The organism is Bradyrhizobium sp. Mp19 (genome assembly GCF_029952935.1).
Lineage (GTDB): Bacteria > Pseudomonadota > Alphaproteobacteria > Rhizobiales > Xanthobacteraceae > Bradyrhizobium > Bradyrhizobium elkanii.
Genome location: NZ_JASAUT010000018.1, coordinates 56,998 through 139,268 on the forward strand (window position 1 = coordinate 56,998; position 82,271 = coordinate 139,268).

Annotated in this window: 75 protein-coding genes and 11 pseudogenes; 55 read left to right on the forward strand and 31 right to left on the reverse strand. The window is 60.2% G+C overall.

The genetic code is table 11. The features are described from left to right. Positions 1-847: 847 nt before the first annotated feature. The 3 genes from QJT82_RS20575 to QJT82_RS20585 all read right to left on the reverse strand — a co-directional run bounded on the left by QJT82_RS20575 (position 848) and on the right by QJT82_RS20585 (position 2,465). Positions 848-1,057, reverse strand: a complete 210-nt coding sequence (locus QJT82_RS20575; protein ID WP_245288817.1) for a hypothetical protein — start codon at positions 1,055-1,057, stop codon at positions 848-850. Positions 1,058-1,292: 235 nt separating this feature from the next. Beyond that, on the reverse strand, positions 1,293-1,610 hold the full coding sequence (locus QJT82_RS20580; protein ID WP_155258649.1) for a hypothetical protein: 318 nt from the start codon (positions 1,608-1,610) through the stop codon (positions 1,293-1,295). Positions 1,611-2,009: 399 nt separating this feature from the next. After that, positions 2,010-2,465: an Hsp20 family protein gene (locus tag QJT82_RS20585; RefSeq protein WP_028342751.1), complete on the reverse strand. Its 456-nt coding sequence runs from the start codon at positions 2,463-2,465 to the stop codon at positions 2,010-2,012. A gap of 2,235 nt (positions 2,466-4,700) precedes the next feature. Between QJT82_RS20585 and QJT82_RS20595 the strand changes: the two genes are divergently transcribed. The 5 genes and pseudogenes from QJT82_RS20595 to QJT82_RS20615 all read left to right on the forward strand — a co-directional run bounded on the left by QJT82_RS20595 (position 4,701) and on the right by QJT82_RS20615 (position 7,534). Next, positions 4,701-5,198 carry a DUF892 family protein gene (locus QJT82_RS20595; protein ID WP_028342752.1) on the forward strand — a complete coding sequence of 166 codons (498 nt, stop codon included), beginning with the start codon at positions 4,701-4,703 and terminating at the stop codon, positions 5,196-5,198. A gap of 212 nt (positions 5,199-5,410) precedes the next feature. Then, positions 5,411-5,575: pseudogene (locus tag QJT82_RS45615) on the forward strand (DUF6496 domain-containing protein); the annotation flags it as partial. A 319-nt stretch (positions 5,576-5,894) separates the two neighbouring features. Further along, positions 5,895-6,155 carry a hypothetical protein gene (locus tag QJT82_RS20605; protein ID WP_028342754.1) on the forward strand — a complete coding sequence of 87 codons (261 nt, stop codon included), beginning with the start codon at positions 5,895-5,897 and terminating at the stop codon, positions 6,153-6,155. Positions 6,156-6,311: 156 nt separating this feature from the next. Beyond that, complete coding sequence (locus QJT82_RS20610; RefSeq protein WP_028342755.1) at positions 6,312-7,046, forward strand: hypothetical protein; 735 nt, start codon at positions 6,312-6,314, stop codon at positions 7,044-7,046. Positions 7,047-7,156: 110 nt separating this feature from the next. Further along, complete coding sequence (locus tag QJT82_RS20615) at positions 7,157-7,534, forward strand: DUF1515 family protein (protein ID WP_028342756.1); 378 nt, start codon at positions 7,157-7,159, stop codon at positions 7,532-7,534. A gap of 207 nt (positions 7,535-7,741) precedes the next feature. Here QJT82_RS20615 and ligD read toward each other — a convergent pair whose 3' ends face one another. Continuing rightward, positions 7,742-8,665, reverse strand: coding sequence for a non-homologous end-joining DNA ligase (gene ligD / locus QJT82_RS20620; protein ID WP_028342757.1), 924 nt, complete (start codon positions 8,663-8,665; stop codon positions 7,742-7,744). A gap of 121 nt (positions 8,666-8,786) precedes the next feature. Between ligD and QJT82_RS20625 the strand changes: the two genes are divergently transcribed. Further along, positions 8,787-9,017, forward strand: coding sequence for a DUF3606 domain-containing protein (locus QJT82_RS20625; RefSeq protein WP_051448012.1), 231 nt, complete (start codon positions 8,787-8,789; stop codon positions 9,015-9,017). Positions 9,018-9,855: 838 nt separating this feature from the next. Here the strand turns inward: QJT82_RS20625 and QJT82_RS20630 are convergent. Further along, positions 9,856-10,038, reverse strand: a complete 183-nt coding sequence (locus QJT82_RS20630; RefSeq protein WP_028342758.1) for a hypothetical protein — start codon at positions 10,036-10,038, stop codon at positions 9,856-9,858. 1,476 nt (positions 10,039-11,514) lie between these two features. Beyond that, a pseudogene (locus QJT82_RS20635) lies at positions 11,515-11,793 on the reverse strand (IS110 family transposase); the annotation flags it as partial. Positions 11,794-12,327: 534 nt separating this feature from the next. On the opposite strand from QJT82_RS20635, the gene QJT82_RS20640 reads away from it, so the two are divergent. Beyond that, on the forward strand, positions 12,328-13,770 hold the full coding sequence (locus tag QJT82_RS20640) for an FAD-binding oxidoreductase (RefSeq protein WP_035632300.1): 1,443 nt from the start codon (positions 12,328-12,330) through the stop codon (positions 13,768-13,770). A 46-nt stretch (positions 13,771-13,816) separates the two neighbouring features. Beyond that, positions 13,817-17,146 (forward strand): adenylate/guanylate cyclase domain-containing protein, encoded by a 3,330-nt coding sequence (locus QJT82_RS20645; protein WP_028342760.1) that lies wholly within the window; start codon positions 13,817-13,819, stop codon positions 17,144-17,146. Positions 17,147-17,437: 291 nt separating this feature from the next. Here QJT82_RS20645 and QJT82_RS20650 read toward each other — a convergent pair whose 3' ends face one another. The 3 genes from QJT82_RS20650 to QJT82_RS20665 form a co-directional block, all read right to left on the reverse strand. After that, complete coding sequence (locus QJT82_RS20650; protein ID WP_028342761.1) at positions 17,438-17,851, reverse strand: nuclear transport factor 2 family protein; 414 nt, start codon at positions 17,849-17,851, stop codon at positions 17,438-17,440. 86 nt (positions 17,852-17,937) lie between these two features. Beyond that, a complete protein-coding gene (locus QJT82_RS20655) occupies positions 17,938-18,438 on the reverse strand; it encodes a cytochrome c (protein WP_245288818.1) in 501 nt (166 codons plus the stop codon). A gap of 324 nt (positions 18,439-18,762) precedes the next feature. After that, positions 18,763-19,848, reverse strand: coding sequence for an FAD-dependent monooxygenase (locus QJT82_RS20665; protein ID WP_051448009.1), 1,086 nt, complete (start codon positions 19,846-19,848; stop codon positions 18,763-18,765). 81 nt (positions 19,849-19,929) lie between these two features. Here QJT82_RS20665 and QJT82_RS20670 point away from each other — a divergent pair, with 81 nt between their 5' ends. The 3 genes from QJT82_RS20670 to QJT82_RS20680 all read left to right on the forward strand — a co-directional run bounded on the left by QJT82_RS20670 (position 19,930) and on the right by QJT82_RS20680 (position 24,697). Beyond that, positions 19,930-20,502 carry a TetR family transcriptional regulator gene (locus QJT82_RS20670; protein WP_028342762.1) on the forward strand — a complete coding sequence of 191 codons (573 nt, stop codon included), beginning with the start codon at positions 19,930-19,932 and terminating at the stop codon, positions 20,500-20,502. A gap of 1,242 nt (positions 20,503-21,744) precedes the next feature. After that, complete coding sequence (locus QJT82_RS20675) at positions 21,745-23,955, forward strand: ATP-binding protein (RefSeq protein ID WP_028342763.1); 2,211 nt, start codon at positions 21,745-21,747, stop codon at positions 23,953-23,955. A 598-nt stretch (positions 23,956-24,553) separates the two neighbouring features. Beyond that, the gene (locus QJT82_RS20680; RefSeq protein ID WP_016844177.1) at positions 24,554-24,697 is read left to right on the forward strand and encodes a hypothetical protein; all 144 of its coding nucleotides are present in this window, start codon (positions 24,554-24,556) and stop codon (positions 24,695-24,697) included. A gap of 29 nt (positions 24,698-24,726) precedes the next feature. Here the strand turns inward: QJT82_RS20680 and QJT82_RS20685 are convergent, their stop codons facing one another. Beyond that, positions 24,727-24,918 (reverse strand): hypothetical protein, encoded by a 192-nt coding sequence (locus QJT82_RS20685; protein ID WP_028342765.1) that lies wholly within the window; start codon positions 24,916-24,918, stop codon positions 24,727-24,729. Between the two features lie 147 nt (positions 24,919-25,065). Here QJT82_RS20685 and QJT82_RS20690 point away from each other — a divergent pair, with 147 nt between their 5' ends. Next, on the forward strand, positions 25,066-25,431 hold the full coding sequence (locus QJT82_RS20690) for a nuclear transport factor 2 family protein (protein WP_016844178.1): 366 nt from the start codon (positions 25,066-25,068) through the stop codon (positions 25,429-25,431). A gap of 109 nt (positions 25,432-25,540) precedes the next feature. Continuing rightward, positions 25,541-26,301: pseudogene (locus tag QJT82_RS20695) on the forward strand (IS5 family transposase). 950 nt (positions 26,302-27,251) lie between these two features. Here QJT82_RS20695 and QJT82_RS20700 read toward each other — a convergent pair. Then, positions 27,252-27,461: a hypothetical protein gene (locus QJT82_RS20700; RefSeq protein WP_155258650.1), complete on the reverse strand. Its 210-nt coding sequence runs from the start codon at positions 27,459-27,461 to the stop codon at positions 27,252-27,254. Between the two features lie 322 nt (positions 27,462-27,783). Between QJT82_RS20700 and QJT82_RS20705 the strand changes: the two genes are divergently transcribed. From QJT82_RS20705 to QJT82_RS20715, 3 genes and pseudogenes are all read left to right on the forward strand, one after another. Beyond that, entirely contained in the window at positions 27,784-28,065 is a 282-nt protein-coding gene (locus QJT82_RS20705) for a hypothetical protein (protein WP_018273514.1), read from the forward strand. Between the two features lie 234 nt (positions 28,066-28,299). Then, positions 28,300-28,548 carry a hypothetical protein gene (locus tag QJT82_RS20710; protein WP_129965246.1) on the forward strand — a complete coding sequence of 83 codons (249 nt, stop codon included), beginning with the start codon at positions 28,300-28,302 and terminating at the stop codon, positions 28,546-28,548. 844 nt (positions 28,549-29,392) lie between these two features. Further along, positions 29,393-29,578 (forward strand): annotated as a pseudogene (locus QJT82_RS20715) (epoxide hydrolase); the annotation flags it as partial. A 402-nt stretch (positions 29,579-29,980) separates the two neighbouring features. Here the strand turns inward: QJT82_RS20715 and QJT82_RS20720 are convergent. The 6 genes and pseudogenes from QJT82_RS20720 to QJT82_RS20745 form a co-directional block, all read right to left on the reverse strand. Beyond that, positions 29,981-30,574 carry a hypothetical protein gene (locus QJT82_RS20720; protein WP_259244604.1) on the reverse strand — a complete coding sequence of 198 codons (594 nt, stop codon included), beginning with the start codon at positions 30,572-30,574 and terminating at the stop codon, positions 29,981-29,983. Positions 30,575-30,593: 19 nt separating this feature from the next. Continuing rightward, complete coding sequence (locus QJT82_RS20725; RefSeq protein WP_026193316.1) at positions 30,594-31,091, reverse strand: Hsp20/alpha crystallin family protein; 498 nt, start codon at positions 31,089-31,091, stop codon at positions 30,594-30,596. Between the two features lie 84 nt (positions 31,092-31,175). Further along, positions 31,176-31,625, reverse strand: coding sequence for an Hsp20 family protein (locus QJT82_RS20730; protein ID WP_028344419.1), 450 nt, complete (start codon positions 31,623-31,625; stop codon positions 31,176-31,178). Positions 31,626-32,098: 473 nt separating this feature from the next. Further along, positions 32,099-32,734, reverse strand: a complete 636-nt coding sequence (locus QJT82_RS20735) for a MarC family protein (RefSeq protein WP_259244601.1) — start codon at positions 32,732-32,734, stop codon at positions 32,099-32,101. Between the two features lie 38 nt (positions 32,735-32,772). Further along, the gene (locus QJT82_RS20740; protein ID WP_028344417.1) at positions 32,773-32,994 is read right to left on the reverse strand and encodes a hypothetical protein; all 222 of its coding nucleotides are present in this window, start codon (positions 32,992-32,994) and stop codon (positions 32,773-32,775) included. Between the two features lie 609 nt (positions 32,995-33,603). Continuing rightward, positions 33,604-33,768 (reverse strand): annotated as a pseudogene (locus tag QJT82_RS20745) (transposase domain-containing protein); the annotation flags it as partial. Between the two features lie 50 nt (positions 33,769-33,818). Here QJT82_RS20745 and QJT82_RS20750 point away from each other — a divergent pair. After that, entirely contained in the window at positions 33,819-34,022 is a 204-nt protein-coding gene (locus tag QJT82_RS20750; protein ID WP_304494606.1) for a DnaB-like helicase C-terminal domain-containing protein, read from the forward strand. 17 nt (positions 34,023-34,039) lie between these two features. On the opposite strand, the gene QJT82_RS20755 is transcribed toward QJT82_RS20750, so the two are convergent. From QJT82_RS20755 to QJT82_RS20785, 6 genes and pseudogenes are all read right to left on the reverse strand, one after another. After that, positions 34,040-34,294, reverse strand: a complete 255-nt coding sequence (locus QJT82_RS20755; RefSeq protein WP_028344416.1) for a hypothetical protein — start codon at positions 34,292-34,294, stop codon at positions 34,040-34,042. Positions 34,295-35,287: 993 nt separating this feature from the next. Beyond that, a complete protein-coding gene (locus tag QJT82_RS20765) occupies positions 35,288-35,644 on the reverse strand; it encodes a HigA family addiction module antitoxin (RefSeq protein ID WP_035633634.1) in 357 nt (118 codons plus the stop codon). An 18-nt stretch (positions 35,645-35,662) separates the two neighbouring features. Further along, positions 35,663-35,923, reverse strand: a pseudogene (locus tag QJT82_RS20770) (type II toxin-antitoxin system RelE/ParE family toxin). Positions 35,924-38,097: 2,174 nt separating this feature from the next. After that, positions 38,098-38,844: a Crp/Fnr family transcriptional regulator gene (locus tag QJT82_RS20775; protein WP_041482691.1), complete on the reverse strand. Its 747-nt coding sequence runs from the start codon at positions 38,842-38,844 to the stop codon at positions 38,098-38,100. A gap of 487 nt (positions 38,845-39,331) precedes the next feature. Beyond that, positions 39,332-39,580 (reverse strand): hypothetical protein, encoded by a 249-nt coding sequence (locus tag QJT82_RS20780; RefSeq protein ID WP_028344055.1) that lies wholly within the window; start codon positions 39,578-39,580, stop codon positions 39,332-39,334. 240 nt (positions 39,581-39,820) lie between these two features. Beyond that, positions 39,821-40,304 (reverse strand): annotated as a pseudogene (locus tag QJT82_RS20785) (hypothetical protein). A gap of 398 nt (positions 40,305-40,702) precedes the next feature. On the opposite strand from QJT82_RS20785, the gene QJT82_RS20790 reads away from it, so the two are divergent. Then, entirely contained in the window at positions 40,703-40,894 is a 192-nt protein-coding gene (locus QJT82_RS20790; protein WP_028344056.1) for a hypothetical protein, read from the forward strand. 114 nt (positions 40,895-41,008) lie between these two features. Here QJT82_RS20790 and QJT82_RS20795 read toward each other — a convergent pair whose 3' ends face one another. Beyond that, a complete protein-coding gene (locus tag QJT82_RS20795) occupies positions 41,009-41,338 on the reverse strand; it encodes a hypothetical protein (RefSeq protein ID WP_028344057.1) in 330 nt (109 codons plus the stop codon). Positions 41,339-42,162: 824 nt separating this feature from the next. Between QJT82_RS20795 and QJT82_RS20800 the strand changes: the two are divergent. The 4 genes and pseudogenes from QJT82_RS20800 to QJT82_RS20815 all read left to right on the forward strand — a co-directional run. Beyond that, positions 42,163-42,297, forward strand: a pseudogene (locus QJT82_RS20800) (DUF2934 domain-containing protein); the annotation flags it as partial. Between the two features lie 1,017 nt (positions 42,298-43,314). Further along, entirely contained in the window at positions 43,315-44,220 is a 906-nt protein-coding gene (locus QJT82_RS20805) for a PAS domain-containing protein (RefSeq protein ID WP_080686959.1), read from the forward strand. 656 nt (positions 44,221-44,876) lie between these two features. Then, a complete protein-coding gene (locus QJT82_RS20810) occupies positions 44,877-45,110 on the forward strand; it encodes a hypothetical protein (protein WP_080686960.1) in 234 nt (77 codons plus the stop codon). A 347-nt stretch (positions 45,111-45,457) separates the two neighbouring features. Beyond that, a complete protein-coding gene (locus QJT82_RS20815; RefSeq protein WP_028344059.1) occupies positions 45,458-45,667 on the forward strand; it encodes a hypothetical protein in 210 nt (69 codons plus the stop codon). A 197-nt stretch (positions 45,668-45,864) separates the two neighbouring features. Here the strand turns inward: QJT82_RS20815 and QJT82_RS20820 are convergent. After that, positions 45,865-46,323 (reverse strand): annotated as a pseudogene (locus QJT82_RS20820) (transposase); the annotation flags it as partial. A gap of 353 nt (positions 46,324-46,676) precedes the next feature. On the opposite strand from QJT82_RS20820, the gene QJT82_RS20825 reads away from it, so the two are divergent. The 4 genes from QJT82_RS20825 (at position 46,677) to QJT82_RS20840 (ending at position 49,691) form a co-directional block, all read left to right on the forward strand. Beyond that, positions 46,677-46,910 carry a hypothetical protein gene (locus tag QJT82_RS20825; protein WP_028344060.1) on the forward strand — a complete coding sequence of 78 codons (234 nt, stop codon included), beginning with the start codon at positions 46,677-46,679 and terminating at the stop codon, positions 46,908-46,910. 463 nt (positions 46,911-47,373) lie between these two features. Then, positions 47,374-47,583, forward strand: a complete 210-nt coding sequence (locus tag QJT82_RS20830; protein ID WP_028344061.1) for a hypothetical protein — start codon at positions 47,374-47,376, stop codon at positions 47,581-47,583. 129 nt (positions 47,584-47,712) lie between these two features. After that, positions 47,713-48,813: a glycosyltransferase family 4 protein gene (locus QJT82_RS20835; RefSeq protein ID WP_035633239.1), complete on the forward strand. Its 1,101-nt coding sequence runs from the start codon at positions 47,713-47,715 to the stop codon at positions 48,811-48,813. Positions 48,814-49,178: 365 nt separating this feature from the next. Then, positions 49,179-49,691 carry a PRC-barrel domain-containing protein gene (locus tag QJT82_RS20840; protein WP_028344062.1) on the forward strand — a complete coding sequence of 171 codons (513 nt, stop codon included), beginning with the start codon at positions 49,179-49,181 and terminating at the stop codon, positions 49,689-49,691. A 247-nt stretch (positions 49,692-49,938) separates the two neighbouring features. Here QJT82_RS20840 and QJT82_RS20845 read toward each other — a convergent pair whose 3' ends face one another. Beyond that, on the reverse strand, positions 49,939-50,166 hold the full coding sequence (locus QJT82_RS20845) for a hypothetical protein (protein WP_028344063.1): 228 nt from the start codon (positions 50,164-50,166) through the stop codon (positions 49,939-49,941). Between the two features lie 233 nt (positions 50,167-50,399). On the opposite strand from QJT82_RS20845, the gene QJT82_RS20850 reads away from it, so the two are divergent. The 4 genes from QJT82_RS20850 (at position 50,400) to QJT82_RS20865 (ending at position 54,014) form a co-directional block, all read left to right on the forward strand. Continuing rightward, entirely contained in the window at positions 50,400-51,512 is a 1,113-nt protein-coding gene (locus QJT82_RS20850; RefSeq protein WP_028344064.1) for a DUF1236 domain-containing protein, read from the forward strand. A gap of 62 nt (positions 51,513-51,574) precedes the next feature. Further along, positions 51,575-51,844 carry a hypothetical protein gene (locus tag QJT82_RS20855; protein ID WP_264641714.1) on the forward strand — a complete coding sequence of 90 codons (270 nt, stop codon included), beginning with the start codon at positions 51,575-51,577 and terminating at the stop codon, positions 51,842-51,844. 347 nt (positions 51,845-52,191) lie between these two features. After that, a complete protein-coding gene (locus tag QJT82_RS20860; protein ID WP_035633243.1) occupies positions 52,192-53,619 on the forward strand; it encodes a TAXI family TRAP transporter solute-binding subunit in 1,428 nt (475 codons plus the stop codon). A gap of 200 nt (positions 53,620-53,819) precedes the next feature. After that, positions 53,820-54,014, forward strand: a complete 195-nt coding sequence (locus QJT82_RS20865; RefSeq protein WP_028344066.1) for a hypothetical protein — start codon at positions 53,820-53,822, stop codon at positions 54,012-54,014. Between the two features lie 917 nt (positions 54,015-54,931). On the opposite strand, the gene QJT82_RS20875 is transcribed toward QJT82_RS20865, so the two are convergent. Beyond that, the gene (locus QJT82_RS20875; RefSeq protein ID WP_028344067.1) at positions 54,932-56,326 is read right to left on the reverse strand and encodes a carbohydrate porin; all 1,395 of its coding nucleotides are present in this window, start codon (positions 56,324-56,326) and stop codon (positions 54,932-54,934) included. A 213-nt stretch (positions 56,327-56,539) separates the two neighbouring features. Here QJT82_RS20875 and QJT82_RS20880 point away from each other — a divergent pair, with 213 nt between their 5' ends. The 3 genes from QJT82_RS20880 to QJT82_RS20890 all read left to right on the forward strand — a co-directional run bounded on the left by QJT82_RS20880 (position 56,540) and on the right by QJT82_RS20890 (position 57,731). Then, positions 56,540-56,767, forward strand: coding sequence for a hypothetical protein (locus tag QJT82_RS20880; protein ID WP_016841019.1), 228 nt, complete (start codon positions 56,540-56,542; stop codon positions 56,765-56,767). A 501-nt stretch (positions 56,768-57,268) separates the two neighbouring features. After that, positions 57,269-57,502 carry a hypothetical protein gene (locus tag QJT82_RS20885; RefSeq protein WP_245288891.1) on the forward strand — a complete coding sequence of 78 codons (234 nt, stop codon included), beginning with the start codon at positions 57,269-57,271 and terminating at the stop codon, positions 57,500-57,502. A gap of 88 nt (positions 57,503-57,590) precedes the next feature. After that, positions 57,591-57,731, forward strand: a complete 141-nt coding sequence (locus tag QJT82_RS20890) for a hypothetical protein (RefSeq protein WP_196238240.1) — start codon at positions 57,591-57,593, stop codon at positions 57,729-57,731. Between the two features lie 596 nt (positions 57,732-58,327). Here QJT82_RS20890 and QJT82_RS20895 read toward each other — a convergent pair. Further along, entirely contained in the window at positions 58,328-59,596 is a 1,269-nt protein-coding gene (locus tag QJT82_RS20895) for a DUF892 family protein (protein ID WP_028344069.1), read from the reverse strand. Positions 59,597-60,394: 798 nt separating this feature from the next. Between QJT82_RS20895 and QJT82_RS20905 the strand changes: the two genes are divergently transcribed. From QJT82_RS20905 to QJT82_RS20970, 13 genes and pseudogenes are all read left to right on the forward strand, one after another. Then, positions 60,395-61,000, forward strand: a complete 606-nt coding sequence (locus QJT82_RS20905; protein WP_028344070.1) for a cupin domain-containing protein — start codon at positions 60,395-60,397, stop codon at positions 60,998-61,000. After that, positions 60,997-61,344, forward strand: a complete 348-nt coding sequence (locus tag QJT82_RS20910) for a DUF3147 family protein (RefSeq protein ID WP_016841014.1) — start codon at positions 60,997-60,999, stop codon at positions 61,342-61,344. Before QJT82_RS20905 ends, QJT82_RS20910 begins: the two co-directional genes overlap by 4 nt. After that, positions 61,341-61,818 (forward strand): annotated as a pseudogene (locus QJT82_RS20915) (DUF3147 family protein). The gene QJT82_RS20910 and the pseudogene QJT82_RS20915 overlap by 4 nt, the downstream one beginning before the upstream one ends. A gap of 124 nt (positions 61,819-61,942) precedes the next feature. Further along, positions 61,943-62,530: pseudogene (locus tag QJT82_RS20920) on the forward strand (ROK family protein); the annotation flags it as partial. Positions 62,531-62,912: 382 nt separating this feature from the next. Next, positions 62,913-63,074 (forward strand): DUF2934 domain-containing protein, encoded by a 162-nt coding sequence (locus QJT82_RS20925; RefSeq protein WP_075968978.1) that lies wholly within the window; start codon positions 62,913-62,915, stop codon positions 63,072-63,074. A gap of 22 nt (positions 63,075-63,096) precedes the next feature. Beyond that, entirely contained in the window at positions 63,097-63,651 is a 555-nt protein-coding gene (locus tag QJT82_RS20930) for a hypothetical protein (RefSeq protein ID WP_028344071.1), read from the forward strand. A 1,196-nt stretch (positions 63,652-64,847) separates the two neighbouring features. Then, positions 64,848-65,741: an RNA polymerase sigma factor RpoH gene (rpoH, locus tag QJT82_RS20940; protein WP_035633255.1), complete on the forward strand. Its 894-nt coding sequence runs from the start codon at positions 64,848-64,850 to the stop codon at positions 65,739-65,741. A gap of 559 nt (positions 65,742-66,300) precedes the next feature. Further along, a complete protein-coding gene (groES, locus tag QJT82_RS20945; RefSeq protein WP_194456115.1) occupies positions 66,301-66,615 on the forward strand; it encodes a co-chaperone GroES in 315 nt (104 codons plus the stop codon). 57 nt (positions 66,616-66,672) lie between these two features. Continuing rightward, positions 66,673-68,295 (forward strand): chaperonin GroEL, encoded by a 1,623-nt coding sequence (groL, locus tag QJT82_RS20950; protein ID WP_259244588.1) that lies wholly within the window; start codon positions 66,673-66,675, stop codon positions 68,293-68,295. A 196-nt stretch (positions 68,296-68,491) separates the two neighbouring features. Further along, a complete protein-coding gene (locus QJT82_RS20955) occupies positions 68,492-68,824 on the forward strand; it encodes a hypothetical protein (protein WP_155258833.1) in 333 nt (110 codons plus the stop codon). Between the two features lie 532 nt (positions 68,825-69,356). Further along, positions 69,357-69,815 (forward strand): Hsp20 family protein, encoded by a 459-nt coding sequence (locus QJT82_RS20960; RefSeq protein WP_259244585.1) that lies wholly within the window; start codon positions 69,357-69,359, stop codon positions 69,813-69,815. 139 nt (positions 69,816-69,954) lie between these two features. Continuing rightward, the gene (locus QJT82_RS20965; protein ID WP_259244584.1) at positions 69,955-70,290 is read left to right on the forward strand and encodes a hypothetical protein; all 336 of its coding nucleotides are present in this window, start codon (positions 69,955-69,957) and stop codon (positions 70,288-70,290) included. A 133-nt stretch (positions 70,291-70,423) separates the two neighbouring features. After that, on the forward strand, positions 70,424-71,521 hold the full coding sequence (locus QJT82_RS20970; RefSeq protein WP_259244582.1) for a trypsin-like peptidase domain-containing protein: 1,098 nt from the start codon (positions 70,424-70,426) through the stop codon (positions 71,519-71,521). An 87-nt stretch (positions 71,522-71,608) separates the two neighbouring features. Here QJT82_RS20970 and QJT82_RS20975 read toward each other — a convergent pair whose 3' ends face one another. Continuing rightward, entirely contained in the window at positions 71,609-71,833 is a 225-nt protein-coding gene (locus QJT82_RS20975; protein WP_259245206.1) for a GreA/GreB family elongation factor, read from the reverse strand. A 211-nt stretch (positions 71,834-72,044) separates the two neighbouring features. After that, the gene (locus tag QJT82_RS20980) at positions 72,045-72,950 is read right to left on the reverse strand and encodes a sensor histidine kinase (RefSeq protein ID WP_259244580.1); all 906 of its coding nucleotides are present in this window, start codon (positions 72,948-72,950) and stop codon (positions 72,045-72,047) included. Between the two features lie 268 nt (positions 72,951-73,218). Between QJT82_RS20980 and QJT82_RS20985 the strand changes: the two genes are divergently transcribed. The 8 genes from QJT82_RS20985 to QJT82_RS21020 all read left to right on the forward strand — a co-directional run bounded on the left by QJT82_RS20985 (position 73,219) and on the right by QJT82_RS21020 (position 78,256). After that, positions 73,219-74,202, forward strand: coding sequence for a DUF3618 domain-containing protein (locus tag QJT82_RS20985; protein WP_259244577.1), 984 nt, complete (start codon positions 73,219-73,221; stop codon positions 74,200-74,202). A gap of 10 nt (positions 74,203-74,212) precedes the next feature. Further along, positions 74,213-74,782, forward strand: coding sequence for a hypothetical protein (locus QJT82_RS20990; RefSeq protein ID WP_259266139.1), 570 nt, complete (start codon positions 74,213-74,215; stop codon positions 74,780-74,782). Further along, positions 74,779-75,195 (forward strand): phage holin family protein, encoded by a 417-nt coding sequence (locus QJT82_RS20995; RefSeq protein ID WP_259266140.1) that lies wholly within the window; start codon positions 74,779-74,781, stop codon positions 75,193-75,195. The genes QJT82_RS20990 and QJT82_RS20995 overlap by 4 nt, the downstream gene beginning before the upstream one ends. Further along, positions 75,192-75,911: a hypothetical protein gene (locus QJT82_RS21000; protein WP_028344425.1), complete on the forward strand. Its 720-nt coding sequence runs from the start codon at positions 75,192-75,194 to the stop codon at positions 75,909-75,911. Before QJT82_RS20995 ends, QJT82_RS21000 begins: the two co-directional genes overlap by 4 nt. A 26-nt stretch (positions 75,912-75,937) precedes the next feature. Then, positions 75,938-76,252 carry a hypothetical protein gene (locus QJT82_RS21005; protein ID WP_245288926.1) on the forward strand — a complete coding sequence of 105 codons (315 nt, stop codon included), beginning with the start codon at positions 75,938-75,940 and terminating at the stop codon, positions 76,250-76,252. Further along, positions 76,219-76,845 carry a YihY/virulence factor BrkB family protein gene (locus QJT82_RS21010; RefSeq protein ID WP_245288925.1) on the forward strand — a complete coding sequence of 209 codons (627 nt, stop codon included), beginning with the start codon at positions 76,219-76,221 and terminating at the stop codon, positions 76,843-76,845. The genes QJT82_RS21005 and QJT82_RS21010 overlap by 34 nt, the downstream gene beginning before the upstream one ends. A gap of 407 nt (positions 76,846-77,252) precedes the next feature. Next, positions 77,253-77,714: a low affinity iron permease family protein gene (locus tag QJT82_RS21015; RefSeq protein ID WP_028344424.1), complete on the forward strand. Its 462-nt coding sequence runs from the start codon at positions 77,253-77,255 to the stop codon at positions 77,712-77,714. Next, positions 77,714-78,256, forward strand: coding sequence for a DUF1003 domain-containing protein (locus tag QJT82_RS21020; RefSeq protein ID WP_051448158.1), 543 nt, complete (start codon positions 77,714-77,716; stop codon positions 78,254-78,256). The genes QJT82_RS21015 and QJT82_RS21020 overlap by 1 nt, the downstream gene beginning before the upstream one ends. 784 nt (positions 78,257-79,040) lie before the next feature. Here QJT82_RS21020 and QJT82_RS21025 read toward each other — a convergent pair. Beyond that, positions 79,041-79,553 carry a DUF892 family protein gene (locus tag QJT82_RS21025; RefSeq protein WP_028344423.1) on the reverse strand — a complete coding sequence of 171 codons (513 nt, stop codon included), beginning with the start codon at positions 79,551-79,553 and terminating at the stop codon, positions 79,041-79,043. Between the two features lie 1,084 nt (positions 79,554-80,637). Between QJT82_RS21025 and QJT82_RS21030 the strand changes: the two genes are divergently transcribed. Then, positions 80,638-80,832, forward strand: coding sequence for an isochorismatase family protein (locus QJT82_RS21030; RefSeq protein WP_245288924.1), 195 nt, complete (start codon positions 80,638-80,640; stop codon positions 80,830-80,832). The last annotated feature ends 1,439 nt before the right edge of the window (positions 80,833-82,271 follow it).

An 82,271-nucleotide genomic window follows, 5' to 3' on the forward strand; every position in this document is an offset into this window, starting at 1 on the left:
GTTATAGCACCTGCGTCAACGGGCCCTTCCTCGTGCCAAAACTTATGCCCGCTATGTAGGTTAGGAACCGAAGTCATTGAGTCGTTGTTCCCGATCTGCCGCAACGAAACTGCGGCGCGATTGGGAGGCCTGAAATGGCAAAGAAAGCGAAGAAGCAGAGCGCGCGCGGTCGCAAGCAGGACCGTACGCGCGTCGCTGGCGGGCAGCAGTGCCCCGGCTCTTGCCCCCGAAGACCCGGGGCACACTCGCGATCAGCGCTCGGTTTGATCGGGTTCACGGCGTCGAGCCTTGGCATGAACGCAGCTCTCGCTGGGGCGCGCCGGCTAAACTCACACCGGCCGAATCCTCTTTTTTAGCTTTCGATTGATGAGCATCTCGGCACGTCGTCTTGCCAGCTCAGGCAGCCTGGTTCGAACGGTACTGCGTATTGTTTCTCCGTCCATCTCAATGGTGATTTCGAATTGATCATCGTATCGCCGTGTCACTTTGAACGTGACACCTCTATGAATGAAAGTGCTTGGCATGACCGCGATTTAGCAAGCTCGGTCCAGTGCCTGCACCGGGAAGCTACGGGAAATCGTCCCGCTGCAGGAATAGACCTATGCTAAAAAAGCGGAATTTTCTCCTGTCAGGATTCACACGCGTTATTTTCGGACCGGGCGTCGTTTGGGATGATCCGAACAACGGGCAGGTAATTTTCATTCCGTATTTTTTCGGCCCTAGTAACGACGATCGTTGCTACTCGGTGGACAGCGGTCGGCGATCCAGCTTGGCCCCAGCATGATCCGGATGCTGGGGCCACTTCTTCAGGGTGAAGTGAGGCGGCTTTGTCGCCCCCTCACTGTCGTCACCAATCGGTTCTTAGTTGATAACGATGCTTCAATCTGAACGCCGCGGCTTCCGCGGCGTGCTGGATTCGGTTGAGATCGGCGCCGTCCCTGACCGTCGCATGAAGACTCCAATCCGCGCTCGCTGGAATGACTTCCACATGGCACACATATTCACCGCCGGGAAAACTGCGAATCTCGCGCAGCGCGATCAACTCCAGGTCCTTCACCGATATTGGCGTTCTCATGCCGTCTAAGCCTTGCCGCCCACGTTGCCTTGAACGGTAACTGATCAGGCCGCTTGGGCTGGCCGAGCGAGATCAGCAAGCAGCCGTTCCAGGTTTCGCTTCTCTTCTTCGATCCTTTTCGCGAATGTCTCCCGCTCCTGTTCCGATTCGGCTGTGTCCAACAAAAACTGATAGTGACTAATTACCTTCTGGCTTCCACGTATCAGAAATTGCGTACTCATGGTGAGGCCCCTTCCGATCGACTGGCTGTGCCGCCGAGTGGTGGCCGTTCATGGACGAGAAGGGGAATCTGAGCCGCCAGACTTTCCATCGCCGACGATTCCTCGGACAGACGTCGTTCGATAAAGTTGCGCTCAAGGTCGCTCAGCTCTGTGCTGAGTAGCCATCGATACCGCTGGATGTTGTTGCGATGCGCCCGAAGCTGTTCGAGCTGGCGGTCGACGATCTCGCGCTTTTCATTTGTCGAGACCTGCCGGGCGCACCAGCGGGCTTCGATCCTGTCCACGATATGTTTCGGAAGGTTGAGGTCGTTCATGTCACCCTCCTAAGCGGCTAGCGGACGCGCGGTGGAGCGAAGACGACGGGGTTTACCTCCCGACGGATGATGAGGATCGCTGTCGAGACGGCATAGGGCGTCGAGAATAGCCTCCAGCCTGACCGGTGATCGTAGATCCCGTGGCGCCCGTAAGCCTGGACGGCACGGAACCGCGGCAGCGTCAGACGCCCATGACGCCAAGAGAGCGCGTTTTTCTTCCGTGGTCAGGGACAGATCCGCCAGGACATCTCGGGGATGACTAAACCGCGCCTCTTTGCGGTCAGATACATTCAGGGAAATGACATTCGCGGTCGTCGGCCGCATGTTTGCCTCCGTTCCAAGACGAGAATTGGATGATCGAAGCCGCGTGCGGCAGATCCGGACGCGGCTTCGCGGCTGTCAGGCTGCAGCGGACTCGAGCTGTTGCGGCCGGCTCGGCTGCGTCGCGTTGATTGCGATCCGCCGCGGCTTCATGGCTTCCGGAATTTCGCGCGCCAGCTCGATCTTGAGTAGACCGTTGTCAAACGCGGCGTCCTTCACCAGAACATGGTCGGCCAAGCTAAATTGCCGTCTGAATCGGCGGGTCGAGATGCCTTGATAGAGGTAATCCCGGTCCGCCTTTTCGACCTTGTTGCCTTCGATCGTCAGGACGTTCTGCTCAGCGGTAACGGAGATCTCGTCCGGGGAGAAGCCGGCGACCGCGAGCGCGATCTGGTAGCGGTCATCCGAAAGTCGCTCGATATTGTAGGGCGGGTAGTTGTCTTCGGTGGCTCGCTGGGCCGTTTCGGCCAAGTCGAAGAGGCGATCGAATCCAATTGTCGACCGGAACAAGGGAGAGAAGTCGTACGTGCGCATAGCCAAATCCTCCAAAGAGCAAGATGGGTATGAGAAGCACCGGACACGACCGGCGCCCGTTTGCCTGGACCCGATTGGCGTCCAGGGCGCCGGCCTCCTTAACGGTGACCTGCGCGAAAAAGGAATTAGAACGCGATTTGGCGGTGTCAAGAACGTCCAAGCAAAAAAATGCGCAGCGGATAATCGGCCTTTGCGCCTTTCAGGACAGCGCGTCCGTCGGTGCAGCGCTGGATGCGTCGGCCCTACTTAGGGCTGCGACGAACCGATGAATGTATCCGGCGGCAGGTTGTCTTTGAGCAACCGGATAGATTCAGCCGAAACCCGGAGGGCCGCATCAATGATGTGCCCGTCTAGCCGTTAATCGCTGTAAATGCGATTGATGACGCGCTGATCGGCCATGGCCGCGCTCCCTCGTTCAAACAGGCGGCAGAACTCTTGGTCTCTCAGCCACCGACGCCCACGGGCAGAGCCCTGGCCGGTGACGATGAGATAACTCCACGTCACGGGTTCCCTGCAGGAGCTAAAGCCAGAGCCCCAGCACTCCGGCTGGGGCGTCTGTGTTCACAGTAGCCAAGCAACGCTGGCGACGAGCGCAACAAATGACACCGCCGCTGCGCAGACAAAGGCAAGTTCAACGGCGTCGAGGTGTTGGTTAGCCTGCATGTTAGATGGGGACCCGTGGACCGGATGACATTAGCCATGCCGTCAAGTGCGCGGTGGCCTCTTCCTGCCGCGCCTTCCTCAACAATACCTCACGCTCTCGACCGGGGGGAAGTTTCTTCGCCCGCTCGCGTAGGTCTTGGGCTTCTCTGAAAAGACGTTCTTCAAGGGGAAAAATCTGTTTAACCCGGCGTCGTCGCTTCATGGCTCCTCTCTCCAACGCTGACGATCCTGCCCTAAAAACGGAATCAAGAAGCACATTGAAGCCAGAAAGTTCCAGGCTCGAGGGGCGCATAAGTCAGCGCGGAAGAACTTAGACACTTGTCAAGTTGAGGTAATCCGCGATGGCATCTCCAATGTCGATCGTTGTTCGTTACAATGACATCGCGCCTCATGGAGCGCTGGCAATCGGGACGGCTTCGGCGTCACGCCGCCTGGCCCCGGAAGATGCGCCGCTGCCGTCCTGGTTGCGAAATCGCAAGCCCACAGCACAACGCCGACCGCTTGAAATGCTTGCGGTCGGCGCTGGCTTAGCCCCAGGAAGGAATGCAAAATCCTGACAGATGTAAGTATGTGCGAGACGCTGCCACGTTTCGCGACTAACAATGGGTAATCCGAACGAGCAGAAATCGGATCTGGCAGCCAAGCAACCATTGCGTCGGTTAGCCCTTAAAGTGCGCTCATAACTCATCGCAAACGTCGATGGGCCGGTGGTCCGAACAACCGGCGCCCATGCTCGCCCGTTGATCTCGCCTAGGCGGATAGCAGCGTTTTGCGGCCAACATGCTGCGGGGATTAACGTGCGTTATTTCCGGCCCGTGCCAACTTCTGCAATCCGTGATGGTCGTTGGATTGATGCTGGAGAGGGTTTTGCCGTAAGCGCTTAGCCGGGACCCTTGCTTCAGGATTGGGAAGGCTGTGCGAAGAAGCCTCCGGCTTGGACGGAGGTTGGGATGGGATTGGACAGCAAAAAGGACGTCCATTTGGACGGCCCGTCGGGGTCGGTGAGCCGGCTGGAAGTTCTTGAAGGGCCGTCGGGGCGCCGCGTGCGTTCGGAAGCTGAGAGAGCCCGGATCGTCGCCGAGAGTCTGTTGCCCGGTGCCTAGGTGTCTGAGGTTGCGAGCAAGCACGGGGCGACGCGCTGGCAAATCTACGATTGGCGACGGCGGTTTCGACAGCGAGGCATGTTGTCGCCGTGCGAGGCGTCTCCACCGACTTTTGCGCCGCTGGTTGTGGAAAATGGAGGAGCGTCAGGTTCCGGCGATCAGGCTTGAGATCGCGATCGGTGATGTCGTGCTGCGGACGGATACGGCCATTGATGCCGAACAGCTATCCCGGGTGATCCGTGCGGTGCGAGCGTCACGATGATCGCGGCCGGAGCTGATCTGAAGATTTACGTTGCCACGCGGCCGATTGACTTCCGCTGTGGCCACGATGGGCTTGCGACGGTCAGGCGGCCTCAGTTGGTGGCCGCTTCCACCTTCATCAAACGATGTCCCGCGGACCCCGGGCTTTTGCGTAGGAACCACTCGGGGTTGAGCGGCTTGTCGTGTAAATTTCATCTGGAGGCACGCCATGAGCAAAAACAAGACCCTGCAGGACCTTTTCCACGACACCCTCAAGGATATCTATTTTGCCGAGAAGAAGATTCTGAGCGCGCTCCCCAAAATGGCCAAGGCTGCAAAAAGCGACGAACTGCGCGCCGCGTTCGAGAAGCACCAGGAGGAGACCGAAGCCCAGATTGAACGTCTCGAATCAGTTTTCACGACGATCAAGGCTCGGCCCCAGGGCAAGACCTGCGATGCCATCATGGGCATTCTCGATGAGGGAAAGGAAATCATGTCCGAGTATAAGGGCGCGGCTGCTCTCGATGCCGGTCTTCTCGCCGCGGCCCAGGCGGTCGAGCATTACGAGATCTCCCGTTACGGCACGCTTATCACATGGGCGGACGAGCTCGGCCTCGCCGATGCCGTCAAGCTTTTGAAGGAAACACTGGCGGAAGAGAAGAAGACGGATCAAACGCTGACCAGCCTCGCCAAGAGCGTCGTCAATGCCGAGGCCGAAGCGGCCTGATGCGGACTGGGGATTATTGAGATCGCGGCTTCAATAATCCCTACGACCTCATTACGGTGCTGGAGAGCCCGAAGGCCCGCAGTGCCTTGCGGGAGGAAGCGGCCATGGCGAAGAGTGCCAAGAAAACGAAGAAATCGAAAAAGCGCCGCTAATCGAAAAGCTCGAGCAGCGACGTCGAAAATGAAATGCGCCGCTGCTAGAAGGGCACCGCCAAGAGTGGACGCGGCGGCAAGGGCGGGAAAGTGAGGAGCCGAAAACAGGCCATCACCATCGGCCTCTCTAAGGCCCCAGGTCGTCGGCCTGTCCGACGCGCAAGTCGACCAGCTTCTAATTCGCGCAAATGCCCTGGTCTGATCGGGCCGCAGCACAAAAACTAAAATGACTAACTTGGGGAGAGAGGCTCGATTTACTCACCGCGTCGATGTGATTGACAGGTCTTGTTCGGAAGCGCGACACTTGCCCTAAGGGCGGTCGTGCGGTGGTTTGCAGTCATGAAGATGCTTACGGAATACTTGGATCGAGCTGTTGAGTTCGAGCGGTTAGCAGCCTCTGAAGAGAATGAAGCGTTCAGATCAGTGCTGTTGAGGCAGGCTGCTGCGTACAGACATTTGGCAGAGAAGCGCGCCGAGCAATATGGCTTGCCGAAGCCCAGTGCTCCTGAGGTGTTGCAACGCTTCCGCTCTTAAATGACTACGGGTGAAGCAGGAACAGCAGGCGCTGCCGCTCTTGTTCGAGTTGGCTCTGGTTGTTGCGCAGCGTCTCAAGCTCGCGCTGCATACCGGCCTTTTCGTGATTCTGTCGCTTCAGTTCAACAAGGCGTGCCTCGCATTCAGCCAGCTGACGCTCTCCCTCGACTACCTGACGTTCGATCTCCCGCAATTGATCTATGATACTTTCTCTAAACATCGCTTCACGCTGCCAAGTGATGCCCAGCAAGATATGCATCTAGCAAATTAGAAGTTCCTAGCTTCCGCTCCGCTACTCGGCACGACGGTCGGTGACCTTCTCGCTCTAGCGAACCCCTCGCTAAAGGCGCTTTCTTCCGAAATAAAGGATTATCACTATGACCAGCGCTGGTTTCTGCGAGCGCTATCGATTTGCATGGCATCTCCCGTGCCTCCGTTTGACCTGATCGTCTCGGCCGAGGTCACCAGCGAAGCCTGGTATTCGAAGCATCTGCGCTGGCCGACCTGGGTCGGCGAACAGTCCGGCGTGACGATCGACTGCGGCTGCGGGGAAGCACGCATGAGCTGGGTCGTCGCAATCGTCATGCGCCTGGCGGGCCTCGCCGGCGTGAACCTCTCGCCATTTGCCGCCGGCGCGCTGTTCGCCGGCAGCCTGGCTGTCGTCGCCGGCGGCGCTGCGATCGCCGGCGGCATGCATCTCTACAACGCCGGCTTTATAGCGCGGCCGATGCCAAGTGCGAGGCGGCCCATGTCGCCGAGCAGAATGCACAATTGCAGGCGCGACTCGCGGAAAGGGACCGCCAGCTCGTTTTCGCCAAAGCCCTGCAGCAGCGCGACGCCAAGCGTGCTGCGGCAGCCGAGGAGCAGCTCAGGACCAACCAGGGGGCAATCGATGCAACGCCGGCTAATTCTAACAAGTGCTTTACTTGCGACATGTCTCGCCGGGTGCGTGGCGTCCGGTAGCGTCGACAAGCTGCAGCCTCCGCCTCCGGACGCGCCGAACATTCCGCCGATGCCGGCGGACGTCGCGGCCTGCGAGCGCGCGCCGGTCGATACGCCGGATCGCGATCTCGACGCCGGCGAGATCGAGCGGCTCTGGAAAACCGACCGCGCGGCGCTGGCAAAGGTCAATGCCTGCCTGCGTCGCGCCGTCTGCCAATAACAGGACGTCCGCGAGGGCATCGGCCGCGTCGAGGCCGTCGCCTGCGACAGCTCGGCGCCGGCGGAAAAGCCGTCGCCTCGGTTCGGCCTGTTCAAGCGAAAAAAGGCGAAATGAGCGGCGACGAAACAGCCGGCGTAAATGCTGCCTTGCTTCAAATGGCCGCCAAGATCGGCGGGCTCGAGTCGACTGTCTCGACGCTGCTGCAGACCTGGCAGCGGATGGAAGAGAAGGCCTCGGAGGGCCGGAAGGATCTGCATCAAAAGGTTGAGGCGTTGCGGGCCGACGTCACGACGATGGGCGCGCAGATCTCGACGGTGACCAAAGACATCGCCGAGATGAAGCCGACCGTCCAGGCCGTCCAGAACGTTCGCGTCCAGGCGGCCGGCGTCAGGAACGTCAGCCGCTGGCTCTATTGGGCCGCGGTCGGTTTGACCGGCGGCGTCGTCTGGGTCGTGAACAACTTCGTCGACATTCACGTCAAGCACTGATGGTCACGTGCGATCGCTCCTCCTAATCGGGGTCTTGATCGAAACCTTTGGGGAGGCGAGGGATTTGCCCATCATCAGCCTTATTGCAGGCGGGACAGGGCGCGCCGGCGCCGCCGCAAGTGCACGCGTGCGGACCGGTCCAGGGCTGGTCCTGATGGTTCTCACAAACCCATCTTGTGTCGTCGCAAAAAATGCAGCAAGGCTTGCTCATAGATCTTCTCGCACGCCACGAAAGAATGGGTGCCGCACCTTGCCCTCGGCGGATTTTGCGCGGTACTCGATCTCGGCCAGCACCTTCGGCTCAACCCAGATCGCCTTGTGTGCGATGCGCTTGGTGTAGGGCTGCGTCTTGCGGATCAGCGGCGTCAGGCGTTTGCGGAGATCGGCGGCCGACGCCTTGTCAAAGCCGTGGTCGACCTTGCCGGCATAGATCAACTCGTCGCCCTTGCGTCGGCCGACATAGATGCCGTCCCAGTCATTGCCGTCGAGCGCAAAGCCCGCGATGGTCAGGGTCTCGCGCTGGGCGCAGGTTTTCTTGACCCAGTCCCGGCTGCGGGTACCGATCGGATAGACACTGTTTGCCACCTTCGACACCACGCCCTCGTACCCGAGCTTGCAGGCGTGGGTGAACATCTTGGGGCCGTCGACCTCGAAGCTCTCGCTGAACTGGATAGCGGTGCCGGCGATCAGCTTTTTGAGCACTGCCTTGCGCTCGACCAGCGGCAGCTTCCGGAGATCACGACCATTGAGGTACAACAGGTCGAAGGCCACCATCACGATCCTGGTCGACTTGCCCCGCAGCTCGTTCTGCAGCACGGAGAAGTCGGTCGTGCCGTCTGCCGAGGGAACGACGATCTCGCCGTCGATGACGGCTGACGATGCGGAAATGTGCCAGGCGTCGTCGGCAACCTTCTTGAAGCGTTTGGTCCAGTCGTTGCCGCGCCGGGTGTAGATCTTCACCTCGTCATGGGCGATGTGGGTTTGAATCCGATAGCCGTCGAACTTGATCTCGTGGATCCAGCGTGTGCCGCTCGGTACCTTCTCGATCGGCGATGCCAGGGCCGGCGCGATGAAGCCGGGAAAGAGCGCCTTGGTTCCGATCGCCTCGGGCTTCCTACGCTGAAACGCCACAACGCAACTCCACAAACAATGAGCTGATTCAAACTGGCGCAATCGCAATCGTTCCGCCGCATCTCCGCTATGGAACGGTCGATCATAACCAGAGTTGGCCATCACCAACAGGGAGGCCGGAATGGCAAAGAAGGCGAAGAAGCAGACCGCGCGCGGTCGCAAGCAGGACCGTGCGCGCGTCGCCGGCGGGCAGGATTACGAGGTGCGCTATGAGGCGAGGAAAACCGGCAAGTCGGCCGCATCGGTGAAGAAAGCCGTCAAGAAGGTCGGCACCAGCCGCAAGCGAGTTGAGCGCCGGCCCGGGTCGGCGATGAAAAAGTCGTTAGGAACGGCACCTTCGAAGCATCGTTAGCAATGTGCCGCCCACGGCAGAGCGGCATGGACGAGTGGAGCGTGCCCCGGCTCTTGCCCCCGAAGACCCGGGGCACATTCGCGATCATCTCCCTTGGGATCGTCACCTGTAGACCGGATAAAGCACAGCTTTTTCCGCGAAGATTCACACGGGATATTTTCGGAACCGGAGATCGCTTAGATGATCCGAGCAGCAGGGCTTGTAATTTTCATTTCGCATTTTTTCAGCCCTAGACCGACGACCGCTGCTACTCGGTGGACAGCGTTTCGGCGACTTGGCCCCAGCATGATCCGGATGCTGGGGCCTTTTCTAGGTAGGAACGAAGCGCTTGCGCTTGCATTGGTCGCCCTGTTCGGTGCCGCACCGCTACCGGCACGAGACGCCCAGCTACATCCTGACCCCAGCGTCAAGGCTGGGGTCCTTTCTTATTACGCTGTCCAGTCAGGACACTTGCTGCGACAACTAAGGCACCCGATCGCCGGGGAGAAGGAGTAGCAATTCCTGACACCGGTGTTAGCGTTGGAAACCTCGGGTCACGCCCCGATTCATCGAAGGACAACTGGCCTCGGCACCGGCCTCCAGGCCCCCAGAGGTGCTGGGGCCTTTTTCTTGGAGTGCCCATCGGCGGCCGACACCGGGATTCTACGGAGTCAACCTGTGGACCATTCGGCGCTAATTTATTCGCTGCCGGGGCTAGATTTCATTCCGCAGCAATTTTCAGATTTCCGGTAAGGGGCCGTCACGCGAAACGGCCCCTTTTCATTTCTGCAGCCAGGAAAAAGCTGCAACTTTTTCAGCCAGATTACGCGGGGTTGTTTCGGGTGAGCCGGCCGCGGCCTCAGCCGGGCTGGCCTTTGGTCTTGGGCGACGGCAATCCCATCTCCTGCGCTCGCTTACTCGCGAGCTCGTAGTATGCCTCCGCCTGTCCTTCAAGATCAGCCTTGAGCTTGGGATCACTTTCATGCGTAGCCATCCGCTCGAACTGGTGAGCCCGCTCCAGGTACTCAGCAATCATCTTCATCTAACGGCGTCCTAGGGACCCGCAAACACTACGCTCCCTCAAGGAACGAACGCGAAGCGGGCTCGTTTATCGCGCACGTTCCGATGCTGTTACCTCACGTCCTACCGATGGCATTTGAACGTCCGAAGTGGCCCCGGCTGACACCTCGCTGGGGCCGCCTTCCTTGTCCGCTGACTTGTTACGGCCCGTCTCTAGCCCGGTGCTTAGTCGGCGCAACCTGGCTCGTGCCCGCTTGGCGGGAGTATCCAAGTGCTCGCCCACGGTCCTTTTCTTCGCCATATCTGCTTTCCTCCTGCGGGAAAGGCTCCTGCGTCTTGCGGCCGAGGAAGGTGTCAGGCTTAGGCAGCTTTAGCAATTCGACCGCCCGCGCGATGATCTCGCGGATGAACGTACTCAGGGCCGTGCTCCCTGGCTTTGCAGGCGGGAGCGCGCTCGGTCTCTCAGCCACCGACGCCTACGGACAGAGCCTCGGCCGGTGATGGCGATACAACGCACCAAGATAACATAGGAGCGTTGTTCCTTAAGGGCTGGAACTTTCATCTACGGAACTTCAAAGTGAGGCACTAGCCGAAAATGACGAAATATCCGACACCTGAGGGGCGGCCTTACTCTTTCGGTTCGGGATGAAGCTCGCGCTTCTGCGCGTCATGGTTTGCGAGTATCAGCGCTATGGCATCGAGGGACTGCTGGTCAGTGATTTGTCTGGCGAGCACCGTATAACGCGCGCCGCGCTGGTCTAGAAGGGCGGGAGCGCGATCGGTCTCTCAGCCGCCAGTGCCTTTGGCGCGCCGGTGATCCGCAACAACTAAGTAACGTAGGTTAGGTTTCGGAATTTATAGAATTTTTAATCGCTGGGAGTGCCGTCGGCTGAGGCGGTCTCGTTCCTTGTTATCTCGATATGCCTTGCTTTCTATACGGGCACTCGCGCTGTCGCAAACCGACAGCCGTAGTTACGCAAATGATGTTATTCGCGCCGAGGTGTCGAGGCAATTACGACCTTTCCCTTCGGGGTGATTATGAGGCTGTGCCCATTAGGGCAAGAGAGATCGGATATCGCGCCGGACGCGAAGGGAGCTGTCGCTGCGGAAAGCATCAGCGCGAGCTCACCGCATATCGGACACAGACACTTTTTGTTTGTAGGCGGTGTTGGAGACGCCATCGGTACTAACGCCGCTGCGTCCGAAATGGTTTGTCGCCAGCGGCGTCATTAGATACGGGAAGCGCGGATAAGTTCAACCTATGGAACCGGCCTACATGACCGCTGGCCATAATGCCCTCCGCGGATCAGGTCCCGGTCAAAAGCACGCATTCGAAGATGCCGTGGCCCAAGTGGGTTGTCCTGATCGCCGGATCGACCGGCGCTGCATTACGTGCTGTTCGCCCTCCCAACCGTTACGTTACACCGGATGTCCGGCGCGATGAGTTACGCCACGAGCGCGATGGGCTCCCTGTAGCGCTCGCCCCTGGCCATCATGTCGGCACGAACCGCATGTTGGGTCTCGTGACCGCCTCACAAATCGCCTCCGCGTCGGTGCTGTCGTTCTTCTGCCGCTTGACGTAGGGCTTCACATAGGCCGGAGGCATCAATCGCACCGTATGCCCCAACGCCTGCAGCTCGCGGGACCAATGGTGCGATGATGCGCAAGCCTCGATCCCCACCAGGCATGGCGGCAGCTTCTGGGAAAACGCCAGAACGTTCCCGCGCCTCAACTGACGGCGTATGACCACCTGGCCGGCTGTATCAACGCCGTGCACTTAGAAGACCGACTTCGCGATATCCAGACCGATCGTCGAAATTGACTGCATAGGCTGCTCCTCCGAATCGTGGGAGCCTCAAACGGCGCCCACTCCTTGGCACTGTCGTGCCCGTGGAGGAGCCGTCCACAGCATCAAGAGCTGACTTGCGAGAAGTGGCAGCAAAGCGGACATCGGCCGACGAGTTGGCTTCAGCGATGGGGCAGGAGCGGGCCTCCATTTTCCTCTACCCCCGAAGTTCCCTCTGCGGGCCGGATTTTCTTGGTTTCGTTTGCAGGTGACGGAAAGCCGATCCGCGCGGGCTTGTAGGCGCTCCTCATCCGCGAGACATTCTGTCGCAGAACCATTCGTTTTGCCGGAGGACTAACCTCTAGGCGGAAATCTGCCGTTCGCAATGTCGAACGGCTGCAGCGGGGTGATTCGGCGCCGCTTCGGTTGCAATAGCCGTGGGCGTGGCCGCCCTTTCTGCTGATCCGTCCAAGCGTATGAGAGCTGACTGCCGAAACACTGACCGCTAGTCACGGAGGAGATGCCATGGCGGAGATCCGGCTGGCCTCGCTATTGGGCGGGGCGATTACCCTTGAAAGCGATGCAATTGCTGCCTTTCGTCAAACCTTGCGAGGCAACGTCTGTCTGGCCGAGGAGCCGGGCTACGATGAAGCACGTACGATCTGGAATGCGATGATCGATCGCCGCCCAGGCGCGGTCGTGCGCTGTAGAGGGGCCGCAGATATCATTCGTGCCGTACGGCTTGCGCGTGAGCACGGCCTCTTGGTCGCCGTGCGCGGCGGCGGCCATAACATCGCGGGCAATGCTGTTTGTGACGGCGGGCTCTTGATCGATCTTTCGCTGATGCGCTCCGTCCGGGTTGATCCATTTCACCGCACCGCGCGCGTGGACCCGGGGGCAACGCTTGGCGACTTCGACAAGGAGGCGCAAGCTTTCGGCCTTGCAACCCCGCTCGGGATCAACTCGACGACCGGCGTTGCGGGATTGACGCTGGGCGGCGGCTTCGGGTGGCTTAGCCGCAAGTTCGGGCTTGCCGCCGACAACCTGATCTCGGCCGACGTGGTGACGGCCGAAGGCGAGCTCGTTCGGGCAAACATCGCCGAGAATACCGATCTGTTCTGGGCGCTGCGCGGAGGCGGAGCCAATTTCGGGGTGGTGAGTTCGTTCGAGTTCCGCCTGCATCCTGTTGGTCCGATGGTTCTGGCCGGACTCATCGTCCATCCCTTTGCGCGGGCGAAGGAGCTGCTCGCGGGCTATCGCGACGTCGCCGCCAAGGCGCCCGACGAATTGACGGTGTGGGTGGTGCTCAGACAGGCGCCGCCGCTGCCATTCTTGCCCGTCGAGGTTCACGGCAAGGAGATCGTCGCGTTCGCCGTCTGCTATGTGGGAGATGAGAACGAGGGCAAGCGTGCGTTGGAGCCGTTGCGCGCGCTCGGAGAGCCGATCGTAGACGTGATCGGCATGCAGCCCTTTGCGGCTTGGCAGACCGCGTTTGACCCAATGCTCACGCCCGGCGCCTATAATTACTGGAAGTCGCACAATTTCGTTGAACTCAACGACGGTCTTCTCGACACGCTGGCGAGCCATACGACAAGCCTGCCGACCGCGGAGTGCGAGATTTTCATCGGTCAGCTTGGTGGCGCCACCAGTCGCATGGCCATCGACGCCACGGCGTTCCCCCACCGCGATGCGAAGTTTGTCATGAATGTTCACACGCGTTGGCGCGATCCGGCGGATGAGCAACGTTCGATCGCTTGGGCGCGCAGGCTCTTTACTGAGACCGCGCCTCACGCAACCGGCGGCGTCTACGTCAACTTCATGCCGGCGGACGAGACCGATCGCGTAGCCGGCGCCTACGGCCCGAACTACGCTCGTCTTGCCGCGCTGAAGGCCAAGTACGATCCCGGCAACCTATTCCGGCTAAATCAGAACGTCAGGCCGTCCGCCGCACAGCGACCGGCCGCCTGACAAGAGGAGGACGGGATCCGTAATCGAGGGGGCCACGGAGACGAAGTTGGACATCGGAGAATGGCTGCGCAGCCTGGGCCTGCAATCCTATGAGCAGACGTTCCGCGACAACGGAATTGACCTTGAGATCCTGCCCCACCTGACGGTTGAAGATCTCAAGGAAATTGGAGTCCAGGCCGTCGGCCACCGGCGGAAGCTTCTCGATGCAATCGGCCTGCTACCAGCGGACCTGGCGGCGGCACGGCCCGTCGCGTCGGTGGAGCGCCGACAGCTCACGCTCATGTTTGTCGACCTCGTCGGCTCGACCGATCTCAGCCGCCGTCTCGATCCCGAGGAGCTGCGCGAGGTGATGCGGGCCTACTCGAACACGGTGGCGGGAGAGATTGCGCGACTGGAGGGCCACGTCGCGAAGTTTCTGGGAGACGGAGTGCAGGCCTATTTCGGCTGGCCGCGCGCAAGCGAAGATGCGGCAGAGCAAGCTGTCCGGGCGGGACTTGCGGTCGCAACAGCGGTCAGCGGCATGTCGTCAGGCGCAGGAGGCCTGCTGGCAGCACGCGTCGGCATCGCCACGGGGCTTGTCGTGGTGGGTGATCTGCTCGGGGAAGGTGCTGCGAAGGAGGAAGCGGTCACTGGGGAGACGCCAAATCTCGCGGCCCGCCTGCAGCAGGTTGCGGACCCTGGTACGGTCGTTATCGCCGACAGCACGCGCCGCCTGGTCGGCGATCTCTTCGAATTCGTCGAGCTCGGTTCCCTTCGGCTCAAGGGCTTTGCCGAACCGGTGCAAGCCTGGCAGGTCATCGGCGAAGGCCGGGCAGAGAGCAGGTTCGAGGCTTTGCACGGAGCCCACGTCACGCCACTCGTCGGGCGCAGCGAGGAGCTGGATTTGACGCTGTCGCGGTGGCGGCTTGCCAAGGGACAGGCTGGACAGGTCGTCCTGATTTTTGGCGAACCGGGAATCGGAAAATCAAGGTTGGTGCTCGCGCTGCGCGAACGGCTACAGGCCGAACAGATCACGCTCGTTAGCTACACCTGTTCGCCGCATCACCTGAACAGCCCGCTTTTTCCCTTCATCTCGCAGCTCGAGCGGGAGGCGCGGTTCGCACCTGAGGATGCCGCGGAAACACGGCTCAAGCGCCTCGAACTCCTCCTTGGCGAAAACGGCGAAGGGCTGTCTAGCGATGCAATCCAGCTTGTTGCCGATCTGCTCTGCATTCCAACCGAGAGGCCGAGCACCCAGCCAGAGATGTCGCCGCAGCAAAGGAAGGCGCTCCTGTTCCGCACATTCCTGGCCAGGCTCGATCGACTTGCCGCTCGTGGCCCGGTGCTGATGGTGCTTGAAGACGCGCACTGGCTCGATCCCACCTCGCGCGAGCTGTTCGACCAGATCGTGGATCGTCTTCAGGACCTGCCAGTGCTGGTCGTTGCCACATTCCGCCCGGAAATCCCACCGCCATGGACCGGGTTTCCGCACGTTACCTTGCTCATGCTAAATCGCCTGCCACAGGAGCAGGTGATTGTACTCGTCGACCGGATCACCGAAGGCAAAGCGCTTCCCGCCGAGGTCCTCGACCAGATTCTGGTGCGGACTGAGGGTGTGCCGCTCTTTATCGAGGAGCTCACTAAGGCCGTTCTTGAAGCCGGGATCCTCCGCTACACCGGCGCTCGCTACGTGCTCGCCGGAGCATTCCCGTCCTTGGCGATCCCGGCGACGCTGCACGATTCGTTGATGGCGCGGCTTGACCGTCTTGCCCCAGTCAAGGAGGTCGCCCAGATCGGAGCCTGCATCGGCCGTGAGTTCGATCACGAGTTGCTTGCTGCGGTCGTGTCGATGCCCGGTGGGGAGCTCGCCGCGGCGCTTGACCGCCTGGTAGCGGCAGAACTCGTTTTCCGGCGCGGCCTCGCGCCTGCCGCAATCTATGTCTTTAAGCACGCCCTGGTGCGCGATGCCGCCTACGAAAGCCTGCTCAAGCGGCGCCGCCAGGAGCTGCACGCGCGGATTGCCACATCGATCGAAGCGCTCTTTCCGCAACTTGTCGAAGCACAGCCGGAGCTCGTCGCCCGTCACTTTGGCGAGGCGGGATTGGCCGAGAAGGCCATTCCATACTGGCTGAGTGCCGGCCGCCTCGCAGCCGCCCGATCGGCGAATATGGAGGCAATTGCCCATCTGAGATCAGGGCTCGAGTGCGCCCAAGCACTTCCTCCTGGAGCACCTCGCTCGCGCTTCGAGCTTGCCCTGCAGCTTGGGCTTGGCGGCCCGCTGATTGCAACAAAAGGATTTGCTTCACGCGAGGCAGAAGCGGCGTTCCAGCGCGCACAGGAACTCAGCCGGGAGCTGCAGAGCGAGGCTGATCTCTCCGCCGCATTGAAGGGGCTCGGCCACGTCTATCACGTGCGCGCCAACTTGCGCGAGGTCACAAGCCTCGTCGAGGAGACGGAGACGCTCGCGAAACGAAGCGGTGATCCCGTGCGTCAAGCCGAAGCCGATCATCTTGCGGGCGTGCTCTCATTCCACCTCGGTCAGTTTCAATTCTCGCGCGACCGTCTCGAGCGAAGCGCACAAGCCGGCGAATACCGCGGCCGCTATTATTCCGAGGTCTACGGAATTGATATGAGCGTATTCTGCCGCGCCTACATGAGCCATTGTGACTGGCATCTCGGCTATCCCGTTCGCAGCCTTGGGATTGCCGAGAGAGGGCTCGCCGTCGCGCGTGAGATTTCACATCCGTTCAGCATCGCGCTCGCGCTCAACTATCTGGCGATGCTATATCAATTCCGGCAAGAGCCCGATGCCGCACTGAAAGCCGCTGCAGAGTCGCGCGACATATGCGCCGAGTACCGCTTCGACTACTATGGCGCATGGGCCAGCCTCGTTCGCGCCTGGGCGATCGCTGAATCCGGCAGGCTTGAGGAAGGTCTTGCGGACTTTGATGCCGGGCTTGAGGATTTCCGGCGTACAAGTGCGGGGCTACGTATTCCGCACCATCTTGGCTTGCTCGCGGCACTTCATCGCAAGGCTGGAAAGGCCATGGCCGGGCTTCGAGTCGTCGACGAAGCGATCGCAATTGCGGACGCAAGTCTCGAGACCTGGTGCGCCGTCGAGCTTCACCGGGAGCGGGGTGAACTGCTGTTGCTGGCAGTCGGGAAGCAGGCGGAAAATCAGGCGGACGCGGAGTTCGAGGTTGCGATCAATATCGCCGCTGCTCAGGGAGCAAATTTGCCCGGGCTTCGCGCAAGCATTGCGCGCGCCAGGCTCCAAGCGTCACGCGGCATGCGGCGAGAGGCGCGCGACGCTCTCATGCCGATCTACAGCTTGTTCAGCGAGGGCTTGGAAACGCACGATCTCGTGGAAGCTCGCAAGGTGCTGGCAGACTTGTGACGAAGTTACCGCAATAACCGCGCGATCTAGGTTCCGGACAAGACAGAGCTCTCGCAAGTTTGGCTTTGGGGTCGAAGTGCTACCTGGCCGAACCGGCCGGTTGTGGCATAAAGCGTATGTCCTGCCGACATGCCACTTCTGCTATGGGTCAATCGCGTCGTTTTGAGCCTCCGCCGACTACTTCAGGTCTTCCACCAGAAGCAGACCTTTTTTGAGCCCGCCTGCATGTCTCAAACGGGCCAGCAACCGACACGGACAGCGGATTATTACGGCCACGGGTGTGAGTGCGTCTCAGATTTTATAGGCTTGGCGAAGAAACAACTTCCATTGCCCACTTTCCCTCCGCCAAACCATTACAACTCCATCCTTGATGGATATTTGTTTGCTGCCATCTACCTCATAGGTGCCTGCCAATGTCATACGGCTAATGGCCAGATCGCCAGCCGTCTTTGTCCTCGAATCTAGGAAGTCCAGAGATATCCAACGCCATTTGGGGCTCATTGCACCAGCGACGAACGCGGCCTTGTCGTCGATCTTCCCGGACGAGTGACCATAGGAAAGATGATCGTCACACAAGTTCTCTAACTGCATTTTGTTCTTCGTCTGCTTGGCCGTTCGGAGAGATTCGATAAGCTGGGCTAAATCACCGTCATCCCCCGCTTTAGCCACCGTATTAGCGAGCGTGGTGGCGCAGAGCAGGATCATAGCGCGCCGATCGAACTTCGTCTGACTTCCTCCTCCAACCTAAAGTAGGCAGGTACGCAGGCGGCACCTGAGGTCCGGCCCCGAAGCTATTTCGGATTGCGCGGAAACGGGATGAACCCGTCCTGGTTCGGCATTCTCACCTTGGGCAGCGACTGCGCGTCGATCACATCGTTCGATCCGACGATCCCGTTGAGATTGAGGATGTAGGCCGATACCGCGTAGAGCTCGTCCGCGGTGAGCGATTTCGACTCCTGGAATGGCATTGCGCGACGGGTGTAGTCGAACAGCGTCGTTGCATAGGGCCAGTAACTTCCTACAGTCTTTATCGGTGTTTTGTCCGGCGTTAGTGTGCCCATGCCGCCGACGAGCGCTCCAGCGAGCGCGACGCTGGGGCTGATTCCCCTCTCGCCGTGACAGGCCTGGCACTTCGCGACATAAATGGCCTCACCCTCAATTGCTGTGCCGCGACCAGGCGGCAGACCTACGCCATCCGGTCCGATGCTGATGTCCCATGCTGCGATGTCCGCCGGCGCGATCGGTTGCCCGAACCGCGGGGCTTGGGCAAAAGCTACCGGCGCGATCGCCAATGAGCAGACTGCTATGCATTTAGGCGTAAACATTGCTGACCTCCCCAAACTCGTCGATGCGCCAACTTGCGATGGCATTGTAGTGGTAGACACCACGCAAGCCGCGCTCGGCCGCGAACTGCGCGCGTTGGCTGCACCATGCCGGTATCGTCGATGGCGCGACTCTGCAGTACGGCGGGACCGCCATCCCATTGCCAGGGTGCGCGGAAGCGCACGGGCGCCTTTGCCAGGAGCGGGCCCTGCAAGGCTCAGGAAACGCGCGGATCATCCAAACGACGGATAAGCACGCGCAATTGCGTCCGATTCATTTCAGGGAACCGAACATCAACATCGGCTCGGGGCAATGAAGGGCGCCCTCCGCAGCGTCGTGGCCATGTCCGTCAGCCGGCCTGCAAGGCCAAGCACCCGCGCTGCCGCCGGGCGGCGCAGGCTCTCATAGACGTCGAGCATTGTTTCAGGTCTGTTGCGCCCGACGACGCCCGCCAGAGTTTCTCCGAGCACCACGGCGTCTACCAGGCCGGTGTTCATGCCCTGACCGCCTGCCGGGCTATGAACATGTGCTGCGTCGCCCATCAGTATTAGCCGGCCGCATCGATAGGAATTTGCGAGACGATGATGCAAGCGGAAGCGCGAACTCCAGAGCACGTCAAGCACTGTTGCGTTGCTGGCCTGAGGTCCCCGCGAGTCCATCACGGCTTGAACGTCTGACTTCGACAGGTGCTCCGGCGCATTATCCATAGTTGCGACCACTCGGTAGGATCCACCCGGCAACGGAGCGACGACAACCAAGCCGGCGGGCGAGAAGAACAGGGATACTTCGTGTTGGCCCAAGGGCCAGTTCAGTCGAACGTCAGCTAGCACGAAGGAGTCTTCGTAGGTGCCACCGTCGAAGCCGATGCCGGTCGCCTGACGTACGACGCTATTCATGCCGTCGGCACCGACCACGTAGCGAGCTGAGATCACCTGTTCGCCGTCGGGGCCGTTCACCGTGACACGAGCGCCGGCGCTGTCCTGCTCGGCGCAAGTTGCTGTGACGCGACGATGAATGACGCCGCCGAGTGTTGTGATACGAGACGCGAGGACCTGCTCAGTTATGTTTTGCGGCAGCATTAGTAGATATGGATGCCCGGAGGGCAGGGCGTCGAAACGCAGTCGCAGAAGCGCTTTGTCGCGGTCGCGCACCGTGAAATTGTTGACCTTAAGGCCCCGTGCGACCAACTCGTCACTCACGCCCAGGGCGGCGAGCGAATCAAGCGTCTGCGCGTGGATGACGCCCGCCCGCGACGTGTTCTGCCCCTCGCTCAGGCGGTCAATCAAAATATGGTCGACGCCCGCCTGATGGAGTGCAATCGACAGCGCCAACCCAGTTGGGCCAGCACCCACGATCAGAACCTCAGTTTGAGTTTTCATGGCAAAACCTCTTTTGTCAACGCTTGTTGACATTTGAGGCGGTGAGTTGAATTTGTCAACGTTTGTTGGCATATTCGCTCGATGAAGGCGAAAAACGCAGTAAAATCAATCAAGTCAGACCGGACCCGGGCACAGATACTGGCTGCGGCGCAGGCTCTATTTTCCGAGCGTGGCTACGACAACACCACGATCCGCGACGTCGCGGCCCGTGCGTTGATCGATCCTGCGATGGTCATGCGCTACTTCCGGACGAAGGACGAATTGTTCGGGCGAGCGGCCGCCATCGATCTTCGCCTGCCGGCGTTGAAAACGAGCGAAGCGGACAAGATCGGGGAGACGCTGATCCGTCACTTCCTCGATTTGTGGGAAGGGTCCGGCAGGGGCATGACGATCATGCTGCGCTCTGCAACATCCAACGAATTCGCCGCCGAAAAAGTGCGCGAAGTGTTCGCGAAACAGGTCGGGCCGCTGATCGCGTCCGTCGGACGCGAGTCTACGGCGCCGCGGCGCGCCGGCCTAATCAGCAGCCAGCTTTTGGGATTGGCGCTGTGCCGCTACATTCTCAAGCTACCCCCCGTCGTTTCTCTCTCGCGGGAGGACCTCGTCGCACACGTCGGCCCGGTACTGCAACGTTACGCGATGGACGAGGTTTAGGCTGCATGAGCGTGAACCGGCGCGAGCACCAACGTCGTCAATTACGAGCCGCTCGAAAGCGGCTAGCCCGATCGGGTCCAGCGCGTCGAAATACGAACATCCCATACGGCCCGGTCCCTGCAATGGGCGTCGAGCCGGGTCAGGCGGCCCTGTCATCCGCGCGCTCGCGATCGGTCTGTCGCTGACGGGTATCGTGGTCCTGGCGCACCGGTGACGTGGTCCCGGATTCGCGCTAGGAGCAATGCTCGAACGGGCTCTGCGGATTTGGACAGGTTATTCGACGAGGCGAACTATTGGCTGCGACCTTTGCGGAGCCATTACTGTTCTCATCCCAGAGCGCGCAACGAAATCGCAATGAATTGGGTGAAACGACCGTGCACGAAGCGGGACGGAAGCACGTGCTGCATCAAGAAAAATCAACAACTTAGAAGATGCTCACTGCGTTCGGGACGCAGGGCATCCGCGCGAGGTGCCACGGAGGAAATTCGTTGGCCGTAGAAACTGGCCGGTCGGATCAGCGATCGAGCGCCGGGTTGTGCAACGAGGTAGCTATAGGGGCGGTAAAGCGCGGAAAGAGGAGGACGGAAGTTGAACCCGCGCGGTATCGCCAGAGGCCGGCCCGCACCACGCCTAGCACCCCGCATCTGAATGGAGGACCCGTTTCCGCCGACGAGAGCACCTGCCGTTTCAGGCCACCTTGGAAGCGATCGATGGCCGCAGCGAAGAAGGGAGCGTTGGAGGCGCTGCGGAAGGTCGCCCCCGCGGCCAGCGCGCCGTCGTAGCCTGCGAACTGCCAAAGCAGGCTCGTGCAGCAACCCGGGTGGCCGGCCTCGGTTGAACGGCATGACCGGAAGAGTTCTCTACGAAAGCGCCAACGGCGATGTCTGGCGGCTAGTCCGCCATCCGCATTCCGGACGCCCGGCGGTTGACCATCAGCCGAGCGCCAGCTCAGGCGGACGGCGTCCATCACCGAGGTCGGACAATTCCTGCGGCCTTCCGTCATGGAACCCGAAAAGATGGCTAGGGAAGGCCGTGATGCGGTCCTTTGTTCCGCATTGTATTGACGTTCTGAACGAAATTTCGTGCCCCACCGCACCCGCTCGAAAGGGAACTCACCGCTGGGACCCTGCGTTGGCCAAGTGTACTTCTTCAGCCGCCGGGGGCCGTCAAGAAAGTCGAGCTACTGACGCCGGCCTGCCTCCTTCCAGGATGTGGCATCCGCACTTTTGTCAGGGAGCATCGATGATCGAAGCTGACGACCTCGCAAGCGCGCCCGATGAAATCAGCGCGGCCCAGTGGCGTCAGATCGTCAATGGCGCGACTGATACGGCCATCATCAGCGCCGATGAACGCGGACTCGTTACCAGCTGGAATACCGGCGCGAGCCGGATCCTTGGCTGGAGCGAACCCGAAATGCTCGGCAAGTCCTTGGACCGGATCTTTGCCGCAGACGCTGGCCAAGCGCAGTTGCGCAAAGAAATGGAAGATGCGACCGCGCACGGTAGGGGCGGCGGCCAGGAAGGCTGGCGCCTCCGCAAAGACGGGAGCCGTTTCTGGGCGGTGGGCGAACTGAGCCCGATCCGCGAGGGCGGAAAGATCGTCGGTTTCGTCAAGATCCTGCGCGACCGCACGATCCAGCGGGAGGCCGAGGAGATGATCCGTGAAGAGCGGCATTCGCTCGAAGTGCTCAATCGCGCCGGATCGGCCCTCGCCCTCGAGACTGATCTCCAGCGCCTGGTGCAAATCGTAACGGATGCGGGCGTCGAACTCAGCGGTGCCGAGTTTGGGGCGTTTTTCTACAACCTCACCAACGAGGCCGGCGAAAGCTACATGCTCTACACGCTTTCGGGAGCGCCGCTGGAGGCATTTTCGAAGTTTCCGATGCCGCGAAATACCGAAGTGTTCGCGCCGACCTTCAACGGCGAGGGCATCGTGCGCTCCGACGATATCACCAAGGATCCCCGCTATGGCAAGAATGCGCCGCGTCGAGGCATGCCCGAAGGCCATCTGCCCGTCCGGAGCTATCTCGCCGTTCCCGTGATTTCGCGGACGGGGGATGTGATCGGAGGCCTGTTCTTTGGCCACGGCAAGCCTGGCGTCTTTTCGGAGCGCTCCGAGCGGGGCCTCTCGGGGCTCGCCGCCGAAGCGGCCGTGGCAATCGACAATGTCCGTCTTTCGCAGGCGTCGCACCGCGAAATCGCAGAACGCAAGCGCGCCCAGGAGGCGCTCGTCGAGTTGAATGCCACGCTGGAAAAGCAGGTGATCGAGCGCACCGAACAGCTTAAGCGCAACGAGGAGGCGCTGCGGCAGTCCCAAAGGATGGAAGCGGTCGGGCAGTTGACGGGTGGGGTCGCCCACGACTTCAACAACCTCCTCCAGGTGATCATGGGAAATCTCGACACGTTGCAGCGTAATGTTCCTTCGGATTCCGCGCATCTGCAGCGCGCCGTGCGTCACGCGATGAATGGCGCCCAACGGGCGGCCTCGCTTACCCAGCGCCTTCTCGCGTTCTCGCGCCGCCAGCCCCTCGATCCCAAGCCGATCGACGTGAACGTTCTGGTCAACGGCCTTTCCGAGATGGTCCATCGCACGCTCGGCGAGACGATCGCCGTGGAGACCGTGCTCGGCGCCGGGTTGTGGCGCGTGGAAGCCGACCCCAATGAGCTCGAGGCTGCCATCCTCAATCTCGCCGTCAACGCTCGCGATGCCATGCCAAATGGGGGAAGGCTAACACTTGAGACCGGTAACGCCCACATCGACGAAGCCTATGTCGCGGCACATAGGGAAGTGGTGGCGGGCCAGTACGTCGTCATATCGGTCACCGACACCGGCGTTGGCATGGACCGGCAGACCGTGGCGCAAGCGTTCGAGCCATTCTTCACGACGAAACCCGTCGGCAAAGGCACGGGACTTGGGCTGAGCCAAGTGTATGGCTTCGTCAAGCAGTCGGGCGGTCATGTGAAGATTTATTCGGAACTTGGGCAGGGCACCACCGTCAAAATTTACCTGCCTCGCCTGTTAGGCGACTCGTCGGATGACACCACACCTGACGAGACGCTCAATCCGGAGGCGACCCAGGAAGAGACCATTCTCGTCGTCGAGGATGACGCCGACGTCAGAGCCTACTCTGTCGACAGCCTCCGCGAGCTGGGCTATCGCGTGCTGGAGGCCCATGATGGGCCGGCGGCTCTGCGGATTCTAGACCGGCAACCCCGAGTGGATCTCCTGTTTACAGACGTGGTCCTTCCGGGCGGTATGACGGGCGCGCAGGTCGCCGCTCAAGCCAGAGCCATCCGCCCCTCCTTGAAGGTGCTGTTCACTACCGGATATGCCCGCAACTCGATCATTCATCACGGCCGGCTCGATAAGGGCGTGCAATTGATCGTCAAGCCCTTCAGCTTCAATGAACTGGCCGCCAAGGTACGCGACGTGATGGATCAAGTCGAAAACTGAGCGATGGGGCGCGCAGCAGAACGAGTTGGCTTTTCTGCCGTGACACGACAAGGATGATCATCGGCATCGAGCATTGGCCGTGGCGGCACCGATCGGGTCAAGTCAGCGCGGCGGCCGACGCTCGCGGGCGAGCCAGCCCACCGCATCTGACTTCACGGGGTCAACCTCGATCGTAACCTTTTCCGTCCCGCCGCAGGTAGAGCACTCGAACGTACGGTCCTCGAATCCCCGCTCGCCGGAAGAGATACGCGACAGCGCGAGCCCGTGCTTGCACACCGGGCACATCGGTCGATCGTTTAGGGACTCCATGCGGCTGGCCTCGAAGGCAACATCGCAGGCGCTGCGGAGGACGGTTCGACTCTTACGCCTGGAGGAGGCCGCCGCCTTTGGCTATCCTCGCGAGCGCTAGTTCTGAATAGCGGGCCGTGAGACCTTTGGCTATCCGCGACAGGCGCCGTAGTTCAACGGCGGGCGACGGTCCCTGCAGTTCAATGGGGCAGCACGATTATCGTTCCTTCGACCTGCCCCGGTCGCCGCTGAAACCGCCGACGTCCGCCGACGTTGCTTTCAGGGGGTGGGTCGCAACGAGATTGCTCCGATGCTGGGGGGCGTCGACATCGGTCCGCAACACAGCGGGTCAATTGTGCGGGAATCGGCGGGCGGCTGCATCAAGGAAAAGCCGGAATTGTCGCCCGCCCTGCGTCTGCAATTGGAGCGGCTCCCGAAAACCGAAGCCCCCTGACTCGGCCCCCTCGGCTCGCCGATCTGTGTTCACGCGGTAGCCGGCGCCCGCCCACCGTCGGTGATGCGATACTCGATATCTCCGGATGGAAGCGGTTCGGTTTCCACGTGACCGGGCTCCACGAGCCGCGCCGCGATTTCGTGGTCGAACGTCGGTGGGTTGACCAAGGATTCGCCGATGCGCTTCCTCAGAAAATCGCGCTCCAGATCGGTCAGCTCCATCTTCGCGCTCCTCTGCGATCTCTTCCGGCGCCGCTGCGGGACCCGGTCGGCGCAAGAAGGACTCGATTCCGGAACCCGGCGCGGTTCACCTGCAGTTCAGGCCGGAACGCCTAGTCTGCGATGGGGCGTTGCAGAAAGAGGGCCGTGATGGGTGCACCCGAGACTTTCGATGCCATGGCCATCGTCGTCGATTTGCTCGACGCGTGCCGGGACCGGCGAATGTCCGATCTGCTCGGCCTGTACGACGAAGACACCACCGTGGAATGCTGCGAAGGCGGGAGGTTCGAGGGCAGGCGGGCATTGCGTTCCTATTGGACGCTGAGGTTGGCGGATCAGCCTCCCGGCCCCTTCCAGATCGAGGCGATCGTGCCGGAAGACGGCGGCATCTACCTCGAGTACCGCGATGCAGGGGGACGGCTGTTCCGGACGCGTCTCCGCTTGAACACCGCCGGCAAGATCGTGCACTCGACCTGCAATCCGCTGGTCACCAACGATGAGGCGTTTACGGTTTGATGCCGTGACGACTGTCCGTTCGCGGCGGCCTAGGACCGATCGACATTCAGGATTCCCAAGCGGTTTGATCGCTGATTCATAGAGTTCCGTGATTCGAGACACGGAGCAGATGGTGGCGGCGAAACGATATGAGCTGACGGAGGCGCAATGGGCGAGGATTGCGCCACTGCTGCCGGGGAAAGCTGGCGACCCGGGACGTACGGCTGCGGACAATCGACTGTTCGTCAACGGATGTTTGTGGGTTTTGCGATCGGGCGCACACTGGAGCGACCTGCCGGAACGGTACGGCAAGTGGAAAACGGTCCATCAGCGCTTCAGCCGCTGGTGCCATGCCGGCGTCTGGGAGCGCGTGTTCGCTGCTCTGACCGCCGATCGCGACAACCAGTATCTGATGATCGACAGCACCATCGTTCGCGCCCACCAGCAGGCGACGAGCGGAAAAGGGGGGCCAAAGATCAGGCGCTGGGGCGTTCCCGAGGTGGACTGACCACCAAGATCCACATGCTGGCTGATGCGCTCGGCCGTCCGCTCCGCTTCATCGTCACGGCTGGGCAAGTTAATGACATCACCCAGGCGCCCGCACTGCTCCACGGCCAGAGCGGCGATGCCGTGCTCGCCGACAAGGCCTATGACAGCAACGCCCTGCGTGCGATCATCGCGGAAATCGGCGCAACGGCGGTGATCCCGTCAAACCGCACCCGCAGGATCATCATTCCGCACGACGCCGACGCATACAAACAGCGCAACCGCATCGAGCGCTGCTTTTGCCAGCTCAAACACTTCCGACGCTTGGCAACCCGTTATGATAGGGGATCTGACAACTTTACCGGCTTCATCCATCTCGCTGCCGCAATGATCTGGATGCAATGAATGTCGATCGGTCCTAAGCCGACCGCTCCAGCTGCCGCCGTTGTCGATGCGCCGTCGCCCCTCGCGTCTGCTCGGTCGCTGTGCCGGGATCGCGCTTTCGAGCAGGCGTGGCGGAGGGCGGTCAGTGCATCGGGCTGCGGCGGCGCGGATACAGCTGAGACCTCCGGCGCGACCGGCTGGGGGGCCGACGATTCCGCAACACTGAGGATCTCGCGGCCGGCGTCGGTCAGCTGCCAGCCCGTTTCGTCCCGCAGCACCAAGCGCTGCCCGAGGTCCAGGTCCGGCACGCGGGCCGCGAGACCGTGATACCCGAGCCAGCCCCGATCCTTCGGGTACTCCAAGCCAGCCCAATACTCAGCCGGCGGCGCCTTGTCCTGGTAGAGCATCGGATAGTTGATCTCTTCGATGCAGATCCGGCCATCCTGGATCGGCTCGAAGGCGCGTGCTCCATGATCCTGCGCGCGGCTTTTTCGGATTCGGAGTAGGGGCGGTCGCCAACGTGTTTCATTGCTATGAATTTAGAGAGTCACAAACGGCCGCAGCAACCTTTGGGGCCAAGAGGCTGTCGCTGGGGCCGCTGTCTCGGCCGGTTCGCTCCGGCCGACTCGCGAATGAAACCGTGTCAGCTTTACACGAGCAGAGCAATTGCAACGATTGCGAAAGGGCAAAGGCCAAAGAGGACATGCCTACGCGGACGAATGTTTCGGCCATGGCACACCCCGACAGTGCAGCATTTGTCACATAGCTTAAGCCCGGGCGTCTCTCGCTGAAAGCGCAATTTATGCCGGATGCACGTAGCCCGAATAGGCTATAAAACCGCGCGTCCAAAGCGCTCCTCGCAGACGCTAGGACTTATTGTTTTAATGTCTTGGGTTCAAATGGGTTCAAATCGGCGGAGAGCCGCCGACTCAGCCCCAAGGGGCTGCATGGAACTTCCGCTGCCAAAGCCACTAATAGCGAGCCAGATTGGCAGGTCCCCTACCTACGAGATGCTTGTCGATTGTCCGTTTCGCTGCAGCGATCGCTTCCTGGGTACGTTGATAGGTAATTGTTCTGATCGTTTGTGCGCCAGCGATCGGCGTCGCTTCCACCAAGAACCCGCCGCCGGGTTGCTCGATAATCACCAATCGGTGCGCTAGATATTCAAGTTCGTCCGTCACGTTGGTGATCTCGTTCTGGATTTCGGAACAAGCGGGTAAGGCCCGGAATGTTCCAAATGTCGAGGTTGGTCTTCCGGGCGCAGCAAGCTCTGCGTTGGTGTCAGCGCTCTCACAACTCGATGGCGGCCGCTCCGGCTTTAGGTGGTTTGTCTGACCAGGGCGCGACGCCGCCCGCTTAAAATACACACGGGCCGTTGGCTCTAGCCCCAGGATGTAAAGTGCAAAATCCTGACGAGTTGATGACTGCGGGACCGAAAAAGGCAGATTCTTTGAGGAGGCCCGCGACAGGCTGGGTATTACGGAGATTTGCGAGCAAATAACCTTGCTCGATCGACAGCTCCAACCATTGGCGAATAGAATTGACGAACTGCCCGTCACGTCGATCGGCGGACTGAAGGCAAAAGCACTCGTTGCATTCTGGCACGCCAGTCCGCTTTGTGCGGGCGATCACGAGGTTTACTTCCAAGACGAGGCTGCCTTTCAGAGGCTGTTCATTGCAGTTGCTGAGTTCTGTGGACTTGCGGGTAGTGTTCGGGCCACGGGCTATGCAATGCCCGAATGGCCGAACGTCGAGCAGCAAGATGAAGAGGACGAGGCGGTCTGAAACGGGCTAGCTCGCGCTGGTTCAAGAAAAAACGCCGCCGGTCTCAAAAATGCACGCCCGGCGGCGTTTCCTTCCTGAACTGGGACGCTGAAATTCCCAGCACTAAGCAAACTGCAGGGGCTGTGCCACGGGCCAATGACGCATCAAGTGCGCGTGATATGTGAGGCCGTTCACACGCGATCATCGCGAGTCGGCCTAACGCATCCATGGGTGGCAACTCGGTGTCGGAGAATCATGATGCCGTTTTTCAGCAGCCAAAGCTTGCCGTCAGCAGCCGCCGCTTCAATGCTCAGTATTCTCGTCGTGGCAGCGCTCGCCTTTTCGGCTGTTGGTTATGTGGAGTGGTCATCGGGCGTTAATCTGACCCATTTCATGGGCCGGACTGCCGCGGATGCCTCAACGCCGGTTCTACCGCTCAAGGGGCGAACAGGTTGCGAGCAGGGCAATAGGCCGCTGCCCGCGCTTTCTCTGCCGCTCGAATGACGCTGACCTTAAGCGACAGCGCCCAATGTCCCTAGGAGACTAAACCGCCAGACGGGCAGGCAGGGCCTCATCGCCTGCTGGCGACGTGCATCGGCGAGTTTGTGCCTGGCTCGGGCGCCCCCATAGTTGCCCATATGGCAATGCCTATGGCCAGCGCTAACAGCACGGTCTTTGTAGCAATCTTGTCGCCAGACATCTTGAGACGCCTCTCATGCGTCAGCGCGGTAAATCTCAAAAACTACGCCGCCGGGCCCGAAATGGTTTGTCCCGGCGGCGCCCTGTCATTCCCAGCGCTAGGGCCCTGAAATTCCCAACGTCACTTGCTTAGCAGGTACCCGGAGTGACTTCTGTTGCCTAACTCACACAAAGTCCAAAAGAGGAGCCGACGCTCAGGGCCGGTGCGCCAGCTCCTCCGAAACGTGACCGTGCTGCGTCCCCAACGGTCCCGTCCCTCAGAGAAGCCTGCGCCGATCACGTTGCTGATTTGCTAACGGCTCGGGAACAAGTGGGAATGCGAAGAGTCAATTCGTTGCTCCCGCGATCAGGTGCCCCCCCGACCGGGAGTTCAGTGGCGACCCCGGTGCCCCCAGCGCCGGGGTCGCTTGTATGCGTCCCCCCGAGGCCCTCGGCAAGTGCGCTGCGACGTCGAGTGCAATTCAGGCTGCCGCGGATGTACCGGCATTCTGCCTGAACCGAGGTGGCTCTTGCTCACCGGCGCCCGCGCCCCAGCAGACGACACGACGGCCTCAGCGATCCCCAAGCTGGGGCCGTTTTCGCGTTTTGTGTGTAGAATTGGCCGCGGGCGCGGAAGACACGCCATCGGGGCCCGGGCTGTTGCGGCGAACAGGGAGGCGATTGGGGAGCGTTTGCCGTCGACCAGATGGGCTTACAGGCACCTGCGGGATTGCTTGCCATCCACACCAACATGCCCGCCACCGTTCCAGCCGACGTCGACAAGGCCCTCAAGGCCGGCAACCCACCGCCGTCCAGTCTCTCCGCAGAGGAACGACGCGCCTATGAACAGCTGGTCAGCACTCTGGCGCGAACATGCTCACCGGAGGTCACCCATGAAAAGATTGGAGGCGATGCGTCAGTTTTCGGCGTAGCTCGAGTGGTAGGCTTTAGCCCACGAGCGATGGGAGTGCTATGATCACAATTGTCAATTTGGGATTGGAGGACGTTTGATTAGTGCTCGACCAAACGCGCCGATCATTGCTGCGGCCTCATGATCTCCACGATCATCGAGAATGCGATGAAGCGTCCTCGCACTTTCTTGGAATACGGGCAAAAGCGATGGGTCACGTTCGCACAAGACACCTGCGATACACAGTGCAAGGGCCTCCACACCCATCTTCGCTTGAGCTAACGGATCTGCTGCCATCTTTTCCTGCCTCCATCGACAGTTTTAATCGTACACTGAGCGGTCCCGGGCTCAGTTTTTGTGACGACGCTCGCTCCTGGAGGCGATCAAGCCCTTTAATTCCTCGACAAGACGCCGCCTGATGAAGTTGCGTTCGGCGTCAGTCAGTTGAGTGTCCAACAGCCTTCGGTATCGCCGTACATTTGCTTCGCGAGTCCACCGAGCATCCGCGTGGGATACTCTCAACGGCCGATGCCGCCGCGTCGCAGAATGCCGTGCGCAGGCCGGCTTGCTCAACCGAGGCAGCTGCATTGCCATTCCGCCGCGCGGCGGCGGATCATCCTCGTTGTCCAGCCGCTTCAGGGCCGCGAGGATGTCGGCAAGGCGCAACCGATGCGGAATGCCGAGCACCTCCCGAAGAGCCGGCTGGGATTCGATGACGTACATATCCGATGCCCAGGACGATAGGATGACCCGCTTCTCGTCTGTCGAGAGCCGCGCGTCATTCAATACATCGCCAGGTGAATTATAGTGAGATACTGGATGGAAAATCGGCTCATTGAGGTTGGCATTACGATTGGCTTGGCTCATGGCGTGTCTCCTGTTTCTCCTTTCGTCCAGAGACGCGTTGCTAAAGACTTGAATATAGAGGTCGGCGACGGTCATACGCCGCCGACCTCTGACGTTAGTTGCTGTTGATCGCGATACGCTTGACGTTCGACCTTGACTGCTCGGACCTCGGCAGCGTCACGGTGAGGACGCCGTTCTTGAAGTCGGCCTTCGCCTTATCTTCCTCGACGCCATCAAGCGGAATCTGGCGCTCGAAAGAGCCGTAGTATCGCTCGCTGACGAACTTGGAATCGTCGCTGCGTTCGGCTTTCCTTTCACCCCGGATTGACAGGATGCCATTGGCGATTTCAACCTGGACATCCTTTTCGCTGAGGCCTGGAAGCTCGGCGGAAACCGTAACCTCCTTATCGGTTTCATTCAGTTCAAGGCGTGGCCAACTAAACTGGCCCTCCATCAACGGAGCGTTGATGCGACCGAATGAGCCGAAGCCGCGAAAGGCGTCATCGAACAGACGGTTCATCTCACGGTGAAGCGTGAGAAACGGATCGAATGCCTCTCGTCCGGTTGAGAGTTCTTGCCCTTTGCCCCAGGGAACGAGATCCCGAATACCCATGATATCCTCCTTAACTTGACATGCAGCTGGTCAGCGCACGGACGGTTACCGTCCGTGCGTGTTTTGGCCCAATAGGAAGCGGGCTCAGGCCGCCTTCTGCGTGATTTGTCCGCCAGGAGCGCCACTTCCGATGGCAATACGCCGAGGCTTCATGGCCTCGGGGATTTCGCGCACGAGCTCGATCCGCAGCAGACCGTTCTCGACCATTGCCGACTTGACCTGCACGTAGTCGGCGAGGTTGAACTGTCGCTTGAACGGACGCGCCGAGATACCCTGATAGAGGTATTCGTGCTGGTCCTTGTCGCCCTTGCGGCCTTCCACGGTCAGCACGTTCTGCTCAGCCGTCACCGAAATCTCGTCCTGGTTGAAGCCGGCCAGTGCGACCGAGATCTGGTAGCGGTCCTCTCCGAGCCGCTCGATATTGTAGGGCGGGTAGTTGTCTTCGGACCGATGCTGGGTTTCGTCGAGCAGATCGATGAGGCGGTCGAATCCAATACTCGAACGCCACAGGGGAGTGAAATCGTATGTCCTCATAGCCAAGTCCTCCAGAGAGCAAGATGGATACGAAGGAGCGCAAGACGATCGGTGCAAGACACCTGTCCGGCGCCCTGGTTGCTTTGCCGAGCCCAACCTGGCGCCCGGCACCGCCCGTAAAGCGGCAAAAATCCAATTAGAAAAACGGCGATCAGTTTCAAGAGCGTTCGCAAAAATTTTTTGGCTTGGTTTTAGTCGGGTTATTCCGGCCCGCGCACCGGAACCGAGTTCGGGCAGTTGGCTCGCGAGGCACGCCCGCCATCTGCGCCGGGTCGGGAGACCGCTCAATGCTGAACCTCGCGCGAGACCGGAGAGGTTTGCACTTTGTCCCCGGGCGTGCCAGTCCCATTGCGGTATTTCCATTTGCTCTGGAGCCGGCTGCCGTGCAAAGGCTCACCACGAAGGCACGCGTCATGTGAGATCCGTTGCGCAGCCGGCGCGGAAGCCTAGCTTGCAACTGGCCTGTCAGAATCTCAGCCGGCCAATCCGGGCAATTCGCTCCGCAGGCCAGTCATAATGAAGTGCACGCCTATCGCCGCTACAATGAGCGCCATGGTGCGGGTCATAACGTTGATCCCGGTTTTTCCCAGGAACCGCTCGATCGCCGCCGCCGTCCAGAGTGTCAATCCGATCAGGAATGTTGCGATGATTGACGCCGCAGCAAGCAGCGCCTTCGCAAGCCAGCCAGGATTATCATTGGAAAGGGTGATCATGATGCCGACTTCGGCTGGTCCGACGAGCAAAGGGAATGCAAACGGTGTTATCGCCATTCCATGGATATCTACTTCGCTGCTGTCAACTCCGCTGGTTGATTGCAAGAATTTCCCATACTGTGCCTGAAACATCTCGAGCGCGATGACCAGTGCAAGCAACCCGCCTGCGATACGAAAGTCATCGAGACCGACATTGAAAAAGCCGAGGATCTGCTTGCCGAGGACCGCGGCTCCCACAAAGAAAACCGCAACCGCCGTGCATGCCAAGACGATGATACGATGGATATTTGCGCTTCGCGCCTGCCGCGTGATCGCAAGAAAGACTGGAATGGCTCCGACCGGACTCGTCAGCGCATAGAGCAGCATCGTGATTCCGACGAACTGATTCCAAAGCATAGTCGTAGCCCACCTCTGACAGCTGAACGCCGCCGCCCTCAATCCTTTTCGATGGTAATTTGTGACTCAGCTGCGAGGCCAGCCAGTGAACTCACTATTGTACGACGCAAAACGTCATCTGAAATGTCGGCGGATTTACACACGATAATGCGTGGCGCCTCGCTACGACCGGCCCAGACCAAGCTGTATTTGTGAATCAAACCGCCCGACTTGATGCTTTCAAGGGCCTCGGTAAGTAAATCGTGAAGCTGTGCCGTCATGATGGAGCCCGCAGTTAGGTGCCCGACGTCTCCAATTCAGTCATTTCCAATTCGCAACATCGCGCGAGCGAGCTCGAGCTCACTGATTGCCTGGCGCAATGCCGGCGGGCCGCACTCTTGTCGCCGTTCGCACAGGCTGCGCTCAATTCAGTAAGGTGTCGACGCGCCGTCTCCGCGTGCGCCACAAGATCCGCAGCCCCTGCAAAGCTGGATCCCCGTTTCGGGTCCATGGTCAAATTGTCTCCGAGGACCTTTCGGCAAGCTGAAGCTTGCCCACAACAGACGATAGGAGCAGAGTCAGCCATTTCAAGGGTTCTTGGCGATGGTCGCAGCCCGGAAGGCTTGTGATTGTAGAGCCGCTCAGATTTCGGTCAGCACGGTTGTCGCTGGAAGCTTGATCGAACCGACCGGTCCATGGGACAAGGGGATCTTGGAACATCCCGGTTGCTGGCCACCTTGTGTCGGTTGCCAATCGCAATGGCACGGCCGTCGCGCCCGTGCCATACGAGTACGCCGAGCATCTTGTGCTCGGCATCGTGAGGTTCAGCGAGTAGGACCTTCTCCACGGAGCGCCTATGACGGTCCATGGTAAGCGGCAAGCTGAGGCCGTCAGGCGGCGTGGTTCCATGGCATAAGCGCGTCGAGTTCGCTGTTCGGCCAACCGTTGGCGATACGCTGAAGTGTTACGGCGAGCCAGGCGAACGGATCGACGTTGTTCATCTTCGCCGTCTGCAGCAGTGTCGCGATCGTCGCCCAAGTTCGTCCCCCGCCGTCGATGATCGTCCCTTCAACGCATCCCGTCGGGACATATTCTAAAGGGTCGACTGCCGGAATCTGACGTCAACATGGTGATCGACTCCGCGCGCCGGCTCAGCGATCTCCCGCTCTACATCGACGATACATCCTCGCTTTCCGTAGGCGAGGTGAGCGCCAGAACCAGAAGTCTCGCCGAGCGGGCGCAGCGGGAAGGGCGCCGGCTGGGCTTCATCGTCATCGACTATCTGAAGTACCTGAAAGCGTCATCCTAATATCGCGGCCAGCGTCACTATGCGGTGGTCTGAAGTCGCTGGCCAAGGAGCTGAAAATCGTCGTCATCCTGCTCGTGCAGCTCAATCGAGAAGTCGAGAAACGAGATGACAAGCGGCCACAGCTTTCCGATCTGCGTGAGAGCGGCGACATTGAGGCCGACGCCGATACGGTGCTGTTTCTCTTCGGGGAGGAATATTACCTGTCCAAGCTCGAGCCGAAGCCGGGCATACCCGAGCACATGGAGTGGCAGACGAAGATCGAAAGCTGCCACAACCGCCTCGAAATCATCGTTGCGAAGCAGCGAAGCGGGCCCACTGACTCGTCAGGGGTATTCTGTGACCCCGCAGCATCAGCTATGCGCTCGACTTGGTCGCGACGATCACGCGCTGCAGGCATCGTCGGCGACCAAGCTGGCGGTGCGCTGCCCTCTGGGTGCCGAACCGCGCGATCGCGACCAACATCTCCAAGCCGGTGCAATGCGACATGATGCCGATCAAGCGGGCAGGTGGGTGGTACGAGGCGCCGGGCGCGACGATGGACCGGGCGGTTGATCTCGCTGCGTTCAGGATACATCCCGGCGCGACGATGCTTTGGCATGATGATCTTCTGCGGAGATGGCGAGATCAGGCAGCGTGACAAATGCATAGCGAAAGTGTCATTAGGAGACGAATGAGTATTTTGAACCGTTTGAGTATTTTTGAATGAAAACAATTATTTACGCGTGTAACGTGGGATATAGAAGCCCGCCGCTGCCCCTAGTATTTATTCCTCATCACCGCACGGCTTTGGGTATCTATCGGTGATGAGATCGCCGTCACCGCGCTCCCGCCTTCTTGCAACGGAAAGGAGTGCGCTGTGGTCATCAAGCGTCGCAATCGAACGAAACATACCAAGACATTCGAAGAGAGATTGGCCGAGGAGGCTGCTCGCTTCAGGGTCGCTGCTGCGCAGCTCCCGCCCGGCACTCAGCGCGAGCTATATCTCCGCCGAGCGCGTCAGGCCGAAACGGCAGCCCATATCAACGAGTGGCTGACGTCGCCAGGGCTACAGCCGCCTAAGGCGCTCGAGGACGTACACATGAGGAAGTAACATGACCCCCAGAGAACGCCGTGACATGCCGTGGATTATTGGAGCTGCCACTTTGGTTTTTGTCCTGTCGATCGTCGTTGGCGGCATGACGTACTTCCGGTAAGACAGCCGGCCTTGTGGAGTGAGATCCCCAGTGGATTGACTTTTGCAGTCGTAGCCAATATTCGCCCGCAAATCAGCTTGAGTGAATAGATGCGCCCGGCGGCTCCCGTCCGGGCGTCTCTCGTTTCACGCAGCTTTCGCGGTCGATCGGTTTGATCTTTTCCAGGTCGCTGCCAAGTTCTTGTTCGGCCATCTGCACGTCATAGGCATTCTGCAGGTTCAGCCAAAGCTGAGCAGAGGTTTTCAGCGCCTTGGACAGGCGAAGAGCAGTGTCCGCGGTAATCGAGGTCTCCTCGTTCGCAATACGCTCAATCCTGGTACGGGGAACGCCGCAAACCTTGGCGAGCGCACCGGCCGAAATGTTGAGCGGGATGAGAAATTCCTCGCGTAGCACCTCACCGGGGTGCATTGGGGGCAGTTTCTTTGCCATATGACCTCCTTGGTCTGGCTAGTGGTAGTCAACGAACTCGACCTCCTTTGGACCTTCAGCGGTCCAGGTGAAGTAAATGCGGAACTTATATTGCCCCTTGCGGTCGCCTTCAGGGCTTCAAGGTGATTGCCGGGAGGGGCCAAAAGGTCGTGTAGGTTCACAGCTGCGTTCAGATACTGGAGCTTACGGCGAGCTAGCTTGAGCAGATCGGCCGGAAAGCCTTTTGGCTTTGCCGTTGAAGGCTGCTTCGGTCAGTTCGTCCTTGAAGCACTTGATCATGATCGGAGTGTATCATGCGGTGATACGCCTCGCAAGAGGTTTGTATCATAATATGATACGTTCTTGTAGATCCGCAAGTTTTCCGATGCGGAATCCTCCTACCGAATAGGTGGAGCCGCGGGATTACCACGCCGCTCTGGAGTGCGCTTGAGGCCGGGTGTCGGCGCGCGATCGGGATTTGGCATCGTCGAGCCGGCAAGGATGACGTTTGCCTGCACTGGGCGGCCGCGTCGGCATTCGAGCGGCCCGCAGGGGCGCAAAGCGATCTTTTCATTCGGTTCAAGCACGGGGCGACCTGGCAGGTCGTCGGCTCGGATAGCTATAACTCGTCGGTCGGGTCTCCTCCAGCCGGTGTGACGTTCTCCGAATGGGCGCTTGCGAACCCAGCAGCGTATGCGTACCGCGCCCTGATCCTCGTCGAGAATAGCGGCTGCGCGCTGTTCATCACGTCGCGCGGACGCAACCACGCCAAGTCGATGCTGGAATACGGCGCGCGGGAGCTCGGACTGGTTCGCGCAGGCTCTGACTGCCTCTCGTCTCAAGTCGCTATTTTAACCGGTCGCGGATGGTGATTCCCACTACTGTTCATCGTGCCAGCAGGCTTCTGGTTTGCCGCTGTATGCGTCTATTCAGTCCTTTGGTGTAAGGCACGCGCCTTTCCACAGTCGTGGACGATTGCGGCGCTTCCCTCCCCACTGGATCAATGGATGGGAGCCATCGTTGGCTCGCTGTTCATCGCCAAAGTTGGCGGCGAAATTGTCGCGCGGCTTAAGCGGTAGGGCAATGCGAAGTGGACTTGGCACAGGAGCTATTGAAACTCGGCCCTGCGGGCCTGATCTGCGTCATTTTTGTGTACTCGCTAAGGATATCCGACTCCAGCTGCTCGAAAACCAGCTGATCGAAAGCTATGACGAGCGCGTGTTGGCTGCCGATCGCCTCGCCGAAGCCATTCACAGCACGCGTACCGCGTTGGAAGCCCTGACCTCAGAGATACGGGCAAAGCGATGAACCAGATCATCAATCAGTTTCGACGCATCTTCGCCGACGACGGGCGCGGGGACAAAGATTTCACCCAGCAGGAAGAGCGGTTTGAAGAAGGCTCAGGATGAGCTGAAGGAAGCATCCGCTTCATTGGCGCGAGCCGCTAACCATCTCGCCGACTTCATCAAAGCCAGGATGTGATGGAGTTCCAGCCTTCATGATCGTTCTCTCGGTTCTCACCATCGCCATCGCGTTCCAGGAGTGGCGCGAGTGGCGAAAGAATCCGCCTGATCTTCTGGACAGGCGGTAGCTCGGCCTGATGCTTCACGCCTGTTTCCCTCCCTAGACTTTCCCAGCGCCCTTTCGTTCACGCCGGGATGTTGAGGAAGTTACGATCTTGCCCCCGGGTGTGATTCTGATGCTGTGCCCATTAGGGCAGCTGAGATCGGATATCGTCCGGGACGCGAAGGCAAGCGTTGCTGCCGAAAGGATCAACGCTAGCTCGCGACAAATCGGGCACAGATACTTTTTGTCTGTAGGCGGTATTGGCGACGCCATCGGGCTCTCCGCCAAAACACTGCCGGGGAAAACGCAGGTTAGGATTGCGGGTTCCCGTGCTGGCTCTCCTCTTGCGGGAAAGGATCGTGCGTTTTGCGGTCGAGGAAGGTGTCGGGCGGAGTTAGTTTTTAATAGTTCAGCCGCCTTTGCAATGAGTTCGCGGACGAATGCGGTCTGCTTGGATATTTGGGCGGCTTCATCGTGAACCCGATGAACAGGTTGGATTGGCATGGCTGTGCTCCTTGGCTTTGCAGGCGGGAGCGCTCTCGGTCTCTCAGCCACCGACGCCTACGAGCAGAGCCTTGGCCGGTGATAACTCATCAACGGCGCTGGAGCGATTTGCTCAATAGTGAACATAAGCTGGCGCCTAATCGGCGTCGGGCTCTTCTTTGTGCCTCGCCACAGCTTCATTAACTTTGTGGCGGTCGAGCCGATCTTCGGGGGAGAGCATCGAGACAGGGCGCCAGATGCTAACGTTGATCTCCAAGTTTGAATTACGTAGCTTCGTGGCCCACTCCCACCCATCGATCAAATGCGTCTTTGGTCCACGGCTCCGGCGATATTTGCCGGGTGCGTCCGGTTCTTGATCTTCCCCTGCCTGGATATGGTTCGGGCCGGCGCTGCCTAGCGCCGGTTCACCCGGCTGCCATTATGATCGCGCGCGGACTTGGGACTTTTAGCGCATGGAGATAATCGGCGCTGAACTCGGCCACCGTTTCAAGCTCCTCGCGCCGAAGCACGTAGGCGATTTGTCCGCGCCAATCGAGCAATCCCATCTTTCTCAGTTCCTGAACTGTGCGATTGACATGGACGGTTGAGAGGCCACAGGCATCCGCAAGGTCTTGCTGCGTTAAAGGAAGACGGAAGGTGTCGTTGTCGAGCAAACCCACCATCTCAAAACGGGTGGCAAGCTCGCAGAACAGATGCGCGACTCTTGGCAGCGCCGCCCTTGAGCCCAGGTTTTCGACCCATTCTCGGTAGATCGCTGCATGGATAAGGGTCTCTCGCCAAAATGCGTTTGTCAGCCCCGGAGATTCCTTCAACATCCGCCGGAGATGCGAATGGGATATGAAGGCCACAGTCGAGGTCCCCTCGCTGCAGAGATCGTGATCCAAAACGGGCAGATGCAGCGTATGGAGATCAGGTACGTCCCCCGGTACGTAGATGGACGATATTTGATTGCGTTCGGAAACAACCCTTCGACGCGACAGCATTCCAGTCATCACGACGGCACAATGCACGGGCACGTCGCCTTGCCGTGCGACGCGGTCGCCGTCTCTAAATGTTTTGATGATGTGAGGCATCTGCTGGAGCCGGACCTTGTCTTGCTCGGACAGCTCAACGACGGACAGCAAACGCGCGATTAGCTTGACATGCGGCATCAGACACTCCCTCCCCTTCGCAGGCGGGAGCACGAGAGTGTCTCTCAGTCACCAGCGCCCACAGAAAAGGCCTTGGCCGATGATGCACAAGCAACGCGGGAAAGGGAACTAAGTTCCCGCGCTGACTGAACCATCAGGTGCGTGTTCGCCCTGCGAGAAAGTAGGATTTCTTGCTGTAACAAATCGATACAGAAAGTGCGCTCCCGCCGGGCGCGAGATTCACCTCGGTTATTTCGGGAACCCAACTTTGCCAAGATCCTCAATGGCATGGGGCAGGTGATTTTCATTTCGTATTTTTACAGCCCTAAAATGACGACCGCTGCATCCTGGCGGACAGCGGTTCGGCAATCAGTCTAGGCCCCAGCCAATCCCCTCGCTGGGGCCTTTTTTTGGAACAGGGGGCGGCCGGCGCGGTTCTAGTCTCGCTTTGATGAGGAGTGGGACGAGCCCTCGGCCTCAGTGCTCTTCCCGGGCGTGCAGTTTGAGGTTAGCTCATTTTCTTGCGGCTGATCGCGAAGGAAAAGCGGACCGTCATAACGGGGCCGCTGTCGTCCCGGACCTCGATCTCCATTTGCTCAGCGTCGCTACCGCTGAGGGTCGCTACGGCATCATGGGCCATGCCTCCTAAAGATCGCGCAGCCTCGTCCTGTGCCGCGTCCAGATCCCGAAGATCGAGGCCTTCCTCGTCAGGGGTTGTTCCGTTGCCATCCTTTAAATCGAAGTAATACCGAGGCATTGAGCGCGCCCATTCATTTCCTAACATTTCAAAGCGAAATTCGGAGGCGCGTTCCTAGTGGCCCCGCTTTTTGAAATGCGGGCGGCCTGTTGGGGAGCACAGGAACAGGTCCATTGGCGGGTCGCACTGCCCCCCGCGGCATTCGAACAACGACGGAAGCCGAGCTCCAGCGACGCCCCCGCGCTGGGGCTACTTCTCTAGGCCATCACGCGAACGGGTCTTTGCATGGCTGAAGTATCCTCACGAACGTCCCGCTCTCGTGGTACTCATGCCAGCCATGGTTCTTGGCGTACTTCGGGCCGGCCCAATACTACAGCTGCAGCACTCGGCGGCCGGCCGCTTGCCGGCCTTGCCGCATTTCATGCAGCGGAGGCGCCCGGCGAGGTCATGCAAGTGGGTGGTCGGCACGTGTCGCAGTGCGGCCAGGTCAACCGCGCGCGGCGCCTTGCACCGCGAGCATTTGATCTCGAGCCACGGATAGCCGGCGTTGACCGCCTGGTCGATCGAGGGCGACGGGTCGACCGGGCCGCCGTCGGCCCACATCTTTTCGTTCCGGCTCTGGCAGCGCAGATCGTCGGCCTCTCGGATGAGCGCTTCGCCGACGGCGCGCTTCTCGGCCGATCGCGTGGCGAGTATCGTCGTCACCCCGGGGGCGCGCCAGCTCCTTGGTGAGTGCCTTGCGGTCGCCACCGGAGAGTGGGGCAGGGTGGTGTTTTGGGCCCATCGCATATGATCGCGCCGAATCCTGCGCGAGAGAAGCCGCTAAACCTTGGGGGCGCGAGCGATCGCCGATGGTTAACAGGCGAGCGTAGCCATACGCTCATGGCTTCTTCCAATTGATGTCGGCGCCGGTGGCGCCGCGGCGACCTGGCCCGATTGATCTAGATCAATATTTGACGGTTGTGTCGCTGCGAACGTACCACCGCTTCAGATGTTCGATTGTCATATCGACCAACGAAGGTGTTAAGCCGCGCTCCTCCCCTGCTGAATTCGGCGCTAGGAAGCCGCCGAGAGATTCCTGGGCGGCGCTCGTAACTTTGAAATTCGTTCACCGCGAGTAGTCCATGCACGACGTTGGTGTTGCGGCAGGCGTACCTTTGTCGGATGGGCCCAGTGAGAGGGATGGCCGGCTACCCGAAGATATTCAACATAGAGATGGATCCACACGAAGACCTCAACGTCTTTGGGTTGTTTCCCTTCGCCAGTGAACCGGCGCTTAAAGTCGTTGAAGAGTATCTATTATCGGTCAAGCAATTCCCGAACCCGCCTGCGCCGAATGTTACACAGTTCCAAACTGCAGGACGCAAGGAGTAGCACATTTCTTCGCTATGTCTGTGCTGATGGCCCGTAGCGGAAGTGAGGCGACAGGCTGGGCATTCGCAAGCAGGACCTTGCGCGCGTCGCCGGCGCGTAGGATTACGGGGTGAGCTATGAAGCAAAGAAGACCGGCAAGTCGGCAGCGTCGCGGGCCAGCAACTCCCCTTGAAGGGTCCATCGAATTCCGAGGAAGTCGCCGTCTCGCCATATGAGCTGACAAGCTCGGGACGACGCGAAATTGCCAAAGGAGATATGAAAGCTTGTCGGAATGACGGTGGCTCCGGGTAGGCGCAGACTCGCACCGCTGTTCGTGGCATCGCGGACCACGCATGGCATTGATCTCCCTCTCATGGAGAAGGACACCAGCGCACTTCGGTTGATCACGGAACGCTTGATGCGGCGACGTTCAACCCTCTGCTCTTGAAGAAAGATGTCATCCATCGATACCCCAGCGTTGCTGCGTTCTTGAGTGGCTGCGAGAGCAATTACGCGCAAAATTGCACGACACAAATCCAAGTTATATGGGATCCCCATCCGAGCGGCGTGGCGCAAAGGTAGTAGCGCTCCGCAGCATTTGCGGTTCGCGGCGCAAGTACTGGCTTCTACTAATACCCCCGCCGGGTCTGGTCCGACGGGGGTTGGGAAAGATGGTGCGAGGCGAGATTATGTGTGTCGCTCCAAGGACCCACCTGCATGACAGCGTAGCAGGGAAACAGCTCTTAGTCGTCCCAGGTTCGTCCGCTGCAGCCTTTGCATTCAAACATGCGAACATGTCGGCCATTGTGCACGTTCAGCATTGTCCGGATCAGTTCGGCCTGCTTGCCGCAGCGGCACAGCTTAGTTGCAATCGTTTCGATCCCTTCAATTTTCTGCCGTAGGATACCCATCGGACTTCCCCTGCGAAAGGTGATGAAAATGCTCTAAGTTACAAAGTGTGCACCAGTTCCTACCGGGAAGACAGTACAACGCGAAAATTTCCCGTTATCGGCTTCATAAGGGTAAGGAGCTGGCTTACATCGGCGGCACCGGCTGGTCGCAGACTGCGTGCAGCCATCCGAAAGCAGCTCCATACAGTCGTGAGCTCGAAGTCAAAGCTCACCAAGTCGATTAGGAAGCTTAACGCTACATGGCTTGAGCTGCCGTTCGTCGCCGAGATCGACTATCGCGATGTCACGGCAAAGAGCTGCTACGAGTAAGTTCGTTCAAGGCAGGAACGCATGTTGCTCCCGCTCGTTGAGGGTTAGAAGAAATCCGATGAAGCCGTAGCTGCGCGTGCCTACCAGCTCTGGGAAAAGGCCGGCAAACCGGAAGGACGAGACGAAGATTTTTGGCACTTAGCCGAGCAAGAGCTGATCAACGAGGATAAAGGCTCTCCACTTCGTACCCCCGACACGTTGTGACCAACCTGAATTGTTCCATTCGTCACGGTCTTGGCTGGGTTTGCGAGAGCCATCCGCTCCTCGCCTGGACCGGCGAACCCCTCGGCTGCACGCGCGGTGCCGGTATGCTCTGCGGATGCAACAGATCCGCAAATATCAATGCAGAGATCGAGCAGCCGGATGTGAGTGAGCTACTCAATGAGACCCCTCCCAATATGAGTTAGCGTCGGTATAGGGCATGGCCTATGACGGGTGGGACGGAGAAAGTAGTCTCCAGATAGCACCGGGCGTTCCAGTCGAAATGCGTTTCCTAGTTTGGACCGTTGTCACCGAGGAACGTATGTTACTTCAAGCCATTTACGGACATGCATTATCGAAGGTGGACCCCCGAGGAAATTGAACGACTTAAAGCGATGATCGCCGCTCGGGCTAGTGCGAACCGCATCGCAGTCGCGCTGAGACGACCAGTTAACTCCGTTCTTGAACGTGCGCGCATCCTTGGCATGTCTCTTCCAACAATCACAGAAGAGCGGCGGCGGGTGAGGAATTTGCTCAAGCAAGACAATTCTCGTCATCGTTGAGGAGCTGTGGATTTGTGCAATTCCCTCGGTCCGGGTAGGACCTGTCGCGGTCCAACTTCATCTTCATCGTCGAATTCCATCGCGCCTTTGCGCAGCGTAGATGTGAGGGGTGTGAATCTGGCTTTCGGCCGGCCGGTGGCTATCAGCGCATCAGCGACGTCGGCTGTTGAGAAGGCAGCGGCGGCCCCAAAAGGACAGCCGCCCCGATTTGAAGCCTGCAAGCGCCGCGGCGGCTTCGTCCGCGAGATCTTCATTCTCGATCCGACAAAGGACGGTAGAAAGCGATCTGCGCCCGAAGAACGTTCTTCCGGGAGATGAGCCGAAGCAACGCGCCTGGGGAGCTATGGGGCCAGAATGGTTCCCAGCGAATGCCGTAATCCCACGGTGTCGCCTCGGTTGGCGTAAAAGCCGGTTTCAGCTAGTAGAGTAAGGGCGCATCTCAGAGACCGGTTCAATAATGACGACTGTGCAACCGAACTTCCGCTCACCAAAAGCTCTGATGGCCGGCGCACACGATGCGTGGCATCGATCATTTGAGCATTCCCCTGTACCTATGCTTCTGCTCACGCCGGATCTGAAGATTGTTAACGCCAACGAGGCCTATCTCGGCAGCGTCTCCCGCTCGCGAGATACGTTAGCCGGTTTGGATATGTTCGACGCCTTCCCTGACAATCCACACCTGACATTTGCCGACGGCGTTGCAAATCTAGCCGAGTCCTTTGGCAAAGTTCTTCACGAAAAACGCGGTCAGGTGATGCGCATGCAACGATATGACATCCAGCCTGAAGGACGCCCTTGGCAGGTCCGTTATTGGCACCCTAAGAACTGGCCGGTTCTCGATGACAATGGCGCGATCGTTGCGGTAGTCCATCATGTCACCGATGCAACGACTTCTGTTCTGGCCAGAAGGGCTGAGAAAGCGGGTTCTCCTCCTTTGTCGTCAGAGGCGCTCTTGCGCTCTGCTGACAGGGCGATTCTTGAAGCGCGCGAGGTTCTAAGGGAAACTCACGAGAAAATCTTGGTATCTCGCGCTTTGATCGAGGAGAGGGTGTCGCTCTCAATTCTCAAGCCCAATGTAAAAGCGCCACCTAATAGTTCGTGCACGGAAGGCATCGCGAAGATGCATGACGTTTCGGAACTGCCGCTCCTCCAATCGGCTTTGAGCGAGGCATTGGTTATTACCGGCCAAGAGCTCGGCAACATTCAACTGCTCGACTGGAAGACGGGCCATCTGGAGATCATGGCTCAGCAGGGCTTTTCTGAAGAGTTTCTCAGTGTAACGATCAGGGATGGGTGTGCTTGCGGTCGTGCGTTGTTCAATCGGCAGCCCGTCATTCTCGATGACGTCACAATGGACCTTTGATTTCTGCCTTTTCGGGACATCGCCGGACGCGCCGGTTTTAAAGCCGTACAGTCAACGCCGCTCATGACCCACTCGGGCGCCCTAGTGGGTATACTCTCAACCCACGGCCAACATACTCCGAGTGAGGACCAGCTGGGTCTGATCAGGAGCTTAGCCATGCGAACAGCTGGCAGCATACTCCGTGGTCGCGCGGCGAAATCCGCATTCCCCGATTTGGATGACCTCGCCTTGCGCCAGCGGCTGTCGAAATAGCAAAGCACGGCTGTCCTCCGTCTTTAGATGCTTGGGGCCGACTCAAGTCGTGACCCCGTTTCATCATCTACCGGGGGACAGCCACCATCATCACCCCGTGTTCGGAGCAGGGCCCATCGGAGAGCGCAGCGCTTTGACTAGCATCTTGATCACCGCTATGCCCTGAGATTTTCTTTGTGGCCAAAGGAAATCAGGCTGGCGAAGGGGGTTATATGTGCGAGGCAATCTGGAGGAGAATGCTCATGAGGACATGCATTATCGCGCTTGCAGCCGCAGTCATCGCGGCGACGCCGATGACGGTCAAACAAGCCGCGGCCCAGAGCCAACAAAGCGAAGCTGACAAGGGCGTTAAGACACGCAATTCCGGTGAATCTGGCTACGTCGGCGAGCAGGAAAAGCCAGGCATGGCCGCTACGCCGCCTGGCCGGCCGGCCACTAGCTCAACCGGCGCCACGAATTCTCCGAGCGCGCAGAATTCAGGAACCGGCATTAGCGGCGCCCCCGGAAACAAGAACGGCCCCGCGCCGGGCCAGGGCACAGTCGGTTCAAACCCTCAAAATCAGCACGTGCGACAGCAGGATCCCTCAAACATCAAAGGCCTGCCAGGAAATAAGAGCGGCCCGCCCGCGAAGCGCTAACGATCGATGCATCGGTGCGCCGGCCTGACGAGGCTTATTAGGATGTCAGGCCCGCGGCCGTGCGGAAGGCGCGGCGATCACATTGAGATCGTGACGTGAGAGGCGTTTGCGCGCTTTGGGTTGCATCGCAATTTCAGGTGTGAATTGCGATTTCGCAAAAGGATTCATCGCGCGTCGCCGCGTCGAGGCGGTCACGTTAGCGGCCGCTAAATCCAGTAAGCAAATTCTGTATTCATTCCGCCTTTATCGAGTTTCGTAATTGGAACGCCGCTTTCGGCAATCGGTTAACCGCCGTTCGCCGGATGCTGCTGTGTCCGGCGCTGCCCTAAGGAACAAGGAGACTGATCATGGCAAGTGCGGCAGACCGCGAGCCCCGGCACCATACGCAGAAGATGCAAAAGGCGCTCCAAGACATCCGGAACCACCTGCGCGATGACATCCAGAAGGTCGACGATCCGCAGTTGAAGGCGATGTTCGAGACGTCCGCCGAGGTCCTAGGCGGGCTTGAGAAGGCCTTCAATGATTACGAAAAGAAAAACGAGAAGGCTTGGCGCTGAGCACCTCCGCGGCGGTTTGACTTTTAGTGAAGCCAGAGCCCGCCTGTCCGAAGGCCGAGGCCGCTGGTTCGAGTCCAGCAGGGAAAGCCAAATTCTTGTGTCCAAGTGGCGATTTTGAAAAGCAATTGGGGACGTAGCTCAGCGGCGAGAGCAGCTGTTTTGCAGTAAGCATCCGGTGAGGACCGCGTAGCGCTCACTCAGGCAGCCTGATTGGCTTGCTTGTTCTGGCCGCGCCAATTCCAGGGCAGGAGTTCGTCGAGCCGTTGGACCGGATGTGCAGCGATGCGCGCCAGGACGTCGGCGAGCCAAGCTTGTGGATCGAGGTCGTTCATCTTGGCCGTTACGATCAGGCCGTACCTCATCGCGGCACGATCGCCACCGCGGTCGGAGCCACAGAACAGCCACGACTTCCGCCCGAGGGCAATGCCGCGCAGGGCTCGTTCGGCGGCGTTGTTCGACAGGCAGATGCGTCGGTCCTCAAGGATGCGGGTGAACGCACTCCAGCGCTTGAGTATGTAGTCCATCGCCTTAGCGACATCGTTCCGCCGTGAGAGCTTGGCACGCTGCTCACGCATCCAGTTTTCCAAATTGGCGATCAGCGGTGCGCTGAGCTCATGGCGGACGGCCCGGCGCCGTTGGGGTGTCTCGCCGTTGATGCCTCGCCAGCGCCCATCTCAGCCACTGCGTGTTTGCTTCGGACGGTGAACGTGGCAGAAACCGGTTCGCCTGATGTCGAGAAAAACCGCCAAAATGCCAGCGGCCGCCGCCGGCGCGGGTGGCGGCCGGCTGATGAAACCCGGCATAAGTCGCATGCGGCAGCCGCGCATCGGCAGCGTCCGCCTCGGCGCGGCTCCTGATCGGCACGACCCTCGCCTGGTATGCGATGCTTTTGGTTTTCGTCGAGTCAGGACCATGCCAGTGGCGCCGGCCCGCCTGGTGCTGGTCGGCACGTTGGCTTGAACGTCAGCTTAACCATTTCCCGCCCAAAACGCCCAAAAGGAAAGGACCGGTGGCTTACCGCTTCAGGATAACCGGAAGGCGAACCAAGGAGCTGGCGCGCGCCCGGGCGGCGACCACGATCCTTGCCACCCGAGCGGCCCAGAAGCGCGCCGCAGGCGAGGCTGCAATGGCGCCATGGTGGCGCTCGAAGCCGCTCGCCACCGGAAACAATGTCGGTATGGTCGCGATGATCGACCCGCCGACGGTCAATGCCGTCCGGCGACCCGAGCGACTGTCAAGCTGATGAAGCCGATCGTCTCGCGCAGGATTTTTGATGGCGCCATATCTTCTGGCATCGCTCGAGGTCTCCGCGGCGTTTTACTCCGCCGAACACGAGGGCCGCAATTGGCGGCATCTCTGTTCAAGTGTCCAAGTGCCTTGGGGGCTGCATGACTGTCGGTGCGAAGCTGCTGGTTGATCACCTGGGGCAAAGAATCGACGCGCTAGCTGATCGCGTGCCTTTCATAAGAATCCACCGTCTATGACACTTTTCGCGCCGTCGACCGGTTTTTGCGGAGCTGTGCTTAGGGGCCATATGGCCAGATCATCGCGCTGAATCGGATCCGCGATCACGCCGCGGGCGAAAGCTTTCTGATCGGCCTGTCGAGCGCTTCTCCACCAAAGGTCGAAGATTTCGGGGAAAATTGGAAACTTTCGCCATCGCGCTGAGTTGGCAGCGACTGGATGCGGTCGCTTGGAGCGTGAGGATGGTCGACGAAGTCACGGTGAGAAGGGCGGCAGAGACGGCCTGGATCGTATACCGGGCGGCGCACCCTGACGTTGACGTTCACGACAGCCGCCGCTGCCTGCTCGAGCGCTATTTGCACAGGAGACGGGAAGAGCGAGAGAGCGATGCCGAAGGTCTCGCCAGCTTCGGGATAGCCTACTTGCACCAGCCTCCCGAAGACGAAGGTTGACGGGCGTGAAGATGTTCGTCGCGCGGATGGTCTGCGAAAGCACAAAGCCCAGTTGGACGCTGCTGGCGATTTCATACCTCAGTTCCGCGGTCGTTGTGATTGCCATGCAGTCCGTGGTCGGGGCCTAGCATGCGGATCGCCCAGCTTGCTCCATTGGCCGAGAGCGTTCCGCCGAAGCTCTATGGCGGCACGGAGCGCGTGATCGCCTGGCTTGTCGACGAACTGGTCGAGCTCGGACACGACGTCACCCTGTTCGCGAGCGGGGATTCGAAGACAAAGGCAAAGCTCCATCCTGTCTGGCCGCGTGCGCTGCGCCTGGGGCGAAGGGGAACGGATCCGAACGCCGCATGCGCGCTGCTGATCGAAGCCATCGCCGATCGCGCGGGCGATTTCGACGTGATCCACTCCCACGTCGACTGGTTGCCTCTTCCGGTGCTAAGCCGGACCGGCGTGCCGTTCCTGACGACAATGCACGGCCGGCTCGACCTTCCCGGGCTGTCCGATGTGATCGGGGCTTTCCCAAACGCGGCCTTCGTCGCGATTTCCGACGACCAGCGTCGACCACTTCCGGATGCGAACTGGATCGCGACAATCCAGCATGGGCTGCCCAATGATCTGTTTAGGCCGTCCTGCGAACGTGGTTCGTACCTGGCCTTCCTCGGGCGGCTGACGGCGGACAAGGGACCGGAGGCCGCCATACGCATCGCACGCGCCGCGCGGACGCCGCTGCGGATAGCGGCCAAGATACCGCGCGCGGAGACAGCCTACTTCAAGAAGAAGCTCGAGCCGAACATCGATGGCGCGGAGATCCAACTTGTCGGCGAAGTGGACGAAATCGGGAAGCAGCCGTTCCTCGCCGGAGCCGCCGCGTTGCTGTTTCCGATCGGGTGGCCGGAGCCGTTCGGGCTCGTCATGATCGAAGCGATGGCGTGCGGGACACCTGTGATTGCCTACCGCGCCGGCTCGGTGCCCGAAGTGGTGGAAGACGGCGTCACCGGCTTTATCGTGGATAACGAGGAGCAGGCGATCAGGGCAGTGAACGAACTGGGCCGGCTGGACAGAAGAGTGGTCCGCGCCCGGTTCGAGGAGCGCTTCGCCGCGAGCCGGATGGTGAAGGAGTACGAACGCCGATATCGCGAGCTGCTCGGCCGCGGAGGACGCGAAGGATTCGAGACGGGGTCAACCATATTTCGCCCGGAAGTTGGCACGGCTTCGGAGTCTCTTCGTTGAGTTGCCGATCAGGAGGCTCGCACGAAAAACCATTCTTTCCAGGGCGGCTTTTGTTCTTCTCGCGACGGCCTCTCTTGCGGACGAAGTGCCTCCTCCACAGCCGGAGGTCCAGCAGCCGGCGACTCCGCGAAGCAAGCGGAAGACTGTTCGAATCAGGTTCGGCAGGCTTGCTTTCGCTCCCAAGGCAAGGGAATTGTCGTCCGGCTCGTGAGCACCGAACATCGTTAGTGGACTGGGTCCTGACCGCCATCAAGCAGGGTTTGCGCCCCGTTCCGAGTGAAAGAGCCATCAGGAACAAGTGGCAATCGCGCGCGTTGGGGCCCGGCATCTTGAACGGGTGCGGCTCACGTTGGAGGAGAAAATCGATGAAAAGCTTTCTTGCCGTCGCTCTGCTTGGCACTGCCGTGATCGGCGGCGGCGCGTTCGCGCAATCCACCCAGCCCGCCGATCGCGCCGCGCCGGCGGTCACGGGCCAGCCGGCCGATGCGAAGATGGCGCTCAAAGGAAATTGGCGCGCTTCGAAGCTGATAGGCCTGAACGTCTACAACGAGGCCAACGAGAAGCTCGGAGACATCAACGAACTGCTCGTCGACAAGGCCGGCAAGATCAACGCGGTGGTGATCGGTATCGGCGGCTTTCTGGGCATGGGCGAGCACGACATCGCCGTCTCGATGGACAAGCTGAAGTTCGTCGAAGAGCCGGTCCGGACCAGCTCGAGCAGCACCTCGACCAACTCGCGCGACACCACCACCGGCGCGGCTTCGACGAATACGACGAACCGCAACGCGAACGATTGGGTCCCGGACCACGCGGTCATGAGCGGCAACAAGGAGCAATTGAAGGCGCTCCCGCAATTCAAATACTCGGACTACAATTAGTGCGGCGAGAACTCACGGAAAAAGGGCCCCCGCTGGGCCCTTTTTTCTGCCGGGCCCAACGGTCCAAAAAAATCGCCCGGTTTGCGGGCGAGCCTTTCATGCGGACCGTTCGCTGCAGAAACTATCCAATAGCCGACGCCGCCAACACCGAGCACGGCGGAACGCCCCATAAAATAAGTACAGGCATCTTCTCCTTCAATGGCCTTCAGAACGTTTCGCGAGGCCGGCTCGGCCCTGCGATGGCCGTTTACTGTTCGGTGCAGACCTTGGTGGTCTTCACGGCGGACTCGGCTTCCGTCTTGGTCTTGTAGACGCCGTCGCCCACGACCGTCGTCGTGGTCGTCGTTGGCTTGGTGTCGACAACGGTGCACTTTTTGGTCGTTGCATCACGAACGATGTAGAACTCGGCGGCGCCTGCGGCCTGGGTGCCGAGGACGAAGGCGGCGAGGGCGCCGCACACGTTCAGCTTCTTCATTGTATCTCCTCCAATGGCTTATAAGTAGTCACTGCCAACGGGCAGGCGGGCGCGAAGTTCCGTTTCTCCCGGCAGTTGGAAGGCACACTGCTCATGTCGCGAGACTAATTTCTTGCGGCTTGAAGAATTTCCGCCGGCGCCGTCTCAGCCGATTTGCCGAAACTTCCCGTTCTGGAACCTGCCCCTTCGTCCGGTGTTGTTCGGCGACCAATTACCAATTAGGAGGATTTCAGATGAACAAGCGTTTATTGTTGGCTACGACCGCCGCAGTCGCGCTCGCGACTTCGGCTCTCGCACAATCTTCTCCGAGCACGTCGAGCTCCAATCCGTCGGCTACGCAGCGTCAACTGGATTCCACGTCGACGCCGCCGTCCTCTTCGACGTCGACACCGTCGTCCAACTCCGCTCCGGGATCCGCGCAGACCAACCCTTCGACGAATTCGGCCCAGACGCAGCCTCCGCCAGCGACCGGCCAGAGCGCTGCAGGCCAAACGTCCAACTCCGGTACGGGCACCAACACCACGCAGGCGCCCACGTCGAATAACTCTACCAACCAGGCGCAGACCAGCCAGCCCTCCAACCAGACTATTCCGCCTTCGAACCAGGCTCAGACCAATCCGCCTGCGAACAATCAGACGCAGAGCGCGAACCCACCGGCTTCGGGCACCAATCAGGCTCAGTCCCCGACGGGTAGCAATTCGACCACCACGGCCCAGCAGCCGAACAGCCAGCAGAATACGGCCGATCGCTCGTCGAGCACGAACGTGAACGCGTCCGTGAACATCAACGATCAGCAGCGGACCCGGATCAGTACGTCGATTTCACACCTGAATGTGCAACCGCTCAACAACGCGAATTTCTCGTTGTCGGTCGGCACGGCCGTGCCGCGCGATGTACGTCTGCAGCCGCTGCCTGCGGAGGTCGTCGAGATCGTGCCCCAGTACCGGGGCTACAACTTCGTGCTGGTGAGGGACGAGATCGTGATCGTGGAGCCTTCCAGCTACAAGATCGTCGCGGTCCTGCCATACTCGGGCCGCTCCACGGCGGCCGCGCCGGCGCGCACCGAACAGCGCAAGACGACCTTCAGCGACAAGGACCGCGAGGTCATCCGCAAGCACGCCAAGGCGCGGCCGGTCGAGCGCGAGCGTCGCACCACCACCGGCAGCGCGGTTCGTACCGAGGTCCGCATCGGAGAGCGCGTGCCGGAAGGCGTGGAGATCGAAGCGTTTCCCGAAGAGGTCTATCGGGAATATCCGACCCTTCGCGAGTACCGGTACATCAACCGGGACAGCCGGACCTACATCGTCGAACCCCACGAGCGTCGCATCATCGAAGAGATCGACTGATCTCGCCAAGGAAGGAGAATATCCATGAAGAACATCGCGCTTGAGCCCTCGCCGCGACCTTGATGGTGTCGTCTGCGAGTGCGGCTTCTCTTGCACCTGCAGCCATCGCGTCGACTGAGGCTGCGGGCATCGAGCAAGTCCGTCTTGTCTGTAACGAGTATGGCCGCTGCTACCGGACCCGCGGTCCCCGCTATGTGCAACGCTACTACGGCGGAGACGACGGCTACGTGGTCCGCCGCAGCTACGGTGGTCCGGACTACTACGATCGCGGCTACGGCTACTACGGCGGTGGCCCAAGCATCGGTTTCAGCTTCGGCACCCGGAGCTGGTGAATTAGAAGTGGGGCCGCTCTCTGAGCGGCCCTTTCGCCGTCGATTACGTTTTCGCGGTGATGAGATGTCTGCTATTGCGAAGCTCCCGGGACAGAAAGAGCAATTACCGGCGCGGCTCGAAGCCGGTCTCGGCCCGAACGAGCGAGCCGAAATCCAGGCGCTCGCTCCTCGCCAAGATCGAGACTGCGCTGAAGTTGCTCGGCACCCAGGATTCCGCCGCAGCAGGCGAAGAAAGACGGCGCGTGTCGTGGTTTGCCTAGTTGTTCATCACTCGCGCTGCCACCAAGCGCTCGCGGCAGATATCCTAGGAAGCAGGACGCGCTTTGATCTCTGGCTGGCAGCGGCACATGTCCTCGTCAAGCAATACAGATAAAACCAATGACGCTGCCCGCCGACGGCGGAGAAGGAGCAATTCATTGCTGCTTGTCCTGGCCGTTGGATTTCTAGTCTTTGGCGCCGCAGCGGGCGCACTGTATTATGCGCTGCGGCCGGAAGTTCTCCGGATCGCGGTTGGGCCTCCCGGAAGCGATGATCACAAAGTAGTTGAGGCGATGGCCGATGCCTTCGCCAGCGAAAGCAGAACCGTCAAGCTGTCCCCGATCAAAGCCGCCGGGGCGGTCGAATCCCTCGCGTTGCTTCGTGCTGGCAGGGCCGACCTTGCGGTCGGTCGCGGCGACCTGGATATGCCCGCCGACGCGCAGACCGTCGCCACGCTGCGTAAGAACTTCGTTGTGCTGTGGGCGCCTTCCGGACTTGCGGGCAAGGCCCCCAAAAGAAAGCACGCGCCGAAAATCAAGGAGATCGCAGATCTCGCAGGGCATCGTGTCGGCGTAATCGGGCGGATCCCGGCGAATGCTGCTTTCCTGCGGGTTATCCTTAGCACCTCCGGCGTGCAGGCGGACAAGCTCGCAATTATGCACTTTGGGACGGACCACATCGAGGAGCTGGCACGCGACCCGACCCTCGATGCTTTCATGGCGGTCGGTCCGCTCGATAGCAAAATCACCTCCGATGCCATCGCTGCAACGACCCGCGTGCGAGGCGCGCCAAAGTTTCTCGCGATCGAGACATCGGAAGCCATCGCTCTGAAGCACCCGCGGTATGAATCCGAGGAAATTCCGCCCGGCGTCTTCAATGCCGATCCGGCTTGGCCAGATGACAAGATTGAGACGGTCAGCGTCAGCCACCTGATCGTGGCGCGAAAGACATTGTCTGAAGCGACGGTTGCGGCCTTTTTCCGGCAATTATTCGCTGTCCGTCAGGCGATTGCCAGACAAGTGCCGGGGGCTGCACACATTACCAAGCCTGACACCGAGAAAGATGCCGAGCTGCCCGTGCACCGGGGAGCGGCGGCCGTCATCGAAGGTAGCGAACGCAGCTTTCTTGACAGATACGGCGACTACTTCTGGTTCGCTCTCCTGCTTCTCTCCGCGATCGGTTCGGCCGGCGCCTGGTTGCGTCGCTATTTGAATCGGGACGAAAGGGAGGAAAATACCAGCCATCGCAACAGGCTCCTGGCCATGGTTTCCAGCGCGCGGACCGCGGAAACCAACGAGGAACTGCTAGCCCTGCAGCGCGAGGCTGATGCAATCATCGCGGAAACGCTCGAAAGTTACGATGATGCCGCCATCGACGAAGAAGAGCTGGCAGCATTTGGCCTGGTGCTCGAACTGTTGAACCATGCCATCGTCGAAAGGCGAGCTGCGTTGCAACGAGGTCCCCTTGAACCGGTTCGAGGCGCGGCAGTGAGTCACAGCCTTGCGCCTCGGGGATAAGGTCTCGTATGAGAAGACTGCACCTTGGGAAAATGATTCTGCGGGTGCCTTCTTTCGGTACCTTGAAAAGTAGACAGTACGCGAACTCGGGCGTGTGCGTCACCAGCGGATTAGGGGGCCAACGCGTCCGACGAAGCTGGAACTGGACCACCAAGGGGCCCGATAGTGTGGCGTCCGTCGCTCCCGGATGTGGCGCGTCGATGGCCTCGATACGAAACGGTGTGCGGTTGCCGGAAGTCACCCGAACGGCCTTTCCAGCCCGCTGCGGAATCATCGATCCGCCCATCGATCTGCTTGTCAAAGAACCCCATTGGATCGGCCGTATCGTCAAAAGTGCGAATGGGCCCGAGGGCGGTGTGTGGGTCATCGCCGAAACCAAAGATCTCGGCACGTGATTACGGAGCATCGTATGCGTCGTCGTAGGCGTATGGTCCGCCTTAGTACCCGGCGCCATAGTACCTTGGACCGTAGTCATAGTAGCCCGGATCCGGTTCCCAGGCATACGCCGAGGAAGCAAGCCTCCGATGACCGCGCCGGCGATCACGCCTCCGGTCGCCCCACCATTGCAAACTTCCTCATCGGATCATTCCTTTCTCGTTTCTTTCCCGGCTCGACAACGGGAAAACCAGGCGTTGGTTGCTGGTTGTCCGCAATGCCTCGGCGCCGGGGCCCGCGCAACAGCTTGACCGAAGGCAGGTTCAATCCGCACTGCGGTGCGGCCACTTTCTGAGCTTGCCGAGCCGGATCTCGAGTGTAGACTTAGCTGGATATTGGGGCGCTAAACACTTTTGAATTTGGCGCCCATGTGATTGTGATTGCGTTACAATCTTTTTCCTTTGGGGCCTCATGTTCAATCCGGCAATGACCGCGCTTCTGCGTATCGTCCTCGACGAGATCTGCGAAGACGTGTCGCGCTATGAGACCGGCGCACGCACCCACGTAGCTTAAGTATTTTGGACGACGAATGGCGACACCTCGCCCGAGCGGCTGAGGCAGGTCGGCCGCGAGGCTCTTCACGGCGCGCCGACGATGTGGCGGGCGGGCGGGAGCAGGTGGCGTGAGCAACGTGCTGCGAGGAGCGGCGAAGATAGGATGCGAGCGGAGAAGCAACCGACACGAGTCCCGCGACGAGGCCGCCCGATAGGACTGGCGGGACGGAAGCACTGGGGGCAGGAGCTCTCGCATTACTGGGCCAACGCCGCGCGGGCTCCGGAGTGGGGCTGTGGTTCGCCAGGAACGTTCGCGAGGGCCGCAAGCCGCCTGGCAGGCGATGTGTCGGTGTTGGACAACCCCTAACGGCGGAATCTGCCTCCTAGAATTTCAAAGTCGTGCGCAGGCCAAAGACTGTTGCGTTCTTGAGCGCTCGGCCCGGGATCGGCCCCGCCGGGTCCGTTGCTCCGCCCCCGGGATGAATGATGTATTGGAAATTTGCCTGCAGGGTCCAGCCGTCCCGTAACTGATATTGATACACCGCCGTCAACAGTCCTTCGAAGCTGCGCACCGGCCATGTCGGACCAAAGAGTACGCGATTGTCGACGTCCAGTGCCTGAGCCCGCTTCGAGACGTGGGCGTAGCCAGCAGCGATGCCGAATTTGTCGTCCGGCCGTTTGCCGCTGAGGCCGATGAACTCGAGTCCGGCGTCGGCGTAGAGATCAATCAGATTGCGGTCCGCGGGAGCGCCGGAGATGCGAGCGAAAACGCCGATTCCCCGTTCATCGCTTTTGGGCACGCGATAAATCTGCTGCTCGAAAACTGCCCATCCGCCGATATCGCCTGCCAACATCAGGGGAGTGCCGCTGCTGGCCGGCGCCACAAGCGAAACGCCGTTGCTGGCGAGTTGAAGATCGGAGAATGGCCCGAGGTGGCGCCACCCGCCGAACTTGATCTGGCCCGTCAGATTGGGATTGCCCTTCGTGTTGTTCCAGGAGTACTGGATTTGGCCCAGCAGAAGGGGCGGATCGTTAATCCGGAAGTTGACGCCGTATCGGTTGCGTTGTTGTGGATCGCCTCGGCCCGGACCCGCCTGGTTGCCGTCGAAGACGCCGCCAAGAATGGATAGCTGATCCGTGATGTTGACCAGCAGCCGGGTGCCCATTGCCGCCAACGGCGGCGACGGACCGCCGCTGGGCAGGTCGAGAGATGTGATTGCCGGCCACCCCATCGATGCGTTGGTGAAGACATCTGTATATTTCGTGTTGAAGAACTCGCTATCGGCGGCGAGCTGCCCGAACTTCAGGGAGACCTTTTTGTTACCCCACTGCTTCTCGAAGTAGGCTTCGTAAAGTCGCGTCGACGGCAATGCCTCGATGCCGCTGACGACGAAGAGATTGTCGAGATAGTTGCGCGACAGTCCCGCACCGTGAATCTGGAACATGTTGGCGTGGAAGGTAAGCTTGTCGATGCCGGCGAGCTTCTGCAGGTCGACATCGACGGCAAGGTTCAGCCGGCCTTCGTAGATCGCTCCCTGCTTCAGCCCGCCGGAGACATTTCCGAGCGTCTCGCCGATGTAGGTCGCGGCGAACTTGATCCCGTATTTTTGAAAGGGGTTCGGCAGAAGTCCAAGCGTCTTCTCCTCGATGGTGCTCTCGCCGGTGTCCGGATCGGCAGGCTTGTCTTCGTCGGTCTTCTTGTCTTCCTGCGCGAAAGCGTGGGTGCCGGCGAGAAGCCCCGCAACAAGGACCGCCAGCGTCAGGCATCTAACGACCATGTTCAATCGAACCGCATAGCGAGGAGTCCGCAAGACAGAGGCACATTGGGACACGGTCGAATAGCAAACTCAAGAGCGCGCGCGCTGGCTGGTTCCGCCCAGGTGATTTTCCAAGCCCGTGATTTTTGCGGCAGCGCAACGGCAACCCCGGGAACAATCGGAACTTTGCCTTGACGCTGCCGTTCGTGAGTGGGGCCAGAATGGAGGAGTGAGATGAATAAGCTGATCGTCTGCGGCGCCCTTGCCACTTTTGTACTCGGTGCGCAGGCTGCGAGCGCCGCCGAATTCTACATCGTGCGCGATGCCGCGACTAAGAAATGCACGGTCGTCGACACAAAGCCGACAACTACCACCACGACGGTCGTTGGCGACGGCGTCTATAAGACCAAGACGGAAGCCGAATCCGCCGTGAAGACCACCAAGGTCTGCACCGAACAGTGATGATCCGTCGGCCATGGTTCGGGCCGGTCGGAAGGACAAGGAGGATGAACGATGCCTGTATTTCTGTTGTGGGCCGTTCCCGCCGTCATCGTGATCGGCGGCGCCGGCTATTGGCTGATTCACATACGCTGATCAAACAACGATGATCACGAAGCGGCCCGTCCGGTCATGTCAGGCGGGCCGCTTTTCTGCCGGGACGGCGCCCTTTTTGGGGAGGGGCAGCGGACGAACCCAGGCAACCATGCCGACCGCCGTACGTTGACCCTCGAATGGGGCGCAGCTACGGAGCCGCCGATGATCGAAACCGATACCCTTTTGGTGAAGTGCCCCAACTGCGGCGCCTGGCCTATGGCGGCGGGCCCGAACGCCCCCTATTCCCATCAGGACGTTCGGCTGAGATGCGCCAAGTGCGGCCATGGCGAGGATGGCCGGCTGCGACGCTCCGCGTCCGTCGAACACCCCCCGCAGCAGCCGCATGCCGCTTGAATCATGAAGATACGCGTGCACTTGCAAAGCCACATCGTCGAGCTCGATGACGGCTCGAGATGGCAGGTCTTTCCGGGCGATCTCGACTTGACGCTGAACTGGAAGCCGGAAACGGACCTGATGGTTCTCGATACAGACGAAGAAGTTGCGTCTCATGTCCTGGTCGGTGGTGGCGCAAAGGTGCGCGCGAGGCGCGTGGGCGACAGCTGGCCTGCGACGCAAGTCAAGGACGCGCTGAAGGGCGGTTGAGCGCTTTTTGCAACCCGCCGGTTGGAGATCCATGGAAGACGAGAAGGCCCATTGGCTCGCGGAGGCGTAGGGATGCCGACGCCTGGCGTTGTCGATCAGCGATCTGGATACTGTCGAGCGGCTAAATGCGCTGGGCGATCCTACTCCGGAAGAGAAGCTGCTCGCGAAGATCGACACCGCGCTGAGCTTGCTCGAGCCGCGACATGTTGCCGGACCGAGCAGCGAATGAACCGGCGCTGCCGCCAGTCAGCGCTCGGCAAGCTGACAAAGCGATCTCGGACGATGATCGGGCTGCGTAGCTCCATGTGGCGCAGGGCTGGTAGGCCTACTCCGGAGACGCCCGCAGTCGGAGCAAGAGGCGTTCGAAGCCAGAAGCGAAGCCGACGGCACAGGGCAGCCCGACTCGGAGGTCTCGAACTAGCGATAATTGGTGAACAATGCGCGAGTGGCTCCGATCTCCCGGACTCCAGCGGTCCACCTAGCTTGACCTACGTCAACGTGGCTTTGGCCGCTGGCCTGAGAGTTTCGGCATGACCGAGCGATACGACCGGATCACTATTGCCGGATACGTCGCCATCGCCTTTGGCGTCGCGGCGTTGATTTGGCTGCTGATGTCGTAGAGGCCGCCTCAGTCGGCGGCCTCTTTCATCCTAGATCCAATTCATATGTTGGCCGAAAATCCGGCGAAGTGCCATCATATTGGGATACTGAATACCCAAAAGATGACCGAGGTATTGGCGCAGCGCTCTCATTCCGGTATCTGACAGGAACTGCTGGTCTTGCGGTCCTTCGGGCCCTGCGCACTTGCGGCCCCGCCAGCCGGCGTTATTCGGCCTGTTCGATCGCGGCTGGCATTTTGGCTACCGACATCAGAGATCGAGCGACTTGGTTTAGCAACTGATCAGAATTCTCCTCTTCCGCAAGTGACTTCGACAAAAGCGCGACGACTGCACTGTGGCGTAGCTGCTGGGCGAGATTCTTCGCCATGGTGTAAGCCGAGATTTCATAGTGCTCCACACGCTGTGCAGCTCCGATTAAGGCGAGGTCCGCGGCCGCGTCTTCCTTTTCCTCTCCTTCAGCCATGATTTCCTGGCCTTCCTCGATAAGCCCCATCATGCCCTTGCAAGGCTTCGCTCGGACGGTCTTGCCGAGCAACTCGAAGCATTCATTGATGCGCTCCACCTGGTTTTCGGTCTCGACGAGATGTTGCTCAAACAGCTCTCGCAACTGATCGAAGCGAGCTGCCTCGGCCATCTTCGGAAGCGTCTTGGTGAGTTGCTTTTCGGCATGCAGGATGTCGCGTAGCTCATCGATCAACAAGTCGCCAAGCCCGGCTTGGTCGTCTGGCGGCGAACTTTCCGCGACGATCGCGGCGGACGCGCCGGGGTCAGCCTGGATCGCTGGCGATTCCGTGAAGACCCAGCCATTGCCCTCGTTCCACGGACCGCGGGCGTCGATCTCGCCGTGGTCGCCGGCCCCGGTGGAGTCGTTGAAGAACTGGTCGACCAGTCCCGGTGTTGGGGCGATGCGGCCGATGCTGAAAGCGGGCTTGGCCATGCTCTCGAGCGCCAGCGCGAACGCTCTCATGTGTGTGATTTCCCGAGTCATCAGGAACTGCAGCGCGTCCTTGGTACCGGCGTCGTCGCAGAAATTGATTAGGCGTTCATAGACGATCTTGGCCCGCGCTTCGGCGGCGATGTTGCTGCGCAGATCGACGTCGAGCTCGCCGGTTATCTTCAGGTAGTCGGCCGTCCACGCATTGCCCTGGGAATTGAACAGGTTCACGCCGCCGCCACCAGCGATCGCAATCAGGGGATCGGCTTCGGCGGCCTGGCGATCGAACTTCGCCGGCTTGAGGTGCATCCGGGCGAGTGTCCCCACGACTTCGAGGTGACTCAGTTCCTCGGTGCCAATATCCATCAGCAGGTCCTTGCGATCCGGATCCTCGCAGTTGAGCCCCTGTATTGAATATTGCATCGCGGCAGCGAGCTCGCCGTTGGCACCGCCGAACTGTTCAAGAAGCATGTTGCCAAAACGAGGGTCTGGTTCGTCGACGCGGACAGTGAACATCAGCTTCTTGACATGGTGGTACATCGAAAGGCCTTGCAAAGAGAGGGGAGATCATCCCGAACGGAAGCCAGGATCGTTTGTTCCTATCGGACGGAGGATTCCTGCCCGGACGCCGAACCGCCGACTTTCCTTGTTTGGAAAGCTGGGGGAGGACCTCGACGGCACGTTGAGCGTTGGGGAGGTACTTATCTTTCCGATCGTTGAGACATGTTCAAGATCGCTAGCTTGTCAGCAAGGCGCCTTGGCCGCAGTCCAAGCTTTCCGGTGAATGTTAGACCGACCAGAGCGGATGCCGCGGTGGCACATTCAATCGCCCGCAGCACGGCGCCGGCCCCGGAGCAGGTGGCCCGCGCCCTGACCTGGGGCGCAGATGAGAAGCTTCTTCTGGTCCTAACAGCCGTCGGCTGGCTTGGCTCGCGCGGTTGTGGGGTGCCGCTGCGGCGCGCAGGAAACCATGCTCTGCCAGTGACGGTCACTGCGTCGCTGCTGCCCGATGATTTAAAACTCGTATTCGACCAAACTCGGCCGGATCGTCGGACGGTGATTGGGCATATGCATGGCGTCCCGCTTTCCGGCAAACGAAAAGATGCGTTTCCCTCAGGCCACGCGCTGCACATGGACTGGCACCGGCGGCCAGCGGGTTGCCGGCTGGTCCCCGGCGGGCGATCCGCGCGATTGCGGTCGGGCTGTCGCTCACTCGCATTGCGATCCTGGCGCATTCGGCGAGCGATGTCGTTGCCGGCTTCGCACTCGGGGCGATTCTCGAACGGGGCCTCCGGCTTTGGACCGGCTACTCGAACGGAATTTCAAAGGAGGATGATCATGCCGACTCTTGAAGACCTGAAGGGATACATGGAGCGCGCAACCGGTCTGAAGCGCCCCGGCAAGCGGAAGGCTGTGGATCTCGCGCGAGCGCGAAAGCCTGTTACGGTTCGCTTTAAGGACGACGGTCTCATTCCAAATCACCCGCGATGGCCGCTCGTACTGTATCGAAACGCGGTCGCTTTCGACGAAGACCTGGACGCCGCAGCCGTGATCGAAGACCTATTCGAAGCGAACGGATGGGGAGATAGCTGGCGGGATGGCATCTACGATTACGTGCATTATCACTCCAGGATCCATGAGGTGCTCGGCATCGCGCGCGGCAAGGGCCGCGTTCGGTTCGGCGGCAACAAAGGGAAGATCTTCACCCTGAAGGCTGGGGACATCGCGGTTCTTCCCGCCGGCACAGGACATCAGTGCCTTTCCGCGGGCGATGAGTTCCTCGTCATCGGGGCATACCCGCCGACCGGTACATACGACGAGTGCACGAGCGTCGAAGACCGTCAGCGGGCGCTGAAAGCCATTCCGAAGGTTTCGGTGCCGCGTAAGGATCCGGTCTCTGGGGCCGGCGGGCCGCTCTCGAAGCTCTGGAAGAAAGCGAAATGACCGAGTACGTCATCCGCTTCGTCCTCGGGGGCGCCGTCGTATCGGCCTTCGCGATGCTGGGAGATCTCCTGCGTCCAAAGAGCTTCGCCGGCCTGTTCGGAGCAGCGCCCTCGGTCGCGCTCGCGACGCTTGGGATCGCGGTGTATCAGCACGGGGTCAATTACGCCGCATTGCAAGCTCAGGCGATGATTGCGGGAGCGGTTGCGCTCGCCATCTACAGTGTCGTCGCCTGCCATCTGCTTGTCCGCGCAAAGCTGCGAGCGGTGACGGCGACCTTGCTGTCACTCGTCATTTGGCTGGTCGCCGCTTTCGGGCTGCTGGTTTTCGCTGGAGGTCAGACGTGAGCCCGATCCGCCTTTCAACGTCATCTCTCAAGGAAGGCCGCTGGTACGAATATCTGATTCGCTTCGTGCTTGGCGGCGCTGCGACCGTCTTTACCGGCCTCATCAGCAGTCGCTATGGAGCAGTCATCGGTGGCGTTTTTTCTTGCCCTTCCAGCCATATTCTGCGCGAGCGCAACGCTGATTGAGAAGCATGAAATTCGCCGCAAGCGCGAAGCGGGTCTCGCCGGCAAGCGCCGCGGGCAAATGGCGGCCGCCGTCGATGCCGCTGGCGCTGCGCTCGGCGCGCTGGGCATGCTGGCCTTCGCGGTTGGTTTCTCGATGCTAATCCCACGCGGCAACATCCCCGCCGTCTTCGTCGGCGCCTCCCTCGCCTGGTTGACTGTCGCGGTAGCGGCTTGGTACGTGCGCCGGAAAATTCGATCGATGCGGACCGTGAAAGAGCCCAGCGGCTCCACGAATTCGCGAACGCGATAGACGGGCTGGCGATCTTCTCTTCATTAGTTCGCAATGAGGAAGTTTGATCTCGTCATGGCCGAGCTACCTTCCGGGCATTCATATCGGCACCCGTCACCGGCCCCAGATATTGATTTCCCAGCCTCATCCGGACGACGCCGGCCTTATCGGCGCGCTATATCGCGCTCCATCCTGGATCTTCGAAGCGCACGACTCCATCCTTGCCGTGGACATCGGACGCACGAACATCCGCTGCGGCGTCGTGGAAACGCGACGCAAGAAGGCGCCGAACCTCTCCGAGGCGTGCGTGTGGCAGTTCGAGCTATGGCGTCATGCCGACGACGAGCCGTCGCGTGAGAACGCTGTGAGGCGCCTTGTCAAGATGCTCAAAGAACTGATCGCGAAGGCGGAAGACGAGGGATTCAAGCTCGCGCCATTCATCGGCATCGCATGCCCAGGCGTTATCAAGAGCGACGGCTCGATCGAGAAGGGCGCGCAGAACTTGCCCGGCAACTGGGAGAGCAGCAAGTTCAATTTACCCGCAAGTCTCGTCCAGGCGATCCCGCAGATCGGGGAGAACGACACCGCCGTCATCATGCACAACGATGGGGTCGTGCAGGGACTTTCTAAGGTCCCCTTCATGCAAGACGTGAAGCGTTGGGGCGTGCTGACGATCGGCACCGGTCTCGGCAACGCCCGCTTTACCAACCGCAATGGCAAAGGCGAACGCTGAGGTTATCGGAAGAAGGTGGCTCGATAACCGGTAAAATGAGGGCCGATCGTTGGCTGGGTTGTGAAACGCGTTTTTGGGGGAGACCAAGATCGGCATCTCAGGAGGCAGCTGAAATTTCCTTCCTGAACTGGCATAGGCGGCGGTCACCGCCGCGATTTCGTTCGGCCAAGGGCGACTTTTTGCCGCTCATAGGGCAAGGTTTCAACGGAGGAACCTCGCTGACTTCGCGGGTTTATCACCGGAAGGAGGGATCGGCGCTAGCGAGTGGAAATGACTGCTGTGATAGCGGCGGCCGAGCGTGTCGCTGACGACTAACCGTCGAAGAGGCCGTGATTAGCGGAAACCCAGCCCACGATCCCTACAGAGTTGAAGGAGGCACGTGGTGACCCAACCGACCGAAAAGGAAATCGAGAAGCGCGCCTACGAGATATGGGAGCGAAGCGGCAAGCCCGAAGGCAGGGAGGAAGAATTCTGGCGGTTGGCGGAGCAGGAGTTGCGAAACGAGGACAAGTCATCTCCTCTCCGCACTCCAGATAGCCTGTAAGCAGAGAAGAAGCGCTAACCGGATGTCTCATTCCGCAGCAGCCGAAACTGTATTGCTGTACTTTGTGCTGCCCCTTTGGTTATTGGCGGGGTTTGCTGATTATCTTTGCCATCGCGCATCTCGGATTGAGACGACAAGCGGCTATAAGGAAACCCTACTTCATCTGTTGATGTTGATCGAACTTGCGATACCATTGCTGGCGGCGATTTTTTTTGAAATCAACGCTCTTATTATTGCGGCTATGATCGTCGGCTTTGTTACGCACCAGCTGACAGCCCTCTGGGATACAACATTCGCCAGCCATAAGCGGAGCATCACGCCCATCGAACAGCAGGTCCATAGTTTTCTCGAGCTGATGCCTCTCATGGCGATGGTGATCGTCATCATCTTAAACTGGCCGCAATTCCTCAGCCTTTGGGGACTGGGTTCTGGGCCCGCACGTTACGAACTCGCCCTGAAGCGAGAGCCATTACCATGGACGTATGTGGCGGCGTTTCTATTCGCGGTCCTGCTGTTTGAAGTCCTTCCCTATATGGAGGAATTCGTTCGAGGCTTACGGTCGCGGAAGAGGGCTTAGCTCCGAACGCGGAGCACCATCAATGAAGGTTGCCGTCATCGGAGCGACAGGACTTTTAAGGTCCGCTATTGTGGCTGGCTTTCCTCGCACGGCCATTCGGTCCTTTCGATGAGTAGAATCGCCGACATTAGGTGTCCTGGCACGATCTCAACGAGGCGCGGATTGTAGGGGCGGCAGCAACTCGCCCCATGCCACTTCGAACGCCGCGCGCGCTTCTTGAAAGGTCGCGGCCGGGCCTCCGCTCGACCGGTCGCAGCCCGGATGAAAGCCGCATTCCATTCCCACTGATCGGCATGGTTCGGTGCGCCGGTGCGCAGCCCGATTGAGCCAACGACGACGCGCTATAGAGGATGTTCCATTTCTGCCCGGCTACGGCTCGGTCGCGCCGGCGCGTGAGCTCGGTCACGTCGCATCTCCGGTCGGGCAGCGCCGCCACAGCTGCAGCAGCTCCGCGGCCGGCCGCTTGCCCGCCGTACTGCACTTCACGCAGCGCAGGCGACCGGCGAGATCGCGCACGTTGGTGGTCGGAACGTGGCGCAGCGCAGCTAGGCGCGACCGCGCGCGGTGTCTTGCACCGCGAGCATTTGATTTCGAGCCACGGATAGCCGGCTTGATGGCCTGGTCGATCGAGGGCGATGCGTCGACCGGGCCCGCCGTCGGCGCAGATCTTTTTGTTCCAGCTCTGGCAGAGCAGGATCGTCGGCCTCGCGGATGAGTGCCTCGCCGGCGGCGCAAACCATTTAAACTTAGCCGTGCCGCACCGCTGCCCCGACTTCGATCGGTATACGTCTCGGCCAAGGTTCGGAATGTCCCAAGTCTACGAGATGTTTGAAACCCTTGACGGATTGGGCACTCGGAAGCCGCCTGAGGCGTCGGGCTCCTCCTCCGCCTCATCGGGCAGCGGCAGTTTGGCTTCCGAATTGGCTAGCTGATACGGGGAACAACCCGCTGGTTTCGCAGTTCTTTTGGCGCCGCCGGCCTGAGTGTCGCTGGGCGCCTCATGGCCCAGCTAAGTCAGGCGACACGGCGGCTCGTACCATTTTGCTCCATGGAGGATTTGGATATGAAAACGACCCGTATTGTCGCTTGGCAGCCGATCAGCCTTACTCGCCTCGGTGGGGTCTCGCAGCTGCATCTTCCGTATGGCCGCTCGTTAGAACTCAAGAGCGGCGATGGCTTCTGAGGGAGGGCAAGTCATGTCAATCAAGTCAGCCCTCCCTGCCATCCATTCGGAAGCCGGGTTGTCTCGGTATCTGCAAGAGATCCGAAGCTTCCCGCTGCTCGATGCATCCGAAGAAGTGATGTATGCAAGGCGGCTTCGGGATTCTGGGGATCGCGAAGCTGCCTACCGTCTGGTGACGAGCCATCTGCGATTGGCCGCCAAGATCGCGCTGAAATATCGGCGCTATGGATTGCCCATCGCCGACCTCATCTCGGAAGCCAACGTCGGATTGATGCTGGCCGTCAAGCGGTTCGACCCTGAGAAGGGATTTCGCCTGGCGACCTATGCCGCTTGGTGGATCAAGGCGTCCGTGCAGGAGTTCGTCCTGAGATCGTGGTCACTCATCAAGCTCGGCACAACGGCGGCACAAAAAAAGCTGTTCTTCAACCTTCGAAAGTTGAAGAGACGCCTTGGTGCGCCGGATGATGGCGAGCTTTCGCCGGAGCAGGTGAAGCAGATCTCTGAACATCTTCATGTTAGGGAAAGTGACGTCGTCGAGATGAACGGGCGGATCCGTGGCGATATGACGCTGAACGTTCAGCTCAGTGACGAAGAAGGCGAGCAATGGCAAGACAGGCTCGCCGATTCATCTCCTGATCCTGAGACCCAGCTTGTGGAGACCGGAGACCGTGAACGGCAGAAGGCCGCACTCTCGGAGGCGCTGAGTGCGCTCTCTCCGCGAGAACGCACCATCGTCGAAGCCCGTTACATGGCGGAAGAGCAAAGCACGCTTGACGATCTTGCCAATACCTTCGGGATTTCTCGTGAGCGTATCCGCCAGATCGAACAGCGTGCGTTGAAGCGCATCAAGACGATGATGTGCGTACGCCTTCCGGATCTTGAGGCTGCTTCAGCAAGCGCATACTAGAAGCAGAACACAAAAGACCGCTGGCCGGCTGCTGATCGATGAATCAGCAGCCGGTGCAGATGTCAAGCACGATGGCTTCGGCCGAGAAATCACGGTCCTTGCGGCCACCGGACTTTGTTCTTGCCTGGGGGCTGGCCGCTTTGATCACTGACAAGCTGCTTATCGACGGCGTCGGAGCTTCGCACTGCGCGCGATAAATCCGCTTCCTTCGCCTGCAGCGAGACCACCATCCCGAGTAGAGCAGCAAGTACCATTAAGCTCCGCATCTCTGGCTACCCTCCTTTCGACGATGCTCAAATTTGCCGCGCAGAGTTGTTCTGAAGCCGAGACAACGTCTCGGTTTGACGGTTTCAATTCTCAAGGTGCGCTGAGCGTTTCCGGACGCAGGAGAATGCTCTCCGGTTACGAGCCGCGAGCAATATCGACGATCCGGCTTTCGCCGCAAAAATTTTCTTCCAACCTCTTGAAAGTAGAACCCTCGCTCCTAGGTGGATTTTTGCCCGGGGGCCGTTATGGACCCGGTTTTGGACATCGCTGAACCTACCCAAGGAGGATGTGCATGCATTTCCGTCCCTTGCACGATCGCGTGCTCGTGCGACGTCTCGACGCCGAAGAGAAAACCGCCGGCGGCATCATCATTCCAGACACAGCAAAGGAGAAGCCGCAGCAAGGCGAGATCGTCGCCACTGGCCCCGGTGCACGCAACGAACAAGGCCAGCTCATTCAACTCGACGTCAAGCCCGGTGACCACGTCCTGTTCGGAAAGTGGTCCGGTACAGAGGTCAAGATCGACGGCGAGGAATTCCTGATCATGAAGGAGAGCGACCTTCTGGGTGTCATCGACAAGGCAGGCGCCGTCAAGAAGGCAGCGTAGGGCGCTGACAGTCATAAGAGGAAAGCTGACAGTCATAAGAGGAAAGGAGAGATCAAAATGGCTGCCAAGGACGTAAAGTTCGCAACCGAGGCCCGAGAGCGCATGCTGCGGGGCGTCGACACTCTGGCAAACGCGGTGAAGGTCACACTCGGTCCGAAGGGGCGTAACGTCGTGATCGAGAAATCGTTCGGTGCGCCGCGCATCACCAAAGATGGCGTAACCGTCGCCAAAGAGATCGAACTGGAAGACAAGTTCGAGAACATGGGCGCGCAGATGGTGCGCGAGGTCGCCTCAAAGACGAGCGATGCAGCCGGCGACGGGACCACGACGGCGACCGTGCTCGCTCAGGCCATCTTCAAGGAAGGCAGAAAATCCGTCGCCGCCGGCATGAACCCGATGGACCTGAAGCGGGGGATTAATCTCGCTGTCGAGGCCATCGTGACCGATCTGAAATCCCACGCCAAGAAAATCACCGCCAATGACGAGATCGCCCAGGTCGGCACAATCTCCGCCAATGGTGATACCGAGATCGGCCGCTTCCTGGCCGACGCCATGAACAAGGTCGGCAATGAAGGCGTGATCACCGTCGAGGAGGCCAAGAGCCTGCATACCGAGCTCGAAGTGGTCGAGGGCATGCAGTTCGACCGCGGCTACATCTCGCCCTACTTCGTCACGAACCCCGAGAAGATGCGCGTCGAACTTGAGGATCCCTACGTTCTGATTCACGAGAAGAAGCTGTCCGGCTTGCAGACCATGCTGCCGCTGTTGGAGCAGGTCGTCCAGTCCGGTAAGCCGCTCCTGATCATCGCGGAGGACATCGAAGGTGAAGCGCTTGCGACATTGGTCGTCAATAGACTGCGCGGCGGACTGAAGGTCGCGGCCGTCAAGGCACCTGGCTTCGGCGATCGTCGCAAGGCCATGCTGGAGGACATCGCGATCCTGACCGGCGGCAATGTCATCAGCGAGGACCTCGGCATCAAGCTGGAAAACGTCACAGTGAAGATGCTCGGGCGCGCCAAGAAGGTCGTCATTGACAAGGACAACACCACCATTGTCGAGGGCGCGGGCGCCAAGAAGGATATCGAGGCGCGCGCCCAGCAAATCAGGCTCCAGATCGAGGAGACGACCTCCGACTATGATCGCGAAAAGCTGCAAGAGCGCCTCGCCAAGCTCGCCGGAGGCGTCGCAGTGATCCGTGTGGGTGGTGCGACGGAGGTCGAAGTCAAGGAACGCAAAGACCGTGTCGACGACGCGATGCATGCTACTCGAGCGGCGGTGGAGGAGGGGATTCTCCCCGGAGGCGGGGTTGCCCTCCTGCGTGCCCTCGAAGCGCTCAACGGCATCAAGACCGCGAACGCCGACCAGAAGGCCGGCATCGACATCGTTCGTCGCGCCATCCGGATGCCGGCTCGGCAGATCGTGCAGAACGCCGGCGAAGACGGCTCACTGGTTGTTGGCAAGCTTCTGGAGCACCAGAGTTACAATTGGGGCTTCAACGCGGCAACTGGCGAGTACGAGGATCTGGTGAAAGCCGGTGTGATCGATCCCGCAAAGGTCGTGCGCACCGCCTTGCAGGACGCTGCGTCGGTGGCCTCGCTGCTGATCACCACCGAGGCACTCGTGGCCGAGAAGCCGAAGAAGGCTGAATCCGCTCCGGCAGCTCCCGCCATGGACTTCTGAACAAGAGAGCCCGGCCGATCAAGGCCGGGCTCTACCAGTGAGAGGAGAGAAGATCGCTTCCAAAACGGAGTCTCCCATGAACAAGTCTAATCGTCGTCGGCTCAGGATGAGGCAGGACGCGATCCACCGGTTCATGTTCTACCTGAGCTTTGTCACCATTGCCTGGATCTGTTTTCGAACGATGGGAGGAGTATAGATGCTGAGCCATCACCATACGTTCTCCGCCCGGACGGAGACCAACCGCAGTTTGCGGCGACGCCTGCTCGCTCTGGTAATGGGCAGCGGAATGTCCCTGACCGCCTTCGGTGCTTACGGCGTGGAAAGCCCGCGGGGAGCCGAGGCTACACAGGGTGCGTTCACTGGACTACCACTGCCGCCAATCCCGTATCTCGACACGATGCCGTGGCTGAAGTGGCAGCCTGCGGCGGCAACGATGAAGATCGACATCTTGCTGCCGCCGACCTCCGCGCCGCCCGGCATCTGGCCGCAGCCGTCGCCCCATCCCGCGGGACCGTTGGCAGCAAGCTGAACGTCAGTGAGCGGCCCGCGAAGGCCGCTCCCTACCTTACGCAATCTGGTCAAGAGCGAGCGACGATCATGTCGGGACCGAATTCGGCGAAGCATTTTCGGTGCAGGAGCTCCGATGCAACCTCAAGCACAGCACTTGAGCTTAGCGTCCGCGACTTCCTCATCCGAGGCCGTCTGAAGGTGATCGGTCACTACGAGCGCCTGCTCTCAACGGCGAGAAGCGAGCAAGAGCGCAGCTCTATCAAGCCCGGATTGAGCGAGAGCCGCAAGTAATGGATGATTTACGCCAGAGTGCTCTTCCGGATCGCGTGGCCGCCTAGTCACTGAGCCGCCAAGGGAGCCTCTTGAAGAAAAATGCGCATGCCCCTCTTGAACTCACGGACGTTAGTTCTAGTTCGTTTCTCGACCGCGACTGCGGTGTGTCGAGCGCCAGGCCGGGCTCGGCACGAGGTACTGGATCGGGGTGTTCGACCATAACCGAACTCCCATCCTGCCTTGCTTCGTATCCATATTGCTCTTTGGAGGACTTGGCTATGAGGACACTTGATTTTACGCCCCTGTGGCGCACCAGCGTCGGCTTCGATCACTCGGCTGGCCTCATCGACGGCATGTCGCGCCGGCCGAATGAGGATAGCTATCCGCCATACAATATCGAGCGGTCCGGTGAGGATCACTATCGAATCACGCTGGCCGTGGCAGGTTTCGGCGCTAGTGACATCTCCGTGACGGCGGAGCAAAATGCGCTCACGATCGAAGGCAAGAAGTCCGACGGGGCTGCGCGCCGGTATCTCTACCAAGGTATTCCGGCGCGACCGTTCCGGAAAGTCTTCAGTCTGGCCGAGTACGTCCAGGTCAAGCAGGCATCCTTCCGGGACGGTCTCTTGACCATTGATCTCGTTCGAGAGATTCCGGAGGCGATGAAGCCGCGCAAGATCCAGATCGGAAGTGGAGCAGTTGCTTCGTCTCAGATTGAGCGGAAGAAGGCCGCTTAATAGCCTCGATCCAGGGACGGGCGATTCTCAACGGAAGTCGCTCTCTGTCCTATCTCATCTCAGGGTGGCGACATCGACTACGCCGCCACCTCAATCTCGAGCACCATCCCTTGGAAAGGAGTGAATAGGGAGGCGAGCCATGACTAACGTAAAAATCGACGGCGGTGGTCTGCACCCATTTTTCCACCCCGCCGCTCACTACGTTTCTCCGGCGGAAGTCCTGAATGACATGGAGCTCTCGACGCCTGAGAAGCGGATCATCCTGTCCTCGTGGGCGTCGGACATGTACGCCGTGGAATCCTGTCCCGACCTGCGGGAGGTCCCCGGAACGGGCCACGCTGTGAAGTTGGCGGACATACTGGCAGCGTTGCGCCAACTCGACGGAGACGGCGATGACGATCCGCCCCGTGGCGGTGGCGTCCCCATGCGGCTGCGGCGGCTCTGGGCTGCCGCCGCTCAGCGGAGGGCGCTGTGATGGTCACGGAAGCCGTTCTAGCGATCGTGCTGCTTGGCCATGCCGCAGCAGCCTGGGCAATTCCGCTCCTAGCATTGGAAGGAACGCGTCTGCCTCAGATTGACGATCCCACAAGCACGCAAGGGTGATCGGAATGTTGGGTCAGCGAACAATATTGGCATGGCTTCTGGTTGTGGCGCTGTTCGGGACTTCACCGGCTATATCCCAAGTGCCGGACCTGAAGACGGGTGGTTCTGTGCCAACATTGGCGCCGGTAGTTCGACAGGTGACACCCGCGGTTGTTAATATTTCCGTGCACGGCCGTGTCCGTGAGGACAATCCGCTTTACCGCGATCCGTTCTTTCGTGAGTTTTTCGACATTCCCAAGCAGGTCGAGAAGGAAATCAATTCGACCGGTTCGGGAGTCATCGTCGATGCCAGGCGCGGCTATGTGTTGACCAACAATCATGTTGTCGAAGGCGCCTCGGTCGTTCGGATTACGACCAAGGACGGCCGACAGCTATCTGCGAAGGTAATCGGGCGCGACCCGCCGACTGACGTTGCAGTGCTGCAGATCCAAGACCCTGCCGGCCTTCAGGCGCTTCCTTTCGGCGACAGTGATGCGCTTGAGGTCGGGGATTTCGTGCTCGCGATCGGCAATCCCTTTGGACTCGGCCAGACTGTCACGTCCGGCCTGGTCAGTGCGCTGGGTCGCACTGGCTTGAGCAAGGAAGGCTACGAAGACTTCATCCAGACCGACGCTGCGATCAATCCGGGAAATTCCGGCGGCGCATTGGTGAATCTCCGCGGCGAATTGGTCGGCATCAACTCCGCGATCATTTCGCCGGGCGGAGGGAATATCGGGATCGGCTTTGCTATTCCCGCGAATATGGCCCGGATCGTTATGGAGCAGATTGTAGATAAGGGACACGTTGAGCGAGGCCGCATTGGCGTTTCACTGCGCGAACTCCAACCGTCGACCAAACAAGGGCGCAACGAGGGCGCGGTGATCGCAGAGGTCGCGGCAGACTCTCCGGCTGCAAGGGCCGGCTTGCGGAAGGACGATATTGTTGTCATGGCAGACGACCGTCGGATCCGCACCGCGTCGCAACTTCGTAACAAGATCGGCCTTTCGCGTGTCGGTCAAGATGTGAAGCTCACCATCGTGCGGGGCGGTCAAACCAGTTCCGCAGTCGTGAAAGTTGCTCCGCCCGTCCAGGCAAGCAGCACATCCACTCGCCTGCTGCACTGATGCAAAAGGTTCAAGACAATCTGGCCGGTCGACTGCCAAATTCAGCTCTGGCAGGCGTATTGACTAAAAAGCCCAGCCCCTCTGCTTTTAGGGCAGCCATCTAACTTGCTCAACTTTGTAACTCTTGTCGCCGGCTGGGGTCTGGACGGCTACGACTGAGCCTTTGGACCTGCCTATCAACGCCCGTGCGAGCGGGGAACTGAACGAGATCTTGCCTTTTGCCGGGTCGGCTTCCGGCTCGCCAACGATTTGGCAAATTCGCTCCTCGCCCGTGTCCTGGTCCGTCAGCGTGACCGTCGCGCCGAATAGCATCTCGATCACGCCGATCAGTCACCATCGAGGGCAGTAAGCCTGAAAAAGGCGAGCGCCAGTTCCTCCATCGCAGCATTTCAACCCGCAATTTCAAGCGCCAATTCAGCCTTGCGGACTATGTGCAGAAGCTCGAAGCCAAGGCGGCTTCTCGCATGTTGAGAGTCGGATGCATCAGCGATTGAATTCCCGAACTTCGGGTAGGCGTTCGTGATCAGCTTTCGATGACGACTACGACTTCCACCTCGCAGCCTTGCGCCATCGGCGCCCTGGTCATGCCTCCCTGCATCTGGGCCACGATCAGATTGATCAGGCGGGTTCCCAAACCGCTCTTCGCCTCGGTGGGGCATCCGATTCCATCGTCCCTCACCGTGATCACGACCTTTTCGTTTCTCTTCCGGACGTCGACTTCCACGACGCCTGGGCGCCCCTCCGGAAACGCGTACTTGAACGCGTTTGTCACCAGCTCGTTGACGATCAAGCCGACGGATGCGGCCTGCGAACTCTTGACGGCGATTTCGTCGCAGGACACCCGTATCGCGATCGGGCGCACTCCCCGGTGCAGATCCGAAAGGCTGCCGCACAACGCCTCAAGATAAGCGGGGAGGTCGACCGAGCTGTTGACCGGCGTGTCGCGCAGGCGATCATGAACCTTCGCGACAACCTCAATCCGCGCCAGCGCGGAGGTGATTGCCGCCTGCACGGCGGGATTAGGGTCCGATCGCGCCTGCAGACGGAGGATCGACATGATCGTCGCGAGGTCGTTCCTGGTCCGGTGCGCCAACTCCATCATGAGAACGTCCGCGTAGGCCTTTGCCTCCGAGTGCTTCTGGAGTGCCGTGCGCAGGGCTTCCGTTACCCCTGCAAGACATAGCCCGCTGGCGAGAAAGATCAGGAGCGGCGCGATAGCGGCGCTCGGAGGCGGAGGGATAAAGTATCGCGCCGCCAGCGCCGCGCTCGCGCCGGTGGCGAGAAAGCCTGAGCCGCGATCGAAGATGACTGAGGCCAGGAAAATGGCCGGGATGAACAGCATCAGCGGATCGGGTCTCAACTGATCGTCCGGCAGGAGCTTGGCGACGAATGCCAACCCGACAAGCCCGAGGCTCAAGAGGTACCGCACCCACAGGGGATATCTGGGCGTGACGGAGGGGATATCTGGGCGTGACGGACATGAAGCGAAGCAGGAGCCGGTCCATGGAAAGCAACGAACCGGCTTGTCGGCGCGTTCCTGTCGCTTGCTTCAAGCGCTTCGGCCGGGCGCGCGGACTGCTGAGCCTAAACCAAAGTGGGGTGCTCTGGGCCTGCCTCTCTTCTGCTCCTGAGGAACGATTCAACAAAGCGTGAGTTCGTCCCGAAAGAACCGACCAAAAATCCAAGAGGGTAATTCCATGACGCGATCAGTGGAGGAGCTGAGGGGGGAGTGCGAGCGAAGCCGTGCCGAGTTCGCGGTGACGGTCGATAGGTTGAGGGAGCGGATATCGGATACCGCTGACGACCTCCGCCACAAGGTCTCGCCGCAACACATCAAGTCGGAAGTCTCCGATTACATCAGCAATAAGACCCAGAGTTGGGTCGAGGCGCTGAAACAACAAGCCATGGACAATCCGATGCAGGCGGTCGCTGCGGGCACTGCGGTCGCAATCCCGCTGCTGCGCCTGGCGCGCGGTTTTCCACTACCACTTCTGATGATCGGGGCTGGCCTTGCCCTCACCTCGAAGACGGTGCGCGAGCGGGCCGCGGAAGCGGCCGCACCGGTGATGGAGAAGGCGGGAGAGATGCTGGATCAGCCCGCCGACCGAGTGGACGCGCCGAGCAGCGACATGAGAGACCGGCTGAATTCGGCTCAAAGTCAGGCCAGCGACATGGCCAGCGATGCGCAAGATGCCGCTGCCGCCCTGGCCGACGATCTTGGCAAGCGGGCGGCGCAGGCCGCCGGCACTGTCGGCGATACGCTCAAGAGCGGCATGGATGCCGTCAAGGGGAGAGCGGGCGCGGTCAAGGACGCGGCGGCCACGGCGCCTGCAAAGGCCCGGCAGTTCATCGGCGACAATGCCGCCTTAATCGCCGGTCTTGGGATCGCGATCGGCGCCATCCTTGCCGCGGCTCTTCCCGAAACAACCGCCGAAGCCAAGGCGATGGGCCCGGCGAGCGACAGCGTGAAACGGGCGGCGGGCGGGGCTGCACAATCCGGTTTCGAAGCAGCCAAGGATGCGACGATGTCGGCGGCCGACGCGGCGGCAAGAAGCGTCGGCGAGGCCGATCTCGGCGGGCACGCCAGCCGCATGACAGAAGACGTGGCCGACAGACTCAAAGAGGCTGCCGATGACGTCGTGAGGGCGGCCTTCAGTCCTTCCCCAAACCCAAACACTTGAAAGAACGATCATGAGCGATGTGGACCTGACTAAAGAGACGAATTTCACGCAGAACCAGAATACCGGCCCTTCGCAGAGCTTGAAGGACCAGATGGCCGATGCCGGCGCAGAGGTGAAACAGCGCGCCGGCGACGCCCTCCGAGCGTCGACCGATGTCGCCAGCGACAAGTTCAAGGAAGCGGCTGACGCCGCCAAAGACGTGGCTTCCGGGACAGTGGACCAGATCGAGGACCAGGCGCGCGACAAGCAGCGGTCGGGCGCGGACTTCATGGCGCGCCTTGCCGATAACATTCGTGAAGCGGCACGCGCCTTCGAGAGCGATGCGCCGTTTGCTGCTCGTGGCATGACTTCCGCCGCCGAATATGTCGATGACGCGGCCGATAAAGTCCGCGACGGAAGTTTTCGCGACCTCGTCGACGGCGCCACCGATTTTGCGAAGCGGCAGCCGGCCGCGTTTCTAGGGATTTCGGTCCTTGCCGGTTTCGCGGCAGTCCGTTTTCTGAGGGCGTCGGGCGGGCGTTCCTCATCTTCGAAACACCGCGAACAATCGTCATCCTCGCAGCAAAGCAACGTGTCATGAGCATCCAAAACGATATCAGGACAAGTCAGAACGATCTTAGAACCATCTCGACGCTGCTCGGCGACGCGTTGTCGCAGTTCGCCAAGCTGTTCCAGAACGAGGTGGATCTCGCCAAAGCCGAGTTAGGCGAAAAGGTTCAGAAGGTCGGCAGCGCGCTGGTCTTCATCGCCGGCGGTGCCCTCCTGGTGATCCCAGCCTTGGTGATGGCGCTGTTCGCCCTATCGGTGGCGATGATTGGCGCTGGATGGTCACAGCCGCTCTCCTATTTGACGTCGGCGATCGTGGCCGCGGTGATCGCGGGTATACTGTTCGCGATCGGCATCAACCGGCTAGATGCCCGCGGTCTGGTGCCGCGGGAAACCATGCGGCAGCTCGATAAGGACAAGGATACCGTGAAGGGGATGGTGCGATGAGCAGCACGCAGACGAGTTTTTTCGATAGTCTCGTAACGGCGGTGCGGGAAAACCCGCTCGCCGCAGCACTGATTGGAGGCGGTGCGCTCTGGCTGCTAGCAGGCGACGAGAAGCTCAAGAGCGCGACGCGATCGGCGACAGCGGCGGCTTCGCCGATCGTTGATCTCGGCGCGCGCAATGTTCGCGCGGCCGCGTCCGGACTCCAAAGGACCGCTGCGCCGCCGACCGCGCCAGAAATGGATCATGATGACGCCACAGGCTTCGGTGAAACCACACGCGAGGCCGGTAGCGCGGCTTCAGACGCCATGTCGGAAGCGGCGGACAAGATCAAGGATCGATTCGACGACGGCGTCGCCTATGCGCGCGAGAACCTCAGCATGCCCGGAAAAGAGGCTTTCACGAAAGCGCAGTCATCGTTGGCCGACATGCTTGACCGGCAGCCGCTCGTCCTCGGCGCCGTGGGCTTGACAATCGGTGCGGCAATTGCGGGTGCGTTCCGGGCTTCCGATCTCGAGAATGAATGGGTGGGCAAGCTCAGCGACGATGTCAAAGCCGACTTGAACACGCGCGCCAGCGCGGTATCGCAAAGTCTGCGCGAAGCCTCCGATACGCTGAGCGCCGAAGTCGGTGACGTCGGCGCCGAAGCCATCGATCGGGTGAAGCAAGCTGGCATCGATGCTGCCGATGCGGCACGGGAAAAGCTGAAGTCGCCATAAGCCTGAAGCGAACCGGAGAAGCTGCAATGTGGTGGACGGTCGCGAAAGAGGCGGCGACCAGTTGGTCGAGCCACAAGGATGCGCGGCAGGGCGCCGCCCTTGCATACTACTCGGTATTCTCCTTGGGTCCTATTATCGTGATCGCGATTGCGATCGCGGGGCTGTTATTCGGCTACGACGCCGTCACCTCACAAGTCACCTCCTCCTTGAAGGACATGCTCGGGGACACCGGAATCGAAGCGATCTGGCGGGAGCCAGCCGCCCCGCCGAGGGCATTCTGGCGACGGTTCTCGGCGTCGGCGCCCTCTTGTTCGCCGCGATTGGCGTCGTCGTACAGTTGAAGGACGCGCTCAACGTCGTGTGGGAGGTCGAGGAATCGGAACAGAGCGGGATTTGGCATTTCGCCCGCAACTACCTGCTATCGTTCGCCGCCGTTTTGGCCCTCGGCTTTTTGCTGCTCGTTTCGCTCCTGGTGACCGCATGCCTGGCCGCGGCCGGCAAATTCGTAGCTCCCTACCTGCCGGAGGGCTTGCTACATGTCGTTAGTACGTTGGTATCGTTTGCCGTCGTCACGATAATGTTCGCGATGATGTTCAAATGGTTACCGGATGTTTTAGTCGCCTGGCGCGATGTCCGGCTCGGCGCGCTCCTGACGGCTTTGTTTTTCGAAGTAGGGAAGGCTGCGATCGGCCTCTACATCGGCAAGCAAGGTTTGGAGTCGACCTACGGCGCGGCTGCCTCGATCGTCGTCGTGCTGATCTGGGTCTACTACACCCCGCAGATCATCCTGATGGGCGCGGAGATCACCCACGCCTACGCCAAGCATCGGGGTTCGTTCAAGCCACAAGAGCGAAGCAATCGCACGAACGTGCGACCACTCTCGCAGCCGCGTCAGAGAGGCGAGCAAGCACGGCGTTCCAAGAGCGCGCCCTGAGCGAAGGCACCACACCGGGCACTTAAACCGGCCGGTCGCGAGCCGAGGCCGTCGAGCGTGTCAACCGGACGAGAACTTCCTGTCTGCCGGCCTCCGTGTCGAAGGGCCTGACCATAGACGCAATTGCGTGCGATATGTCTCCGGGACGGCGAAGACGCCCTGTACGTCGGGATTTGATAGCATTCCCGCGACGAGTCCGACGTCCGCTGCTCCGTTGTCGAGACGCGGCGCAGGAGATATGGCCGGATCGCTCGCAGGCCAGCGTCGGGAAGTCCGAGGCTCACCCCGACCGAGTCAAGTCGGGAGGATCAAACAGCGGTTTCGCGGGATAGCCTGTTGTCTTGGCCGCCTGCTGACGCCAGTGGAACTTTGCAGGTTCCGTGCCGTTGCTGTCCGGCGAGATGATCATGAGTACTAAAAAGCAATTGCAGGAACAGCAGAGCGGTCCCGCAAAGTTCTTCGGCGCCTTCGCGAGCCGGACGGCGCAAGCCGCGGGGCATGCCTCGACTTTTGCGCTCGCCGCGGCGGTCGTCATCATTTGGGCTGTGACCGGACCAGTGTTCGGCTATTCGGATACGTGGCAGCTCGTCATAAATACCGGCACGACGATCGTCACCTTCCTTATGGTTTTCCTTATCCAGAATTCGCAGAACCGCGACAGCGCTGCCATGCAGGTAAAACTCGATGAGTTGATCCGCGTCGGCGCCGCCCGGAATTCTCTGGTCGGCATTGAGCACCTGACCGATGAGGAGCTCGAACAGCTGCGCAAGACCTGCGAATCCCGCGCGAAAGCGGAGAAAGCCGGCGAGGACAGCGTCAAGGCGACGGGGCGAAGGGCCCGGCACGCCGCCGAACGGGCGGCTGACTAGTGGAGGACGCTGCGCCATCCGATCACATCTCGGGCGCTTCGGCACGAAACATTGAGGCGATCCTGCGGATTGAAAAGGAGGACGAGGAGCAGCTCCTCCTCCATCATCGCGCGCTTCACGCCGTCGGCCGTTTCGTCGGCACGCCCTATTTCTTTGCGATCCAGTCTTGCGGCGTAGGCCTGTGGCTGTGGATTAACACGCTCGCACCGAAAGCCGGCTGGCGCTTTGATGAATATCCCTTTCCGCTTCTTTCCCTCGTGCTTGCGCTTGAGGCTGTCCTTTTGACGTCCTGCGTCCTGATCCGGCAAAACATCTCGGATCGGGCTTTCGAGCGGCGCAATCACCTGGAGCTGCAGATCAACCTGCTGGCCGAGCGGGAGTCGACGCTATCCCTTGCTCTTTTACAACGGATCGCCGCTCACCTGAAATGCCCTGTCGAAAACGACGCGCAGTGCGAAGAGCTTGCGGACGAAACGGAGGTCGATGAGATCGCCCAGGATCTCAGGGCACAGCAGGAAGCAGGCGACGAATCCGTCAGATAACGCTATGCCGCGAGCCCCCGCAGCGCCGCGATCAATTTAGGCGGAGCAGAAGGCTTCCTGAGAAACCGAGACCCTTGCGGCAGCACTGGGTGTTGATCCAGATAATCGGAAACGACCACCAGCCTGATCGGCCAGCTGTCGCGGATTGCGGCCGTAATTCCTACCGTGTAAAGGCCTATCTGCGTGCGGCCACCAGCCTGTCAGCGTTGTCGCAGCAGCGGGGAGGCTCATCGAAGCAGGCGCGCTCTCCGACATTACGGGCATAGGCGATGCCATCGCCGATATGGTTGCCAAACTTTACGAGACCGGCTCGCATCCGAGCCTTGAGAAACTCCGCAAGAATGTGGCTCGATTGAAGTCCTGCTTGGGCATCCTGGGGGGCCGTCTGGACGAACAAGGATGAGGGCGCGTGGACTATTCCCAAAGGTCAGATTTTTGAAGTGAAGCTCCGCCGCAGTTAAACGCGAGTTCGCGGAAGAAACAGGTCATGTGCCGCCTAGCATTTTCATAGCACTGGGGGAGGCAGAACAGCTCGGCGGCAAATTCGTGCACGGCTGGGCGTCGGCGAGCCGTTGGAGTGCGGTCGATTTTCAAAGCAGCTGCTTTGAAATGGTGTGGCGCCACGGACGGCTGCAGCGCTTTGCAGAGCTCGACCGTGTCGCATGGTTGGGCGTCGAAGAGGCGCGGGTGAAAATCCTGAGGGAGGCAGGCGATCTTTCTGGGTCGCCTGCTAGAAACCTGTCAAAAGCGGCGTCGTCCAGGCTGGAGTCGCGCTTGGCATCAGTCAGGCGTCTTCCTCTTCGTTCTCGGCTTCAACGTTGACAACTGACTTGGCGATGCCCGTCAGAGTCTTGTCAGTCTTCTTTTCTTCGGTCAGGGTCTCTTCAAGTAGCTGGACCGCTTCATCGTAGCCCAGCTCTTCAGCCCATGTGGACAGTGTGCCATAGCGCGAAATCTCATAGTGCTCGACGGCCTGGGCGGCTGCGAGAAGACCGGCATCGAGCGCGGGCATTCCCTTAAAGTCCTTCATGATCTCGGAGCCTTCTTCGGCGATGCCGTTGATGGCGGCGCAGGTTTTGCCGCGCGCGGGCTTGCCGATGATCTTGAATACGCGGTCGAGTCGCTTAACCTGGGCTCTCGTCTCGCGCTCATGCTGCGTGAACGCCGCCTTGAGGTCGGGCGACTGCGCCGCCTTCGCCATCTTGGGGAGGGTTTTGAGGATTTTGTTTTCAGCGAAATAAATGTCCTTTAGCGTCTCGTGGAAAAGGTCTTCCAGCTTCTTCGGCTTCCTTGCCATGCGGTGCTCCTCATAAGTGGCGCACAACAACAATTGGCAGGGAACCCGGTTCCAATTAGGACAATAGCGGACCCTCGGCCGAGCGCGCGTCATGCGTTACGGAGGCGGGAGCAAGAACGCCACTGGGAGGGGCTTCTGGCGGTACTGACTGCTTGGCCGATTTGGTTGCCAGCTGCAGGAACAACGATTTCGAGGTTGGGTTGGTCTGGCGTCATTCACAAACTTGAGGAGGAAATTATGGGTTTCGGCAAAGGAGCGCTTCTCTGGCTGATCGGCATACCGCTTCCGATCATCATTCTTCTTGCAATCTTCATGCATCACTGAGGTGCGAATGTCTGGTTTGACTCAGAAGCTCTGCTCGGGCTGCAGTAAGATGAACATGCTGGGTCCGATAAACGGCATTTTCCGATCAAGCATTTTCAGCTAAGTGCAGAACATTGGCGGAAAGCGATAGAAAAGATCAGTCGAAGGCGCGCGGTATGCTCGCGATCTCAGGAGCGGGGCCCGCGCGCTTTCTTTTGGGAGCGATGCTTCTGAAGTTCAAGAACTGCGCTTTCCGCGCTCTCATCTTCTCGCATGCCAAGACAAACGAAATGGCGCATTTCGCCGGAGCCGTCCATTCGGTGAACGTCGTCATGCTGACCCGGGTCGGTCGCCTTGCTAGCGCCGTCAGGTTTGGCCGGGACCGCTCCGATAGCCCGCGTCGATATTCTTGCTAAAATCTATCACGCCACGTCCACCTGCTGCCGGGCTCGGCGAGTTTCTGGCGACAACCCTCGAGCACGCAGGAACTATTGGGTCTCGCTCTGTTGGAGCTCGCTTTCCGGGATTTAAGACAATGGCGAAGGACCATGAACTTCGGTACGGGTCGCCCGGTGAGAGCGAGGTTCATATCTGCGTCGATATGCAGCGAATGTTCGCTGAAGCCACCGTGAAGATGCCGTGGCTTCCGCGAGTTCTCCCAAATATCCTCGCCGTCACAGCTGCCCATCCCGAGAGAAGCTTGTTCACTCGCTTCATTTCCGCCCGCAAGCCGGCCCAATGAGCGGGTATGTCGCGGCACTACCACGAACGGTGGGGGTCGATGACAATCGACAGCATCGGGCCAGAGATGGCGGGATCAGTCCCCGACCTCGTGAAGTTTACTCCTCCGGCCCGCACTTTCGACAAACATGTTTATTCGCCGTGGAAAGGCAGCGATCTTCACCAGCAGCTATGCAGCGATGGCATCGATACGGTCATCATTACCGGCGGAGAGACGGATATCAGCGCCAATTAAGCTGACGTGCATGCCCCGTCGCGGCCTGGCGCAACGATGGAGCGCATGATCGCTGCCATGGCGCGGAGCGGACCGCGGTGTTCTGCTGAATGACCCTCTTAAGGCCGGTCGCCTCAAGGTCGGCCTAAGGCCACGCCTGGCCGACCTTCCCGAAGTCGTCAGCGAGCGACCGGGAAGACGCTCTGACCGGTCCAAGAGACCATCGAGGGTGTCCAACGGGACCAGCGCATAACGCAACTCCACGCAAAACCAAGAGCCAAGTTTGGCTGGGGTACGTCAAATCGAATTGCTACAGCTTGCCGGCCCACCGTCGCATAACCAATCCGCAGCGAGGCCCCGTTGTGGGGTCCTACGGGGCCTCGCCTTGCACGGTAGGGGTTCTCAGCCTGGAGAGAGCTGAGACCCCAAGTGAAACTGTCTTCGGCAATCCCGTCAAGGGGCAGGAAAAAATGGCACTTTTGCTTTCCAAAGTTCACACGGGTTATTTCCGGAACCGGCGTCGTTTGCATTATCCGAGCAATACGGCAGGCAATTTTTATTTCGTATTCTTTCAGCCCTAAAACGACGACCGCTGCTCTCGATGGACAGCGGTTCGGCCATCCGGCCTGGCCCCAGCATGATCCGGATGCTGGGGCCGTTTTGTGGACAGGAGGGCGGCGCGTGCCGTGGCATTGGCCGCCTGTTCGGTGCCGCACCGCTACCGGCACTGGGACGCCCAGCCTCACACTGGCCCCAGCTTCGCAGTTGGGGCTCTTTCTTTTCGGCCAACAGGTCTTTGCCGACTTGGATGCTGTCTTGGGTACTGTTTTGATTCGGACACCCGCAGCTTGGCGTCGGATCGGCCTCAGCTACCTTCTCGCTGGGGCCGTTTCTTCCCGGGAACAAGCAGTAGTCCGCGAAGTTATCTCTCCACGATGGAGTGGGACTACTTAACGGCTTCGGTGCTCTCCCACTGCGCCGGGGCCGTTCGTTTCTAAGGTGGGACCATGTCGGAAGAAAGCCGCGATTGGACTCTCATCATCGTTTTTCTCGGCATTGCCGGCGCAGTGCTGTTGCTTGACCTTATCTTCTAGCCCCTCCGTTGTCGATTCGAGGACTAGCCAATACGTCTTTGGCCGGCTTCGTGGACTTATAGTAGGTGCCGCTTACGCGCTTCTGAGCCGGTCATGATCGACGGCGTATTCAATCCGGTGGTCTGACGTCACTCTCCCTCCCGAATAGGCGCCGCGGTCCTAGGCTTGCGAGATCGTCTTCGCGTCACGTCATGGCTCTCACCCTCTTTGGGCAACGAGTTACTTGAACTCGGCCCGGACGGTTCTAATTCAATGTATGGCCGAACCGAGCTTCGGCTAATTGGAGCATTAATAAGAGGCAAGCGCGTAAGCGCTTAAGAAGTTGAGGAAAGGGACATGAGAAAGCTTGCTTTTGCAGTCGTCGCG

Coding starts and splice junctions, on each gene's coding strand:
- QJT82_RS20740 (WP_028344417.1), bottom strand. CDS start 32,994: ATGACGGCACAGCTTCACGATTTACTTACCGAGGCCCTTGAAAGCATC.
- QJT82_RS20970 (WP_259244582.1), top strand. CDS start 70,424: ATGTTGGGTCAGCGAACAATATTGGCATGGCTTCTGGTTGTGGCGCTG.
- QJT82_RS21015 (WP_028344424.1), top strand. CDS start 77,253: ATGAGTACTAAAAAGCAATTGCAGGAACAGCAGAGCGGTCCCGCAAAG.
- QJT82_RS20625 (WP_051448012.1), top strand. CDS start 8,787: ATGGCAAAGAAGGCGAAGAAGCAGACCGCGCGCGGTCGCAAGCAGGAC.
- QJT82_RS20775 (WP_041482691.1), bottom strand. CDS start 38,844: ATGCCGCATGTCAAGCTAATCGCGCGTTTGCTGTCCGTCGTTGAGCTG.
- QJT82_RS20875 (WP_028344067.1), bottom strand. CDS start 56,326: ATGGTCGTTAGATGCCTGACGCTGGCGGTCCTTGTTGCGGGGCTTCTC.
- QJT82_RS20895 (WP_028344069.1), bottom strand. CDS start 59,596: ATGTACCACCATGTCAAGAAGCTGATGTTCACTGTCCGCGTCGACGAA.
- QJT82_RS20650 (WP_028342761.1), bottom strand. CDS start 17,851: ATGATCCTGCTCTGCGCCACCACGCTCGCTAATACGGTGGCTAAAGCG.
- QJT82_RS20780 (WP_028344055.1), bottom strand. CDS start 39,580: ATGCCTCGGTATTACTTCGATTTAAAGGATGGCAACGGAACAACCCCT.
- QJT82_RS20595 (WP_028342752.1), top strand. CDS start 4,701: ATGAGCAAAAACAAGACCCTGCAGGACCTTTTCCACGACACCCTCAAG.
- QJT82_RS20905 (WP_028344070.1), top strand. CDS start 60,395: ATGCCGACTCTTGAAGACCTGAAGGGATACATGGAGCGCGCAACCGGT.
- QJT82_RS20585 (WP_028342751.1), bottom strand. CDS start 2,465: ATGCGCACGTACGACTTCTCTCCCTTGTTCCGGTCGACAATTGGATTC.
- QJT82_RS20840 (WP_028344062.1), top strand. CDS start 49,179: ATGAAAAGCTTTCTTGCCGTCGCTCTGCTTGGCACTGCCGTGATCGGC.
- QJT82_RS20680 (WP_016844177.1), top strand. CDS start 24,554: ATGCTGGGGGGCGTCGACATCGGTCCGCAACACAGCGGGTCAATTGTG.
- QJT82_RS20795 (WP_028344057.1), bottom strand. CDS start 41,338: ATGGATGACATCTTTCTTCAAGAGCAGAGGGTTGAACGTCGCCGCATC.
- QJT82_RS21025 (WP_028344423.1), bottom strand. CDS start 79,553: ATGGCAAGGAAGCCGAAGAAGCTGGAAGACCTTTTCCACGAGACGCTA.
- QJT82_RS20690 (WP_016844178.1), top strand. CDS start 25,066: ATGGGTGCACCCGAGACTTTCGATGCCATGGCCATCGTCGTCGATTTG.
- QJT82_RS20860 (WP_035633243.1), top strand. CDS start 52,192: ATGTCCTCGTCAAGCAATACAGATAAAACCAATGACGCTGCCCGCCGA.
- QJT82_RS20720 (WP_259244604.1), bottom strand. CDS start 30,574: ATGACCGTCGCCGACCTCTATATTCAAGTCTTTAGCAACGCGTCTCTG.
- QJT82_RS20670 (WP_028342762.1), top strand. CDS start 19,930: ATGAAGGCGAAAAACGCAGTAAAATCAATCAAGTCAGACCGGACCCGG.
- QJT82_RS20830 (WP_028344061.1), top strand. CDS start 47,374: ATGGTCGACGAAGTCACGGTGAGAAGGGCGGCAGAGACGGCCTGGATC.
- QJT82_RS20665 (WP_051448009.1), bottom strand. CDS start 19,848: ATGAAAACTCAAACTGAGGTTCTGATCGTGGGTGCTGGCCCAACTGGG.
- QJT82_RS20985 (WP_259244577.1), top strand. CDS start 73,219: ATGACGCGATCAGTGGAGGAGCTGAGGGGGGAGTGCGAGCGAAGCCGT.
- QJT82_RS20630 (WP_028342758.1), bottom strand. CDS start 10,038: ATGAAGATGATTGCTGAGTACCTGGAGCGGGCTCACCAGTTCGAGCGG.
- QJT82_RS20685 (WP_028342765.1), bottom strand. CDS start 24,918: ATGGAGCTGACCGATCTGGAGCGCGATTTTCTGAGGAAGCGCATCGGC.
- QJT82_RS20735 (WP_259244601.1), bottom strand. CDS start 32,734: ATGCTTTGGAATCAGTTCGTCGGAATCACGATGCTGCTCTATGCGCTG.
- QJT82_RS20810 (WP_080686960.1), top strand. CDS start 44,877: ATGGCCGCTACGCCGCCTGGCCGGCCGGCCACTAGCTCAACCGGCGCC.
- QJT82_RS20865 (WP_028344066.1), top strand. CDS start 53,820: ATGGCCTCGATACGAAACGGTGTGCGGTTGCCGGAAGTCACCCGAACG.
- QJT82_RS20710 (WP_129965246.1), top strand. CDS start 28,300: ATGATGCCGTTTTTCAGCAGCCAAAGCTTGCCGTCAGCAGCCGCCGCT.
- QJT82_RS20960 (WP_259244585.1), top strand. CDS start 69,357: ATGAGGACACTTGATTTTACGCCCCTGTGGCGCACCAGCGTCGGCTTC.
- rpoH (WP_035633255.1), top strand. CDS start 64,848: ATGTCAATCAAGTCAGCCCTCCCTGCCATCCATTCGGAAGCCGGGTTG.
- groES (WP_194456115.1), top strand. CDS start 66,301: ATGCATTTCCGTCCCTTGCACGATCGCGTGCTCGTGCGACGTCTCGAC.
- QJT82_RS20845 (WP_028344063.1), bottom strand. CDS start 50,166: ATGAAGAAGCTGAACGTGTGCGGCGCCCTCGCCGCCTTCGTCCTCGGC.
- QJT82_RS20640 (WP_035632300.1), top strand. CDS start 12,328: ATGGCGGAGATCCGGCTGGCCTCGCTATTGGGCGGGGCGATTACCCTT.
- QJT82_RS20725 (WP_026193316.1), bottom strand. CDS start 31,091: ATGGGTATTCGGGATCTCGTTCCCTGGGGCAAAGGGCAAGAACTCTCA.
- QJT82_RS20815 (WP_028344059.1), top strand. CDS start 45,458: ATGGCAAGTGCGGCAGACCGCGAGCCCCGGCACCATACGCAGAAGATG.
- QJT82_RS20855 (WP_264641714.1), top strand. CDS start 51,575: ATGGTGTCGTCTGCGAGTGCGGCTTCTCTTGCACCTGCAGCCATCGCG.
- QJT82_RS20995 (WP_259266140.1), top strand. CDS start 74,779: ATGAGCATCCAAAACGATATCAGGACAAGTCAGAACGATCTTAGAACC.
- QJT82_RS20790 (WP_028344056.1), top strand. CDS start 40,703: ATGGCCGGCTACCCGAAGATATTCAACATAGAGATGGATCCACACGAA.
- QJT82_RS20850 (WP_028344064.1), top strand. CDS start 50,400: ATGAACAAGCGTTTATTGTTGGCTACGACCGCCGCAGTCGCGCTCGCG.
- groL (WP_259244588.1), top strand. CDS start 66,673: ATGGCTGCCAAGGACGTAAAGTTCGCAACCGAGGCCCGAGAGCGCATG.
- QJT82_RS20910 (WP_016841014.1), top strand. CDS start 60,997: ATGACCGAGTACGTCATCCGCTTCGTCCTCGGGGGCGCCGTCGTATCG.
- QJT82_RS20930 (WP_028344071.1), top strand. CDS start 63,097: ATGTCTCATTCCGCAGCAGCCGAAACTGTATTGCTGTACTTTGTGCTG.
- QJT82_RS20880 (WP_016841019.1), top strand. CDS start 56,540: ATGAATAAGCTGATCGTCTGCGGCGCCCTTGCCACTTTTGTACTCGGT.
- QJT82_RS20990 (WP_259266139.1), top strand. CDS start 74,213: ATGAGCGATGTGGACCTGACTAAAGAGACGAATTTCACGCAGAACCAG.
- QJT82_RS20765 (WP_035633634.1), bottom strand. CDS start 35,644: ATGGCAAAGAAACTGCCCCCAATGCACCCCGGTGAGGTGCTACGCGAG.
- QJT82_RS21005 (WP_245288926.1), top strand. CDS start 75,938: ATGTGGTGGACGGTCGCGAAAGAGGCGGCGACCAGTTGGTCGAGCCAC.
- QJT82_RS20730 (WP_028344419.1), bottom strand. CDS start 31,625: ATGAGGACATACGATTTCACTCCCCTGTGGCGTTCGAGTATTGGATTC.
- QJT82_RS20835 (WP_035633239.1), top strand. CDS start 47,713: ATGCGGATCGCCCAGCTTGCTCCATTGGCCGAGAGCGTTCCGCCGAAG.
- QJT82_RS20955 (WP_155258833.1), top strand. CDS start 68,492: ATGCTGAGCCATCACCATACGTTCTCCGCCCGGACGGAGACCAACCGC.
- QJT82_RS21000 (WP_028344425.1), top strand. CDS start 75,192: ATGAGCAGCACGCAGACGAGTTTTTTCGATAGTCTCGTAACGGCGGTG.
- QJT82_RS20975 (WP_259245206.1), bottom strand. CDS start 71,833: ATGCTATTCGGCGCGACGGTCACGCTGACGGACCAGGACACGGGCGAG.
- QJT82_RS20580 (WP_155258649.1), bottom strand. CDS start 1,610: ATGAACGACCTCAACCTTCCGAAACATATCGTGGACAGGATCGAAGCC.
- QJT82_RS20615 (WP_028342756.1), top strand. CDS start 7,157: ATGAGCGGCGACGAAACAGCCGGCGTAAATGCTGCCTTGCTTCAAATG.
- QJT82_RS21030 (WP_245288924.1), top strand. CDS start 80,638: ATGACAATCGACAGCATCGGGCCAGAGATGGCGGGATCAGTCCCCGAC.
- QJT82_RS20965 (WP_259244584.1), top strand. CDS start 69,955: ATGACTAACGTAAAAATCGACGGCGGTGGTCTGCACCCATTTTTCCAC.
- QJT82_RS20805 (WP_080686959.1), top strand. CDS start 43,315: ATGACGACTGTGCAACCGAACTTCCGCTCACCAAAAGCTCTGATGGCC.
- QJT82_RS20675 (WP_028342763.1), top strand. CDS start 21,745: ATGATCGAAGCTGACGACCTCGCAAGCGCGCCCGATGAAATCAGCGCG.